The sequence below is a fragment of the Streptomyces sp. NPDC048650 genome, from assembly GCF_043199095.1.
Classification (GTDB): domain Bacteria; phylum Actinomycetota; class Actinomycetes; order Streptomycetales; family Streptomycetaceae; genus Streptomyces.
Window position 1 is genome coordinate 224,159 of record NZ_JBICVM010000004.1, and the last position, 114,325, is coordinate 338,483.

Consider the following 114,325-nt stretch of genomic DNA (forward strand, 5'->3'; position numbering starts at 1 on the left):
GACCCCTCGTGCCGGGCTCATCGTTCGCAACGCCTGACCGCCGCGGAGCTGGCCACCCTGCTGGGCAAGGACGTTGCGCAGCAGGACTCGCACGACCCGCTTCCCGACGGGGAGGACGCGGCGGCGGCGGAGCGGTTCCGCACCCAGTTGCAGGAGCACTGGCCGGAGGCGTTCGCGGGGGTCCGGTCGGTGCTCGACTTCTGGCGCCGACAGGGCGGCTACACCGACTACGGTCGCCATGGGGAGACCAGCTGCTTCCCCATGCTGGACGCCGGCACCAGCCAGCGGCCGCACCTGATGTGGCCCGTCGCGATCTACCCCGTGAGCGGAACGGTCGAGGTCGTCTTCCAGTACCTCAAGGACCGCAGCCCCTTCGACGACACGGAGCAGCGCCGCGAGCTCCTGCACCGCCTCAACCAGATCGAGGGCATCGACCTGCCGGAGGCGAAGCTGGAGCTGCGTCCGTCGTTCCCGGTCCAGGTCCTCGCGGAACACGGTGACGAGATCTGCGGGGTACTGGACTGGTTCGTGCATACGGCGGCGCTGGACCTGGCGCGTCGGGCGTGACCCTCGGGCCGGACTGCCGTGCAGGCTGCGGCAGTCCGGCGGCCGGCCGAACCGCAGCGGCCTCCGATGCGTGCATGCGGGGCACTCGAGCCGGCGCAGACGCTCCCGTTGCCACGCCGGGGCTCAGAAGAGGGCGTCCTCGGCGCCCGCACCGAAATCGGGTCCCCCTCGCGCGGCCGACTGCCTCTTGCGCTTCCGGACGGCCTCGACGGAGGGCGGGGGAAGGCCGGGGTGCTTCTCCCTCACCTTCGCCTCCGACGCCTGCCCCGTACCGAGGTGGACCTCATCGGCGTAGGCCTGGTGGTTCAACTGGCGCAGCCGGTCGATGATCTCGGTCCGGGCGAGCAGACCGATGGTGTAGCGGGTGCCCTGGTCCGATTCGTGGAAGCCGTGGTCGAGCGGGAACGTCTCGTGGGTGGGGTCGGCGGGTGCGGTCTGCCCGGAGTCGTCCAGGAGGTCGTCCCAGCCGTACGCCTCGATGACGGCCATGTCGATCTCCCGGTGGATACGGCGCAGCTCGACGAGGTCCGCCTCCTGGCAGGACTCGTCGTGGAACAGGTTGTAGGTGTCCGTGAGGCCCATGCTCCTGGCCGTCATGAGGTCGCTTCGCCAGGCGTCGAGTCTCAGGCCGGCGGCGTGCAGACGACTCGTGGGCTGCGGACGTACCAGTGTTTCGAACACGTCCGTCGGCGCGTAACGGAGGTCCCCCTTCATGGTGCCGGCGTTCTCGATGGCCCACCAGTAGTGGGGAGCACTGCTGAGAAGCGCCAGCAGCCCGTGATCATCGGAGGCGAAGACGGCGAGTGCATTCGTGAACACCTGGCGCGCGGGAATCCTCATCGGCAACACCGACTTGCTCACAAGCGTCATGGCCAGACAGTGGTCGAGCCCTTCCAGCGCGGCGAACATGTCCGCCCGAGGGCGCCAGTACTGCCACCACCTCTCCATCAGACCCGGGTACGCCTCAGGTCTGCCCTGCGCACGTTCCACCTTCACCGTGCGCTCCAGATAGCGGAAGACTTCCGGGTACGCTCGCGCTTCCTCCTCTCTCATCTCACCGAAGTTGATGACCGTCTTTCCACCGCGGGACGCGGGACCCCCGTTCAGCGTCTGGCCATTGAGGTAGGGGAATATCACGGCGTCCACGTCCACGCCCGCGTCCCGCCACTGACCGACCTGAGCGGCGTCGACCTGGAAACCGTCCCCGATCAGGTTCACTCCGTTGAAGGAAATCCCCTTGGCGACGTCGAGCTTCTCGACCCACGACGGCGCTCGGGTCTCCGGGTTGAGAGACGGAGTGATACCGCCACTGAACTCCAGGTCTCCCAACCACCGGAGGGTGGATCGGGGTACAGCGGCGGACAGCCATGCGGCGCAGTACTCGAGCGCGGCCGATTTCGCCGGCCACGGGGCGCTCTTCACCGCTCCCCGGATGGTGTGAGAGCGGGACAGCTGGTCGAGGCCGACCTCCCTCGTGTCGCCCTGGGAGAGGGTGTTGGTCGCCAGGAGGCCGATGTGGCCACGCCGGCCGGAGAATTGGCTCGCGCGCAGGACGAAATAGGCGACGAGATCGGCGTTGGTTCGCCCGACGCCATTCGCCAGATATTCCACCACGTACGCCCTGTAGGCACTGCCGAACGCCGCGCTGACTTTCGGTCCGCCCAAGAACGGCGGGTTTCCCACAATCGCGTCGAACCCACCTCTGAGCGAGAACACCTCCGGAAACACCAACGGCCAATGCACCGGCCGCCGTTCCAACGCCCCCTCCGGCAGTTCCGCCGCCAGCCATTCCTCCGCCGTGGCCCGCGCCTCCCGCACCACGTCCGAGTCGTCCTCGACCCCGTCCTCGACGATCTGCCGCACGATCCACGCCGCCTGCGGGAACAGGTCCCTGACCCGCTCGCCGCCGTTGCGCGCGTACCACTCCACACGCCCCGACGCACAGGTCGCCAGCGCTGCCCCCGCGATCAGGTCACCCACCAGCCGCAGGCGTCGCGAGTGCCGGTTGACCTCGTCCAACCGCTCCCGTTTCTGCTGAAGCGCGGCCAGGTCCACACCCTTGATGGCGGTGATCGCCAGACGTTCCCGCGTCAGCTGGTCCACCAACTCACGGGCCTGCTCCGCGAGAATGTCGGACTGCTGTGCCGGCTTCATGTGCACGGACTGGATCTGCTCCATGGTGTGGACACCCAGCAGCGAGTCTCCGCACACCAGCCGGTCGTCCAGGAACGTGAAGGGGCGCCCCGGGTCCATCGACACCAGCCACAGCGACAGCTTGGCCATCTCCACCGCCATCGGGTTGATGTCCACCCCGTACAGACAGTGCTCGATGATCTGGCGGCGGGCCTCGACGACCACCGGGTCCTGTTCCGCGTCGGCCGCCGTCACGGCGTCCACGGCGCGCCCCGCGCGGTAGCTCACCGCGTCCGTGCGGCCCTCGTTCTCCCAGGCCTCTATCAACCGGTTGCCCAGGTAGCGGCAGGCCGCCACCAGGAACGCCGCCGACCCCATCGCTATGTCGGCAACCTTCAGATCGAGGATCTGCTCGGAGGACTTCAGGCGCCACTCCCCCGTGTCCGCCGTCTGGAGCGGGCCCGGCTCGTACACCAAGGGCTCGAGCGCGTGCAGCACGACCTCCTCCGCCAGGAATCGGGGGGTGTAGTGCGTGCCCGTGTTCTTCCGCAGCGAGGACTCCGCGACGTACAGGGCGCCGTTCGGGATGACCGTCGGCAGGCCGCGCAGGTCGTCGCGGAGGATGCCGACGAAGGGCAGCAGCCGCTCCGTGAGCGCCGGGTCCTTGGTCACCGCGTTCAACCGGCGCCGCGCCTCGGCCGCGTCCTCGGCCCCGAGCGGAGCGAGCCGCTTCTCCAACTGACCTGCCGTGGCGGGGGGTTTGGGGTCCTTCCACTTCTCGTGGAGGGACTTCGCCAGCGCCTTCACCGACGTACCCGGCGATGCGGCGGCCCTCGCCGCCAGGGACTCCAGCTCCCGCAGCGGCACCTCGTGCTCGAGCCCCTCCGGGCCGATCAGCCCCACCATGTGCTCGGTCGCCCGACGGCCGTCGAAGGACAGCAGGCCCTCGTAGACGTAGCCGATCTGCTCCACGCCCAGTGCCCGGAAGCTGAGCGTGCGGACCTCGCGGGCCTTCCCCTTGCCGACCCGGACCTCCTGCACCGCCTGGAGCATGTGGAGCACCGTACGGTCGTCGATCGGGAGGAGCGGGGTGGTGCGCTCCAGCCAGGGATACGCGTCGGGGTCGAAGATCGAGCCGTCGTACGCGGGCAGGTGGAAGTCGGAACCGGAGTGGTCCACTCCCCCGTGCACGGCGTGGAACAGCGCGATCAGCCGGTGCCACGCCGACGTGGTGTGCTCCAACGAGGTCTCGAGCTCCTCGGCCGCGCGGGCCTTGAGCTCGTCGCGCAGGAAGCGGGCGGAGTACGACCGCGCGTAGATCTCGTTGTCGGCGGGGAGCAGGCCGCGCTCCTCGGCGAAGAGGAGGAAGACGATGCGCATCATGACCGCGACCGCGCCACGGTAGACCTCGCGCGCGCTGACGCCGGACGCGTGCAGGCCGGGGGCGCCCTTCTCGACGGCGCGGACGTCAGCGCGGCCGATGGCGTCGACGAGGAGTTCCACGGCCTGCCGGACCTGGACGCCGAGGGCCTCGGTGACGTCCTCGCCGGCCGCGAGACTGGCCTTGAGCAGGCCCACCAGCGTCTCGGCCTCCTCGTACGCGAAGAAGCGGCGGCGGCGCAGCAGCGACACGAAGGCGCGGACGACATTGCGTTCGGCGGCTTCGTTCCAGCCGATGGAGTCGAAGACGGCCGTGGTCGTGACGCCCCCGACCGGGGCCCAGACCAGGCACCACCAGCGGCCGTCGGTGACGAGTCCGAGGGGGACGCCGTGGTGGCGCAGGAGGCGGGCGAGGCGGTCGGTGGGGGCCGCGGCCCAGTCGCCGCCACCGCCCGCGCGGGCGGTGGGCGCGGTGCCGGCGGGGACGGTCATGCCCAGGAGCTGTACGCGCTTGGCGACGGACTCGGTGTCGGGCTCGGCGGCGAGGTCGGTACCCGGTTCGAGGAGGGCGAAGTCGGGGCGGACCTCGGTGTGGTGCTCCGCCACACGCAGGGTGAGGCGGTCCAGGCCGTGGTGTTCGGTCCCGCCCAGGCGGAGGGTCAGGACGTCCTCCCAGCCGAGGAGGCGGCCCAGGACGTACGCCACCCACGCGTCGCGCCCCGCCGTCGTGTCGGTCTGCCAGTCGGCGTGGCGGGCGCGCAGCCGGGCGCGTTCGTCCTTCTCCAGGGTGTCCAGCTGGGGCCAGGCACGCAGCAGGACGGGCATGGTCAGGAAGGGGCCGGAGACCTCGGTGAGGTCGAGCCACTCCTGGTGCTGCCTGCGGCCGTCGGCGGCCTGGGCCTTGGCGGCGGCTGCTCCACGGCTCATGGGGCGGCGAGGGCTCATCGACGGGCTTCCTTTGCGGGGACGACGAAGACGACGGCGGCGGGGAAGAGGTGGGAGCGGGGCTCGTCGTAGCGGGCGGCGATGGCGGCGAGTTCGCACTCGCGCTCGGCGGGAAGGCCCTCGAGGCGTTCCCGCCAACGGCGGCGGTCGTCCTCGAACTGCCGGCGTTCGTGGCCGGTCAGCTCGTGGGTGGAGAGCAGGGCCAGCTGTTCGCCTTCGCCGTCTCCCTCCTCCTTGAGTTTGGCGCGCAGGGTGGCCTCGAAGCGGTCGAGGGTCGCGGTGATGCGGCGCTCCTCCTCGGCCCGTCGGTCGGCGAGCCGGCTCTCCAGCCGGCGGCCGAGTTCGGCGGCGCGCGCCTCCAGCGACCGGTAGAGGGGGTCGCGGAGTCGCGGCCATGCCTCGGTGAGTTCCGTGCGCAGGTGCGGGGCGGCCTCGGTGCTCTCGGAGAGCGCACGCGACAGGACCCGGCCCTGTTCGTTCACCGACTCCCAGCGGCGGAAGCGGCCCGTGTCCCCGAACCAGCCGCCGGCGTGGAGGACTTCCTCGTGGAGGCGGGTGCCGTCGGCGCCGACGAGGACGTAGCGCGCGTAGGCGGAGACCAGGGTCGTGGTGATGGCCGGGTCGTCGGAGACGACGGCGGTGACGCGGTGCAGGCCGACCGATTCGGCGTTCCAGACGGCCGCGGTGAGCAGGCGTGTGGAGAGCGCGACCAGCGGGTGCTTGAGGTGGGCGAGGACCACATCGTCGCGGCCCTGTGCGGCGACCGCCGGGGAGAAGGTGAGGGGGCGCTGCTCGCCCTCGCGAAGCTTGTGGGCGAGGCCGCGGGTGGCGCGCTCCCAGCTTCCTGAGAGGGGCTGCACGTCGAAGAGGTCGCCCGGCGCGAACTCCTCGGCGCGGGCCGCGGACGGCAGGAGGGGCGGCTGGTTGTCGAGGGCGAGGGCGGTGTCGACGACGCGTTTGACGTTCGCCGGGCTGAGGCCGAGGGACGACACGGTCTCCTCGTACTGATCGGCCAGCCTCTTGGTCTGCGCGGTGACGTTCTGCTCGGGCGCGACCTCGCCGCCCGTGCGGCGGCCCTTGATCGGCCTGGGCTTGGCGTGCTCGATGTCGAGAGGGGCGGTGTCGCCCGTCATACGGCGCTGTACGGCGTCGGCGAGAACGGCGTTGACGGAGCCGAGGTCGTGCTCCATGCGCGCGACCTTCTTGGCCACGCGGGAGAGGAACTCGAGGTCGGCTTCGTACGAGCCGGCCTCTGCCTGCTGCCATCCGGAGCCTATGAAGTGGGTGATCTCCGGGTCCTTCGTCTGCCCCCAGCGGTCGATGCGGCCTATTCGCTGCTCGAGCTTGTTGGGGTTGAAGGGTATGTCGTAGTTGATCAGGCGGTGGCAATGGTTCTGCAGGTCGATTCCCTCGCCGGCGGCGTCGGTCGCGAGGAGGATGCGGACCGTGCCCTCGGGACGGGACGGCTCGGTCTGGAAGCCGAGGCGGATGCGTTCGCGTTCCTCGGCGGACAGCCCGCCGTGCAGACGCTCGACGCGGCCGCCGTCGGTGAGCTCCTCCTGCTGGAGGAGCCCGTGGAGCCACTCCTGGGTGTCGCGGTACTCGGTGAAGACCACGACCCGCTCGTCGGTCCACCGTCTGCCGTCGGACGTCCGGCAGATCGCCTTGAGGGTGTGGACGAGGGCCTCGGCCTTGGAGTCGGGTGCGGCCTCGTGGGTGAGGGCCCAACGCTCCATGTGCTGCAGCAGGTCGAGTTCCCGGCCGTCCTCGGCGGGGGTGAGGGAGGTGGAGCGGGTCAGGGCGTCGTCCTCGGCGTCGACGAGGCCGGTGTCGTCCAGGTCGGCGACGAGGTCGGCGAACTCCTCCAGCCACTCGGGGACTTCGGCGGCGGCTGCGCGGCCGCGCGCCGGGCCGGTGTCCTCCAGGTGGGAGAGGTAGACCTGGACGGTGTGGAGGAAGGCCGCCGGGGAGGAGAACAGGCGCTTCTTCAGCAGCAGCGTCACCAGGTCGGCGGCACGTCGCCCGCCACGGGCGGTGGGCGTCAGTTTCTTGCGGCGCAGCTCGGCGAACGACCCGAGCAACCGGTGGATCTCCCGCTCCTGCGGCGTGTAGTCGACGGGGAGTTCGAGGGTCCTGCGGGTGCGGAAGCGGGGCGTGCCGTCGGCGTGGGTGACGGTGGACTTGAGGCGCCGTACGACGGTGTCCCTGAGGGCTTCCCTGTCGGGTTCGACGCCGCGGGCGAACCGCTGGTCGTCGATGAGTTCCAGGAGCGCGGTGTAGGACTCGGGATAGCCGTTGTGCGGGGTGGCGGAGAGGAAGAGCCGGTGCTCGAAGTGCGGGACGAGGCGTCGGATCAGCTTGGTCTGCTGGGAGTCGACGGCGTACACCTGCTTGGGCGCGGCGGGCGCGACGTGGTGGGCCTCATCGAGGACGAGCAGGTCGAATAAGCGCTTGTGCTCGCCGTCGGGGCTCTCCTCGGGGGCGCCGACGACCTCGTCGAGGAGGCGCTGGGCCTTCTGGCCACGCAGCCAGGGCAGGGAGACGATGGTGAGCGGGTGGACGCGGAAGGGGTTGGCGGCCGTGCCGTGCGTGCGGCGCAGCCGGGCGCAGTGCTCGGCGTCGACGATGGTGAACTCCAGGCCGAACTTCTCGGCCATCTCGTCGCGCCACTTGAGGGTGAGGCCGGCGGGGCAGACGACCATGGTGCGGCGGGCCCGGCCGCGCAGCAGCAGTTCCTGGACGACGAGTCCGGCCTCGATGGTCTTGCCGAGGCCGACGTCGTCGGCGAGGAGGAGGTTGACGCGAGGGGCGCCGACCGCCCGGGAGACCGGCTCCAGCTGGTACGGCTCGACGGCGACGCCCGAACGGAACGGTGCCTGGAGTGTCTTGGCGTCGGCGGAGGCGACGGCGGACCAGCGGACGGCGTCGAGGAACGCGGCGAGGCGGTTCGGGGAGTCGTACGAGCCGTTGGCGGCGTCGGGAAGGGATCCCGCGGGCAGTACGCGACGGCCGGGCTCCACCTCCCAGATGACGGAGAGGGTGTCGCCGAAGCGGCCGTCGGCGACGGACTGGAGGTGGAGGAGGGTGGCGGTCCGGCCCACTTCGTCACCGGCGGCCGGGGACGGCTCGACGCGGGCGACCACCCAGGACTGGCCGCGCACCTCGACGAGATTGCCCTCTTCGGGGAGTCGCGGCGCCCTCCGGCGTTCGGTCCCGCGCTGAACTGCTGGCGTCATGGGCGCTGTTCCCCCCGGTGTCCCCTGCAGCCGTCCGTAGACAGTGGCCTGTCTCCCCACCGGAACGGTGCGACGGGAGCGTAACACGAAGCGTCAACTGTGAACAGAGCTTACACAGTTGGGCTCGTTCCGCAGCGCATGTCAGGCCATGCGACGCAGCCGGTCCAACAGGACGCGGCTGCGCACCCGCCGGGCGTCGGCCGCGGGCAGAACCCTCTCCTCGTGGTCGGCCGAGCGCCGCAGCAGTTCCGCGGCCGCCTGACGCTCCCCCGTACGCACCAACAGCACGGCGATCTCATAGCGCGTGTCCAGCACCGCGAGGTCGTCCGGCCCGAGCAGGTTGCGCTGCTCGGCCAGGACCGACCTCAGCTCGTCCAGGGCCTCGCGGGTGCGGCCGAGTGCGCCCACGCACAGGGCGGCTCCGGCTCGAGCGGCGAGAAGGTCGGCGTGCGCGAGGTCGGCGGCGGCCATGATTTCCCCGTACCCCTCCAGGGCGCGCGCGGGGTGACCGGACCGGCGCAGGGCGGCGAGCTCGGCCGGCCGCGGGTGCGCGGCGGTCGTCGCAGCAGTCGTGGCCGGTGCCGGGGACCAGGCGGCGAGCAGGGCGGCCACCTCCGCCGCGGATGCGGGCCGATCCTCGGGCCTCTTCTCCAGAAGCCCCGCCACCAGAGCCCGCAGCCCGGACGGGACGCCGGAGCGGCGGTCGGCGAGCGGCGGCACGGGGTCGTGCGCGTGCCGGTGGTAGAGCAGGAAAGGGCCGTCGCCGGTGAACGGCGGTACGCCGGTGAGGAGTTCGTAGAGGACGCAGCCCAGGGAGTAGAGGTCACTGGCGGGCACGGTCTTGCCCACGGCCTGCTCGGGTGCCATGTAGACGACCGTGCCGAGCGCGGCGTTGGCGGCGGTGAAGCGCGTCTCGCCGAGCTGGGGTTCCAGGGCGGCGGCGACACCGAAATCGAGGACCCTGATCTCACCGTCCGGCGTGATCATCAGGTTCGACGGCTTCAGGTCGCGGTGCACGACATTCTGGCCGTGGGCGTAGGCGAGCACGTCGGCAGCGCTCCGTGCGACGTCCGCGGCGCGCTCGACAGGCAGCGGGCCCTCGCTCTCGAGCACCGCGTCGAGGGCGCGGCCGGGGACGAGGTCCATGACGAGGTAGAGCTCGCCGCCGTGGCTGCCGTGATCGTGGACGGCCGGGATGCCCGGGTGCGCCAGCCGGCCGGTGAGGCGCGCCTCGCGCAGGAACCGGCGCTCCAGCGTGGCGCGTTCGGCGTCGCGGATGCGGGGTGCGAGGAGTTTCACGGCCACTTCCCGGCCGTGCGCACGGTCGTGTGCCGCCCATACGACTCCCATGCCGCCCCGGCCCAGTTCGTGCGTCAGGTCGTACCGCCCCAGGCTTCGCCGCATTGCGCCCGTCCCCAGTCCCGGCGCTCGCGGCGCCTGTCCCACCCGTACGTCCGGTGCGGCTCGGCGCACCCGGTCGGCGAAGGCCATCCTCTCACCGTTCACACGGGCCTCGACCGCTCGCGGAACCAGGAAGCCATGGTCCCGACCGCCACGGGGCGGCGCCCGGAAGGGAGGACACCGCCTCCGCACCTGCCCCGCACGCCTCGACCGAGAATCGACTGCAGCTGGTGGCGATCGCGCAGCACTATTCCCGGCTCAGCTCTTGCATTTCTCCGATCCTCCACATCTCCCACACCACAAACCCGCACTTTTGCACTGTGAACAAAGTCAATGAGCGTAGTAGCCTTCCATGAACACGGCCGCTGGGACGCCGACCAGCTCAGCCGGCCAAGCCCCCCGGAGACCGTTCGATGAGTACCCCCAATGCCGTACCCGTCAGCTTGGCCGAGATCGCCCGGATCGCGGGCGTGGGCCGAGCGGCAGTGAGCAACTGGCGCCGCCGCCATGACTCGTTCCCCACCCGCATCGGCGGGACCGACGTCAGCCCGCAGTTCTCCCTGGCAGAGGTCGAGCAATGGCTGCGGGACAACGGCAAGCTCAAGGCGGTCGGTGGCCGCGAGCTCCTGTGGCCGCGATTCGAGGCGCTCGGCAGCATGGACGAGTCGGGCCTGGCCGTCGCCGAGGCCGCCCGCCGGATGCGCTCTCCCCGCGCGCGGGTCTCACCCTTCGAGCTCTCCGCGGAGGCACGGAAACTGGCGGGCGAGGCGGCCCGACTGGGGCGACGGGAGGGCCCACGCGAAACCTTCGAATTCCTGCTGCAACGGTGGCTCGAAACGCATGTGCGGCAGCTCAGCACCACACCCCCACAACTGGCGTCGCTGATGACCCGGATCGCACTCGCCGTCCGGCTCGGTGGGAGCGAGGAAGGACTGACCGTCTTCGATCCGGCCTGCGGCACCGGACACCTGCCCGCCGCCGCCGCGCGGGAATACCGTGCGGCCGGCCTGACGGTGTTGGCGTGCGAGCGGGATCCGGCTCTCGCCGCGCTGGCCTCCGCCCGGCTCGGATTCATCACCGAGGACCGAGACGTCCATGCGGAGATCGCTACGGCCGACGCACTGCGCAAGGCCCCCTTCGCCGGGGCGCGCGCCGACATCGCGCTCTGCAACCCACCGTTCAACGAACGGGATTGGGGCTACGAGGACCTCGCCACCGACCAGCGCTGGACACACGGGCTTCCACCGCGGACCGAGCCGGAGTTGGCCTGGGTGCAACACCTGCTCTCCCGCCTCAGACCCGGGGGTGCGGCGGTCATCGCCCTGCCGCCTGCTGTCGCGTCACGCAAGGCCGGTCGCCGCATCCGTGGCTCCCTCCTGCGAACCGGCACTCTGCGAGCGGTCGTGGCCCTGCCGCCCGGCAGCGCACAACCGCACAGCGTGTCACTCCAGTTGTGGGTCCTGCGGGCCGCTCCGGACGGCCCTGCCGCTGCTCCGGCCGGCCAGGACGCACTCCTCATGGATGCCACACGCTTCGCGGGCCCCGGCACGCGCGAACCGGGGCCCCAGTGGGACGCTCTCGGCTCCTTCGTCCTCGCCGCCCTGGAAGCGCTCGACCACCCGGACGACGATCTGCCGGAGGGCGCCGTTCGCGTGCCCCTCCTCGATCTCCTGGACGACGAGATGGATGTCACCCCAGGGCGCTACACCGCATCGAGCGCGGAACCTTCGGGCACCGAACTGGCCGCGTTGTGGAAGGAGTTGGGTACGTCGCTGGCCGACCTGACCGGTCACGCCCAACATCTCTCCGCACTCGACTTCGAAGCCGAGGCCCTGCAGACCACGGCCGGCGTGGGGGACCTCGTCAGAGCCGGTGCCCTGACACTGCGCGCCGGGCAGCAGCCCTCGGAGGGCGCGCCGCCCTCCGGTGACGCCGCCGTGCCACTCCTGACCGTGGCCGACCTGCTGAGGGACGGGCCCCCCAGTGGGTCACTCTCCGCCGACTCGGCACACGCCATCGCCGAGGAGGGCGACGTCGTGGTCGCGGGCGTGATCCGGGCCTTCCGGGCCTGGGTGCACGAAGGACCGCCGATGGCCCTGGGGCCCCAGCTCTACACCCTGCGGGTGGACCCGGAGAAGTTGGATGCGCACTTCCTCGCCGGCTGCCTGCGCGCGCCCGCCAACGGACGCCAGGCGGGCACCCACGCCTCCAGTTCGTCCCGGGTCGACATCCGGCGTCTCCAGGTACTCCAACTCCCCCTGGAGGAGCAGAAGGCGTATGCCGGGACCTTCCGTCGCCTCAGTGCCTTCGAGGCGCTCCTCACCAGGGCGGGCGGTCTCGGCAAGGGGCTGGTACGCGATGTGAGTGATCGACTCGCGGGGGGCGGGCTGACCGTCTGACGGCGTCGCACCACCGGCCGGTGAGCGCGCCCGGCCGCACCGGCCCCGAGCGCGGTCCGCCCGCCGCGCGCGTCCCGCCGCCTCAGTGGCCCCCGTTGACGGCCGCCCGCCTCACGGCGCAGGCCCCGACGTGCCACCTCTTGAGGATCTTCGCGTACTCGCCGCTCGTGATGAGGCGGTCGAGGGCTTCCCGCACGGCGTCACGCAGGGCCGTCCTGGCCCTGGCGACCGCTATGCCGTAGGGAAGCGGGTCGAGCTGTCCGCCGCCGAGTTCGAGGGCGTCGCCGCCCGCACGGGTCGCTGCCGTGTGGGCCGCGACCGGGAAGTCGTCGAGGCAGGCCGCGGACCGGTTCTCGACGACGTCGTCGTAGACCTCGGCCGACGAGTCGAACTCCCTGAGCTTCACCTTCGCGGGGAGCTTCCCGTTCAGCTCGTCCAGGTAGCCGCGGGCGAACGAGCCGCGCTGGACGGCGACCGTCCTGCCGGACAGGTCCCCGGGCCGCTTGATGCCCTCCGGATCGCCCCTGCGGACGACGAGCGCGAGACCGGCACTGAAGTAGTCGATCATGTCGACGCCGCTGCCGGTCTTCGTCCCGTCCACGCGCCCTTCCTGACGGCCCTTGGTGTCGGCCATCGCCGACATGACCAGGTCGAAGCGGCCCGCGTCGAGGCCGGGGAGGAGGGCGTCGAAGGCGGCGTTCGCGAACTCGACGCGCACGCCCAGCTCGCGGCCCAGAGCGTGGGCGAGGTCGACGTCGACACCGGCGGGACTGCCGTCCTTGACGAACTCCATGGGCGGGTAGGTGACGTCCGAGCCGACGGTGACGATGCCCTTGTCCCGTATCTCCTTCGGCAACCGGTCGGACGGGACCCCGGTGGAGGGGGTTCCGCCGGGCGTGGAGCTGCCGGACGGCTTCCCCGTTCCGCCGGGCCCGGCCCCGCTGTTCGTGCCGCCGCCGGTGCCGTCCCCGCCGTCCGGCCACAGCGTCCAGGCCAGCGCCCCGCCGCCGGCGACCACCCCGGCGGCGGACAGCGCGGCGAGCACACGGCGTCGGCTCGGGCCCGGGCGTGGGGCGGCGGGACTCGGGCCGTACCACCCCTGCGCCGGAGCGGCGGGCGGCGGCGCCGGGAGGCCCGCCACCGTGCTGGTCGGCAGCCGGTCGAAGGCGACCTCGGCGGACCCGTCGGCCGAGGGCCGCGGCGCGAACGCGTCCTGGGACCTGGGGTCACCGAGCTGCACGGACAGACGGCGCAGCCGGACGGCGACGGGCTCCGGCAGCCAGTCGCCGTACGGGCCCGGGGCGCCCACCCGCGCCATGAGGGCGGGCAGCGTGGGTCGCCGCGCCGGCTCCTTCACCAGGCAGTCCGCCGCCAACTCCGCGAGGAGAACGGGTAGTTCGTCGAACCGAGGCTCCTCGTGCACCGTGCGGTACATGAGGATCTGCGGCTCGGCGTTCCCGTACGGGCCGCCGCCCGTCGCCGCGAAGACGATCACGGCGCCGAGCGCGAACACGTCCGCCGCGCCCGTGACCTCGGGGCCCGTCATGACGAGCTGCTCGGGCGCCATGAACCCCGGAGTGCCGAGGGCGGTGCCGGTCGCCGTCAGGGCGGTGTCCTCGGCGGAGTGCGCGATGCCGAAGTCGATGACGCGCGGGCCCCCGGCGGTGAGCAGGATGTTCGACGGCTTGAGGTCGCGGTGCACCAGGCCGTGCGCGTGCACCGCTGTCAGTGCGTGCAGCAGACCGGCCGTCAGCGGCCGTACCACGTGCTCGGGCAGCGGCCCGCAGTCGTGCACGGCGTCGGTCAGTGAGACACCCGGCACGTAGTCGGTCGCCATCCAGGGCACGTCGTCGTGCGGCGCCGCGTCGACCACCGGCGCCACGAACGGCCCGCCCACCCGCTGGGCGGCGGCCACCTCCCGGGCGAACCGCGTCCGGAAGCGCCGGTCGTCGGCGAGTTCGGAGCGCGCGGTCTTCACCGCCACCGTCCGCCCGTCCGCCGCGCGGCCGAGATAGACCCGCCCCATGCCGCCACCACCGAGCAGCCCGATGATCCGGAACGGACCGATCTGCCGCGGATCGTCCTTCGCCAGCGGTCGCACCCATACCGTTCCTAAAGCCTGAGCAGGAGTTGCACGTGCTCAGCCGAACGCACCGAACGGTCTTGGGCGTTCTGGTCCACCGCGTTCGTTCCGCGTCCAGCACGCACGGATCGTGTCCGTGATCCGGGTACGAGGGGGCGGTTTCCCTCACGCCCTCGGTCACCGGGTCGGGCCTGGGCGGTCCGATGCCCGCCGGCATCGCTCTGGTGCTGGCGGGGCGGTGCCGTCCGTCGTCTGATCCGGTGTCCGAGGGCGCGTCGTCCGATCGCCACGCTGGCCACCTCGTGGCGGCTTGCGGGGCGTTGTGGTGTGGTGAGGGGCTTTTGCCAGTGCTCAGCGCCCCACATGCTGGTGTAGGCGGGATCGACGGCGATCACGCCGATACCGGCTTCCGCGCACATGCTCAGTAGGCGTGCGCGGAGTTTGCCGGTGGGGATGCCGGAGATGAGCTGCCGGAAGCGTTTCTTACGGCCGTGCTTCTCACGGGTCTTGGAGTCGGTGAAGTCGAGGTCTTCGATCGCGATGGCCTGCGCGCCGGTCTGCTTGGACCAGTGCAGGAGCCGGGTGAGGGCATGGCGGAGCTGGGCGTCGCGGTGAGTGGCGCTGCCGGACAGGTCGTAGTCGAAACGGCGCGGCGCGCCCATCGGGTTGCCGTGCTGGTCGAGCCGCCATGCGGCGAGGTGATCGGCGTTGGTGTCCACACCGACCACACCACCGGCCCGCAGGGCGTCCAGCGGGATGACGGGCAGGTCTTTGCGGGTCCAGGACGCGTCCAGGTACCAGCGCCCGGAGGCGGCGTTGTAGTGGATGCGGTAGGCCACGGCCCGGTTCGCCTCGATCCGGTCGCGCCATTCATCACCCCGGTGCGGAAAGCTCACCTTCGCGGCGAGGACGTACCGGCCGTTCTTGGCGTTCGCCAACTCGGCGAGCGGGGCGGGCAGCTTGATACTGACATCCCCGTCCGGGCTGACGCGGATCGTCTCGTTGCCGAAGCGTTTGCAGGACTCGCCGTCAGCGGTCAGGAACCAGCGTGCCGCCTCCCACTCGGAACGCCACTGCTCGGGTGTCCTGTTCGCGGCGGCCAGGTTGTGACGCTGCTTCAGCAGCCGCCTGCCGCCCCGCACCACCGACACCCGACCGGCCTCACGTTCGGCCCGGACGCGTTCATATGCGCTCTCAAGAATCGCCAGGCGACGCGTCTTTACGAACCACTCGAGTTTGGAGCGGTAGCCGCCCGGCGCGCCCCGGCTGCCCTTCTCCCCGACAGGGAGAGACAGGCGGTGCCGCATGGTGCGGATGCCCGCGTCCAGCGATACGAGGTGCTGCCACTGGGCGCGCCGGGACAGGCCCCACTGATCGTGCATGTTCGATGTCACCGAACCGGCCCAGCGCGACGACGACTCGGCGGTCAGCTCCCGCTTCCGGGCGGCCCACGTGTCCGTGGAGTGCTCCAGGCCATCACGACAGCGCCGGGCCAGATCAGCCGACGCCAGCCGACCCATATGCTCGCCGATGGTGCGCAGCACCTTCTCATCATCGGCGCTGAGGCCCTTGAGCCGGTCCCGGATACTGACGCCGGACGGCCCGTCAGCGACGAACGGCCGGGCGATCGTCCGCAGAGGCTTCCGCTGCCGGTCAGCCATGCCGCGCGGCCTCCAGCGCCTTCTGCGCCCGGTTCTTCGCCGACCTGCGGCCGTACAGACGAGCGCAGAACGATGTCAGAACCTCCACCACGTCACGCACCAGGTCGTCTTCCACTTCACCGTCATCGAGAACGACGAGGCGACGTCCGTGCGCGGACAGCGCTGCCTCAACGAGTTCGACGTTCATCCGCCCGAGACGGTCTTTGTGTTCGACCACGACCGTGGTCACTGCCGGATCGGCCAGCAGTCGCTTCGCCTTGGACCGGGCACCGTTCATCCCGGAGGCGATCTCCGACTCCACGCGGACCACGCGGTGACCGGCCTTGGCAGCCCACCCCGACAGCCGGGCAACCTGGCGTTCCAGATCCGCCTTCTGATCGTGGGAGGAGACGCGAGCATACAGGCCCAGGCCACCGACCGCCTCCGAGGTTGCGGCGGCGTCGATGTTGACCAGGATCGTGCGCGGCCCAACACGCCGAGCGGGCACGGGAAGTGTCCCGTTCTTAAACCAGCGATACGCAGTGTGGGGACTCACCCCCTGAGCCCGTGCCCACTCAGTCAGATTCACGCGAAAATCATAGCGCAACTAAATTCAGCTCATGCACACTTACGTACGCTCAATCGTCAGGCAGTTTCCCACCCCCACCCGTACCGGCAGTGTGTACGGCAGTATCCCGCACACCCGCGCGCGACGGAGGTGGTGCGGCGGCTCCGCCGGGCCGAGCGATCCGTCGGGTCCCCGTGCTACCAGGGCGAGATCGGCTGAACGCCGATGCGGCGCCCCTCCTCGTCGAGGAGATGGCCCATGCGTTTCGCCGTGTGCAGGCCGACGATGCGGTCGGTCACCGTGAGGGTGGGCAGCCGGGCGCACAGGGCGGTCTCGCGCCGCTGGATGTCACCGAGGTCGTGCACCCAGAGCGTGGCGAAGATATTGGCGGGACCGGTCACGGCCGCGACGAGGCGGCACTCGGGCTGGGCGGCGAAGGTGCGGTGGACGGTGCCGATGTCCCGCGCGGGCACCTGGCCGAGCAGGGAGACCGGGACGGGATGCCCGGCGAGCGCGGCGGCGATGTCGCAGCGGAAGGTCAGGACCGCGGAGTCCGTGAGGCGGCGCAGGCGGCGGCGGACGGTGGCCGGGCTGGTGCTCGTGCGGGCGGCGAGTTCGGCCAGGCCGAGGCGGCCGTCGCGGACCAGCTCGTCGAGCAGGGCCCGGTCGACGGGATCCCACGCGAGGGTGCGGGCCGGCTCCCGCGCCGCGGGGCGGCCGAGCGCCGTCAGCTGGGCGGGGTCCAGGGAGCGCAGTCGCCAGCGGCTGCCCTCGACGTACAGCGACGTGGCGAACAGAGCGCTCACCGAGACGATGCCGGGCAGCGGATCCAGCTTCTCGTGGAGGAAGCGGCTGAGCGAGGGCAGGTCGGGGGCCAGCACGTCGAGGAGCAGGTCCGCGCTGCCGGATCCGGTCAGCTCGATCGTCACGGCTTCGGGGAGCGCGCTCAGTTCCGTCATGAGCCGGGACCGCTGCTGGGGGAGGCAGCGCAGCAGCACGAAGGCCGTGCAGCGGTTGCGGCTGAACTCCGGTCCCGGCGCCGCGTACACCCAGGCGAGCCCCGCCCCGGTCAGCCGCTCCCAGCGTCGTGCCAGGGTGCCCGCGGTCACGCCGAGCAGCGGCGACAGCTCCGACCACGAGGCCCGGGGGCGCAGTTGGAGGGCGTTCACCAGGGCGAGGTCGAGCTCGCTGGCGGTGACCGTTTCTCGCATCACATGCACTCCGTACGTACGAATCCATGAATATTCGGGGCCGTCCGCGCCTCGGCCCGCACAGTAGCCACCACATCCGGTTCCGGCCACCAGACGATCCAGAGGTGAAGCTGTGTTCACACGCCCATCGGGAACGGGGCGCGGGCGCGGGGCGCTGAGCTCCGGCCCGGGCATGCTCGCGGCGATGGCCTTCGTCATCCTCTTCAGCGGCATCGTCCAGGGCTATCTGACGCCGCTGCTGCCCGAGGTCGGCCGGCGCCTGGACATCGGCGCCGTGGGGCAGAACAACATCTACCTGCTGTCCCAGCTGGCCTTCGCGGTGATGACGCCGCTGTTCTCCCGGCTGGGCGACCTGTACGGGCACCGCAGGCTCCTGCGGGTGGCCCTGGCGATGGTGGCGGGCGGCTCGCTCCTGATCGCCGTGCGGCCGTCCACCGTCACCCTCTCCGTCGGAGTCGTGCTCCAGGGCGCACTGGTCGGCTTCTTCCCGCTCCTCGTGGGCATCCTCCGCTCCCGCGCACCCGAGCGGAACCGCGCCGGGATCTCCCTCCTCGTGGGTGTCCTGCTCATCGCGATCGGCGTGGGCGGCCTCGTGGCGGGCGCGCTCAGCGAACGGCACGCGGAGGCGGGACTGTGGACGGCCGTCCCGGTCGCCGCCCTGGCCGTGGTCGCGGGCCTCCTCCTGCCCGACAGCGCCGCACCGCGCGGCGGGCGCTTCCACTACGGAGCGGCGGCCCTGCTCACCGCGGGCCTGGTGGCGCTCGTCCTGGTCCTCGCGCAGGGCAGTACGTGGGGCTGGGGGGCGCCGCGCACGGTCGCGCTCGCCGTCGCGGCCGTCGCCGTCCTCGTGGCCTGGGTGGCGGTCGAGCGGCGAGCCGTGCATCCCTTGGTCAGCGTGCGGCTGCTGGGCAATCGCCGCCTCGCGTTGGTCAGCGGCTACACCTTCTGCGCCGCGTTCGGGACGATCGGCTTCCTCGGCGCCAACGCCCTCTTCCTGGGCGCCCCGCGGTCCCCGGGCGGCTACGGCATGGGCCTGGGGCCGCAGGCCATCGCCACCCTCTCGCTGGCCATGGTCACCGCCGGATTCGCCGGCTCGACGCTGACCCCGCGCCTTGCCCGGCGGCTCGGTGACCGCGCCCTGCTCGCCACGGGCGGCGTCCTCATCGCGCTGGGCTTCCTGGGGATGGCTCTCTTCCACGACACCCTCGGCCAGTACGTGGCCTCCGCCCTCGTCGTGGGGCTGGCGACCGGACTCTTCGAGTCGATCACACGGACCCTGTCGGCGGAGGTCGTCGAGGAGCGGGAGACCGCTCTCGCCGTCGGCCTCAACGAACTGGCCCTTTCGCTCGGCGCGGCCATCGGCGCCGCGGTGATCGGCGCCTTCTTCGCGGCCCACCCCGTACACGGCACCACGCACATCGCCGAGTCCGGATTCGTGTGGGGCTGGGGCGCGTGCGCCGGCACCGCCCTCGTCGGCACGGCCCTCGCCCTGCGCTACCGCGCCCCACGCGGGGCGGACGCGACCTACGTACCGCAGCCGGCACAGAACGGAGAACTCGCATGACGGACCCTGTTGGCGTGCACACGACTGCCACGCACACGACCGCCACGCGCGCGACTGGCACACACACGCCTGGCACACACACGACGGACGTGCACACGGCTGACGCGCACTCGACGGTGACCGAGGCCGTGCGCTCCTGGAGCGAGCGGCTCGTGGCCCTCAGCCACGGCCTCCACGACGAACCCGAGACGGCTCTCCGGGAGCATCGCTCGGCCGCGAAGATCGCCGACCTCCTGGAGTCGGCCGACTTCGCCGTCACCCGGGGCGTCGCCGACCTCCCCACCGCACTCGTCGCCACCCACGGAACAGGCGACCTCGTCATCGGGTTCTGCGCCGAGTACGACGCCCTGCCCGGCATCGGCCATGCCTGCGGGCACAACGTCAACGGGGCCGCGGCCGTCGGAGCCGCGCTCGCACTCGCCGCCGCCGCGGACACCCTCGGCCTGACGGTCAAGCTGATCGGCACCCCCGCGGAGGAGGACATCGGAGGGAAGGTGCTCCTCCTCGACGCCGGAGTCTTCGACGACGTGGCCGCCGCGATGATGGTGCACGCCGCCCCCGACGACAGCGTCGGCGCCTCCTCGCTGGCCATCGGAGCCTGGGACATCACCTACCGCGGCAAGCCCTCGCACGCCGCGCTCGCCCCCTGGGAGGGCGTCAACGCCCTCGACGCGATGACCGTCGCCCACACCGCCGTCGGGCTGCTCCGCCAGCAACTGCCGCCCGGTGTGATCGTGCACGGGATCGTCACCGACGGCGGCCAGGCCGCGAACGTCATCCCGGCCCGCACCCGCGCGCGCTGCGAGGTCCGGGCGCCGAACGTCGAACAGCTCGCACAGGCGTGGCGGCGGGTGTGCGCCTGCTTCGAGGCCGGGGCCCTCGCCTCCGGGGCCGAGCTCGAACTGCGCCGACACGGAAGGGATTTCGCCGATCTCCACCAGGACCCGGACATGACGGAGGCGTACGTCGGAGCCCTCGGCGAACTGGGCCGGACGGCGACGTCGCGGCACGGCGAGACGATGGCGTCGACGGACATGGGCAATGTCTCCCAGCTCATCCCCACGATCCATCCCACGATCGGCTACGACACGGGGGGCGCCACGCAGCACACCCCCGAGTTCACCGCGTACGGCAAGAGCCCGGGCGCCGACCGGGCGGTGCTCGACGGGGCGACCGCGCTCGCTCTGACCGGCGCCGCTCTGGCGACGTCACCGGCCCAGCGCAGCCGGCTGCTCGACGGGGTGCGGAAGCGGCGACGGAGTGGGCCCGCGCGGTGATCACGGACACGACGGTGCGGGGCGGCGCGGCAGCGGTCCTCCGATGAGGTGCACGGCCCTCAGGCGGCGCCGAAGAGGGCGTGCGCCGAGGGCGGGTGCCCTCAGGACGTTCCGTGGCCCTCGCTTGCGGCCAGGACGAAGGGGTGTCCGGCCGGATCGGCATAGCGGCGTATGTCGTACGGCCCGCCGTTCTCCTTGGTCTCCAGGGGGCGGGCGCCGAGGCCGACCGCCTCGCGTTCCGCCTGGTCCATATCCTCCTGGGGGACGAGAAAGTGCAGATGGGCCTGTTGTGATGTGTCCGGGCGCGGCCAGCTCGGCGGCGCGGCGCCGTGGTCGCGCCGGACGGCGATGCGCACTCCTGAGGGCTCGACGACCTCGAAGTAGTCCGGGTGACTACCGACCCTTGTTTCGCCGCCGAGGAAGTGGGCGTAGAAGTCGGCCAGCTCCTGCGGTTCCGCGCAGTCCAGCACCAGAACGCTGGTCTTGGTGACGGCCATTGGCGTCGCTCCCTACCGGGCGGGCCGGGCGCCCGCCGTTACGGAGCGGTTACCCGGAAACCGTTCCGCAACTCCGTGCGGGCGCCCCCAGCCGCACGCCGGGCGGCGGCTTCGTCGCGGTCCGCTCGAAGCCCTGCCGTGGGCCGCCCGACGCCAGGCGGCATCAACACCCTCGCGGGAAGCGGTTTTTCATCGGTTCCGCGGGTAGGCGCTGCCAGCAACGGGGTTCCCACACGAGAAAGCGGCGCAACGAGCGACAGAGAGGGGCAGTCATGATGGTGACGGCGACAGAGCAGGCGGCGGTGGGCCGTGCGAAAGGCTCCGGCCCTGCGGACCCCGTGGCCCTGCCGTCGGCCGACGAGGTGCGTGACGTTTCGCCGCAGGATGCCCGTCGGCTCTCCGGTCTGTTCTTCGACCGCCTGGCCGTCCTGGACGAGGGCACGGAGGAATACCAGTACGTCCGCAACACGCTCATCGAGATGAACCTGTCGCTGGTGCGCTATGTCGCACGCAGGTTCCGCAGCAGCGGGCAGGACATGGAAGACGTCCTACAGGTCGGCACGATAGGTCTGATCAAGGCCATCGACCGGTTCGACCGCTCCCTGGGCAACGAGTTCACGACCTTCGCCGTCCCCTGCATCACCGGTGAGATCAAGCGGTTCTTCCGTGACACGGCGTGGTCCGTGCATGTGCCCAGGCGCCTGCAGGAGCTGCGCGTCCACCTGGCCCGTGCGCGGGAAGCCCTGGAAACCCAGGGCGTCAACGAGCCCACCGTCGCCGATCTCGCAGCGCACCTGGACCTTCCCGAGGACGAGATCATCGAGGGCATGGTGGCCTGCAACGGCTTCCACGCCAACTCGATCGACCGGCCCCTCGAAGCCGACAGCGGCAAGCAGAAGACCGGTCTGGTCGAGGACCTCATCGGACACGACGACCCGCGACTGGCGCTGGCCGAGGACGTGCAAGCGCTCAGGCCGCTCCTGGAGAAGCTCGACGAGCGTGACCGCACCCTCATTCAGCTGCGCTTCGGGGCGGAGATGACCCAGACCGAGATCGGCGCCGAGCTCGGTGTCACGCAGATGCACGTCTCGAGGCTCCTGGCCCGAGTCCTGGCCACCCTGCGCGAGGGGCTGCTCACCGACGCCTGACCGCCACGCCCGCGCCCTCCCCGCCACGAACGGGGCTCGGCGGGTGACGCATGACGCCGGGCCGCACTTGTCATGCCTTCGGCATGTCGGAGAGGGCGCTACGGGGCCTCGCGCAGGAAAAGGGCCCCACAGCTGTGGCAGATCGGGACGCTGCCGGAGCCCCAGTCGTCAGCCGGCCGGGTGGCGGCGTCGGCAGAGAGCTCTCGGCCGCACATCGCCGTCAGGCCCTCCTCCCTGACCACGTGCCACGTCTTGACGGCGGGATCAGGGGTTTCCGGGTCGGAACCGTTTCGGTATTCAGCGCGCAGTTCGTACTCCACGAGGCACCTCCGGTCACATCATGCCCCGGTCGGGCCGGATCTTCCGTCCGACGCGGGCCCGCCACGCCCGGTCGCCGGCCTCCCCCGGCAGGAGTCGGGTGCCGCGCCGTCGGCGAGACCGCCGCGACGCCGCCCTACGGATTCGGGCCGCCGCTCTTGCACCTCACCGCGGTGTCGCTCTCGGCAAGCCGCGTCTCGGTGTCACCATCGAAGGCACACACATCGCCGCTGGGAGCAATGGCGACCAGCGGTGCCGGACACGGACAGACATGGACAGCCCACGGGGCGAACGCTCGGCGCGCTGCAACCCGAGGAGAGGTGGCTCAATGAGCGGTCCAGCCGCCCGGGCAAAGATGCTCGGTGACCTCATCGCCGCCAGTCACGTGATCACGATGGAGCAGGTGCCGGCCGTGGTCCGCAAGCACGCGGCCCGGGTCGGCTGGCTGGAGGTCCTGATCTATCTGGCCGACCTGCAGCAGGACGTCCTGTGTCTGCTTGCCGGTCACGGGCAGCCCGAGGCCGGGAGCGGGGAGGAGACGCCGCCGGACGTGGTGCGGGTGGAAGGCACCCTCGCGGGGCGCGCCTTCCAGACCGGCGGCATCGTCGCGAGCTCGGGAGCCGACGCCAACCACTGGTGGGTGCCGTTGCTCGACGGCACCGAGCGGCTGGGCGTACTGCGCGCCTCCGCGGCCCCGGGCACGGAGATCGACCCCCAGGCGGGGCAGGACCTGCGCAACCTCGCCGGGCTGGTCGCCTTGATGATCGTCAGCAAGCGGGGGGCGAGCGACACCTACGCCCGGCTGGTGCGGCGCCGGAGGATGAATGTGGCCGCGGAGATGGAGTGGCGCATCATGCCGCCGAGGACCTTCGCCACCGACCGGGTGCTGATCAGCGCGGTGATGGAGCCCGCCTATGAGGTCAGCGGCGACGTCTTCGACTACGCCATCGCCGACGAGACCGTACATCTGGCGCTCTTCGACGCCATGGGACACGACATGGCCGCCGGGCTGACGGCGAGCCTCGCGGTCGCGGCCAGCCGCAATCGGCGCCGGCAGGGCCCCGGCATCCTGCAGATCGCCGAGTCCGTGGAACAAGCCCTCGTGGAACAGTTCGACGCCAGCCGCTACACCACGGGCATTCTGGCCGAGCTGAGTACCGTCACCGGAGTACTCACCTGGACCAGCCTCGGGCACCCGCCGCCGGTCGTCATCCGCAAGGGGCGCACCGCACTGAGCCTGCCCTGTTCACCCGCTCCTCCCATGGGCACCGGCCTCGGCCTGCCGCCCACCCTGCGCCAGGACCAGCTGGAGCCCGGCGACCGCCTTCTCCTCTACACCGACGGCATCACGGAGGCCCGCAACAGCGAGGGCGCGGAGTTCGGCCTGGAGGGCTTCACCGACTTCCTCATCCAGCACCATGCCGACGGGCTGCCCGTGCCGGAGACCCTGCGCCGCCTGATTCGGCGCCACCTCGCCTACCACGAAGGACGGCTCGGCGACGACGCCACCGTCCTGCTGCTGGAATGGAGCGGCCCGGCCCCCTACCGCCCCACCCGCGTCGAAGCCCTCGCCGGCCTCCCGGAACACACCACCACCGCCACCGCCCTGCCCGACCCCTGGACCATGCCCGGCAGAGACGCCCTCTGAGGCGGCGGCGCAACGGTTCCCCACCCTGACCTCATTGCCGCCGATGCCCGGCGGGTGGACCGTCAGTAGCCGTGGGGAGGCCGGTTGGGGTCGAACTGCTGGACCTTCGCGGCGAGGTCGGAACCGTCGAGGGCGACGCCGTACCGCTTGCGGACGTACCGGATCGAGGCGGCGATCGATGCCACGGGGTCGTAGATGTTCACCGAGGTGCCGGGAGCGTGGTACGCGGCGAACGTCTGCGGGATGCACTGGACGACTCCTCGGGAGCACTGGAACGGAGTGAGCTCGCCGTTCAGCCTCCGCACCGGCCCGTTGCGCGGATAGCCGTCCCCGAAGTCCTCGGGCTTGCTGTAGCCGGGTGGCGTGACAGCGTTGCTGTCCCACAGGTTGCAGGCGTTGGGGTTGCCGGACGACTCGCGTGCGACCGCGGTCTTGAAGCCCTTCACCCAGGCACTGCTCGCGTGGACTCCGGCCGCCGCACACGCCTCCGTGATCCAGTCCGCCAACGTCCCCTGGGTCGTGTACCGATGGAACGTCACCTGCTTCGGGGCGATCTCTCCCATGCCGTCGACACCCGGTCCGCTCGGCGCCCCGCCCGCCGGGAGGGAACCGACACGTACCTGGAACAGTCCGGAGCGCTGCCCGAGCTCCGTCAGCGACTGCTCGCCGGGGGCTCCGACGGCGTCACTGCCGGCGAAGTTCAGCACCGTACGGCGAAAATCGTCGTAGAGGGACTGAGTGGCGGCCTCGAAGATCCCCCGTTCATCGGCCACGGCCGTGTGCATGACCTTCTCCAGCCCGTCCTGCACCAGCGCCACATCGGCCCTCGGATCGGCGGACCCGACCGGCTGCGCCTTCTCGTCCTGGGCACTGTGCGTCGAGGCCCATATCACCTGGTTCAGGTTGACCCAGGGCAGCACCAGGGCCGGCGACGAGCCCGCCCGTACGTTGAACAGCCCCGACCGCTCCCCCAGTTCGACCAGCTCCTGCGTGGTGGGAACGCCGTTGCCGGCCACCTCGGAGTGGCCCAGCTTCTCCCTGGTGAACCTCTCGAAGAGCTGCTGCGTCTCCGCCTCGAACACGGAGTGCGGGTCGCCGGGGGTGACGCCCATGAGCTGCTCCAACGCGTCCTGAACCAGAGCCACATCGTCCGCCGGTCTGCTGGTGCCGTTGCCCATGGCCTGTTCCTCGGCCAGGGTGTGGGTGGCCGCCCAGATGAGCTGGTTCGAGGACACCCACGGCAACACCGCCTCGAGCGGCGTCGCAGGCTGCGCATCGGACTCACGGGAGGTGGCGGTTGCCCGGTACGTACAGCCGGGTGCGGCCTTCAGACCCGGGTCGGCCGTGACGATGCCCTCCGCGAACGCCGGCAGCCCGTAACCGTAGAGATAACTGTCCCTGCGGGCACGCTTTTTCAGGTACACACCGTTGCCCTCGGCCGAACCGTTGGCATTGGTGTTTCCTTCGATGGTGTAGGCGTAGTCCGCGTCGTACATGTGGACGAGTCCGACGTGTGAGCCTCCCGAAGGGCCGAAGAACACCATCGCCCCGATCGCGGGATAGTACGAGAACCTGCCGCGGCTCCGGTACCAGTCGACACCCGCCGCGCACGAGGCGGTGACGGGTGCCAGGCCCTTCACGTCGGCCTGCTGGAAGGCCCAGGACTGAAAGGTCTGACACCATGCCTGGTCCTGTGACCACTCCAGTCCGGGAACGGCCGGCGAAAACTTCTGGTGGTTGTTGTAGTGGCCGTTCGAGAAGCCTTCGTGGTAGCCCACCTCGGCCCTCTCAATGGCGATGAGGGTATCCGTCTGGTTCACCGTCTCCTCTTTTCCGCAACGTCAAGAGCCCGCAGACGAAGACCATTTGGCCGGTCGGTCACCGGGCTCGTGAGAGTGGTGAGATGAAGGGCTCCGGCTCAGGTCTCCGGCTCAGGTCTCCCCGTTCGCCCCCTACCGTCGCCGGCCGAACGGCGCGCCGGACGGATGCGCGTCACGCGCGGGCGTGGCCGGGAGGGCGATGGTCGCGGGACCACCGCAGCGAGGGGAGATCCTCCGGCGACAATCCCTTCGATCCCGCCGCGCAGGAAAGAAAGGCGGTGGCGATGGAGCCGGCAACCCCACGCTACTTCCGGTGGCGGGGTATCGCATCTCGCCACTCGTGCGCCGGCACCGGCTGCTGCCGCACGGGAGCCCGGTGTTGACCTTCGAGCTGCTGGAAAGCTCACCATTGCGTTCATGGACGACACCGACACCCTGATGAGCATCGGCGCCTTCGCACGCCGGGTGGGGCCGGCACCCAGCGCCCTGCGGTTCTACGACGACTGCGACGTGCTGCGCCCCGCGAACGTGGACGAGGCGACGGGCTACCGCTCCTACGCCCCGGACCAGGAAGCCCGTGCGGTCCTGGCGCGACGGTTGCGCGAAGCGGGGGTGCCGCTCACCGACGCCTCGGTGGTGCTCGACGGTACGCACGAGGAAGCGCGCGCCGTCCTCCGAGCACAGGCCCGCAAAGCAGCAGGAGACCGCGGCATCGGCACGGTCGGCGATCGAGGAGCCCCTCCGCGATCTGCCGGGCGGAGCCCACCGGGCCGCGGCGTGCGTCGGTGGAGCGGAGCTGGCCGGCGCGGTGCGGCAGGTGGCGCCGACGGTGGCATCCGCCTCCACCCGGGAGTAGTTTCCCGCACTCGGCTGCGTCCTGATCGAACTCGACCGCCAGGAGGTGCGCCTGGTGGCCACCGACCGCTACCGCCCGGCGGTCCGTGCTCTGCGGCCCGGCTCCGTGGCGGGCGACTCGCGCCAAGTCCTGGTGCCTGCGGCGGACATGACGGACGTCGCGGCCCGGGCGGTGCGCCTCCAGGACGTCGAGATCGAAAGGGACCGGCAGGGCGCTCGTCTCCGTAGCGGGCGGGACACCAAGCCGCTGCCCACCGTCGACGAGACGTTCCTCGACCACCAGGTAATCCTCGGCAGCCTGCCGACCGCGCGGCACCGGGTCATCACAGGCCGTGGCCCGCTGCGCTCGGCGCTCGCCCGGACCGGACGCGACGAGCGGCCCGTCACCCTGCACACCGACGACCAGCAGCTCGCACTCGCCTGCCCCGGCTCGGCCGGAACGACGCTTCCCGCACTGTGCACGGGGGCACCCCTGCGCATCTCCTTCGACCCGGAGGTGCTCCTTCCGGCGCTCGACGCCGGTGTGGGGCCCGACGTGCTGCTGGAGATCTCGTCGCCGACCCGGCCTGTCGTGGTCCGCTCCGCCGACCAGGGGAGCTTCACCACCCTGGTCATGCCGGTCCACGACGCCCCGGCCGGCGCATGACACTCACCCACCGCCCGATGAAGGACCGCGCTGTCCCTGGCACGGATCGTGTGCGGATCCGGGCGAGGAGCGGGTGTGTCAGGCCCGCTCGGCGGCGAACGGCCCGGTGCTGCCGAAGACCAGCTTGGCGAACCGATCGCCGATGCGGCGGTGTGTGGCGGCGTCCGGGTGGATCTGGTCGGGCAGCGGCAGCTCGGCGAAGTCCGCCTCGCCGTAGAGGTCGCGGCCGTCGAGGTGGTGCAGGTGCGGGTCGTCTGCCGCCCGCTGCTTCACGATGCGGGACAGTTCCTCGCGGATGACGTTGAGCGTCAGTTTGCCGCCGGCGCGTTCCGCGGGGTCGCCCATGGCCCGGAACTGAAGCTCCCCGGCACCGAGGTTGCTGAGGTCCGGGGCGCTGGGGCCGGGGGTGTCCTCATGGATGGGGCAGAGGATGGGCGAGACGACCAGCAGCGGGGTGGTGGGATGCCCGTCGCGGATCGTGTCGAGGAAGCCGTGGACGGCCGGGGTGAAGGCGCGCAGGCGCATCAGGTCGGCGTTGACGAGGTTGATACCGATCTTGATGCTGATCAGGTCCGCGGGGGTGTCCCGCAGGGCACGGGCGGTGAACGGGTCGAGCAGGGCGCTGCCGCCCAGCCCGAGGTTGATCAGCTCGACGCCACCGACGGAAGCGGCCAGCGCCGGCCAGGTCGTGGTGGGGCTCTCGGCATCGGAGCCGTGGCTGATCGAACTGCCGTGATGCAGCCACACCTTGCGGCCCCCCTGCTCCACCGCCTCGACCGGCCGGTCCGTGCGCAGGGCTACCAGCTGGGTGATCTCGTTGTGCGGCAGCCAGATCTCGACGTCCTTCACCCGGTCGGGCAGACCGGTGAACCGGACGGTGCCGACCGGGCCGGGCCGGGTTTCCGCGGACCCGGTGGCCATGTCCACCATCAGGACGTTGCCGCCGGTCCCACTGGCCCGGCCGGCCGGGCGGCCGTCGACCAGCAGGTCGTACAGACCGTCCGGGCGGGGCGGGACGCCCTGGTAAGCCGTCTTGGTACGCAGCGTGTCCAGCTCGACGGCGGTGGCCCGGGTACGGAACACCAGCCGCACGCCCGACGGCTGTGCCTCCGCCATGGCGAGCTGTCCGTCAGCGAACTGCGCCCGGGCGCGCGCGGGCAGCCGGTGCGGCAGCAATCCGTGCTCGGTGCGCTCCAGGTCGAGCGCGCCGCGCAGCAGGTCCGCGGTGAGGGGGGTGGTGATCCAGTCCGTCGCCGGGGGCGAGGTGGAGGAGGCGGGGACAGGGGCGTGCCGATCGTTCATGACCTCAGCTTGTCAACCTGATGCTTGTTACGCACATGCTTTTCCGGTCCGCCCCCTCGTGGCCGGCGAGCGGATCCCGCTCACCGTCGGCGGAAACACCGACAGGGGGTTGTCGCCGACGCCTTCGAGAGTGGGACGAGCCGGGACGCACCCGGCGCGACACGAGAGGGACGACATGCCTGGATTCAACGACATCGGCTGGTTCGAGATCGGCACCGACGACCCGGCCGCGGCGGAGCGGTTCTACGGCGACGTGTTCGGCTGGACGGTCTCGCACGACGACACGAAGAGCACGGACCCCGCGTACCGGATGGTCACCACGGGCGACGGGGAGGGACTGCGCGGCGGACTCTTCGCCACGAAGGGCAAGGTGCCCCACTACGCGGTCTTCACCGTGCTGGTCCAGGACGTCGAGGCCACGTGCCGGCGGGTCGAAGAGGCGGGTGGCCGGATCCTGCGGGCGCCGGAGGTCAACCCGGCCGGGGTGGCCTTCGCGCACCTGCTCGACCCGGCGGGTAATCACTTCGGGGTCTTCACGCCACCGTCCGTCCGGCCCTGAGCGGCCGGGCCGGCCGGCCTCGGGCGGAGCACGCCCGACCGGCCCGGGGATCGGCTCTCGGTTCACGGTGAGAAGGTGAGTGGGCAGACGATCCCGTACGGAATGTCGAGATCCTCGCCGCGCAGCGAGCGTGGCGTGGGCACCTCGGCGGTGACCGAGACCGAGGTGATCCGGTCCGTGCGGAACGCGCGCAGGGCGCCGCGCAGTCGGCACCAGGCCACCAGATACCAGTGGGTCGCCGTGCCGACGTAGCCGAGTGGTTCGACCGCGCGCAGCGTGGTGGCACCCTCGCGGTCGCCGTAGCCGATGCGCAGTACGCGGCGGGTGTTGAGCGCGTCGGCCACCATCCGCGGCACCGACGGCGTGGTGGCCGCGTCCGCGTCGTCGAGCAGGTGGATGCGGCCGGCCAGGTCGCGGGCCGCGGCGGCGTCGTCGGCCTGCATCGCCGCGACCAGCTTGCGCAGCGCCGAGCCCGCGGTCGCCCGGAACGGCGTGCCCTCCAGCCGCCGCAACGCCACCGCCATCGCGACGGCCTCGCCCGGCGTCAGGTTGACCGGCGGCAGCGTGCGCGCCTTGTCGAGGCAGTAACCGCCCGTGCGGCCGGGCTCGGCGTAGATCGGCACTCCCGACTGCTGCAGGGCGCTGATGTCCCGTTCGACTGTGCGCACGCTGACCTCGAAACGCCCTGCCAGCCAGCGCGCACTGCGCGGGCGGGGCGCGACCGCCCGCAGCTCCTCGACCAGGGCGTAGAGACGGTCGGTTCGGTTCATGCGCGGAGACGATCGGTTCGGTTCATGCGCGCCAGCCTAGGAGCCGGGTACGACACCCGGGGCACGGCCGCGATCATCCCGCCGTGCGCCGGGTGCGGCACGTCTCGCCCGGGCCGGCCGGCAGTGGGCAGTCGGCAGTCGGCAGTCGGCAGTCGGCAGTCGATCGTGGGGCGGTCCGCGGATCGCCCTCGCAAACCAGCGGGCCGGTCCGCGGAACGTCCGCTCAGATCAGGTCGCGTTCGCGGGTTTCCGGCAGTGCCAGTACGCACGCCGTCGAGATGACCGCCATCGCGCTGACGTACCAGCCGACCGACGCCGAGCCGAACGCCGACTGCAGCCGGGTGGCGACCAGCGGGGACACCGCGCCGCCCAGGACACCGCCCAGGTTGTAGGCGAGCGAGGCGCCCGAGTACCGCACCGTCGCGCTGAACAGCTCCGGGAGGTAGGCCCCCATCGGGCCGTACACCACGCCCATGCAGAACAGTGCGCCACCGATACCGAGGGCGATCAGCACCGGCTGTCCGGTGTCCAGCAGGGGGAAGAGCACCAGCCCCCAGACGACGGCGAGGACGCTGCCGACGAGGACCAGTGTGCGGCGGCCGGCGCCGTCGGAACGGGTGGCCGCGAGCCAGGTGCCGGCCGCCAGGAAGAGGCAGGCGACGAGGGACAGCCCCAGCATGGTGTTACGGGAGACGCCGAGGGTGCCGGTGGCGTAGGCGAGGCAGTAGGTCGTCGCGGTGTAGAAGAGGCCGTACGCGACGACCATGCCGCCCGCGCCCAGGAGCAGTTCGCGCGGGTGCCTGCGCAGCACGTCGAGGGTGGGGACCTTGCTGGCTTCCTGGGCGTCCATCACCTTGGCGAACACCGGCGTCTCGCTGATCTTCAGGCGGACGAACAGTCCGACGCCGACCAGCAGGAACGACAACAGGAACGGAATGCGCCAGCCCCACGAACGGAACGCGGCGTCGTCGAGGCCGGTCGACAGGAGCCAGAACACCCCGGTCGCGGCGAAGAAGCCCACGGACGGGCCGAGTTGCGGGAAGGCCGCATAGAGCCCGCGGCGTGCGCGCGGCGCGTGCTCGACCGCGAGCAGTGCGGCCCCGCCCCATTCGCCGCCCAGTCCGATGCCCTGGAGGAAGCGCAGCAGAATGAGCAGCAGCGGTGCCCAGATCCCCCAGGTGTCATAGCCCGGGAGCAGTCCGACGCAGGCGGTGGACAGGCCCATCAGCAGGAGCGAGGCCACCAGGACGGACTTACGGCCCAGCCGGTCGCCGAAATGTCCGAAGATCACCGAGCCGAGCGGCCGCGCGGCGAACGCCACCGCGTATGTGGAGAAGGACGCGAGGGTGGCGTTGACCGGGTCGAGCGTCGGGAAGAACGCCTGGTTGAGGACGAGGGCGGCGGCCGTGCCGTAGATGTAGAAGTCGTAGAACTCGATGGCCGTCCCGATGAACGACGCCACCGCGACGCGGCCCATGCTCTCGCCGCCGGCCGCCCCGTCCTTGGCCACCGCTTCCGCCACTGGCCCTGCTGCTGTCGCATCACTCTTCACCAGCGCACTTTCCTGCTTGATGTGGCGGCCGGTCAAGAGCGGAGATGGCCTGTCTCGTTGTCTGAGACCGAGCACGTCGACCACCCGATGTGCAGGCCGGATTCGCTGCCCCGGCCCCGGTGCCGCACCGCTCAGCGCCCGGGGTGACGCCGCTCCGCTTCCGGCGCCACCCCGGCTCTTCCCCGGCGACCGTCGGGCCGCGCGGCCGTGCGCCCGCGCCCGTCCCGGCAACGCCGTCCCGCCGGTACGTCAGAAGACGAACGGTCCCGGCGACTGTGCGGAGGTGGCCTTGCAGGTGGCCGTGATGCCCAGCACCACCACCTTGAGGGACGCGGCCTCGAGGCTGTCGCCGGCGGCGACCGTGCCGCTGAGCGGACCGGTGGTGACCGCGCTTCCGGCCGGGATCGCGGGGTTCGCGTTGCCGCTGAACTCGGTTGTCCCGGAGCCGTTCTTGGTCAGGGTGAGGGTGGATTTCACGGAGTTCGCCCCGAGATCGATGGGCGAGGTGATGGCCGAGGTGGCCACGCTGATGGTCGCCGCCGTTCCGTCCTGGGTCGCGGTGAGCGTCGCCGTGCCCGACCCGTACGAGCCGCAGTCGAACGAGATCGTGGCGGTGTCCGGCGTCACCGCCACCGCGGAGGGCGCCATCGCGAGCGTGCCCGCGACCGCCAGGCCGACGCCGAGTACCGTGCCGATGCCGGTTTTACCGTGTCTCATGGGGGGTCCGCCTTCGTGAGGGGGGTGCGGGTCCGTGGCACCGGCCGTCGTGGCAGGCGCGGTGGGGAACGGGCGACCACGCGGGGACCGCGGTTGGCCCCCGACCGACCGCCCGTCATAACTGATGGGCAGTCAGCGACCCGAAGTGCTGCCCATTGAGGCACGCGCCCCCGAAGACAGCAAGGCAGACGCCTCATGATTTTTGACGTGTCTGCGCCAGAAATTCGAGGCGCCCCGCCACCCGCACCCGAGGGTTGCTGCCCGCGTGGGCCCGGCCTGCCCCGGGTGTCCGGGACGTTCGGAGGCCCGGGACGTTCGGAGGCCCGCCGCGGACACGGGGAGCCGGGCGACGGACCGCCGGGGCTCGTCCGCCGCGCCGCCTATGTGTGCCGTGATCGTCGCCCCAGCCAGGTCTGGGTCACCACCACGAGGACCAGGAAGCCGCCGCTGACCACCTGTTGGTAGGCGGAGTCGAGGGAGCCGATCTGGTTGATGACGTTCTGGATGACCTTCAGGAGCAGGACGCCGACGAGCGAGCCGCTGACGAACCCGAAGCCGCCGGTCAGCAAGGTGCCGCCGATGACGACCGCGTTACTGCGATCGAACCCGGTCAGGTCGTGATCTGCCATGGAATGCCGCCGTCCTGGTCGGTTACCGGTCGGCTGCCGCTCTCCGGGCCGGGGCATCCCCGCCCCGTACCGCGCGGCGCCACGCGGCTCACCGGGACCCTACCCAGACGGCCCCGGACTCGGGCGCCGCGTCCTCCGCACCCTCCGACAGGGCCGCCCTCCGACAGGGCCGCGCCCGGCGGCCCCGTTGTGCACCACCGTCACTGCGCCGGCACCTTCCGGCGACGGCCGTCCCCTGGCGCCAGGGCCGAGCCGGGCGGGGATTCAACCACTCGGGGCATTACCGGCATCGTCGTGCTGAGGTCCGCCGAGCGTGGGCATATATGCGATCGCGAAGCAGACCGGGCATATGCCTCACCGTCTTGACCGTAGCTTCGCGTCCCTGCGGCACGGCGTCTTCACAGGCCCTTGCGTGTGTCTGCCGGCAGGGGTTGACGAACGCCCAGTGCCCGGGCAGCACCGCGGTACGTCCTGGTTCAGCTGTCTGGTGATCTATGAGGAGGCTTGCTGTGAGCAAGGACATCGGCCCGAGGCACGGGTCCGTGACGAACCCACCGTCCAGGGCCCAGATCTATCTGCAGGACTGGCAGGCGGAAGGGCTGGAGGCGGGCAAGTTCTTCCCCCAGAGCGCAGCGGGTCTGCAGGATCCCTTCGCGTCCGACGACATCCCCAGCAACACACCGCCGGCGGACGGGAAGATCGCCAGCGCGGGCCAGAGCTTCGCCGCCATGCTCGACGAGGCGCGCGAGGACTGGAAGAAGCACACCGTTTCCGCGGGCCAGGAAATGGAAATGACGTGGCATCACCACATTCCGCACAAGACCCGGCGGTGGAACTACTTCCTCACCAAGCCCGACTGGGACCCCACCGCGCCACTGACCCGGACCCAGTTCGAGGCGAAACCCTTCACCACGGTGCAGAACTCCTGCCGGCCGTACTGGTCGTGCGACGACCTCGAGCCGTCCGGCCACACCACCCACACCCTGCCCCTCCCGGAGCGGCAGGGCTATCACGTCCTGTTGTCCGTCTGGGAGGTCGCCGACACCGGTAACGCGTTCTACCAGGTCATCGACCTGGACTTCGGCTGAGACGGTCCGCGCAATGGCCGCCCCGCGTCCGCTGGTTGTGAGCGGGCGTGGGGCGGTGCCGTTCGCCGACGGGAATGCGGGTCGCTCCAGGAGGTGCGGCGGTCACGCACGACGGCAGCCCTCGCCCACCGCACTCCGCCTCGCCCCTCCCGGCCTCAGCTCGCGCGTTCGAGGTGCCGCTTCAGGGCCACCGGCAGGACCAGCCAGCAACTCACGAACCACAGGAGCACGAAGGAGGCGATGGCCCAGGCGTAGCCGGATCCCAGTGCGACCCTGAGGAGAAGGAGCACTGCGCAGATGATCGCGGCGGCGAGGAGGGCCAGGCCGGTGGCGATCAGTCGCGCGGCCGCGTTGACGAGTTGGGGCTTCCGCCGGTGTCCGGCCAGCATGCGGTGAAAGGAGACCGGCGCGACGAGCGCCCCGGTAGCCAGCGCTCCGAGCACCACCGTGACCACGTAGAGACTTCTGTCGAACGTGCCCAGTTGCGCGAAACGCGGCGTGAACGCGACGCTGAGCAGGAATCCGAACAGGATCTGCGCTCCGGTCTGTGCCACGCGCACCTCTTGGAGCATCTCGCCCCACTGGCGGTCCGCCCGCCCCTCCGGGGTCTCGTGCCGCGCGAAACCGTGAGCCCGGTCCGTCGCCGCGGCAGCGTGGTCCCGTGCCCGGCCGTCCTCGTCGTCCACCATGCGTGCTCCTCCACACCGATCAAACCGGCCACACCGATCTGCCCGGTTCACATTCTGCGGAGCACTGAGGGCCGTCGGCCCCCGCACACGACGGAGCCCCCGGTTTTTCGGACGGCGGCGAAGCCCGGCGGGTCACCGGCCACGCGCCCGGACCGAGCGGAGCGCCGTCCTCGGTGGCACCGGGCCGGGCGGCGTCACGGCATCTGGATCAGGGTGTCACCGATTCCCAGCGAAGCGGCCCCGATGAGCGTGGCCGCGAACGCCAGGCGAGGACGGCCGCTTCGGGCGAGGACGACTCCCAGTGCGGACACGGCGATGCTCGCAGCGTAGAAGGCGATCCAGGTGCCCACGGGGTCGCCGTGCACGAACCGGTAGATGAGCAGGCCCACGCCGAGGAGGGTGACCACCGTGGCGGCCACGAAGTACACCCGGCGCGTCTGGCGTGCCTCGCGGGAGGCTTCCTCGGCGAGGCCCGGCGAGCCTTGCTGCTGAAAGCCGGCACGCAGTTGCTCGGTGCGGGTGGCGTTGTCTTCGTATTCCGTCATGGGCGGGAAGCTTACGGGTGTGCGAGGGACCGGGAGTTGCGGGGGATCGGGAGTTGCGGGGGCCGGGCGGCCACCACCGCATGCGTAGACTGCTTCATCATGCCCATGCCACACATGCACCCTCGTTCCCCGGCCCCGGACGCGACCGTAGTACGCACCGGCCGCCGCGGCGCAATGACCGGCCTGCCCATCTGCTTGGCGCTGATCGCGCTGGGCCTGATCGGAGTGGTCGGACTGGTCATGCTGGCCACCGGCACGGCGAAGCAGGAGTTCTCGGTGAAGGGCCTGTTCGCGTTGCTGATGATGCTGGTGTTCGGCGCGCTCGGGGTGCTCTTCGGAATCCCGGTGTGGCGAGCCAGGCGCGCGGCGATTCTCGTGGACCGCGCCGGCGTGTGGCTGGACAACGGCACGGCGCGGCAGATCGTTCCCTGGGACGTGCTGGCCGGAGTCGGCGTGCAGTGGAGCCGGTTGGGACGGCGTGGGAAGCAGCTCTCCATCGAAATGTGCCCCAGCGGCCCGATCGACGACCGCGATCCGGTGCTCTGGGCCCTGGTCCGCGACGAGGACCCGATCGCGCCCGGCCTGCCGCGGCTGCGGTACCGGCTGCCGGTACCGCCGGGCAGCCAGGCCAGGGTGACTGCGGCCGTCCGCCAGTACGCCCCGCCGCAGCTGTGGTTGGGCGAGGCGCAGCGCGAGCCCGGTCACATCGGCCGCCCCGACCTCAGCCGCCGCCCGGGGCGCTGACGACGTCGTGGCTCCCGGTTCGGGCGTGGCGGTTCGGGCGTGGCGCCGGTGCGGCCCGAGTGACGGCTGCGCTCGCTTCCTCCCGCCCGCCGGCTCCCCTGGGTGCTCGACGCCCTCGTGGGGACGGCCACCCCGCCCACCAAGGGAGACGGACCCACGCCGGCCCGGGGACGGCTCCGCGGCCGCCCCTGCCCGGATGCCGGCGGGGTCCGCTCGGCCTCAGCCCGCGACGTTGAGGACGATCTTGCCGCGGGTGCGCTGCGCCTCCCCGAGGCGGTGGGCCTCGGCGACATCCTCCAGCGGAAGGACGTCGGCGACCTCGACGGTGAGAGTGCGGTCCGCGAGCAGCCCGGCGATGCGGGACAGCGCCGCGCCGTCGGGCTCGACCAGGAACGGGCTGGTCCGCAGGCCCCGGGCCGTGGCCCGCGCGGCGAGCTCCGGCGCCACTCCGGACGGCACGGCGACCAGCAGGCCGCCCGGGGCGAGCACGTCGAGGGACCGGGTGCTCGTCGCGTCCCCTTCGTCGCCGACGAGATCGACCACCACGTCGACGTCCTTCACCGCCTCCTCGAAGCGGACGGCGGTGTAGTCGATCAGCTCGTCGGCGCCCAGCGCGCGGAGCCACTGGTGCTTGCCCGCACGGGCCGTACCGATCACATGGGCGCCCAGGTGCCGGGCGATCTGTACCGCGAAGTGCCCCACCCCGCCGGCCGCGGCGTGCACCAGCACTCGCTGCCCCCGCTGCACATCGGCGGTGTCGACCAGGATCTGCCAGGCGGTGAGCGCGGCCAGCGGCACCGCCGCCGCCTCCTCGTGGCTCAGCGCGGCGGGCTTTCGGACGAACTGCCGGGCCGGCGCGGTCACGTACTCGGCATAGGCCGACGCGGCCCGGGGAAACCAGGGCATGCCGAAGACCTCGTCCCCCACCTCGAGGGTGTGGACGCCGAAGCCGACCTCCGCCACCACTCCGGAGACGTCCCAGCCCAGGGTGAACGGCGGGTCCCCCAGGACGCCGGCCATCCCGCCACCCTCCCTGGTCTTCCAGTCGACCGGGTTGACGCCTGCGGCGTGCACGCGCACCAGAACCTCGGTCGGCAGCGGCACCGGCCGCGCGACCTGTGCCGTGCGCAGCACCTCGGGCCCGCCGAGGGTGTCCTGAACAATGGCGCGCATGGTGGCGGGAGCGGGGTTCGGGCTGGTCATGAGGGATCTCCTGGGAAGTCGGCCGGTCGGGTACTGCGGGTGTGCACCCGTGCTGGTGTGCACCCCTGCCGCGGCAGTGCTGGCCGTCGTCTTTCTGCCGGCGCCCCGGAAACTACCTCGCGGAGAGTAGTAACCAGCAAGGGCGTCTACTATCTATAGGGAAGTATCGAGGTCACGGGAGGCATACAGGATGACGACGACCTGCAGGACGGGCAAGCACGAGCAGCACGACATCTACGCGGCCCTGTGCCCGGGGCGTGAGGTGTTCGACCTGCTGGCCAACAAATGGACAGCCCTGGCGATCGGCGCCATGGACGAGGGACCGCAGCGGTTCGGCGCACTGCAGCGGCGGCTCCAGGGTGTCAGCCCGAAGGTGCTGACCCAGACACTGCGGCGACTGGAGGCCGGCGGCTTCGTCGACCGGACCGTCATCCCCGCCGTTCCGCTCCACGTCGAGTACGCCCTGACCGACCTCGGTCGCAGCGTGGCCCAGCCGCTGGCGGCCGTGCGGCACTGGGTCGAGGCCCACCTCGACGAGATCCGCACCCCGGCCGCGGAGGGCTGACCGCTCCCCCGCACCGGCGCACGCCGGCCCCTCCCGACCCACCCGCACCCCATGCCCCGCCCGCGCGCCCGCCCCGCCCGATTCCGCCTCGCGCGGCGCGAGCATTCCGGCGACGCCCCGGATGCAACCTCACCCAACCGACCACGGCCGCCGGGTATCGACCGGCGCCGCAGGGGCATGGGTGAAGGGGAACACTGCGTGATCCGATGCTGTGCCGTCCGGTCGGGAGGCTTGCACACATGCAGATATGGCAGGACACCAAAGACTCGGACCGCTGGCCCGGAAGAGCCTCCCCGCTGGGGGCGACCTACGACGGAAGCGGCACGAACTTCGCGGTGTTCTCCGAGGTCGCCGAGAAGGTGGAGCTGTGCCTTTTCGACGAACGGGACGCCGAGGAACGCATCGAGCTCAAGGAGGTCGACGCGTTCGTCCACCACCTCTACCTCCCCGAGGCCGGCCCCGGACAGCGGTACGGATTCCGGGTGCACGGCCCCTCTCAGCCCGCCCTGGGCCACCGTTGCACCCCGCACAAGCTGCTGCTGGACCCGTACGCCAAGGCGATCGAGGGCCAGGTCACCTGGGACGAGGCGCTGTTCCCCTACCGCTTCGACGCGCCGGACCGGCGGAACACCACGGACTCGGCGCCGTACACCATGAAGTCGGTGGTGACCAATCCCTACTTCGACTGGGGAAACGACCACCGGTTGCAGGTGCCCTACCACGAGACGGTGATCTACGAAGCCCATGTCAGGGGCCTGACCCGGACCCACCCGGCCATTCCGGAGGACATCCGCGGCACCTACGCGGCGCTGGCACATCCGGTGATGCTGGACTACTTCACCGCATTGGGCGTCACCGCCGTCGAACTGATGCCCGTCCACCAGTTCGTCCAGGATCACGCCCTCACGGCCCGGGGGCTGTCCAACTACTGGGGCTACAACACGATCGGCTTCTTCGCCCCGCACAACGGCTACTGCTCCTCGGGCCAGCGCGGTGAACAGGTGCAGGAATTCCGCTACCTCGTCAAAAGCCTCCACCAAGCGGGCATCGAGGTCATTCTCGACGTCGTCTACAACCACACCGCCGAAGGAAACCATCTCGGCCCCACACTGGCGTTCCGGGGACTGGACAATGCCGCCTACTACCGGTTGTCCGACGACGATCCCCGCTACTACTGGGACACCACCGGAACCGGCAACAGCCTGCGCATGAACCATCCGTACACCCTGCAACTGATCATGGACTCGTTGCGCTACTGGGTGACGGAGATGCACGTCGACGGCTTCCGCTTCGACCTCGCCGCCACCCTGGCCCGCCAGTTCCACGGCGTCGACCGGCTGTCGTCCTTCTTCGACCTGGTCCAGCAGGACCCGGTCATCTCGCAGGTCAAACTGATCGCCGAACCCTGGGACGTCGGCGACGGCGGCTACCAGGTGGGGAACTTCCCGCCCCTGTGGACGGAGTGGAACGGCGAGTACCGCGACTGCGTACGCGATTTCTGGCGCGGCGAGGGCGGCACACTGGGCGAATTCGCCTCCCGACTGACCGGTTCGTCGGATCTCTATCAGAGCGACGGGCGCCGCCCGCACGCCTCCGTCAACTTCGTCACCGCGCACGACGGTTTCACCCTGCGCGACCTGGTCTCGTACAACGAGAAGCACAACGCGGCCAACGGCGAGGACGGCCGGGACGGGGAGAGCCACAACCGGTCGTGGAACTGCGGAGTGGAAGGGCCCACGGACGACCGGGACGTGCTGGCGCTCCGCGCCCGGCAGCAGCGCAACTTCCTGGCCACGCTGCTGCTCTCCCAAGGAGTCCCGATGCTTTCCCACGGGGACGAACTGGGCCGCACCCAGCGGGGCAACAACAACGCCTACTGCCAGGACGACGACGTTTCCTGGGTGGACTGGCCGGCGGTGGCCGAGGGCAGCGAAATGCTGGACTTCACCCGGGAACTGATCGCCCTGCGCCGGGACCATCCGGTGTTCCGCCGACGGCGGTTCTTCCAGGGTGTCACCGTGCGCGGCAGCCGGGACGGGCTCTCGGACATCGCCTGGTTCACACCCGCGGGCCGCGAGATGACCGACGAGGACTGGGAGGCGGGGTTCGCCAAGTCGCTGACGGTCTTCCTCAACGGACAGGCCATCTCCGAACCGGATCCGCGCGGCCGGCGCATTCCCGACGACTCGTTCCTGCTGCTGTTCAACGCCCACTACGAGCCGCTGGACTTCACCGTGCCCGGCAGCGTGGGCGCCTGGTGGAGCGTGGTCGTCGACACCGCCATCCCGTATGTCGAGTACCGGTCGCTGATCAAGGCCGACGCGACGGTGGAGGTCGAGGCCAGAGCGCTCCTCGTACTGCGTCAGGCCGGGCAGGAGTGAATCCGTCCGGCCCGGCGGCCGCCGGGCCGGGCAGGGACCGGCCGCGACCCGGCCCGGCGGCGCGGCTCAGGCCACGAGCACCGCCGGTTCACCGAGCCGTTCGGCGGCGGTCCGCCAGGCATCGGTGACGGCGGCCCGGGCCCGGGCCGTGGCCGCGGACCGGTCGCCGCTCAGCTGCACCGGTGCCCCGATGTGGACATGCAGGTCCGGGCGGCGCACCGGAGCGGTGAGGAATCCGGCGATCTGCTTGGCCCGGCTGCCGGAAGAGAGCCGGCGGGCGCCGGCCTGTCCCAGCGGGACGACGGGTGCTCCGGTCCTCTGCGCCAGCGCGGCGAGCCCGTGACGGAAGGGCCCGGGTGGGGCTTCACCGGAATCCGTACGCCGCGGCAGGGCACCCTCTCCGTAGATGAGGACGAGGCGGCCACTGGCGAGGGCGGCTTCGGCCCCGTCCAGTGAGCGGGCCGCCCGGACGTCGCCCCGGTGGACGGGGACGTGCCCTTCGCGGGCCAGTGCGCGGCCCAGGAGGGGAATACGCCACAGGCCGGCGGTGGCCAGAATGACCGGGCGGACGCCGTGGCGGTGGAGGGCTGCCATCACCACCGCCGGGTCCAGCAGCGAGGTGTGGTTGGCGGCGACGATGCTGCCCGGCGCCAGCCCGGCACCGGGCGCGGCCGTGACCGTGAGGCGTCCGAGGGTGGGCACCACCGTTCGGGCGAGGTGGCTGAGCATGTGCGGATCCTCCTGGGCGGACACCGGGTGGCGGCCTCCATCGTTCCCGACCGACCCGCGACGTGCCTGAGTACCCGTACTCAGGCCGCGGGGCCCGGGCACCCTGTCCCTCTCGGCGGACGGCCGGACGGCCGGACGGCCGGACGGCCGGACGGCCGGACGGCCGGCTGGTCCAACTGCGCACCATCGCAACGGACTTGACGGGCCCGAGGTGACGAGCGGGCTGCCGGGACAGCGCCCCGGTGCCACCTTGAGATCGTCGTTCTGGCATGGTTTCCCCACCGGGGCCTCGCCCTCCCCCGTGCGGCCCGAGCCCTTTCGCCTCGACCCGCGGCACGCGGCACGCCGGCTGTCGGAGCCGGTACCGCTCCTGCCTCATGGCCGAAGACAACTGCCCGTCCCCCACCGAAGAAGGCAGCCCTACGATGACGAACCACGCACAAGTGCCCGCTTCCCCGCGGCGCCGCATGCCGAAGCCGAACGTCGCGGCGGCGGGGGTGGCAGTCGCGGCGTCGTTGCTCGCCGGCTGTTCGAGCGGGGACGGGAACGGGCCCCGGACTCCCGGTCCGGCGACCGCCTCGCACCGGGAGAGCCACACCCCCGCCACGCGGGCCCCCGCCACCGAACCGCCCGCCACTCGGGGCCCCTCCACGGGTGCCCCCGCCCCGAAGTCCGCCGCCTTCGCACCGTACGTGGACACCTCGTTGAGGCCCTCCTACGACCTCCTCAAGGGCGCCGCGGAGACCGGCGTCAAGGAGTACAACCTGGCCTTCGTCTCCCCCGGCGGCGGCTGCACACCCAAGTGGGGCGGCAGGCAGGCACTCAGCGGCAACCCGGTGGCGCGGCAGGCGGACGCGCTGCGCGCCCAGGGCGGCGATGTGCGGATCTCCTTCGGTGGACAGAGCGGGAACGAGCTGGCCCGGGTCTGCGGCTCGGTGGACCGGTTGGTGCGCGCGTACAACGAGGTCATCGACGCCTATCACCTCACCAAGGTCGACTTCGACATCGAGGGGCCCGCTCTGACGGACACCAGAGCCAACGGCCTCCGCGCCCGGGCGATCGCCCGGCTCCAGCGGCAGCACAAGGACCTGGACGTCTCCTTCACCCTCCCGGTGCTCCCCTCGGGCCTGAACCGGCACGCCGTCGCGGTGCTGAAGAACGCCGAGGAGAACGGCGTCCGGACATCCACCGTGAACATCATGGCCATGGACTACGGGACCTACTACGACGGCGACATGGGGAAGTACGCCATCACGGCCGCTACCGCCACCCAGAAGCAGGTCAAGACGGCGCTGGGCATCCGCAGCGAGGCCAGGGCATGGAAGACCGTCGGGGTCACGCCGATGATCGGTGTGAACGACGTCAAGGTCGAGGTCTTCGGCCCCGACGACGCGGCCGAGCTCAAGAGGTTCGCGGACGAGAAGGGCCTCGGGCGGCTGTCGATGTGGTCGGTCACCCGGGACCGGCCCTGCCCCGGAGGCGCGAACTCCACGGCTCAGGCGACCTGTTCCAGCATCAGGAAGAACACGCACGAGTTCGCGAGAGCGTTCACGGGCTGAGCGCGGGCCGGGCGGCGGGCGACGGGCGACGCCATGTGAGCGCCGGACGGCGTACGCCGTCCGGCGTCCGGGCCCGCCGGTCCGTGGACACGGACCGGCGGGCCCGGGGCGTGGTGCCGCCTGTTACGGAGCCATCTCGTACGCCCCGGCCAGGGCCTCCACACGCTCCCAGACACGCGCCGACCGGGCGTCGTCGACCACCGGACGCCGCACCGCGCCCAGCGCCCAGCGCTGCTGCTCCTCAGTGGCCGAATCCTTGCCGTGCAGCTCGACCGCGTGCGCGGAGAAGTCGCGGACGAGGACGGCGAACAGCTCGTCGAGCACCTCCTCCGGCAGGTCGGTCAGACGGGCCTGCTCCAGGATCAGCTGGCCGTGCACGACCAGCGCGAAGAGCTGGCCGACGGCGAGCAGCAGGTCGAGGTCGCGGCTCTGCTCCTCGCCGGGAGCGGCGGTGGTGACGAACTCGCACAGGGCGTCGGCCTGCTCCCGGAAACGGGCCACGTTGGCCACGTGGGCGTAGGAGTCGTAGGCGGCGCGCCAGTCGTGGAAACGGACGGCACCCAGACCGCGGGCCGGGCCCTGGCGGAAGAGGAACGCGTCGTCGGCCGCGTCGAGACGGGTCGGCACGGGCGCGTAGTCGGCCGGGTTGAGCAGGTGGTTGCCCATGAACTTGAGGATCAGCGCGAGGTTGACGTGCACCGTCCCCTCCAGCTTCGGCAGGCCCCGGATCTCGGTGGCCGCCTGGGCGAAGTAGGTGTCCTTCTCGAAGCCCTTGGCGGCGATGACGTCCCACATCAGGTCGATGACCTTCTCGCCCTCGGTGGTCACCTTCATCTTCGTCATGGGGTTGAAGAGAAGGTAGCGACGGTCGTCCGGGCCGGCGGAGCGGAAGTAGTCGACGGCGCGGTCGCTGAACAGCTTCATCCCGACGAGGCGGACGTAGGCGTCGGTCAGCTCGCGGCGCACGTGCGGGAAGGCGGTGACGGGACGGCCGTAGAGAATGCGGTTCTGCGCGTGCGTGACGGCCTCGTACATCGCGTGTTCGCAGATGCCTATCGCGCCGGTGCAGAGGTTGAACTTGCCGACGTTGACGGTGTTGAGGGCGGCATCGAAGGCGGCGCGGCCGGTGTGCAGGATGTCGTCCGGGCCGACCGGGTAGTCGTCGAGTCGGAACTCACTGACGTACTTGGAGGAGTCGACGACGTTCTTCACCACCTGGTACGCCGGGTGGCGGCTGTCGGCGGCGAAGAAGACATAGCCGTCCGGGCCCTCGACATCGGTGCGGCGGCCGAAGACGGAGACGAGCCCGGCGGCGTTGCCGTTGCCGATGTAGTACTTCGAGCCGCTGGCGCGGAAGCCGCCGCCGGCCTCGGGCTCGAGCAGCATGTCGGTGGAGTAGATGTCGGCGCCGTGCGCCTTCTCGGACAGACCGAAGGCGAACACCTCGCCCTGGTCGAGGAGTTCGGCGGCACGGGCGCGTGCAGTGGCGTTGTCGCTCTGCCAGACCGGTCCCAGGCCGAGGATGGTGACCTGCCAGGCGTACCAGTAGTCGAGCCCGTAGAAGCCGAATATCTCGTTGAGAGCGGCGATCCGGGCGGTGTCCCAGCGCTTGTCCGGCTGCCCGTCGGCGGCGGAGGCCGGGGTGAGGAAGGCCGCGAACAGCCCTTCCTTGGCGGAGAACGCGAGGAAGTCCGCCAGCCAGGCGCGGGAGCGGTAGTCCTCGATCAGCTGGCGCTTGCCCCGGCCCTCGAACCAGTCGACGGTGGCGCGCAGCAGCCTGCGGGTCTCGGGGTCGAAGTGCGCGGGGTCGTAGGTGCGCGGGTTGAAGAGCAGCGGGTCGGTCATGGGTGGCGGCCTTTCCTGCTTGACGGTGGGGCTGTTTCGCGTGGTCGTCTTCGGGGTCGGGCAGTGTGCGGGACGGCCGGCCCGGCCGCCCCTCCGCTTCAGCGCTCGGAACCGATGCGGCGGAGGGTGGCGAGGACGTCGTCGAGCCAGTCGAGCGTCATCCGCTCGTACGCGATGCCGCCGCGCAGCACCACGTGCTGGAGCTGCTGCCCGGCGTCGGGTGTGCGGGGGGCGTCGGGCCCGGTGAAGTCGCGCCGCTCGCCCGCGAGATAGTGCGCGAGCCGGTCGGTGTGCACCTGGTGGTGCCGCTCGACCTCACGGATCAGGGCGGCCGGATCGTCGAAGGCCGCGCCGCGGATCTTCACGGCGAGGTCGTGCCGGACGCTCTCGGGTGCGATCGGCTCGTGCAGCCACTGGGAGAGGGCGGTCCGGCCGAGAGCGGCGACGGAGTACTCCTTCTTGTCCGGCCGGGCCTGCTGCGACACCTCGCGGACGGCGATCCAGCCGTCGGTCTCCATCCGCTTCAGGACGCGGTAGATCTGCTGGTGGGTGGCGGTCCAGAAGTATCCGATGGACCGCTCGAAGCGCCGGGACAGTTCGTATCCGGAGCCCGGCTTCTCCAGCAGAGAGACGAGGATCGCGTGTTCGAGCGCCATGCCCCGATCCTTCTATGCAACTCGTTGCATAGACAAGTGGCACCGCCCAGGTGAGACACGGCTCACCCGGACAGCCGGAGCCGACGCGCTCACGGACCGTGGCGGCCTTCGCGTCCTCCGTCGGTCGTTCGCTTTCCCACGCCGGGCACGGTCCGCCCCGGCGTGCATCCGCCCCGGCGTGCAACCCTCGTGCAACCTTGCGACGGGTTGACTGGGGCAGCGCCGCGACGCCGGCCCGGTGACCGCGGTCCGGGCCCCGTTCCGGACCGGATACCGGACCGGTGCGCGCCGTCACGGACAACGCCGTCCGTCCTCGCAGGTCAGGAAGGGGTAAGCCCATGGACCACCACGAGACCGAGATTCCGCCGGTCCGCCGCTCGCCGAAGAAGTCGGGGCTCCTGCGATGACAGAGGAGTGGGAGGCGGTGGCGGCGCGCGTGGCACGGATCGGGCTCACCTCGGCGGCGGTCGAGCTGCTGCGCCTGCTGCGCGATCAGCACGGTCCGCTGATGTTCCACCAGTCCGGCGGCTGCTGCGACGGTAGCGCCCCGATGTGCTATCCGGCCGGAGAGTTTCGCACCGGGTCGTCGGATGTGCTGCTGGCGGAGCTGGAGGTGGCAGGGGTGCCCGAACCGGTGGGCTTCTGGATGTCGGCGGACCAGTACGCGCGCTGGCGGCATACGCATCTGACCGTGGACGTCGTGCCCGGCCGGGGCGGCGGATTCTCACTGGAGGCGCCCGAGGGGGTCCGCTTCCTGATCCGTTCGCGGCTCTTCACCGACGCGGAGCGGGCACTGCTCGGGGAGTGAAGCCAGTGAGGCCCCGCGCACGGGGGAGAGCACGGGACCTCACTACGTACAACGGAGACGGCGCGCGAGGTGTTCCCCGGCCGGGCGGATTCCTGACGGAGTCCGTACGGGCCCGCCGACCGCTCAGGCCTCGTCCTGCACCAGTCGCTCCAGCATGTCCTGGAAGTCCACGTCCACCACGACCCGCAGCCCGTCGCCGTGCGGTTCGCTCAGCGGGGTCATCACACCGCGGCGCCACCAGAACACGTTGGGGCTGATCGCGCCCGCCGCGTCCTCGTGCCCGGCCGCCGCGAACTGCGCCATGGCCTGGAGCGCCGGGATGACCTGGGCGTCGTGGATGCGGTGGAAGGCCAGCTGGTGCCGGAAGGGCAGCGCGACCAGCGCACCGTCCCGGGTGAGCTCGGCGCCCATGAGCCGTTGCACGAGCTCGTCCAGCACCAGCACCCGGCTCGCGGTGAAGAACGAGTCGCCGAGCAGCACCTCGAACGCCGAGCCGTCACCGCGCCGGACCGTTTCGTGCCCCTCGACGGGCAGCGCACGCAGATTGTTCATCGCCCGGATCCGCAGCTCGGCGACGTCCCCGAGGTCGGTCAGCGAGTCCTCGCTCAATGTCTGGACGGCCTCGGGCAGATCGAGGGCGAGCACCTCGCGCAGCCCCGGTGCGTGCTCGCGGCCGTACCGGAAGGCGTCCGAGGCGGGCAGCGTCTCCTGCGCGACGAGGCGAGGGTAGAGACAGGCCCTGATCTCGTCCTCGGAGAGGACCTCCAACGGCTGCGGGCCGTCCATGGTGCGCAGGACCTTGCCGACGTGGTCCCGGATCAGCGCGGGCCAGCTGCGCTCGCCGCGCCGGTCGCGGTGGCAGACGGCGGCGAGGTTGCCGAGGCCGAACTGGCGGCCGGCGGAGTCGGTGACCAGCCCGGCGTAGGCGGTGACTTCCAGGCCCCGTTCGGCGAACGCCTGCCGGACCTGCGATCTGAAGTAGCCGCCCTCGCGCTCGGAGAAGAAGGTGAACTCGCCATCGCGTGCGAGGTCGCGGGCATCCCTCTTCGGACCTCTGCGGAACAGTCCCATCTCTTCCTCCCGGCAGCGGCCACGAACGACGGCCGTGATGGGGCCGATCGTAACGGGTGCGCCTGCCGCACCGGGCACGGTCCTCCTGCTCAACAGCGGTAGCGGGCACCGCCCGCGCCCGCGCACACTCGGGACCGTGACCGCCGGGCCTCGCCCCGCGCCGCGGGCGGGGGCGAGGCCCGGCGGGTCCCGCTAGCCGCCGATGTTCACGTCGATGCAGGCGTAGAAGGCGTTCGCGGTGTCGGCGACGTTCCAGACCGCGAGGATCTTCTGCTTTCCGGTGATGCCACCGAAGTTGACCGTGTGCGAGACGGTGGCCGGCGGCTGCGCGCCGCCGTCGTTGAACTCGGCGATCTTCTGACCGCCGACGAAGTACTGCCAGGTACTGGTGGAATGACGTGCCGTCAATTTCCAGTTGAAGACCTGGGAGTGGCCGACGGGAGTGACCTGCCAGCCCTTGGCGTCGTCGTCGAGGTCGGCGAACTGGCTGTTGCCGCCGCTGCAACTGCTCAGCCCCTTGGGCCCTTCGACACTCTGCGGCTCCCATTTGATCGGGCCGCAGGCGACGGTCCCGGCGGCGCACTGCGCCTGCCGGCTGGGCGGTGAGGACACATATCCATGTGCACTGGCCGGGCTGGCCGGCATGGTCACGACGAGGAGCGGAGCGATTCCGGCGCCGACGGCAAGGGCCAGCCTTCTTTTCTTGTCCATGTCAAATCTCAACCCTTTCGCGCTCGCTGAACGGGGGGTGGATGACGCGAGGGTGGTTCCTTGGCCGACGGCGGGCCGACAACCGACCGACGTTCCAATTGGTCTAGACTTTACTCGTCCATGGTGTGCGGTCAAGAGGTCCAGTGGACCCGGCATCGGTCCGCACCGCGCCACCGCAGGGGCCGGACTCCCCCGCGATGTACGGCAGTTGGCGCCGGCGCCACCGACTCGCGCCTCTCGCGGGCCCGCCGAGCACCGCCGTGCACCGTCACGCGGCCGCACCGCACACCGTCGCCGGACGCCGTGCACCGGATGCCGCTGCACCGGATGCGCCCCGGGCCCCCGTTCCCCCTGGTACGCCACTCCCGGGGCCCGTCCCCGTACGTCCTCACCGGCGGCGCCGGCTGCCGCGGCGCGGACCCGCTCGTGTTGAAAGCCGTTTTCGAAGGGAGGAGAATTTGGCGGACGCGCCGCTAGTTTCGACGTGCCGCCCGTATCGACGTGCCGCTTGTCCAGCGAGCGGAGGAGACCATGACGTCGTCTGCTGACCCGCCCCCGGAGGGCCCTTCCGGCGGACCGCTCCCGGCCGCCACGGACAAGGGCCTCAAGGGCGGCGCACTGGGGCTGTTCGCCAGCACCGTCATCGGACTGGCATCGACCGCGCCCGCCTACAGCCTGGCCGCCACCCTCGGCGTCATCGCCGCCGTCGCGGGCGTCCAGTCCCCGATCATCATCGTCCTCGCGTTCATCCCCATGTTCCTGATCGCCTACGGCTACAAGGAGCTCAACGAGGTCGACCCGGACTGCGGCACGACGTTCACCTGGGCCTCACGCGCGTTCGGGCCGCACACGGGCTGGCTGGGCGGCTGGGGCATCGTCGCCGCGGACATCATCGTCATGGCGAACCTGGCACAGATCGCCGGCCAGTACGGATTCCAGCTCGTCGGCGCCCAGGGGCTGGCGCACAACGCCTTGTGGACCACCGTGGCCGGGGTGGTGTGGATCGTCCTGATGACCTGGATCTGCTACATCGGCATCGAGGTCTCGGCCAACCTGCAGAAGGTGCTGCTGACCGTCGAGATCGTGATGCTGCTGGTGCTCGCGGTGACGGCCCTGGTGAAGGTCTACTCGGGCTCGGCGCCCGCCACGTCCCTGCACATCTCCTGGTCGTGGTTCGACCCCACCCGGATCGCCTCGGTCGACGCCTTCGCAACGAGCATTTTGACCACGGTCTTCATCTACTGGGGCTGGGACACCTGCGTTTCGGTCAACGAGGAGACCGCGGACCGCAATCGCACGCCGGGGCGCGCCGCGGTCATCGCCACCGTCATACTGCTCCTGGTGTATCTCCTGGTCACGACGTCCGCACAGAGCTTCGCCGGCGTGGGGAGCCACGGCAACGGGCTGGCCAATCCGGAGAATTCCGCGGATGTGCTGTCCCACCTCGGCGACGAGGTCTTCGGCAGCGGCGCCTTCGGCCAGACGCTGACCAAACTGCTGATCCTGATGGTGCTGACCTCGGCGGCGGCCTCCACCCAGACCACGATCCTGCCCACCGCCCGCACCACGCTCTCGATGGCCACGTTCAAGGCCCTGCCGGCGAAGTTCGCCCGTGTCCACCCCCGCTTCCTGACGCCGACCTGGTCCACCGTCGGCATGGGCCTGGCGTCCATCGTCTTCTTCGTCCTGCTGTCCCGGGTGAGCGAGAACCTGCTGGCCGACTCCATCGGATCGGTCGGCCTGATGATCGCCTTCTACTACGGGCTCACCGGCTTCGCCTGCGTCTGGTACTTCCGCAAGGTGCTGCGGCTCAGCCCCCGCGCCCTGTGGACCAAGGGCATCATGCCCGGCGTGGGCGGCGTGCTGCTGCTCTACTTCTTCGTCGACGCCTGCCTGGTGTACGCGGCCCCCGACTACGGCAGCACCTCCTGGACCCTGCCGTTCCCGCCGCACTGGCAGTTGGGCGGCGTCTTCGTCACCGGCATCGGCTCGCTGATTCTCGGCGCCGTGCTGATGCTGGTGTACCGGGTGATCAGCCCCGCGTTCTTCCGAAAGGAGATCATCGCGGTGTCGTCCCATGCCGGGCACGGCAGGGACGACGGGCACGGCAAGGACGACGGGCACGGCGGTCGACGCGGAAAGCGCAGTTGACGCCCCACCCATCGGTTCGTCGAGGCGATCCGTCTCAATTCGTCAATCCATTAATCCGTCAATCCATCAATGCGTCATCCGCCACGGTGCGCCCTCGGCACCGCATTCCGGCACGGCTCCTGCAGCCGCAATCGTCGGCGGGGCGCACCCGCCGGGAACACTCCATCGGAATTCCGGTCGCCAAGCCATCCGGGCCGTCCGCGCATGCCCCGTGCCATATCCGGGTCATATCCCGTCTGCCGCGCTGGCCTGGCGCGATGCCGTCTCGGATGCTGACGCGTACCCGGCGTGTCAGTCTGGTCCTGGAGGCCGCGAGTCGGCTGACTCGGCCCGCGGCAACTCTCGCGAAAGGGAGCCCGACATGGCCACTCACCCCGGGGAAACCCACATCGGCCACACCCACCGCAACGGCGAAAGCACCGCTGCTTCGGGGTGGACCGTGTTCGCCGCGGTCCTGATGATTTTCGGCGGCATCATGGCGATATTCGAAGGAATTTCCGCCATCGCCACGGACAACGTCTTCGTCACCACGCCCAACTACGTCTACCAGTTCAATCTGACGGGCTGGGGCTGGTTGCATCTCATCCTCGGCATCCTGGTGGCGCTCGCCGGAGCCGCGCTGTTCACCGGAGCCACCTGGGCCCGCGTCGTCGGCATCACACTGGCCGGCCTGAGCATGATCGCCAACTTCATCTGGCTGCCGCATTTCCCGCTGTGGGCCATCGTCGTCATCGCCATCGACGTCTTCATCATCTGGGCACTGTGCACCCCGTCGCGGCTCACCGCCGCCGACTGAGGCCGCTGCGGACCGGGTCCCGCGGGAGGGCCGAGGGCGCGGCGCCACCTCGTGGCGCCCGCCCTCGCCGTCCACGTACGGACCCTCTCCCGCACCGGCCGAATCCTGGACGCGTACGCAGGCCATAGCGGTACGAGTGGCTTGAGATCCAGCAAAGTGCCGGCACGGGAGAGGAAACGCTCAGCACGTGGGGTACCCGCGGCGCCGTCGCCTGAGGCGGTGCCGTCGCCACGTCTGACGGCCGCTCGCATTCCCGTCAGCCGGCCGCCTCGGCGCCCCGCCGGTGTCGGGCGGGGCGGCCGGAACCCACCGAGGGCACACGGATCCTGCTTGGCTCGGATCCTGCTTGGCTTCTGCCCCCTCGGACGCTCCGCACCGATCGCCTCGGTCGCCCGCCGACGACTCAGGGACCGCCACCCGCCCGTGGAGACGACCTGTCACCGGCTGTGCCCGCTCTCGTACAGTACGTACTGCCCGCACTCCATCAGGAGCCGACCCCAGCAGTTGACCAGGAGCGAACTGTGGCCACCGAAGCGAGCGTCGGTCCCCTCCCGGACGTCCCCGGAACGGGGCGGCCGGTCCCCCGAGCCGAGCCCGCGCTGGTGGAACGATGGCGTTCCGGCGGGGGTGAACTGGTCGACCTGCTGGCTCAGGTGCGCGAACGGACCGGCGGCGTCGCCACGTTCGACCTCGGGTCGCGTCCCACCGTCCTCGTCACCGACCCGCAGGCGGTCCACCACGTACTCGCCCGGCAACCGGACCGGTACGTCAAGCGCTCGCACCGTGCCCGCCTGCTCATCGGGGACGGCGTCCTGTCCGCCACCGGCGCCGCATGGAAGCGCCAACGCCGCCTGCTGCAAGCCCAGTTCACCGGAGTGGGGATGCGGCGCTACGAACAGCGGATCGCCGAGGCCGCAGGGACCACCGCCGGGCGCTGGTCCGAGTACGCCCGCACCGGGGAGACCTTCGACGTCGGGCGCGAGATGCACCGTTTCGCCCTGGACACCATCTGGCGCTCCCTGACCGGGCACCCGCTCGATGAGGGGACCGAACGCGAACTGGCCTCCGTGGCAGCCGTCGTAGCGGCCCTCCCCACTCTGCCGGCCGAGGTCTCCGACGCCCGGGACGCCGTCGCCGGCGACCTCGCGCGGATCGACGCCGTCGCCCGGCACGCCATCGACGCCGCCCGCGGCGGGGCGGCCGGCCCCCACGGCCCGGGCCTCCTGCACGTCCTGGTCGACGCCGCCACCACACGCGCCGAGTACACCGACCGGCTGATCCGCGACGAGCTGACCACCCTTCTGGTCGCCGGACACGAAACCACCGCCACCACCCTGACCTGGCTCTATCTGCTCCTCGACGACCACCCCGCCGCCCGGGAGGAGGCCCTCGCCGCCGGCGGCGAGGGCTCGACGCAACGCCGCCGGGCCATCCAGGCCCTGGTCCACGAGACGCTCCGGCTCTACCCGTCGGCCTGGCTCCTGCCCCGCCACGCCGCCGAGGACGACATCCTCGCCGGCTACTCCGTCGAGGCGGGCACCGACGTCCTGGTCTGCCCCTACCTCACGCACCGCGATCCCCATCTGTGGCCGGACCCCGAGTCCTTCTCCCCTGGGCGATTCACCAGCGAGGACGGCCGCCCCGCCCACCAAGGGGCGTATCTGCCCTTCGGCATCGGCCCCCGCGCCTGCCTCGGCCTGCAATTCGCGCTGCGCGAAGCGACCGTTCTGCTCGAACATCTCCTGCCGGCCCACACCCCGTCGTTCCACGACATCCCCGAGAAGGCGGCGTACGGCATCGTCGTCCGCCCCGATGGCTCCACTCCCGCAACCCTGGGCACACCACTCACCTGAAACGGGCCGCGGGGCCGGCCGGTCGCGGCGGCGTGTGCGGACGAGCGGGTGGGGTGGCCGAGTCACCTGGGAACGGCTGCGTCGTTGAACCGGTCGACATCCGACCAACCCTGGAGATACCTGTGTTTTCCCGTCTTCGCAGCCGCGCTCTGGCCGCCCTTGCCGTGGTGACCGGTGCGGTGGCCGGCGTCCTCCTGTCGGCCGGTGCCGGTCAGGCCGGTGACCTCGGCACGTTGCTCCACACCACGCCCACCGGAAAGAAGACCCGCGTGGACAGCCCGGAGATCGGCCACTGCTACACCGTCACCGGCAACGGCCCCTTCTCCCCTCACCATCTCGCCGCTCGCCCCCCTCGCCTGGCCGCACAGCCCCGCTGCGCCGGCCTCATCGCCCCTCTCCCCGCCGGGAGGGCCGACCACGCCCGGTTCGCCGCTCCCCGGACCGACGGCCGCTGACCCCGTGCCGAGCCGCGGCCGGCCCTCGGCACCGCCCGGCCGCGGGTCCGGCGGGTGCCGTGGTGGACATATCCTCGCCGGAGGCATGCCGAGCGGAGGACGGTAGAGGTGGCGGACAGGGCAACGGCCGGTGCGGCCGGCAAGGAGGGCGCCGCCGCCCGCGGGTCCGCCTCGATGAGCGCGCGGGCGCGGGCTGCCGTGCGGCAGCGCATCGTCGACCGCCGCTACCTGCAGGGCGTCCGCCTCGTCGAGCGCGAGGTGGCCGAGGAGCTCGGCATGTCCCGCGTACCCGTACGCGAGGCACTGCGCTCGCTGGTCGCCGAGGGCCTGCTGGAACTGCTGCCCAACAGCGGGGTGCGGGTGCGCACGCTGGCGCGAGCCGATGTGGAGCATCTCTACGAGGTGTGGGAACCGCTCGCGGTCCAGGCATCCCGGCTGGCGGCGCGGGCCGCGGCCGGTGATCCCGAGCGTCTCGCGGCCCTGGAGGCGACTCTCGGCCAGGCCGAACGGGCGGCCGCGGCCGACCAGGACGCGCTGGAGGTGGCGGCGCACACGGCGTTCCACGAGGGCGTCGTGGCGCTGTCGGGCAATCCGCTCCTCGCCCGCACGCTGGAGCAGCTGAGCTGGCAGCTCCAGCTTCTGTTCGGACTGCGCGAGGAGCCAGAGCACATGCGGGCCCAGCACACGGAGATGTTCCGCCGCATCGCGGCGGGCGACGGGGAGGCCGCGGCTGCCGTCACCCTGCTGCACGTGCGAGACAGCAGGACCGTGGCGCTGCGTTCCTTGTTCGGGGACAACTGACCGGCTCTTTTGTATACCAATCTCGATGACGGCGACCAGGTCCGCCGCCGAATTCCCTGAAGAGTGGCCTCGCCGTTCCGCGACCCTTGCCACCCCCAAGCAATTTGGTATACAAAACTGCCTACCCCCGAACCCCTCCCCTCCGAGGAGCCCGCCATGTGTGTCGACGCCGTACCGCCGCCCTCCCGCAAGCTGACCCGCCGGGGTGTTCTCGCGGGTGCCGCTGCGCTGGCGGGCACCGCAGGCGCGGGCGGCACGGCCGTCGCCGCTCCCGCCGCCGCTGACGCGCGGCACACCGCCGAGCGCCGGATCAACGCGCCCCGCGGAGGCGACCTCGTCCTCCGGGGTGGCACGCTGCTCGACCCGGCGAGCGGGGACGTCACCGAGGACGCGGTCGTCGTCATCGAGGGCGGGAGGGTGCGCGCGGCCGGCACTCGGGGAGAGGTGGACATACTCGAGGGCGTGCAGGTGCTGGACGCACACGGGAAGTGGATCCTGCCCGGTCTGATCGACGCCCACATCCACCTCAGCACCGTCGCCGAGGCCCGCGACGCGGTTCGCGGAGGCGCCACCACGGTCCGCAGCGGTTCGACCAACTTCTACCAGGACATCGCCATAAGGGAGTTGGCCCGTCAGGTCCCGGCGCGAGCACCTCGACTGAAGGCCGCGGGCGTGTTCGTCACACCCGACCTGGGTGACACCGTGCTGGCCGATCCGGATCTCACCCCGCTGGCCCGCCTCCGGGGCGGTGTGCGCTCCCCCGAGGCGCTGCGCCGAGTGGTCGAGGTGAACGTCGAACGGGGCGCCGACGTCATCAAGACGCGCGTCAACGAGCGCGCGGGACTGCCCGAGCAGGACCCGCTCGTGCAGGTGTACTCGTACGAGCAGCTGTCCGAGATCGTGGCCGCCGCACGGCGCCGCGGCAAGGGCGTGCTGTGCCACAGCTACAGCGAGAAGGGCTGCCACGACGCCGTCACGGCCGGCATCCGCTCCCTGGAGCACGGGGTGTTCGTCGGCGAGCGCACCCTGCACGAAATGCGGCGCAGGGACACGTACTTCACCCCCACGCTCACCGCGATCGCCGGCCTGGTCGATTCGCCCGACCCGGTGCTGGCCGAGCGCGGCCGTACCTATCTGCCGGTGCTCGAGCGTGCGGTCCGCGCGGCCCACGAGCTGGGCGTGCCGCTCGCGGCGGGCACGGACTCCTCGGGCGGGACGGTCGAGCGGATCGGCCGCGAGGTGGAACTGATGCGGGCGGCCGGCCTGCCGGCACTGGACGCGATCCGCACGGCCACGACGCAGGCGGCGCGGCTGCTCGGACTGGACACGCGGGTCGGCCGCCTGGTGCGCGGGTACGCGGGCGACGCCCTCGTCGTGGACGGGGATCCGCTGGCGGACGTGTCGGTGCTGAAGAAGCCGGTACGCGTCGTGCGCTCCGGCATCCCGGTCTGACCGTACCGGCGGCACCCCTGCCGGCCGCCGACACCGGCCCCGCTGCTCTTCCCCTCCCTCTCCCCCTCCCCCACGTTCAAAGGAGCCTGTATGCGGTCGTCCTCCACCTCTCGCGGGGCGTCCCGGCGCAGCGTGCTCGCCGGCACCGCGGCCGCCCTGACCACCGCGGCCGCACCGGTCCGGGCGGAGCCCGGTACCCGCGCCCACGGACACGGCGACCGGTCCGCCCACGCCGTGGTCTTCCGCAACGTCCGCCCGTACGGCGCCAAGTCGCCCGTGGACCTCACGGTCGTCGACGGTCGGTTCACCCACCGCCCGGCCCCGCCCGGCGCCGATGTCGTCGACGGCGGCGGCCGTATCGCGCTCCCGGCGCTCGTGAACGCGCACATCCACCCCGACAAGACGACGTGGGGCGGCTCATGGGTGTCGCGCAAGCCCGCGGAGGGCATCGCCGACTACGCCGAGCAGGACGCCGAGCTCTTCCGCAGCCAGCACCGCTCCGTCGCGGAGCGCGCCCACGGCCTGATGGCCCACGCCGTCACCCGCGGCACCCGCGCGATGCGCGCCCACGCCGATGTGGCCCCGGCCTACGACCTCGCCTGCGTCGAGGGTGTGGGCAGGGCCCGCGAGCGGCTGCGGCACGCGCTCGACGTCCAGATCGTGGCGTTCCCGCAGCACGGCGTCCTCCGCGCTCCCGGCACCGCGGAGCTGCTGGAGGAAGCCGCGCGCACCGGCAAGGTCGACATGATCGGCGGAATCGACCCGATCGGGTTCGACCACGCCCTCGACGAACAGCTCGACCTGGTCTTCGGCCTCGCGGACCGCCACGGAGTGGGCGTCGACATCCACCTGCACGACCGGGGCAAGGCGGGAACCACGGCGCTGCGCGCCATCATCGACCGCACCCGAGCACTGTCCCTGCAGGGGAAAGTGACCGTCAGCCACGTCTTCTGCCTGCCGGCCCTCGGTGACCGCGAACTCGGCGCGATCGCGGAGGACCTGGGGAAGCTGGACATCTCGTTGACGACGGTGGCGCCGTCCGACTCGCTCGTTCTGCCGATCGCGCGACTGCGCGAGCACGGCGTACGCGTCGGCCTCGGCACCGACGGGGTACGCGACGCGTGGAGCCCCTTCGGCAATGCGGACATGCTGCACCGGACGCATCTGCTGGGCTGGGTCACCGACGTCCGCCTTGATGAGGAACTGGCCGACTGCTACCGCGTCGGCGCCCACGACGGCGCGGACGTCCTGGACCTTCCCCAGGTGGACTTCACGCCCGGCTCCCCCGCCGACTTCATCCTCGTACGCGGCGAGTGCCTGCCGCAGATCGTGGTGGACACACCACCACGGGACATGGTCGTCCACGGCGGCCGCGTCGTGGCCCGGAACGGAGAGCCGGCGATCTAGGGTCTGTCGTTTGGATCAGGCCGGAGGTCACCCTCGGGGAAAGGGATGGCGGCGTGAACCGCAGAGACGCAGGTCACACCGCCATCCCACCTGCGTCTTCGCCCGATTCGGACGATCCCCCGCGTCGCCCGAATCAGGCGGCTTGCCCGGATTCACCGCCCTGAGCGGCAGTTGTCCGGCGCCTGCCGAGTATACTGGCTCCCAGCCAGTCAACGCAGGAGTACAGCATGTCCCCCCGGAGCGCGTCGGTCAATGAAGCGTTGCGGCAGCGCTCCCGCGAGCGGCTGCTCCAGGCGACCGTCGAGCTGGTCGGCGAGCGCGGCTTCGAGGCCACGACGCTCGGCGACATCGCGCAGCGTGCGGGCGCGGCCCGCGGCCTGGTCTCGTACTACTTCCCCGGCAAGCGTCAGCTGCTGCAGTCGGCCGTGCACCGGCTGATGCATCTGACCCTTCAGGCGGCGCTGGAACATGAGCCGGTGCCGTGCGGTCCGGACGCGGGACGCGAACTGCTGGCCCGGGCCATCGATGCCGTCCTCGGACTGGCGCACGACCACCCGCTGCTGATGCGGACCCATATGGCCGGGATCCTGATGGCCGAGGGGTTCATCCAGTGCCCGGAGCAGCAACGGCTGGCGCACCTGCTGCACGGGGTGGTCGCGGCGTACGGATCGCCGGACCCCGACGCCGACTACCCCCTGCTGCGGGCGCAGTTGATGGGGTCGGTGGTGCCGATGCTGCTGCCGGGGGCGCCGACCTCGCTGGCCCTGATGCGCGCCGAGCTGTTCCAGCGGTACGAGCTGCCGTGGCGGCTGGGAGTGCCGCCGCAGGAGCGGCCACCGGGCGGGGGCGCGGACCGGGGGCCGGTGGAGCCGTCGACGGTGGGGGCGTGACCCGAGGGCGTCGTCAGCGCTTGTTGTGGCGGGGCGCCAGGAACCCTTCGTCGCGGGCGCCGGCGATCAGGCGCAGCGACCGGCGTCGGTTGCGCCCGGTGGCGTTCATGACGGCCCGTACCGGATCCTGGCCCTTCTCCTGGGCCGCCCGGTAGGCATCGGCGGCGCGCTTGCGGCGCTCACTGGCACGCGAACGGGTCAAGGTGTCGGGCGGGGCCGCCGCCGGGGCCGCGCCGGAGCCGGTGGCGCGGTCGTACACGGCGGCGGCGGGGACGCCCGGAGGGACGGCCGCACGGGAACCGTCCCCGCGGCGGACTGCCGGGGCGCAGAGGACGCCGTCACCGTGGACGACCTCCGCCGCCGGGGCCGCCACTCCGGCCGGCCCGGTGGCGGCCCGGCCGCATCCCTCTCCCGGCGCCGGAGCCGGCTCCGACGTCGACTCCGGCGCCGGACGGCCCGCCCGAGGCCGACCGGTGGCCTGTCGGCAGGCGTCGTCCAGCGGCCCGTCGATCCAGCGCGCCAGCGTGGCGAGCCCGTCGAGCGTCAGGGGCGGGTCGGCCCGCACGTCCTCGACGCTGAGCCCGTCGTCCGAGACCGCCACCAGGACATCGATCCGGGCGCCGTCGGCGAAGGAGAGCCGGGCGCTGAACCAGGGGCCCAGCGGATCGAGCCGCGGCGTGGTTCCGAGCCCCAGCACGGTGTCCGGGACGTCGGGAGCGAGGGGCTCGGGAGCGGGTGCCGCCGTGCCGTACCCCTGAAGCTCCCAGGCGGGCCACTCCACGGCCGCGCCCTGAGCGTTATATCGGCTGTGAAAGGTATAAAAGTCGCTTTCCGACACAGGGAAAAACGTAGCTTCCTGTTCACCACCCCCAGTGGCGCGGCACGCTCATCGCACCGGGAGCAACCCCGATAGCTCATCTCCCGCCGCGGGCCCGCCGGTGCCATCCTGGGGGTACTCCGCGGAAGGGGCCACCCGTGCTTCGAGTCGCAGTCATCGGATCGGGACCGAGCGGTGTGTACACCGCGCAATCCCTCATCGAGCAGCAGTCCGTGCCGGACGTCGAGGTGTACGTCCTGGACCGGCTGCCGTGCCCGTACGGCCTGGTCCGCTACGGCGTCGCGCCGGACCACGAGAAGATCAAGTCGCTGCAGGGCACTCTGCGTACCGTGCTGGAGCACCCCCGGGTGCACTTCCTGGGGAACGTCGAGGTGGGCACGCCGGGGCTGGGACTGCGGGAGCTGCACACGATCTTCCATGCGGTGGTGTTCTGCGTGGGGGCCGCCACCGACCGTCACCTCGGCATCCCCGGCGAGGACCTTCCCGGCAGTCATTCCGCGACCGACTTCGTCGCCTGGTACAGCGCGCACCCGGACGCCGCGGCCGCCCGGTTCGCCCTGGCCCGCTCCGCGGTCGTGATCGGGGTGGGCAATGTGGCCGTCGACGTGGCCCGGATCCTGGCCCGCGGCGCGGCGGAGCTCGCCGTCACCGACATGCCCCAGGGGCCGCTCGGCGCGCTCGCCGACAGCCTCGTCGAGGACGTCTGGATGGTGGGCCGACGCGGCCCGTCGCAGGCCAAGTTCACCACCAAGGAGCTGCGGGAGCTGGGCTCGCTGCCGGGCACCGAAGTGGTCGTCCGGCCCGAGGAGCTGGCGCTGGATCCCGGCTACGGCGATCCGGGCGGGCTGCCGGCCGTGGCACGACGGAACGTCGAGGTCCTGCGCGGCTGGGCCGAGCGACCGGTGGCCAAGGCGGCGGGCTCCGGCCCGACGCGGCGGATTCATCTGCGGTTCTTCCTGCGTCCCGTCGAGCTGACGGGGGACGCCGCCGGCGGGGTGCGCGCGGTCCGGTTCGAGCGGACGGCCCCGGACGGGCTCGGCGGGGTGGTCGGCACCGGGGAACACGAGGAGATCGAGGGGCAGTTGGTGCTGCGGTCGGTCGGGTACCGGGGCAGGCCGCAGGCGGGTCTGCCGTTCGACGAGGCGCGCGGGACGGTGCCGCATCTGGCGGGGCGGGTGCTGCGGGAGGGGAAACCGTACCCCGGGGTCTACGTCGCGGGCTGGATCAAGCGCGGCCCCACCGGGGTGATCGGCACCAACCGGCCGTGCGCGAAGGAGACCGCGGCGTCCCTGCTCGCGGACGCCGCCGTGCTGGCCGGGCGCGAGACGGTGGACGACCCGGTGGCGGCGCTGCGACGGGCGACGGGCCGGACGCCCGTCCCCTGGACGGGATGGCTGGCCATCGAGGCCGCGGAGGCGGACCGGGGCCACCGACTGGGGCGCCGGACGGTCAAACTCCCGGACTGGGAAGGGCTGTTGGACGCGGCGGGGTCAACCGGCTGAACCGGCGGGGGCGAGGCGCCGCTCCTGGCGCTCCGCCGCGCGCAGCACGCCGTCCAGCAGGCCGGGGAAGAGTGCGTCGAGGTCGGCGCGGCGCAGCCCGTTCATCTTGGCGGTGCCCCGGTAGGTCTGCTGGATGACGCCGTGTTCGCGCAGCACCCGGAAGTGGTGCGTGCAGGTCGACTTGCTGACCGGGAGCTCGAAGTCGGCGCAGTTCAGCTCGCCCTCGGCGGCGGCCAGCGCGCACACGATCCGCAGCCGCACCGGGTCGGCGAGGGCGTGCAGGACGTCGGCGAGCCGGATGTCCGCGCCGGGCGGGTGCACCAGCGACCGGGAGCCGGACGGGGCGCCCTTGGGCGTCGTATCGGTCGTCATGACGGCTCCTGGAGTGCGGATCGGTCGGCGGACGCCTCATTGTACGAGACCCATCGTAGTTTGACATCCGCCGTAGTACGACGAGTATCGTACGAACGCCATCACGCCGAAGCACTCGCGAACCGACCCCCCGGAGATTGCCGTGAGCACGCTGTTCCAGCCCATCACCCTGCGGTCCCTGACCATCGCCAACCGCCTCTGGATGGCGCCGATGTGCCAGTACTCCGCGGCGGCCACCGGCCCCGACACGGGCACCGCGAACGACTGGCACTTCGCCCACTACGCGGCGCGGGCGGCCGGCGGCACCGGCCTGATCCTTACCGAGGCCACCGCCGTCAGCCCGGAGGGCCGGATCAGCCCGCACGACCTCGGGATCTGGAACGACCACCAGGTGACGGCGCTGCGCCGGATCACCACCTTCCTCAAGGAACAGGGCACCGTCCCCGGGATCCAGCTCGCGCACGCCGGCCGCAAGGCGTCGACCGACACCACCTGGCGCGGCGGCGGCCCGCTGACGGCCGAAGCGGGCGGCTGGACCACTCTCGCGCCGAGCGCGCTGCCGTACGACGAAGGCCACCCGGCCCCCGACGAGCTGAGCACCGGGCGCATCCGGGAGATCGTCGGGCAGTTCGCGGACGGCGCACGACGGGCGCTGGACGCCGGCTTCCAGGTCGCCGAGGTGCACGGTGCGCACGGCTACCTCATAGGCCAGTTCCTCTCGCCGCACACCAACCACCGGACCGACGGGTACGGCGGCTCGTACGAGAACCGGACCCGCTTCGCCCTGGAGGTCGTGGACGCGGTGCGCGCCGTGTGGCCCGAGGACCTGCCCGTGTTCTTCCGCATCTCGGCGACCGACTGGCTGACCGAGAACGAGGACGACGAGCGCGAGGGCTGGACCGCCGACGACACGGTGCGCTTCGCCGCCGACCTGCTGGCGCACGGCGTCGACCTGCTGGACGCCTCCACGGGCGGCAACGCCCCGCGGGCCCGCATCGCCACCGGGCCGGGCTATCAGGTGCCGTTCGCGGAGCGGGTGAAGCGGGAGACCGCCCTGCCGGTCGGCGCCGTGGGCCTGATCACCGAGGCACGGCAGGCCGAGAAGATCGTCGCCGACGGTCAGGCGGACGTGGTGCTGCTCGGCCGCGAGCTGCTGCGCAACCCGTCCTTCGTCCGCCACGCGGCCGTGGAGCTGGGCGGCGAGGTGGCCGCCCCGCAGCAGTACCACCGGGCCGTGTGACCTGCACCGGCGTCTTTCCGGGACGCCGTTGTCAGTGGTCGGGTGCAGACTGACCATCACCTGGGACAACGGCGTTTCGGAGGTGTTGGGGCATGTCTGACGTACTGCTCGCGGTGGGGACGCGCAAGGGCCTCTTTCTCGGCCGGCGGCGCCGCGGTAGATGGGAGCTCAGCGGCCCGCAGTTCGCCGCGCAGGCGGTGTACTCCCTCGCGATCGACACCCGCCGCAGCACACCCAGGTTGCTGGCCGGCGCCGACAGCGCGCACTGGGGCCCGTCGGTCTTCCACTCCGACGACATGGGCGCCAGCTGGCACGAGCCCGCCCGCGCGGCGGTCAAGTACCCACCGGACACCGGAGCTTCGCTGGAGCGGGTGTGGCAGCTGCATCCGGCCGGCCCGGCCGCGCCGGACGTGGTGTACGCGGGCACCGAGCCGGGCGGGCTGTTCCGGTCGGCGGACGGCGGCGAGACGTTCGAGCTGGTGCGGCCGCTGTGGGACCACCCGAGCCGGGAAAGATGGGTGCCGGGCGGCGGCGGGCTGGCCGTGCACACGGTGGTCACCGACCCGCGGGACCCCTCCGCGGTGACGGTCGCGGTCTCGACGGCCGGGGTGTTCCGCACCCTTGACGGCGGTGCGAGCTGGGCGCCGTCGAACACCGGCGTCAAAGCGGTCTTCCTGCCGGACCAGCACCCCGCGTTCGGCCAGTGCGTCCACAAGATCGCACCGGACCCGGTGAACCGTGACCGGCTGTACCTGCAGAACCACTGGGGCGTCTACCGCAGCGACGACGCGGGCGCGTCCTGGCAGGACATCGGCGGCGGCCTGCCCTCCGAGTTCGGCTTCGCGGTGGCCGCGCATCCGCATCGCGGTGATGTCGCCTACCTCTTCCCCATCACCGCCGACATCGACCGGGTGCCCGCCGACCACCGCTGCCGGGTCTACCGCACGGCGGACGCCGGCGGCAGCTGGCAGCCGCTGAGTGCGGGGCTGCCCGAGGAGGACCACTACGGCACGGTGCTCAGGGACGCACTGTCCGTCGACGACTCCGATCCCGCGGGTGTCTATTTCGGCAACCGCAACGGCGAGGTGTACGCCAGCGCCGACGACGGCGACAGCTGGCAGCAGCTCGCCTCCCACCTGCCGGACGTGCTGTGCGTACGGGCGGCCGCCGTGGGATGAGCCAAGGCCAAGGATTGAAGGAGCACGGCGTGGGGCCAGTAGGGTGATCGCGTGGCTGCACGACCTCTTCATGACATCGTTGAACCGGGCTGGGCCAAGGCACTTGAGCCCGTCGCCGGACAGATCGCCGCGATGGGCGACTTCCTGCGGGCCGAGATCGCCGCGGGACGTACGTACCTCCCGGCCGGCAGCAATGTGCTGCGCGCCTTCCAACAGCCCTTCGACGAGGTGCGAGTGCTCATCGTCGGTCAGGACCCGTACCCCACGCCGGGGCATGCGGTCGGGCTGAGCTTCTCGGTGGCGCCGGACGTCCGCCCGCTGCCGGGCAGCCTGGAGAACATCTACCGCGAGCTGCACTCCGACCTCGGACTCCCCCGGCCCTCCAACGGCGACCTCACGCCCTGGACGCAGCAGGGCGTGCTGCTGCTGAACAGAGCGCTGACGACGGCGCCCCGCAAGCCCGCCGCGCACCGCGGCAAGGGCTGGGAGGCGATCACCGAGCAGGCGATCCGCGCGCTGGTCGCACGCGGCGCGCCGCTGGTGTCGGTGCTGTGGGGCCGCGATGCGCGCAACCTGCGGCCGCTGCTCGGCGATCTGCCGTCCGTCGAATCGGCCCACCCCTCCCCCATGTCCGCCGACCGGGGCTTCTTCGGCTCGCGGCCGTTCAGCCGGGTGAACGACCTGCTGGCGCGGCAGGGGGCGCAGCCCGTGGACTGGCGGCTGCCGTGATGCCGGGCGGATGAGACCCGGCGATAGTGTGCCGGCATGACGAACGCGAGCACCCCTGCGGGTTGGTACGCCGACCCGCAGGGCGCCCCCCAGCAACTGCGCTGGTGGGACGGCTTTCGCTGGACCGGCCACACCCATCCGGCACAGCAGGCGCCGCAGTCCGCCGAGTCCCGGCCGCAGTCCACCCTCGAGGAGCCCGTCGCCGCCGACCCGCCTCGGCAGGTCCCGGCTCCCCAGCAGCCGCCGGCGCCGCAGCCGGCCGGCCCGCAGCCGATGCCCCGGCAGCACGCACCTCAGCAGCAGCACACACCGCAGCGGCCGGGCCGTGCCCCGCACCCGGGCGGCGGCGCCCGGGACGGCGGGCCCGGCAGCGGCAGCCTGTTCAGCGAGCCGGTCCTGGTGGTCGACCAGAAGGCCAAGCTGATCGAGGTCACCAACGAGTACGGCGTCTTCGACCAGCACGGCAACGCCCTGGGCACGGTCGTCCAGGTCGGCCAGAGCACCGCCAAGAAGGTGCTGCGCGTCGTCTCCAGCCGGGATCAGTACATGACCCACAAGCTGGAGATCCGGGACGTGCACGGCCTGCCGCAGCTGGTGCTGACCCGGCCCGCGAAGATCATCAAGTCCAAGGTGCTGGTGGAGCGCCCGGACGGCCGACCGGTCGGCGAGATCGTGCAGCAGAACGCCATCGGGAGGATCACCTTCGCAATGCTGGCCGACGGCCGGCAGATCGGCGCCATCAAGGCCCAGAACTGGCGCGCCTGGAACTTCGCGGTCGTCGACCACACCGACACCGAGGTCGCCCGGATCACCAAGACCTGGGAGGGACTCGCCAAGACGATGTTCACCACCGCGGACAACTACGTCCTGCAGATCCACCGCCCGCTCCCCGACCCGCTGCTGAGCCTGGTCGTCGCCACGGCCCTGACCGTCGACACCGCCCTCAAGCAGGACGCCCGCGGCCTTGGCTGAGCCGGCCGGACGCGGCGCTTTCGTCCTGGGGGCCGACTCGGGCGGCTCGGGGCTGCGGATCGCGATCGCCCGCACCGACGGCGGCCCCGCGCCCCAGCCGTCGGCCGTCCGCAGCTGCGGCGAGCCCGTCCGCACCGGCCCCGCCGGGATCGACGCGACCCATCTGCTGTCCCAACTGGTGCCGACAGCACAGGAGTTGATGAGCCGAGCCGGCGCGGAGAGCCTCGCCGCCGCCTGCGTGGGCGCCGCCGGCATGGCCACCCTGGGGGACGACCTGCGCGCCCGGCTCCCCGCCGCGCTGGCCACCGCCTTCGGGGTGCACCGTCTCGCGCTCGCCGCCGACGCGGTCACCGCCTACGCCGGGGCGCTGGGGCAACGGCCCGGAGCCGTGGTCGCCGCGGGCACCGGCATGATCGCCATGGGTACGGACCTCACGGCGGCGGGCGGTTGGCGCCGCGCCGACGGCTGGGGCCACCTGCTGGGCGACTGCGGCGGCGGCGCATGGATCGGCCGCGCCGGGCTGGCGGCCGCGCTGCGCGCGCACGACGGCCGGCCCGGCGGTTCACGCGCCCTACTGGCGTGCGCGGAGGCGGAGTTCGGGCCGGTCACCGGACTGCCCGCCGCGCTCTACCCGCGCCCCGACCGGCCTGCCGTACTGGCCTCCTTCGCCCCCGCGGTGGCGCGCTGCGCGTCCGACGACCCGGTGTCCGCGCAGATCCTCACGGACGCCGCGGGCCATATCGCCGACGCCGCGGCGGCGGTCTGCCCGCCGGGCACCCGCCGCACCGTGGCACTGACCGGCGGGCTGCTCGCCCTCGGCGAGCCGCTGCTGGCCCCGCTGCGTGCCGCGCTCGCCGAAAGGCTGCCCGAGGCCCGTCGGGAGACGCCCCTGGGCACCCCGCTGGACGGCGCGCTGACCATCGCCGCGGCACTGGCCGAGGACCGCCTGATACTGCCCGTCGACCCGAAGTTGTTGCAGATCACACGCCCTGTGGGGTGATCTTGCCATCATGACGCGCGGGATAAATCGGGACGGATACCTCGACCGTGAACCCTCCCTCCGCGCGAGGGTGGCCCGAGGCGTTAGCATGCGGCGCCATGAGTTCCCCCACTGGGCCCGCACCTGGCTCGCCCTATTTTGACGCCGAATCCCCGAGCCCGGGGGCCGCACCCGGCCTGCCCGTACGCATGCCGCGCGCGCGGCAGTCCGGCCGCCACCGCAAGCCGGAACCGCTCGCCGCACCCGAGGGCGCACCCGCCCTGGTGCTGGCCGTGCCCGGCACCCCGACCCCCGCCGCCCGCAGCCTGGCGGAAGAGGTCTCCAGCATCGCCCGCTCCGAGCTGCCCGGCCTCGACGCCCGGATCGGCTATGTCGACGGCGGCGACGACGAGTTCCCGTCGCTGGAGGCCGTACTGGCCCGGGCCGGTGCCGAGCAGAAGGAGCGGATCGGCCACGACGGTCCGGCCGACCAGCCGGCCGCGGTGGTCGTGCCGCTGCTCGCCGGTCCGGACAGCTCGCTGCTGCGGCGGATACGTCAGGCCATCATGAGCAGCGGCTCCGGTGCCGACCTGACCGATGTCCTCGGCCCGCACCCGCTGCTCGCCGAGGCGCTGCACGTCCGGCTGTCCGAGGCCGGTCTGGCGCGCGCCGACCGCGCGCGGCTGTTCACGGTCGCCACCGCCGCGGACGGCATCATCCTGGCCACCGTGGGCGGCGAGGAGGCCGTCCAGGCCGCCGGGATCACCGGCATGCTGCTCTCGGCGCGACTGGCGGTGCCGGTGCTGGCCGCCGGTCTCGACGAGGAGGGCGCCATCGCGCGGACGGCGGAGCAGCTGCGCGGCTCCGGCTCGCAGCAGCTGGCGCTGGCCCCGTACCTGATCGGCCCCGAGCTCGCCGACGGCCTGCTGGGGGCGGCCGCGGCAGAGGCCGAGTGCGCGGCGGCGGAGGCGCTCGGCGCGTACGGCGCGGTGGGCCGGCTGGTGCTGTCGAACTACGCGGCGGCGGTGGGCATCACCCTGCAGCAGGGCGCACCGGTCCACTAGGACTCATCCCACGGCAGACCCGGGAAGGGCCGCTTCGCGCACCGCGCGGGGCGGCCCTTTCTCTGCCCAGGGCAGGGAAAGGGCCCCTGAGCGGCACAGATGCCCGCCAGAGGGCCGGAGACGACACCGGAGGCGGTGCCGGAGGCTGGTGCGGCACGCGTCCCCCAGCGGCCCGGTGAGCGCCGTTCGGCGGATGGGCCGGCGGGCGGGGTGGCTGCGCGACGCGGCGCTACGACCGGCGGCGGGGCTTGCCGCGCTTGCCGCCGCCCTTGGCGCCGCCGGAGCCGACCCGGGGGCTCTTGCCGGTCGCCTTGCCGGCCGCGGGCTTCTTGCCGGCCGCGGGCTTCCGCCGGGTGCCTGCCGTGCCGGAGGGCTTGTGCTCCTTCGGCTGCGCCGGGGCGGCGGCGCGTCCCCGTGTGCTGTTGACCGTCCGCCCGCGGACGATGCCGATGAAGTCCTCCACCATGTCGGTGGTGGCGTCCTCGGGCCACGCCAGCGCCACGTGCGACTGGGGGGCGTCCGCCACCGGCCGGTACGTGAGGTCCTTGCGGTGGTGCAGGCGGGCCAGCGACTGCGGGACGACGAGGAGCCCCACGCCCGCCGCCACCAGTTCCACGGCGTCGGCCGTCGTGGCGGGTCGGTCGTTCGCCGGCCGCCCCGGCCGGTGTTCCCAGTCCAGGGTGTCGTCGAGGGGATGCAGCACGATGTCGTCGGCCAGGTCCTCGGCGGCCACCTCGTCGACCGCCGCCACCACGTGGTCCTTCGGGACCACGACGACCGTCGTCTCGGTGTAGAGCGGGATCGCGCTGAACACCGTCCGGTCGACCGGCAGCCGCACCAAGCCCGCGTCGGCGCCGCCGTCGCGCAGCACGTCGGAGGCTTCGGTGGCGGTGACCGCGACGAGGGCCAGGGGAACTCCGGGCAGCCGGTCGTTCCAGATACGCACCCACTTGGTCGGCGTCACGCCTGGGACATACGCGAGCCGGAAGGAAGGAGATGCGTCTGAGCCTGTCACTCCGCCAGGTTACCGGTCCGTGGTCGGAGGTCTCGCACACGCTCGCTACCCTTGACACCATGACGTCGCACCAGACCACCCAGACGATGAAGCCCGCGACCGCGGCGAAGAAGCTGGGTGTGTACCTCGAGGCCACCCCCGCCGAGTTCCAGGAGGGTGTCATCTCGCGCAGCGAGCTGAACACGCTGCAGGCCGATCCGCCCGAGTGGCTGCAGGAGCTGCGGCGCAACGGCCCCCACCCCCGCCCGGTGGTCGCGGCGAAGCTGGGCGTCTCCATCTCCGGTCTCGCGCGCGGCGGGGTCACCGAGGCCCTCACCACCGAGCAGATCGACGCGCTGAAGCAGGAGCAGCCCGAGTGGCTGCAGAAGGAACGCGCCACGCAGGCCGAGGTCCGCAAGGAAACGGTCCGCATCAAGGAAAAGAACAAGGAGAAGGACAAGGACAAGGAGTAGGACGCGGTCGGATCGGGGCGTTCAGCCCCGCCGTCCGCCCCCTGCCGTCCGGGCCCCGGCCGGGGCCCGTGACTGCTGCCGGTGGCCCTCACCTGAGGTGAGGGCCACCGGCAGCGTCGTTCTCCGGTGCGGCCGAACGGCTCCGGCAGGGCTGACCGGGGGTCAGGCGAACACCACGCAGGAGGCCGCCGGGGCGTCGACGGAGCCGGTTCTGGTGGGAATCGCGGTGTGCGGATCGAGGGTGAACCAGGTGATGTCGCCGGAGCGTTCGTTGGCCACGTAGAGATGGCGTCCGGCGGGGTGCAGGGCCAGGTCGCGGGGCCAGTGGCCGCCACAGGGGACGGTCGTCAGGAGGGTGGCCGAATCCCCGTCCGGGTCGAGGGACAGCACGGAGATGCTGTCGTGCCCCCGGTTGGCGGCCCAGGCGAACCGGCCGTCCGGGGAGACGGCCAACTCCGACGGGAAGGTACCCTCCGCGCCGGTGCCGTCCGGGAGCAGCCGGGTCTCGCCCAGGGGGGTCAGGGTGCCGCGGCCGGCGTCCCAGCGGCAGAGCGTGACCGTCGGATTGAGTTCGTTGATGACGTAGGCGCGATCGCCGCGGGGGTGGAAGGCGAGATGGCGCGGTCCGCTGCCGGGCCGCAGCGCCACCTCGTCCCGTACGGTCAGCGCCCCGCCGCCGTCGCGGGCGCAGACGCGGACCGCGTCCGTACCGAGGTCGACGCTCAGCAGCCAGCGGCCGCTGGGGTCGGGCAGCACGGCGTGCGCGTGCGGGCCCTCCTGGCGCTCGGACTTCGGACCGCTGCCCCGGTGGGTCAGGACCGCGGGCCGGTCCCCGAGGGTGCCGTCGGCTCGTACGAGCAGTGAACTGACGCTGCCCGAGCTGTAGTTGGCGGTGACCAGATGGCCGTCGGCCAGGGTGAGATGGGTCGGGTCGGCGCCGCCCACCGGGACGGCGGGGCCGAGCGGTTCGGGGCCGTCCGGAGTGAGGGCGAAGGCCGCGGCGGCTCCGTCGGGGAGCTCGCTGACCGCGTAGAGGTACCGGCCGTCGGGGCTCGGGGCCAGGTAGGAGGGGTTGGGGACGGCGTCGGTGGAACGCCGCAGGCCGAGCGCGCCGGTCGCCGGGTCGACGGCCGCGGTGGTGATGCCGAGGCCGCCCGCCGTCGTGAACGATCCGATGTACGCACGCCGGCCGCTGTCCGTCGTCCCCATGGGTCCCGCCCTTCGTCCGCCTGCCGCCGGGCGACTGCCCGTGAGAGGGTGCCCGGCGACGCTAACAGCCATGGGCGCGGCACCTCCGTGGATGGCCGATACCCGCCCGTGGGCCCGCGCCCCGGCGCGGCCTCAGCGGGCCACGACCGAGTCGGGGTGGTACCCGCCGGTCAGGCGCCGGCCAGGGGTGAGGGGCGGGTGCTGCGCAGCGGCACGGCCAGTTCGGCCAGGGCCTTCTCCAGGCCGTGCAGATGGGCCAGCGCGGGTTCGGGGGCCGGATGCTCCGGCACCGCGGCGGCCGTCCCCGCCGCGGCACGCGCCCCGCCCGGCGTGGTCAGCGCCTCCACGGCGGCCTCCACCCGCCAGCACGCGGCGGCGAGCCGGACGTCGTGGGACGCCTCGGGGTCCGCTGCGATGGAGGCCAGACCGCGGGCCTCGCGGGCGCAGTCGTCGAGCAGCGCCAGGACGCGGCGCGCCTTCTCCTTGCGGCCGCGGAACGGGCTCAGCGGGTGCACCAGCGGAGCCAGCGAGAGCCGCACCCGGCCGAGCAGCAGCTCCAGTTCGGCGACGCGCGGTGTCGGGTCCGCGCTGCCGGACCCGGCCAGGCGGGCGGCCGCCTCGGCCGCGCAGGCGTGGACACAGCGCAGCGCGCGCTCGATCCAGGCGTCGGTGGTGGCATGCGTGGTCACCGGTAGCACCACCACGACGGCCAGCGCCGCGCCGATCGCGCCGACGCCGGTCTCGGTGAGCCGGAGCACGAGCAGATCGGAGTCCAGGACCCCCAGCAGCCCGTAGAGCAGCCCGGCCATCACCGTCACCGCGAACATCATCCAGGTGTACGAGACGGCCGCGGCGTAGAAGATCCCGAAGACGCAGACCGCGACGAGCGCGGCGGTGGGTACGGCCGCTCCGTGCAGCGGGATGGCCACCCCCGCGCCGGCCACGATGCCGATGAGCGTGCCGAGGATGCGCCGGAAACCGCGTACCAGGGTCTCGCCGCGGGAGGTGGTGTTCACGAAGACCCACCAGGTGGCGCCCACGGCCCAGTACCAGCGCTGGTCGGAGAGCAGTTGTCCCGCCATGAGGGCCACGGCACCGCCGACGGTCGCCTGGACGGCCTGGCGGGTGGTCGTACGGGCGAGGCCCCTGCCGCCCGGCGGAGCGGGCGCGGCGGCGGACGGCAGCCGCCGCTCGTAGCAACAGAGGCCGAACCGGACGGCCGAGGAGACGAGGAGGGCGACAGTGACGGCGACGTACAGCTCGGGCAGCCGGCCGGGCCCGGCGTGCAGGAACTGTGTCGCGAAGAAGGTCATGAAGGCGAACACGCCGAGGGCGTGGCCGCGCGGCCCCCAGCGCCGGGCGTAGACACCCAGCCCCATCACGGCGAGGAAGGCCAGGTCCCGCGCCGTCGGGTGGTCGTGCAGTCCCGTCGCGAGGGCGAGCACCGGGAAGCCGGCCGCGGGCAGCAAGGCGGTGGTGACCGCTTGGTCGCGGACCGTGGCGTCGGTGACGGTGAAGAGCGCGAGCAGTGCGGCGAGGCCGCCGATGACGGCCGCTATCAGCGAGTGGACGGTGAGGCCGCAGGCGGCCACGGCCAGGCTGATGCCGAGGACGGCCCGGGTGGCACTGCGCAGCCGCAGCCGGCCCGGGTCCGGAGCCACGAACACCCTCTTGAGCACAGATCCCGCCCTTCTTGATCCCGGTTCTTGATCCCGGGTCCTGATCCCGGGTCCTGGTTCCGGCATGAAAAAGGCGCCGCGGAGTTCCGCAGCGCCATCGACAGCTCCATCACATCATTGCCGCGGCTAATGGCTCAACAGAGGAGACGAGGAGTGGGCCATTGGCACAGTCATGGGGGATCTTGCCCGGCCGGCGGGGAGCCAATGGCAGGAGGTGCGGCGAGAGGTCCCTTGGTACGCATCGGGGGCGCCGCGGAGTTTCGCGGCGCCCCCGATGGACGTGACGTGCGCACGGCGCCGGCCGGACGCCGTCGTCGGCGGCGGCGGCGGCGGTGGTGGTCAGCCGCAGTCGCAGCAGCTGCAGCAGTCACAGCAGTCGCAACCGCTGCAGTCACAGCAGTCACACCCGCTGCAGTCACCGCAGTCGCAGTCCTGGCAGCACCCCTCGCGCCGCTTGCGCGACCACGGCCCCTCGTACGTGTCGGCGCAGCAGAGCTTGCAGGTGCAGCACAGGCCGATGAAGACCGCGCAGCCCGCGAGGAGGCCGCGGGGCTTCTTCGGCGGGTGCGGAAGGTGCGACATCCCACCGCCCCCGCCGCCGTGACCACCACCGTGGCCGCCGCCGGTGCCGCCCGGCGGCACCGGCCCGCCGCCGTACGGGGCCTGCGGGCCGTTCAGCGGCTGCTCCCCCTGGACGTACGGGCCGGCTGCCGGGGCCTGGCCGTACTGCGGCGGCTGCTGCACGTACTGCGACGGCCGGCCGTGGCCCGGCGCTCCGTGCCCCGGCGCCTCGTGTCCCGGCGCCCCGTGTCCCTGGTGGGCGCAGGACGCGGCGCCGAAGGCGCGGTCCACCGAGCGCCGCAGTTCGTGGGCGAGCAGCACATGCACCAGGGCGGAGTCGGTGAACTCCACATCGCGCAGCGCGAGGCGGATGCCGTGGACCGCGTCGTCGCACAGCCGGCGGGCCTCGGCGGTGGTGGCGCCGGTGGCGGCGAGCGGGTTCCAGGCGCCTTCCGCGGCGTCCGTCGCACGGTCCTCGACGGCGTCGAGGAGGTGGGCCAGTCGCCCGAAGAGCCGTCCCGCCTCGGCGAGCGGGGCGGCGTTGTCCGGCCGGCCGGCCAGCACCGCGGTGTAGGCGAAGGCCGCGGCGGTGGCGGTCTCGGTCGGTTCGGTGATGACGGTCAACGGGGTGCCCACGCCGGCCAGCTCCTCGATGCCCACCTGGCGGTCGACCGCGTCGACGAGCACGGCGGTGTCGAAGCCGAGCGCGGCGCCGGTGCGCGCCCCGGCGCGGTCCCAGCCCGCGGCGACCCTGCGCGCGGCGGCGGCCACCGGACGGCGGCGCAGCAGCCCGTTCCGGTCGGCGACGTGGTCGCGTATCTTCGCGGACGCCAGTACCAGGGACACCGATGCCGCGAGCCGTGCGCCCTCGCCCTTCGCCACCGAGGCGGTGCGCATCCCGCGCAGCGGGCAGGGCCCGGCGGTCCGGCGCCCGGCGTCGGTGCGGCCGGTCTGGGCGTCGGTCAGCACGGACACGATCAGCCCGTCGTAGTTCGTGACCACCCGGGCGAACTGCCCGTGATCGGCCCGCAGCGCGAGGCAGAGGCCGCACAGGTGGGCCATCCACTCCGCTTTGAGTCCCTCCGAGAGGCGATGGGAGCAGGGCCTGACGATTCCGAACATGGTGGAAACCCCCGTAAGGCGACATCGGTACCGGCCGGCGCAGGCCGGCCGCGGCACGGAATCTACCGGGCGGGCCGCTGACCTGGACACACGCCCCCTGCGCAGATCAGGCACGATGCGCTGCCGACTGACTTGCCGTCAGATCGCCGCACGTCGGCCCATTGGTACAGTCCAGGGGCCACCGCCCCGCCGCGACCGTGAGGATCGTGTCCGACCATGCCCGTCGACGCCCTGGACGCCAGGATTCTCCGGCTGCTGCTGGAGCAGCCGCGCACCAGTGTGCGGGAGTACGCCCGGGTTCTCGGGGTGGCCCGCGGGACGGTCCAGGCGCGACTGGACCGGCTGGAACGGGACGGCGTGATCACGGCGTACAGCCCCCGACTGTCGCCCGCCGCGCTGGGGCACCCCGTACTCGCCTTTGTGCACATCGAGGTGACGCAGGGGCATCTGGAGGAGGTGGCCACGGCGCTGGCGGAGGTGCCGCAGATCATCGAGGCGTTCTCGACGACCGGCGGTGGGGATCTGCTGACGCGGGTCGTGGCGAGGGACGCGGCGCATCTGGAGGATGTGATCCAGCGGTTGATCAGCCTGCCGGGCGTGGTCCGCACCCGCACGGAGGTGGCGCTGCGCGAGCGGGTGCCGCACCGGATGCTGCCGCTTGTCGAGGCGGTGGGCGGCACCGCGAAGCCGGGCTGAACCGCGCGGTGGCATGCCGCGGGGCCCGGCCGGACGCCGCTTGGCATGCTGGAGCGTATGAGCACCTCCGCCACTCCCGGCCCCCCGACCGGATCCCCTCCCGGCGCCGCCGCCTCGCCCACTCCGGTGATCTTCGACCTCGACGGGACGCTCGTGGACAGCGAGCCGAACTACTACGAGGCGAGTCGGCGACTGCTGGCCGACTACGGGGTGGCGGACTTCAGCTGGGAGCACCACGCCCGGTTCATCGGGATCGGTACGCGCGAGACGCTGGAGATCCTCGGTCGGGAGTTCGCCATCGACGCGCCGGTCGAGGAGCTGCTGGCGGGCCTGAACCGCCGCTATCTGGAGCTGGCGCGGGCGCACACCGAAGTGTTCCCGCAGATGCGGGAGTTCGTGGCCCGGCTGGCCGCGGCCGGGCATCCGATGGCGGTGGCCTCCGGGTCGTCGCGGGCCGCCATCGCGGCGGTGCTCGGCGGGACGGGGTTGGACGGGGCGCTGACGACGACGGTGTCGGCGGAGGAGGTGGCGCACGGCAAACCGGAGCCCGATGTGTTCCTGGAGGCCGCGCGCCGGATGGGTGTCGAGCCCCGGGAGTGTGTGGTGCTGGAGGACGCGCCGCCCGGTGCGCTGGCGGCGCACCGGGCGGGCATGCGGTGCATCGCGGTGCCCTATGTGGCGGCCACGGCCGACGATCCGGCGTTCGCGCGGGCCGGGCTGGTGTTCCGGGGTGGCCAGAAGGAGTTCACGGCACGGGCCGCCCACGAGTGGCTCGGGAGCCCGGCGCGGCCGGTTCGGCCCGCCTGATCCTGCCCTTGGCGGCGTCGGGGCCTCGACGAGTGGCACGAGCGGGAGTTGGCAGCCCGCCGTGGTGTCGCCGGCCTGTCGCGACGTGTCCGCGGCCAGTTCCCTGCGGTACCCCGGCCGCACGGCCCCACCGGTCTCCCCCTCGCGTCCGGCTCACTACGCGGCCGACGGGCCCGTACGCCCATGTCCGCACCGCAGCAACGCGGTCGACGCGGTGGCGGCGCCGGGGATCGACGCGGTGATCGATCCGGCCGTAACGCGGGACCGGGTGGCGGCGGCGCTGGACGGTTGCCCCACGCGGCCGTTCGCGCAGGCGCGGCCCTCCCGGGAGTCGGGCGCAGGGGCCCGGTCCCACCTCGACACGCGGTGAGACGCAGATCTCCTTGAGGGAGAGGCAACCGTCCGCCGTGGGATCGGGTCTCTCTCCCCAAGAATCGAGAACACAATTCGTCACCTCATGACCACCCTGAGCTGATCAATTGTCAAATTTCGATTTAACTCGGTCGAAAACCGAACCTATGGGTTTACATGCCCATGCCAGTACACGCAGGGTGTGCGCGGGGCCTCCCGACCCCCGCGGCGAGCAACAGCGCCGCGTTTCCGGGCGGTTGGTGAGCCTGCCGCCCTCGTGCACAAAGGACCCACATCAGTGCGTAGACCCCACATACGCAGCCTGGCGATCGCCGTCGCGGTGACCACGGCCGCGACCGTCACTGCAGGCGCCGCCATCGCCACCCCCTCGGTCACCAAGGACTCGGCTCCCGCCGCCGCCCGCTCCCACGATGCAATCGTGGCCGCGGCCCGCGCCGCCGCCCACGCCCACCCCGCCGCCACCGGCGTCGGCGAGAAGGACGGGCTCAAGGCCACGGACCTGCTGGTCGACCCGGACGGCAGTCAGCACGTCCGCTTCGTCCGGACGCACCACGGCCTGCCGGTCCTCGGCGGTGACCTCGTCGTCCACCTGGACGCCAGGTCCGCCTATCAGGACGTGACCCGGGCCTCCCGCCGGCCGGTCGAGGTCCGCTCCACCAGCCCCGAACTGACGGCCCGGCAGGCCGAGGAGAAGGCCGCCACCGCCGCCAAGGGCCGAGCCGGTACGGCCGAACTCGTCGTGGACGCCCGCGCGGACCGTACGGCCCTGGCCTACCAGGTGCAGGTCGCCGACAGCAGCGCCGACGAGGCCGGCGGCGTCCGTACGGTCGTCGTCGACGCCGCCTCGGGCACCGTGCTGAGCAACACCCCGGCCAACGACTCCTTCCTGTCGCCCGCCGTACAGGACAAGCTGCGCAAGCTGGGTGAGAAGCTCCGCCCGGTGACCGGGCTGGTCGGTGCCACCGCGCCGGCCGCCCCGAGCAAGGGCGCCAAGGGCTTCCCGGGTGCCGCCGCCGGCACCGGAGCGTCCCTCTTCGTCGGCAAGGTGCCGCTCTCCACCACCCGGACCGCCCAGCACTCCTTCACCCTCAAGGACTCCACCCGCGGCAACACCGAGACCCGCGATGCGGGCGGCAAGGAACCGGAGAAGTTCTCCGCCGGCAAGGCGTTCACCAGCACCACCAACCGCTGGGGCAACGGCACGACGGGCAACCGGGCCACCGCCGCCGTCGACGCCCAGTACGGCATCACGAGCACCCTGGACTTCTACAAGAAGACCTTCGGCCGCAAGGGCATCAAGAACGACGGCCGCGGCGCCCACGCCCTGGTGCACTTCGGCAAGAACGTCGGCAACGCCTACTGGTCCTCCGACTGCGGCTGCATGCTCTACGGCGACGGCGACGGCCGCACCTTCACCAAGCCGCTGGTCGTCCTGGACGTCACCGGCCATGAGCTCACCCACGGCGTCGTGGACGCGACCGCGGGCCTCCAGCCCACCCGCGTCGACGAGGAGGGCAACCAGTACGGCGAGCCCGGCGCCCTCAACGAATCCCTGGCGGACATCTTCGGCAGCTCGGTCGAGTTCGCCGCCGACAACCCGAAGAACCCGCCGAACTACCTGATGGGCGAGAAGCTCGGCCTGCAGCAGAAGTTCCTGCGCCGGCTGGACAAGCCGTCCCTCGACAAGCTCGAGGGCACCGTCGACTACTGGTCGAAGGAGTCCTACGACACCGAGGTGCACGCCGGCTCCGGTGTCTCCTCGCACGCCTACTACCTCCTCGCCGAAGGCAGCGGCAAGAAGGTGATCGGCGGCGTCACCTACAACTCCCCCACCTCCGACGGCTCCAAGGTGGCGGGCATCGGCCGGACCAAGGCGACGGCGATCTACTACCGGGCGCTGACCCGGTACATGGTCTCCACGACCGACTTCCACGGTGCCCGGACCGCGACCCTCAAGGCCGCCAAGGACCTCTACGGTGCCAAGAGCACCGAGTACAAGGCGGTGGACCGCTCCTGGGCCGCCGTGAACGTCACGGCCGCCAACACCCCTGCCCCCAAGGGCTGATCCCGGGCCGTCCCGCGGTGCCCCCGCCCTCGGTGGGGGCACCGCGCCCGCGGCACAATCGGGTCATGGATCTCACTGTCTGGATGGAAAGCTGGCAGATGGAGTGCTGCGGTGAGCCGTTCCGTATCGGCTCACAGATCTCCTGGTCGCTCCTCGACGCCGACGAGCAGTGGCTCGCCGACGTCATCGGCGCCGAGGCCGCCGCGCGGGTCGACGCCGCCGAGAACCACCACGGCGGCTGGATGGACGACTCCGTCGAGCAATCGGCCACCACCGGAACGGTCGCCGCGATCGCCGCGGTGCACTGCCGGTACGCGCCGCGGCCCGGAGCGTCCCCGCACACGCACCGCCCCGTACCGGGCTCCGGCACCCTCACCCCCCTGACCGCGGCCGAGCGCCGGACACCCGACCACGGCGAGCTGGAGTTCACCGGCTTCCTGGTGGAGCTCAACGACGTACGGCGCTGACCGTCGCCGCCCTCACCGAGGCGCGCCTCACCCGCGCGCCTCGCCGGCCTCGGCCGGGGCGCCGGCGTCCGGGCCGCTCACCACATCCCGGGTGAGTGCGACGCGGGAGAGCAGCACGGCACCCCAGAGCACCAGCGCGACGCCCAGCGCCTCCGGCAGCAGCCACCAGCCGGTCCGGACGCGTTCGCCGAACAACGTGACCCCCAACAACAGGCTGACCAGCGCGTCCCCCAGCGTCAGGACGGGCTGGGAGGCGGTCAGTGGGCCGGACTGCATGGCGTTCTCCATGAGGAACAGAGCCAGCACACCGACCATCGCGAAGCCGTAGGTCTGCCAGGCCAGGAAGAACTCGCCCGGTCCGCCGCGCTGCCAGGCGTGCGTCGCGTCCTTCATCAGGGCGGCGGTGAGCGCATAGGCGACGGCGGTCGACGCGCCGAAGGCGGCCGCCCGCACGGCGCCCCCCGGCCGGCGCAGCGCCACGCCGACGGACAGGGCGATCACCGCGCCGCAGGCCACCAGCGCGCCCGCCCACCGGCCGAGCGGCGCACCCGCGGTGCCCGCAGTCGGCGCGGCGGCGGCCAGCGCGGCCCCCAGCCCGACCACCAGCATCGCGACCCCCGTCCAGCCCGCCCGCGAGACCCGCCCGCCGAGCAGGACCCGCCCGATCAGCAGGGCGAGGGGCAGTTCGAGTACGAAGAGCGGCTGCACCACCGACAGCGCCCCCAGGGACAGCGCCAGCGCCTGGAAGCCGCCGGCCGCGATGACGGCGAGCATGCCGCCCAACCACACCGCGCGGTGCAGCAGATCGACGAGCAGGCCCAGCCGCAGCCCCGGCGCCAGCGGCACCGTACGGGCGGCACGCCGCTGCAACACCGTGGCCAGCGCATTGCTGGCCGCCGCGAGCAGGGCGAACAGGACTGCCGGCCACATGCGCCCGCCACCGCCTCCTCACCGTCGGCCCCCGCTCCGACGCTAACCGGGCAGGGGCCCGGGCGCCCGGCAGGCCGGGCGGCCCGATGGCGGGGGTCAGTGCTCCTGGGCGGTCGGCCGCACCATGATCTCGTTGATCGCCACATGCGCCGGCTGGCTGACCATGAAGCCGATGGAACGGGCGATGTCCTCCGCGCGCAGCCAGTTCTCCTGCGGCATCCCGAACGCCGACCCGCCCCCGATGGTCATCTCCGTCGTCGTCATCCCCGGCTCGACCAGCCCGACCCGTACACCGCGCCCGGTCACCTCCTGGCGCAGGGACTCGCTGAACGAGCACACCGCGTGCTTGGTGGCCGAGTAGACGCTGTTGTTCTTCCGGGCCACCCGGCCCGCCACCGAACTGACGGTCACCAGGTCGGCGACGCCGCGCCCGCTGTCCTTCGCCGCGCTCAGCAGATGCGGCAGCGCGGCGTGCGACAGCTCCAGCACGGCCTTGAGGTTGAGGTCGACCATCCGCTCCCAGTCCCCGAGGTCGCTCTCCTCCACCGCGGCGCGCGCGCCGTACCCCGCGTTGTTCACCAGCACGTCCAGCCGGCCGAAGTGCCGCACCGCGTCCTCGACCGCCTGGCGTGCCCGCCCCGGGACGCTCAGGTCCGCGGTCAGGGCGATGGCCGACGCCCCCTGTGTGCTGATCGCGCTGGTGAGCTCCGCCAGCCGGTCGGTACGGCGCGCGACCAGCGCGAGGGAACACCCCAGTCGGGCGAGGGAGAGCGCCGCCGCCTCGCCGATCCCGCTGGAGGCGCCGGTGACCAGGGCGACGCTGCCCGTCAGCGGCCGGTCGGCGCAGGCCGGGGCGTGGTGCGACTCAGTGGCATTCATGGCGTACGTATACCTCTCGGAATCGGCACATACGCCCTGAACAACCGTGTCGGCGGGGGGTCAGTCCAGGCCGAGCGACTTGCAGGCGGCGGCGAGGCCCTTGGAGCAGATCCAGTCGGTGGGGACGACGCCGTCGCGGATCACGGTGTCCTGCATATTCTTCCGGGTGACGATCTGCGCATTGAAGAGCTTGGCCGGGATCTTGGATTTGCTCTTGCTGTCGGCGGTCGTCGGGGTGAAGGACGCGATGCTCTTTCCCCGGAGCAGACGGAAAGCGATCTCCGCGGCGGTTTCGGCCTCCGGACGGACCTGCTTGTAAATGGTGAACGACTGCGTACCGCTCACCAGCCGTCGCAGCGCGGGGAGTTCGGCGTCCTGGCCGCCGAGCGGCACATTCTTCAACCCCGCCGACTTCAGCGCCTCGGCGGCTCCGCCGGCCATCCCGTCATTGGCCGAGTAGACGGCGTCGAATCCCGCCGGACCGAGCTCCTTGACGGCTTCGCTCATCTTCTTCCGGGCTTCCGCCGCGGACCACTCGGGAATGTCCTTCTCGTAGACGATCTTGTGGACCTTGCCGTCGAGGGCGTCGTGCGCGCCCTTCTTGAAGGACGGGGCGTTCGGGTCGGTCGGCGAACCGTTGAGCATGACGACATCGGCGTCGGCCGCGCGGGAGCCGAGGGCGGCGAGGATGCCCTTGCCCTGGAGCTGGCCGATCTTCTCGTTGTCGTACGAGACGTAGGCCGCGACGTCACCCTCGGCGAGCCGGTCGTAGGCGACGACCTTGACGCCCTTCTCGGCCGCCGCGTCCACCCAGCTCTTGGCGGCGTGGGCGTCGACCGGATCGAGGATGATGACCTTGACACCCTTCTTCACCATGGCCTCGAACTGCCGCTTCTGGATGTCCACTTGCTCTTCGGCATTGCGGTAGTCCACTTTGCATTCGAGGCAGAGGGTGGAGATCCGGCTCGAGATGATCCGGCGGTCGAACGACTCGTAGCGGGCCGCTTTGTTCTCCGGCAGGAGGAGTCCTACGGACTCCTGGTCGGTACCTGTGTCGTCACCGCTGTCTCCACAGGCCGCCAATGGCGCGGCGAGGGAGAGTGCCAATGCGCCGGTGATCATACGACGCAGTGCTGCATTCATTTTCAGGTACCTCCGCAAGGGGCCGCCCTGACCGGCCCGGAACGGCTGAAAGTGAACGTCACGGCCACCCGTATCGTCAAGAAACGAAGTAAGAACGATAGGAAAGCGAGCTGTGCGTCGACAACCCTAAGGCACGTGGAGCGGTGGATTGCGCGCCGCCGGACACGTCATTGCGCATGGCCGAAAAGTCACCGCCGGGCGGGCGGGAGCTGCCGGGTTGACCGCGTCCGTCCCCGGCAAGCACCCTGCCAGGGGAGGCATCCACGGCCGCCCGCGCCGTACCACGGTCACCGGACCATGGCTCCGGACAAGCGCACCGGCGCAGGCCGAGGCGGCCGGACAGCCGCCCGCAGTGCGCGGCCGGCACGAGCAGTCCGCGCACAGGACCGCGAAGGACGGAACTTCGTCCCGCAACTCTGGAGGCGACAGTGGCCATGCAACACGGCACGGACAAGACGGGCCCCGCCCGGGACGACACCATGAAGAAGGAGCTGCGCGCGGAAATGACGCGGGACCGCTCGCTGCGCACCGCCGAGGAGCGAGAGCTCCAGCCGTCGGGCGAGGACCAGCCGATGACGGCCCAGGCCCCCGAGACCGCGTTCCGCGGCGGCACACCGCACGGAATGACCGGGGAGGACGTCGCACTGCGCTCCGAAATCGCCCAGCACCTCGGCCGCAGCATGTATCCGGCCGACCGGCCCGCCATCGTCGAACGGCTCGTTCGTGACAACGCGCCGGACCGGCTGATCGCGCTGGCCCAGAAGCTCCCGGCCGGGGAGCGGTACGCCAACGTCCAGAGCATCGCCGAGTCGCTCGGGCTCGGCACGGAGGACCTCCGCGGCTGACGGGCAGGTCGCCGGGCGAGGTCGCCCCCCGCCGGGTGGGGGCGTCGGTCCTGGCGGTCGCCGCGGCCGCGCCGCGGGGCCCGACGTCGCGTCAGTGGCGCCCGCGGGCCGAGCTCGAGGCGCCGCCGAAGAGCCGGGCGACGGCCCGGAACGGCAGGGTGACAACGGTGGCGATGGTGCCGCCGATGGCACGGAGGACGTCGGCAATTGCCTGCAGCATGGTGGGAACCTCCGGGTGGATGAGGGGCCTCGGTGTCGGAACAGCGATCGGCCCGCCCGCGCTGCCGCGGGCCCCGCAGGCCGCCTGCCGTACGCCGATTGCCACATCTACCACTTCAGCCCGGATGGCCGCGTCCCGCGACTCGGCACGTGCGGCGGGCGCGCGGGAGCGGGGTGGGGGCGGGGCGGGGTGGCCACCGAACGCCGTCCGCCTCGGGACGTGTCCGCACGGCGCTGCGCCGCCGGGTGCCCGGCACCCGGCGCGGCACGGGCCGGTGATCGAGTGCCGGGCCCCGACGACCGGCGTAACGTCGGCACTGTCCCAGGAGACTCGCCCTGGCGGTACGGAGCAGCCCGTTTTCCTGTACGCCGTCGGCGCTCGGCACGGGAAAGGCGGCGGGTCGCAGTGGTCTCGATGGTCCGACGACAGCTGTGAAGGTGTGACATGAGCGGCGGGGCCGGCTCCGATCCCGTGGACCGGGCGCTGCTCCGGACGATGCGGACGTCCGGAGCCTCGGCGGTCGGGCTCTATGTGCTGGCCGCCGACGAGCCCGTGCTGCTGCTGACCGTCATGAGCGGCGTTCCGGCGCGGCTCCTGGAGCCCTGGCGCCGGGTCGCGCTTGCGGCCCCGATCCCGGTCGCCGTGGCGTCACGCCGGCAGCGGCTGGTCTGGGCGGGCGGCCATCAGCAGCTGGCCCGGGACTTTCCGCGTACGGCGGTGGCCGTGCCCTACGACTTCGCGCTGGCGGCGGCGCCCATCAGCGACGGGAACGAGAGCCGGGGCTCGCTGTTGCTGCTGTGGCCGTCCGGTCACCCGCCGCAGCTCTCGGCGGCGGAACGCGAGGCGACGGAGGCCGGCTGTCGGCTCCTGGCGCCGCTGCTGGGCACGGCGCCGCGGGTCGGCGGTCCCGTTGTGCCGGCCGGTGTGCCGCGCGTCCTGTCGCCGGCCCCGGCGCGGACCGTGGACCTGCCCGAGGCGCTGGCGGCGGTCGACTACGCCGAGCGGCTGCCCGGGGGCTGCTGTGCGCTGGACCTGGAGGGGCGGATCACCATGGTCACCACCGGCGCGGCGGAGCTGCTGGGCGAGGAGGCGTCGCGGCTGCTGGGCGCGCGCCCCTGGGAAGTGCTGGGGTGGCTGTGCGACCCGGTCTTCGAGGACCGCTACCGCGCCGCGGTGGTCAGCCGTCGGCCGACGTCGTTCACCGCGGGCCGTGCCCCCGGCCGGTGGCTCACGTTCCGCCTCTTCCCGGACGGCAGGGGGCTGAGCGTGTGGATCACCCCCTCGGACAAGGAGCACGGCACGGTGGCGCCGCTGCCCGGCGAGGGGGAGGTCGTACCCGTGCGGGCCGGGCAGATCTACCACGTCCTGCATCTGGCGGCCGCCCTCACCGAGGCGGTGGGGGTCCAGGACGTCGTCGATCTCGTGGCCGACCAGATCGTGCCGGCGTTCGGCGCCCAAGGCGTGATCGTGTACGCCGCCGAGGGCGGCCGGCTGCGGACCCTGGGCCATCGCGGCTACCCCGCCGCCGCCGTGGCCGCCTTCGAGGGCGTGGCCCTCGGTGCGGCGAACAGCCCCGCCGTCCACGCCCTCGCCACCGGGGAGCCCAGCTTCTACTCCGATCCCGAGGAGATCGAACGCGACTATCCGGGGCTGCCGCATCTGACGGGGAAGGCCGCCCGGGCCGTACTGCCGTTGATCGTCTCGGGCCGCGCGGTGGGCTGCTGCATCCTCTCGTACACCCGCCCCCGCGTCTTCACCCCGGAGGAACGCCAGGTCCTGACGTCGCTGGCCGGGCTGATCGCCCAGGCGCTCGACCGGGCCCGGCTGTACGACACCAAGCAGCAGCTCGCCCACGACCTGCAGGCCGGGCTGCTGCCGCACCGGCTGCCGGCGGTGCCCGGTCTCGCGGTCGCCGCCCGCTATCTGCCCTCGACCCGCGGTATGGACATCGGGGGCGACTTCTACGACCTGATCCGCCTCGACGAGGGAAGCGCCGCCGCGGTCATCGGGGACGTACAGGGCCACAATGCGGCGGCGGCCGCGCTCATGGGCCAGGTCCGTACCGCCGTGCACGCCCATGCGGCCGCGGGTGCCTCCCCCGGCGAGGTGCTGGCCCGTACGAACCGGCTGCTGACCGATCTGGACCCGGGTCTGTTCACCAGCTGTCTGTACGTCCACATCGATGTGCGCACGCAGCGCGCGTGCCTGGCCAGCGCCGGTCATCCACCCCCTCTGCTGCGCCGGCCCGACGGGCACGCCACCGTTCTGGACGTCCCCCCGGGGCTGCTGCTGGGCATCGAGCCCGATGCCCGATACCCCGCCACGGAGATCGAACTGCCTCCGGAATCCGTGCTGGCGCTGTACACCGACGGCCTCGTCGAGACGCCGGGGGTCGACCTGGAGCGCGCGGTCGCCCATCTCGCCGAGCGACTCGAGAGCGCGCCGGCGCTGGGCCCCGAGCGCCTCGCCGACGTGCTGTTGGAGAACCGGCACGCGGACGTGGACCGGCTGGACGATGTGGCGCTCATGGTGGTGTCCACCGAGCCGGGCCGGCGGATCGCACCCGGCTGAGCGGGCCGGCGCCGGGCCCGGCGCGCCTCGGGCCGCCGGCTGCGGCGCAGATCAGGTGGCGCTGTGCGGATGGCCGGCCGTCGCCGAACGCGGCGGCCAGGTCTGCGGTTCGAGGATCCCCAGGACGTAGGCGCGGGCGACCAGGGCGCATCGGGTCGGGGCCTCGAGGAGGTCGCGCAGCCGGCTGAGGTGGTAGTCGACGGTCTGCCGCGAGAGGTGCAGGGAGGCGGCGATCTCGCCGTTGCTGCGGCCGGCCGCCAGCAGGGCCAGGATCCGGACCTGACTGGCCGTCAAGGGCGGATGCGGCTCATGGGCGAGGCCCTGGTGGGTGACCACCGCCCAGACGCTGGAGGCGCGCGCCGCGCTGCGGCCCACCGTGGTGAGGTGCAGCCGGGCGCGCCGCTGCCGGCCACGGACGTCGAGGAGGACGGCCGAGGTCTGGATCCGCCGGCTGCGGCGGGCTATCAACGCGTGCCAGCCGCGCCGGAGCTCACGCAGTTCCGGCGCGGGCGCCAGCAGGGTGTGCGCCCGCCGCCCGATGAGGTCCGACAGGCGGGCGCCCAGCAGTTCGGCGGCGGCGGCGCTCGCCTGGAGGATGCGGCCGCCCGCGGATATCAGCGCGCACGGCAGCCCGCTGTGGTCGCGCAGCGCGCACAGGCTCTCCTCGGCCTCGCGGCGCTGGTGCAGTGCCCGGGTGTGGTCGCTGATGTCGATGTAGATGCCGGCCACGCAGGTCTGGGTGCCCTCGCGTACCGGGAAGCGGTGGCCGGCCGCGTGCCCGCTGGTGCCGTCCGAGCGGTGGTAGGTGAGGGTGTGCCGCACCGGCTTGCCACGGGCGAGGACGTCCTGGTCGAGCGCGCGGACCTGCGCGGCGTCGGCCGGGGCGTCGACGTCGTGCACGTACTTGCCGATGACGTGTGCGGGGGTGGTGCCGTAGAGGTGGGCGTAGGCGTGATTCGCCCAGAGGTAGCGGCCGTCGGCGTCCCGGATGAAGGCCGCGGCGGGGGCCAGGTCGGCGAAGGCGTCGTAGCGGCGGGACGCCACCGTACCGGGGTCGATCTCCACCGCCATGCCGCGGGTGCGGTTTTGCCGGGGCCGGTCGGGGGACCAGTTCACATCGAAGACACGTCCGTCGAACTGCGCCTGCCAATGGCCGAATCCGGCCGTTGCGGAGGGCCTGGGACGGTCCCGGCACACGGTGTCCAGGAATCGCTGGGCCGTGCGTGTGTCGTCGAAGGCACCCCCGCCACTGTCGATCACCCGTAGCTCTCGGTCGGCCTCCCACCATGACACCGGCAGGTGTTGGAGCAGCGACTTCAGACCGGTCTCGTCCACGACGGCCTCTCTGTGGGGAAGAGTTCAACGGGGCGCGGGGTGCGCCCTTGGCATGCGTATCCCCCGCCGTGACGGCGTATGCCCGGTTCTCGGCCGATCTGGACGGGGCCGGTCCGGCCACCACGGCCGTCATTTCGCCCTGCCACGCCATACGGCATCACGGAACCTTCACAGTGAGCCCACCGAGTCCGCAACTCTGGCATTTGCCTGAGCGGTTGAGGTTCGCTGCGGCGAACCGGGCGCCGCCCGGCTGGTTCGCTGGAGACAGGGCGCCCGGCATCGGATACCGGGCGTCGCCGGCCGCCGCTGCGGCCCCACCCACCTGCGAAGGAGTCGGATTCCAGTGAGTTCGGTGCTGTTTGTGTATGCCAAGGGCGGTCCGCCCTTGGGGTATGCCCTGTCACGGGTCGCCGCACGGTCGGCAGTGCACCTGCTGGCGCTCAGCACGCTCCCGCCCACGGTCGCCGCATCCGCCGGGCGCCGCTGCGCCTCCGTCCTCACGGCCACCGGCCCCGAGCGGGGCGATCTGGTGTCCCTGATCGTGGCGCGCGCCCAGGCGGTGGGCGCGGACGCGGTCGTCACCTTCTCCGAGTACGCGGTCGTCGCCGTCGCGGAGGCCTGCGCGAAGCTCGGCCTCGCCGGGGCCGGCGGCTCCTGCGCGCTCGCCCGCGACAAGCGGCTGATGCGCCGCACCTGGAGGCAACAGGGCATCTCCCAGCCGCGGTTCCGCCCGGTCGCCTCCGGTCCGGAGCTGCTGGACGCGGCCACCTCACTGCGTCTGCCGCTGCTGCTGAAGGCCGCCTGGAGCGCCGGCTCCACCGCGCACCGGATCATCCGCTCCGCCGACGAGGTACCGGCGGCCTGGGAGCGGGCGCGTGAGGTGATGGCCGAATCCGCCGAACTGGGGTACGCCGAGCTGCATGTGGCGGATGCCGGGGCCGACTTCCTCGTCGAGGAGATCGTGCCGGGCACCGCGGACGGCTGGTTCGACCAGGAGGGCTGGGGCGACTACGTCAGCGTCGAAGGCGTCGTCGCCGACGGGGAGTTCCGCCCGGTCTGCCTCAGTGGCCGGATGCCGACGGTGGAGCCCTTCACCGAGCGCGCCGGAATCACTCCCGCCGCACTGCCGCTCGACGCCCAGCGGCGGGTGGTGGCCCTCGCCCGCGCCGCCGTCGACGCGCTGGGCCTGGAGAACTGCGGTACCCACACCGAGATCAAGCTCGGCGCGGACGGCCGGATGTGGGTGATCGAGACCGCCGCCCGCTTCGGCGGGGCCATGACCGTCCCGCAGATCGAGGAGGTCTTCGGGCTGGACCTCATCGGCATGCTCGTGGACCACCTGCTGGGGCGTCCGGTGACCTGGCCCGACGAGGCCCGCACCCCGCAGGAGGCACGCGGCGCGGCCGGCTCCCTCGTCGTCCTGGCCGTCGACGGAGCCGGTGACGCCTGGACGGACCGGCGCCGATGGGACTTCCCCGCCGTACGGGACGCGGTGACTCTCAGCGCGGACAGCCGACTGTCGGTGGTGGCCGAGAACTCGCTCCCGGACGGAACCGTGGTGCCGGTGTACGACCCGGCCGCGGGCGCCAACACCATGGCGGCCCTGTGCCTGCTGTCCGCCGCCGACCCGGAGGCCGTCCTGCGCGACTTCCGCACCCTGGTGGACGCCCTGCCGCAGGTCCTCCCGCCGGCCGAGCGGACCACGGAGGTACAGGCATGAGCGCCACCGTCCTGCCCGCCGGTGCGCCACGCCCCGGCACCGACCGTACGACCGTCGGCGAGCACCTCTCCCTGCCGCTCTTCCGCGCCCTCTCCGGCACTCTGGCCGGCCACCCCTACCTCAAGGTGGTGGTGGACCGCGCCGAGCACACCTGGCACCTGCTGGACACCGCCGTCCACCCCTTCCACGTCGACTACATCGCCACCCGCGTGCTGGGCATGGATCTGGCCGCGCTGGACTCGGGGCTGGACGCCTTCAACGCCTCGGTCTACATGGACCCCGGCCGCCGGTTCCTGCTGGGTGTGCTGTCCCTGCACACCGACGAGGACGCCGACGGCCGGGACCGCCCCTTCCTGGTGCTGGAGACGACCGAGGCCGACACCATGCCCGGCCCGCTGCTCGAGGAGTTCTACACCTTCGTCCGCCACCGGCTCGACGGCCGGCTGCCGCTGCTGCTGAAGCCCGCCAACCACGGGCAGGAGCACGAACTCGCCGCGATCAGCGACCTCCGGGTCCCGCGGATCCTCAGCCATGAGCTCTTCGGCAACCGCACCCGGACCCCGCTCAACCCCGGCGAGGCAGCCGGCCGGCTCCGCTTCTTCCGCAACGCCGAGGAGTACGCCGCCGAGGCCGACCAGCTGGGCTGGTCCGACATCGTGGCCATGCCCGCGCTGCCCGACGACGTGCCGCGCGTCGCCGGCTTCATCAACACCGCGCCCAGCACCCCGCTCTCGCACACCAACGTCCTCGCCTCCGGCTGGGGCATCCCCAACGCGATCGTCCGCGATCTGGAGCGCCTCGTCGAGGCGGACGACCTGGACGGCACATGGGTGCGTTACGAGGTCAAGGACGACGACATCACCCTCGTCCAGCTCGACCGGGCCCCGGACGCCGAGGCCCCGGCCTGGCACCAGCACCGGATCCGGCTGCGCACCCCGCTGCTGGAGGACGTCCCCGCCCTGCCGCTGCACCGGCTGCGCCGCACCGACCAGGACAGCTACGGGACCAAGGCGGCCAACCTCGGGGAGCTCCATCACGTCCTCGACAGCCGCACCGCCGATCTGACGGCGTTCTACGGACGGCCGCGGCCGCCCCGCACCGACCTCTACGGCCATCTCGCGGCCCGGCTCGGGACCGCCGCGGCGACGCCGGCCGCGGAACTCCGGTCGGCGGCCTCCGCCTTCGCCGCCGCCACCGTCACCGCGCCCGACGGCATCGCCCTGCCGTTCGCCCTGCAGCACCGCTTTCTGACCTCGTCCCCGGCCGTGCAACAAGGCATCGGCAAACTGAAGATGGCCCTGGAACTCGACGCCGTCGACGCCGCGGACGCCCTCTGCGTGCAGCTCCAGCACCTCGTCCGCGACGCCCCGGTGCCCGAGGAGGTGGCCCGGGTGATCACCCAGGCGCTGCCCACCGGCCCGGACGCCGGCAGCCGTCTGGTGGTGCGCTCCTCGTCCAACGCCGAGGACCTGCCCGGCTTCTCCGCGGCGGGGGTGTACGACTCGGTCACCACGGTGCGCGGCGCCGACGAACTCCTCGATGCGGTACGCCAGGTGTGGGCCTCCCTGCTGTCGCCGCGCAGCGTCCGGCTGCGCCATCAGGCGGGCATCTCCCTCGACGACACCTACATGGGTGTGATCATTCAGCGGTATGTGCCCGCGGACCTCGGCGGCGTGCTGGTGACCTGCAACCCGACCCGGCGCGCGGACTTCCGCAACGTCTACCTCAACTGCTCCCCGGGCTCGCCCGAAACCGTCGTCGACGGAACCACGCTGCCCCTGCAGTACCTCTACAACACGGTCGAGGGCGGCGGCCGCACGGTCGCGCTCGGCTCCTGCGGAACGGACCTGCCCGCCGCCACCCGGGACGGGCTGGCCCAACTCGCCCTGACCGGAAGGCTGCTGCAGTCCCACTTCAGCGACACCGACGTGGACCACCCGCTGGACATCGAGTGGCTGATGACCGACCGGGGAGATTTCCGCCTGGTCCAGATCCGCCCCTACGCACGGTGAGCCGCTACCTCGCCGGCCCGCGGCGCGCCCGCGGGCCCCGCAGCAAGGGCGCGCCCCTGTCGTCGCGCGCCCGCCGCATCATCCGCCTGAACAACGGCTTCCAGCTCCTGTTCAACCTGTTGTGGTGGATGCCGGTGTTCTACGCCTACCAGCGGCAGGCCGGACTCTCCGACGGGCAGATCTTCGGCATCCAGAGCATCTACTACCTCGCGTTCTGCCTGTTCGAGATCCCCACCGGGCTGATCTCCGACCGCATCGGTGCCCGCAACTGCCTGCGGGCCGGGGCCGTCGTGATGACCGTGGCGAACCTGACCCCGGTCCTCACCCCCACCTACGCCGGTTTCCTCACCCACTTCCTGCTCATCGCCGCCGGCCGCTCCCTGACGTCCGGCGCCGCCAGCGCCTACCTCTACGACGGCCTGGAGGCCGAGGGCGCCGGCGAGCACTACCTCAGGGCGGAGGGGCAGGCGCGGGCCCTGGGCCTGGCAGCCAAGGTGCTGTGCTGGCCGCTGGTCGGGCCGCTCATGGCGCTCGCGCACTCCGCGCCCTACGTCCTGAGCGCCGCCAGCGCCGGGGGCTCGCTGCTCTGCGCCGTGGTGCTGCCGCGCCAGGCCGGGGAGACGGGGCACGCCGAACGGCACGGTGCGGCCGGGGCGGCGCCGAGCGGGGCGGCGTTCCTGCACGGTGCGGCGGCGGCCCTGCGCGCCGTCCGCGCCTCCCCGTGGCTGGCCCTGGTCATGGTGCAGGGCGTCGCCGTCTTCACCCTCTCCCGGATCTGCCAGGTCAACCTGTTCCAGCCGGTGCTGCTGGACCACGGCATCGCCGAGAGCACCCACGGCGGGGTACTGGCGGCCATGACCGTCGCGGAGGCGGTCGCCTCGGCCCGTCCGCAGTGGCTCACCGCACGGCTGTCGCCGGTGGCCTGGGTGTCCCTGCTCAGCCTCGCCATGGCGGCGGCGCTGGCAGGCATCACCCTGGGCGGCCCCTGGACCGTGGTCGCCCTGCTCTGCCTGTTCGCCGCCGTCACCGGCTTCGCCTACCCGCTGCAGCGCAAGCTGGTCAACGACGCCATCCCGGCGGGCGCGCCCCGCGCCACCCTGCTCTCCGTCGAGAGCATCGTCGACCGCGCGGTGTGCGCGCTGGCAGCCGTCGCCGCGGGCGCCTACCTCGCGGCCGGCCGGCTGGACAGCCTGCTGTGGCACAGCGCGCTGGTGACGGGCGTGCTGATGGCGGTCCTCCAACTGGTCCTGCGGCGCCGCGGTGCCCCGCAACGGCGCCCTTCACGAGCGCAGGCCGCCGCCACGGGACGGACCTGAGCACCTCGCGGCCGTCCCGGCCCCGCCTCGGCTCCGGGCCGGACGACGGCGGGTCCCGGCAGGTCACGGCGGGTCACGGTGGGTCACGGCTTCATGGGCGACCGCAGGCGCGGGCCCGGCCGATCACGCCGAGCCGGGCGCCCCTGCGGCCGAGCGGGATCACGCCGCGGCGTGCGGCCCGGTCTCGTCGGCTCCCCGACTGTCCGCGTCGCGGTGGATCGGGGTCCGCGAGTCGGTCAGCGGGCGGCCCGTACCGCCCTGCCGTGCCGCGACGATCTCGGCCGCGATGGACAGGGCGGTCTCCTCGGGCGTCCGGGCGCCCAGATCGAGACCGATCGGCGAGCGGAGCCGGGCCAGTTCCCGTTCGGTGACGCCGACCTCGCGGAGTCTGCGGTTGCGGTCCTCGTGGGTGCGGCGCGAGCCCATCGCGCCGACGAACGCGACCGGCAGTCGGAGGGCCGTCTCCAGCAGGGGGATGTCGAACTTGGCATCGTGGGTGAGTACGCACAGGACCGTGCGCGGATCGGTCGCGGTGCCCTGGAGGTAGCGGTGCGGCCAGTCGACGACGATGTCGTCGGCGTCGGGGAAGCGCGCCCGGGTGGCGAAGACGGGGCGGGCGTCGCAGACGGTGACGTGGTAGCCGAGGAACTTGGCGGTGCGCACCAGCGCCGCGGCGAAGTCGATGGCCCCGAAGACGATCATGCGGGGTGGCGGCACGCTCGACTCGACGAACACCGTCAGGGCGGTCTCACAGTGCGCTCCGCTCTCCGAGACGTCGAACGTGCCGGTGCGCCCCGCGTCGAGCAGCGCGCGGGACTCCCCCACCACCGTGCGGTCCAGCTCCGGATGGCCGCCGAGCCCGCCGTCGTACCTGCCGTCCGGGTGGACGATCAGCGCCCTGCCGAGCAGTGCGGCAGGCCCCCGGACCACACGGGCGAGGGCCGCCGCCTCGCCACGGGCGGCGGCCGCCACCGCCGCCGCGAACACGGCCCTGCCCGGCGCGTCCGCGACAACCGGCGTGACCAGGACCTCGATGACTCCACCGCAGGTCAGCCCCACCGCGAAGGCGTCCTCGGCGCTGTAGCCGAAGCGCTCGCGCACCGTGGTGCCGTCCCGGAGCGCCTGGTCGCACAGGTCGTACACCGCCGCTTCCACACAGCCGCCGGAGACCGAGCCGATGACCGTGCCCCGGCTGTCGACGGCGAGGGCCGCGCCGGGGCTGCGCGGGGCGCTGCCGCCGACGGCCACGACGGTGGCGACGGCGAAGTCGCGGCCCTCCTCGACCCATCGGTGCAGCTCGTCGGCGATGTCCAGCATCTCCCTCTCCTTGTGGTCGCGGACCGCCCGCGCGGCGGATCCGGGGCGGAATCAGGTCCTCCGGCTCAGCCGGCCGCGGAGTACCCGCCTCCCGCCAGCAGAACACGGTCCGGACGGATCGGCAGGTCCCGGTGGCGTACCCCGGTCGCATGCCAGACCGCGTTGGCGATCGCCGCCGCGACACCCACGATGCCGATCTCACCGACCCCCTTGATGCCGACCGGGTCCTCGTCGTCGGGGTCGTCCACCCAGTCCGCCTCGATGGGCGGGATGTCGGCGTGCGCGGCGAAGTGGTAGCCGGCGAGGTCGGCACCGACGTGGGCGCCCGACGCCTGGTCGCGGACCGCCTCCTCGTGCAGTGCCATGGACAGACCCCAGGTCATGCCGCCGATGAGCTGGCTGCGGGCGGTCAGCGGATTGACGATCCGCCCCGCGGCGAAGATGCCGAGCATCCGTCGCACACGCACCTCGCCGGTGGTGACGTCGACGGCGGCCTCGGCGAACTGCGCGCCGAAGGAGTGCCGTTCCTTCTTCGGCAGGGCGCCGACGGCCTCGGCGGTGTCCGACCGGGCGGTGATCCCGTCCGGCGGAATGTCGCCGCCCAGGGCGAGCTGCTCCCGCAGCGTGCCGGCCGCGGCCGTGACCGCCCAGGCCCAGGAGCGGGTGCCCATCGAGCCGCCGGCGATCATCGCCGGGCCGAAGTCGCTGTCCGCGATCCGTGTCCGGATGCGGCGCGGCTCCACCTCCAGCGCGTCCGCGGCGATCAGGGTCAGCGCGGTCCGCGCCCCGGTCCCGATGTCCGCGGCGTTGATCCGTACCGTGAAGGTCCCGTCCGCCTCCGCCGTCACGGCAGCGGTGGACGGCATGGATCCCACCGGGAACGCGGCCGCCGCCGTACCGGTCCCGACCAGCCAGCGCCCGTCGCGGCGCACGCCGGGCCTCGGGTCCCGGTCCGCCCAGCCGAACCTGCGGGCGCCCTCCTCGAAGCACGCGAGCAGATTGCGGCTGCTGAAGGGCAGCCCGGAGAGGGGCCCGACGTCCGGTTCGCTGCGTGCGCGCAGGGCGATCGGGTCGATGCCGCACTTCTCGGCGAGTTCGTCGAGCGCGCACTCCATCGCGAACGACCCCGGCGCCTCGCCCGGGGCGCGCATGAAGGTCGGCGTCGGCACATCGAGCGGAACGACGCGGTTGACGGAGTGGTGCGCATTCGCGTCGTACATCACGCGCCCCACATTGGCGCTCGCCTCGATGAATTCGTGCACGGTCGACGTCAGGTTCTGGGCCTGGTGGTCGAACGCGCGCAGCCGCCCGTCGGCGTCGGCGCCGAGCCGGATCCGCTGCGCGGTGGGGCTGCGGTAGCCGGTCAGCGAGAACATCTGACGGCGGGTCAGCACAACGCGGACCGGTCGGTGGAGGACGGTTGCGGCCATCACGGCGCACACCTGGTGCACGCGGAGCCCCTTGGATCCGAAGCCGCCGCCGACGTGTTCGGACCGCACCCGCACCGAGGCCGGGTCGAGGGAGAACAGGTTCGCGAGCTCGGCCGCCACCCACATCGTGCCCTGATTGGAGTCGACGACGTCGAGCCGGCCGCCCTCCCAGCGAGCAGTCGCCGCGTGCGGCTCCAGCATGCCGTGGTGCTCTTCCGGCGTGGTGTACTCCGCGTCCACCACGACGGCGGAGGCGGCGAGTTCGGCCTCGATGTCCCCCTTCTCCGCGGCGGAGTTCTCCGGCGTGTACGTACCGGGTCGTCCGGCGGAGAACGCCACGTCGTGCGGCTCCTGGTCGTAGGTGACCACCAGCGCCTCGGCGGCCTCCCTGGCCTGCTCGGACGTCTCGGCCACGATCAGCGCGACCGGCCAGCCCGCATACGGCACACGGTCCTGCTGGAAAACCGCGAGGGTGGGGTCGGGACGCCCCAGCAGGCCCACGTAATCGGTGTCGACACGCGGTGCGTTCCCGTGGTGCAGGACGGCCAGCACACCGGGCATCGCCAGCACCGGGTCCACCTCGACGGAGCGGATCCGTCCGCGGGCGATGGTGGACAGCGCCAGCCAGCCGTGGGCGAGCTCGGCGAACGGGATCTCGCCGGCGTAGCGGGCCGCTCCGGTGACCTTGGCCAGGCCCTCCACGCGGGTGTGCGCGGCGCCGACGGCCCCCGTCACCCCGGTGGTTACCGTCGTCGTGGTCATCGGGTGGCCTCCTCGGCGAGCTCGGTCAGGACGGCGACGACGAGATTGCGCATCAGCGTCACCTTGTATGCGTTGTGCGGCAGGGTCTCGGCGGCGGCCAGTTCGGCGTCCGCGGCGGCGGCGAACGCGGCGGCCGCCGCCGGGCCCCCGGTCAGCACCCGCTCGGCCTCCCGGGCCCGCCACGGCCGGGACGCGACCGCCCCGAAGGCGAGCCGCACCTCGTGCACGGTGCCGCCGCGGACATCCAGGGCGGCGGCGATGGAGCCGATCGCGAAGGCGTACGAGGCGCGCTCACGCACCTTGCGGTAGCGGGAGACCGCGGCGACCGGAGCCGGCGGCAGGGTGATGCCGGTGATCAGCGCGCCGGGCGGCAGCGCGGTCTCCAGATGCGGGGTGTCGCCCACCGGTAGGTAGAACTCCGCCAGCGGCAACTCGCCGGGGCCGTCGACCGTTTCGTACGCGACCACGGCGTCGAAGGCGGCGAGCGCCACCCCCATGTCGGAGGGGTGGACGGCCACGCAGTGCCCGGAGGCGCCCAGGATCGCGTGGTTGTGGTGCTCGCCCTCGATGGCGGGGCAGCCGCTGCCGGGGACACGTTTGTTGCACGCCTTGGTCGTGTCCGTGAAGTAGCCGCAGCGCGGGCGCTGGAGCAGATTTCCGCCGACGGTCGCCATGTTGCGCAGCTGGCCAGAGGCGCCGGCCAGAACGGCCTGCGCCAGCGCCGGGTAGCGGGTGCGCACTTCGGGGTGGGCGGCGAGATCGCTGTTGGTGACGGTGGCGCCGATGTGCAGCCCGCCGTCGTCCGCGGCCTCGATCCGGTCGAGGGGGAGTTCCCGTACGTCGACGAGCAGTGCGGGGCGCTCCACCCCGGTCTTCATCAGGTCCACCAGATTGGTGCCGCCGCCGAGACAGCGCGCCTCCGGGTCGGCGCCCAGCAGGGCCACCGCGCCGGGGACGTCGGCCGCGCGCCGGTAAGTGAATTCCCTCATGCCGTCACCTCCGCGGCCGCCGCCTGCGCGACCGCCTGCACGATCGATACATACGCGCCGCAGCGGCACAGATTGCCGCTCATCCGCTCCCTGATCTCGTCGGCGGTGAGCGGGGGTACGCCCGCTTCGGGCCGTACGTCGTCGGTGGCGGCGCTCGGCCAGCCCGCCGCATGCTCCTCGATCACCGCGATGGCCGAGCAGATCTGACCCGGTGTGCAGTAGCCGCACTGGTAGCCGTCGAGGTCGAGGAACGCCTGCTGGACGGGATGCAGCCGGTCGCCGTCCGCCACCCCCTCGATGGTGGTGATCTCCCGCCCTTCGGCGGCCACCGCGAGTTGGAGACAGGAGACCGCCCGGCGGCCGTCGAGAAGCACCGTGCACGCACCGCACTGACCCTGGTCACAGCCCTTTTTGGTGCCCGTCAGGTCGAGGTGCTCACGCAACGCGTCGAGCAGCGTGGTGCGGTGGTCGACGGGCAGCGCGTGCTTCTCGCCGTTGATGTGCAAGGTGATGGCGCTGGACGTCGATGGGGCCATGATCAGCCTTCTTTCGCGTATGTGGTGCGCGTCGGACATCAGGGTGCGCGTCCGATGCCGGTGATCAACCAGGAGCCGACCGGTCCCTCTCAGGCATGAGCGACAGGATGAACGCATGGATCCCGGCAGACGTTCGGGAGAGATGGCGCTGTGCGTAGGGGCGTCAGCTCGGGCTCCGGGGGCACATACGGGGAGCGGGAGGCCGGCCCCGGTGGCGCCGGCGGTCCCCCTCGGCCGCGTCTGCCGCTATGGTGGGCCTAAGCGGACAACTGTCCGTTAAATGCGAACCTACCGGACAGTTGTCCGCTTAGCAAGGCCGATCGGGTCGCGATTCCCCGAAGGAGGACGAGTGCAGCAGAGGAAAGACGCATCACTGCGCTCGGACGCACAGCGGAACCGCGAGCGCATCCTGGAAGTCGCGCTGGCGGAGCTCACCCGCTCCGCCGAGGCGCCGCTGAGCTCGATCGCGAAGAAGGCGGGAGTCGGCCAGGGGACGTTCTACCGCCACTTCCCCAGCCGCGAGGCGCTCGTCCTGGAGGTCTACCGCCACGAGGTCCAGCAGGTCGCCGACACCGCGGCCCAGCTGCTCGAGACCCGCGCACCCGACCAGGCCCTGCGGGAGTGGATGGACCGCCTCGCCCAGTACGCCATGGCCAAGGCCGGCCTCGCCGACGCGATCCGCAAGGCCACCAGCACGCACGGCACCCCGGCAGGCTGGGGCCACGGCCCGGTGACATCGGCCGTCGCACTGCTGCTGAACGCGAACGAAGAGGCCGGCACCATTCGTCCGGGAGTGAGCGCGGACGATTTCGTGCTCGCCATCGCCGGCCTCTGGCAGATCGATCCGCACGGAGACTGGCAGTCCCGCTCCGGCCGACTCCTGGACCTCGTCATGGACGGACTCCGCACCGGCGCACCGGGGCGGTGAACACCCCGGCCCGGCCGCCTTCCCCGGAAGCACGACCGGGCCGCACAGCCGACGACATCGAGGCCGAGCCGCTGCCGGACCGGGCGCCCCGAAGGCGGCGGCGTTCGCCTCAAGAGCCCCACCACCCGGCCGCTGAACCCGCCCGGGCACCGACGGGCCTGGCGCTGACGGCCCCGGCCTGGCATCGAAGGGCCGGCACCGCCTTGAGGCAACGAGCGAGCGCGCCGTGGATGACAAGAAGCCCTTCCCTCTATCGGGCGACACATGGCTTCCGGCACCGAACCCGCATCAAGACGCAGTGATGTGGAGTCAGAAAGGTTTCCGTACAAGGCCGTTGTGCGATGTCGGTCGCGCGATCACAGGAGGAACGCGCGGCCGGCCTTCCAGGTGGTCCACACCTCTTGACGATAGGTATGGACCAACTTACGGTGTGGCGCATCACCCCCACTCGCCCGGCGGCACCCCCCGAAACACCGCACCCGTCTCGGTGACGTCCCGGCAGGACACGGAGGGAGCACAGCGTGATCGGTCGGATATCGCGTCTGTTGAGGACGGTCCTGGCGACCGTCTGCGTCGCCCCGATGCTGGTCGCTGCGACACCGGGCGCACTCCAGGACGACACCTGCGCGACCGGGCCGCGCCCCCCGGGCAAGGTTCTCCAGGGGTACTGGGAGAACTGGGACGGCGCGACGAACGGCGTGCACCCTCCGTTCGGCTGGACACCCATCACCGACGCCCGTATCCGCGATCACGGATACAACGTCCTCACCACGGCCTTCCCCGTCATCCGCGCCGACGGCACCGCCCTCTGGGAGGACGGGATGGACGCAACGGTGAAGGTGCCGACCCCGGCCGAGATGTGCCAGGCCAAGGACGAGGGCCTCACGGTCCTGATGTCCATCGGCGGAGCGTCGGCCGGTATCGACCTCAACTCCAGCTCCGTCGCCGACCGGTTCGTCGCGACGATCGTGCCGATCCTGAAGAAGTACCGGTTCGACGGCATCGACATCGACATCGAGACCGGCCTCACCGGCAGCGGCAGCATCACCCAGCTGTCGCCCTCGCAGGCCAATCTCCTCCGCATCATCGACGGCATCCTCGACCGGATGCCCCCGGGCTTCGGCCTGACGATGGCCCCCGAGACGGCCTACGTGACCGGTGGCAGCGTGACCTACGGGTCGATCTGGGGCGCCTACCTGCCCGTCATCAAGAAGTACGCGGACAACGGCCGGCTCTGGTGGCTGAACATGCAGTACTACAACGGCAGCATGTACGGGTGTTCCGGCGACTCCTACGCCGCCGGGACGATCGAGGGGTTCACCGCGCAGACGGACTGCCTCGACAAGGGGCTGACCGTCCAGGGCACCACGATCCGGATCCCCTACGACAAGCAGGTCCCGGGCCTGCCCGCCCAATCGGGCGCCGGCGGCGGCTATCTGCCGCCGAACCTGGTGACCCGGGCCTGGAACACCTACGACAACAGGCTGAAGGGCCTGATGACCTGGTCACTCAACTGGGACGGGTCGAAGGGCTGGACGTTCGGCGACACCGTCAAAGCCGCGCAGGGCCGCTGAGGCACTGCGCGACGAGGCCACCGAGCGCCCGGCGGCCGGGGACGTCCGTCAGGGGCCGGTCACTCCGAAGACGGGGCGTTCGGGGGGCTCGGCACGGGGACGGCCGCCGGCCGACCGGAGGCGGCGTCGCGGGTGCCGGGGACGGGTTCGAGGCGGTAGCCGCCACCTTCCCCGGAGACGACGAGGCCCGCGGTCGGCGGCGGGAAGTGGCTCCCGAGCAGCAGGACTTCGGTATCGGCGAGCGCGGCGAGGAGGTCGCGACGGCTGCGGGTCGCCCGGGCGGCGTCGATGTCCACGCAGCTGGTGATGTCGGGGCGGTGCAGCTGCACGGGGTGGTGGATGCAGTCGCCGGTGACGACCGCCGACCGGCCCGCGCTGCGGAGCTCGACGGCGACCTGGCCCGGCGTGTGGCCGGGAGTGGGCAACAGGCGGATGCCCGGGGCCACTTCGCATCCCTCGTCCGGCACATCGAGCAGATCGATCAGCCCGGCGTCGCGAAGCGGGTGGACGGAGTCACGGAACATCTGGCTGCGGGGCTCGTCCAACTCCGCAGCCGCCCAGTGATCCCATTCGGTGCGCGACGTCAGGTACCGGGCGTTCGGAAAGGTGGGGACCCATGTCCCGCCGTCGTCACGGGTGTTCCAGCCGACGTGGTCGGTGTGCAGATGGGTCAGGATGACCAGGTCGACACTCTCCGGCGGGAACCCGGCCCTGGTGAGCCGCCGAAGATAGTCGGTGTCGAGCTGGTGCCAGGCGGGGTTGGCCCGGGTCTTGCCGTTGCCGATCCCGGTGTCGACCAGGACGCGCAGGCCGTTCACGTCGATGGCGAAGGTGTGACTGGACAGCTGCGGCACACCGTCGGGTCCGGCGAAGTGCGGTTGGAGCCAGGGGACGCCGTTCACGACGGCGGGGGTGGCGGCGGGCAGCAGCCAGGGCCCGGTCTGCGGGGGAAGTCGCACCTCGTCGATGCGTTGCACGCGCAGGTCGCCCACGGCCCAGGTCGGGGGCGGGTCGTAGGGGTCGTGCGGGGCCGGGGACCGGCGCATTGCTCCTCCAACAGCTAAAGCGATTTCTTTGCCTTAACAGGACGGTATGCCATAGGGTCCGCTAACGCAAGCATTCAGCTTTTAGGGGCGCTCACCCGCCTCGCGTCGCGAAGGGACCCTCGATGACCACGCCGAACCTCTCCCCGCAGGAGGTGGCCCGCTGGGCCCTGCGGACCGACACGCCCCTCGATGCCGGGCAGCTCGACCTGGTGGCCGCGACGGCGGACCACATACAGAGCGTCATCGGCACCCTGCACGCGCTGGACCTCGGGGAGACCGCTCCGGCCGCCGCGTTCCACGCCACCCACGCGGGAGAGGAGCGCCCCGATGCGGCCGTATGAGCTGACCCTGGCGGACGCGGCGCAGCTGATCGCGTCCGGGGAACTCTCGCCGGTGGAACTGACCGACTCCGTCCTGGAGCGGATCGCGGCGGTGGAGGGCGGCCTGGTCGCCTTCGCCGCGATCTTCGCCGACACCGCCCGCCAGGCGGCCGTGCAGGCGGAACGTGACATCAGGGCAGGCAGGCACCGCGGTCCGCTGCACGGTGTGCCGATGGGCCTGAAGGACCTCATCGACGCCGAGGGGCTGGCGACGTCCGCCGGCTCCCGCGTACGCGCACACCACATCGCCACCGGGGACAGCACGGTCGCGGCGCGGCTGCGGGACGCCGGAGCGATCCTGCTGGGCAAGACCCACACCCATGAGTTCGCCTACGGGCTGACGACCCCCCAGACCAGCAACGCGTGGGCCCCGGACCGAGTGGCCGGAGGATCCAGCGGTGGGTCCGCGGTCGCCGTCGCGGCGGGTGAACTGACCTTCGCCCTGGGCACGGACACCGGCGGCTCGATCCGGGTCCCTTCGGCACTCAACGGCGTAGTGGGGCTCAAACCCACCTACGGACTCGTCTCCCGCCACGGCGTGACGCCCTTGTCGTGGTCCCTGGACCACGTCGGCCCGATCACCCGCACCGCCCGGGACGCCGAACTCGTCCTCGCCGCCCTTGTCGGGCACGACCCGAACGACCCGGCCTCGCTGAGCCCTCCACCGTCCGGCCCTCCGCGCCGCGGGGGCGAGGACCTGACCGGGCTGCGCGTCGGCGTCCCCCGGAACTACTTCTTCGCCCGGATCGCGCCCGACGTCGAAGCGGCCGTCCGCAGGGCCGTCAGCGACCTCGAGGGACTCGGGGCGGAGCTCGTGGACGTCGACATCCCGATGACCGAGTACATCCAGGCCACCCAATGGGGCCTCATGGTGCCCGAGGCCACCGCCTACCACCAGCCGACGCTGCGCTCGTCCCCCGAGCTGTACGGCCCCGACGTCCGCGTCCTGCTGGAAGCCGGCGCGCTCGTGCCGGCGGTCGACTACCTGCGAGCCCAGCGCTCCCGCACCCTCATCCGCGAAGCGTGGGTGCGACTCTTCGACGATGTCGATGTCATCGCTGCACCGACGGTGACCTCCACGGCCGTCCGCAGCGACCAGGAGACGGTGCACTGGCCGGACGGATCCGCGGAGAGTGTGGCCGACACCTACGTCCGACTGTCGGCCCCCGCGAACATCACGGGCCTGCCGTCACTGTCCTTGCCCATCGGCCTCGACGGTACGGGCCTGCCGATGGGGATGCAGCTCATCGGCAGGCCGCTCGGCGAGGCAACGATCCTGAGCGCCGGCCGTGCCTACGAAGCGACCCGGGAAACCGCCCTCGCCCCCGGCCTCGCCCCCGCCCCCGCCCCCGCCTGACCCTTCGCCCCGAACGCCCCCTGCCCCCTGGCCTCTGCCCGGATCCGCCGGAGAAGAGGCACGGGCGCTATCGAATCAAGCAATTATTTCGCGTTAAGATGAGGGCCATGAGCCCCAGAGCAGGTGTCCGCCCCGGAGGGCGCAGCGCCCGTGTTCAGCAATCGGTGCACACAGCCGTGCGCGAACTCCAGGCCGAACAAGGGCGCTCCGCCCTCACCGTTCCCCAGATCGCGACGCGCGCCGGTGTCACTCCGTCGACGATCTACCGCCGCTGGGGAGACCTGCAGGAACTGCTGTCGGACGTGGCGGTGGAGAGGCTGCGCCCGGAGTCCGCGCCGGTCGACCACGGAAACCTGCGCGAGGACCTGGAGCACTGGGCCGCCGGTTTCGCGGAGGAGATGTCCTCCTCCCCGGGGCGCACCTACATCCGCGACGCCCTCGCCGGCGACGCGGACGGCAGCAACGCCGGACAGTGCTCCGCCTACGCCGTCGACCAGGTCGCCATCATCCTCACCCGCGCCGCCGAGCGCGGCGAACACGTACCGGACGCCGACACCGTGATGGACCACGTCGTGGCCCCGTTGATGTACCGCATCCTCTTCCGCCCGGGGCTCCTCGGCCCGCAGTACGCCCGCGATCTGGTCGCCACGGTCTTCTACCGGCTCATGCCGCTGCCGTAATTCGGCCGCGGCCCCGCCCGGGCAACGGACAACGGACAACGGACAACGGACAACGAGCAACGAGCAATGGGCAACGGGCAACGGGCCGCGGGTCGTTCGGTGCGGCCGACCTTCGCCGCTGTGGGGCCCGGCGGCATCGCCGGAACGGGATCGCCGGAACGGCATCGCCAGTACGTGTGGCCCACGGGAGATCCTCCTGGGCCGACGAAACCGCCATATGTGGTGCGTCGCCGCCTCGCGAAGGGATTGTCCGTCCGCATCGGACGACGAAGGCAAAGAGGCGTACACACTCCTTGCCACTCTCAACTTATAGCGCAGTGGGGGGCTTGCGGCAAGGCCCCGGTCGTGGGGCAGAATCGCGGGCCGATGCCAGAACCTGCGGAATTGGGAGATTCACGAAGTGCATTTGCTTTTGTCGGTTTACGAGTCGTGCGACGACGTCGCGTCGGTGGTGGGACGCGCGCTGCGGGTGCGGGCACTCGGCGCCGAGGTGCGGGTGTGCGCGCCGCCGAACGTCGCGGCAGCGATCGCGGACCGGAGCTGATGACATGAACCCCCTGACCATCAGCGCGTTCGCTCTTCCCGACCACCTCTCCCCCAAGGCCGACCCGGCTCTGATCGACGGCGACGAGCAGCACTTCGTGGCCATCGCGGAGAGCCTCGAGCAAGCGATCGCCGAGCTGTCCGACCGCCTCGAGGCCGAGCGCAGGGCACCCGGCGGCATCGGTCGGGCGGCGATGGACCGGGACGCGGAGATCCACCGACTGACCGGTCGCCTGCGCGCCTTGCGTCGCTTCGGTCTGGACCTGTGCCTGGGACACTTCGTCCGTACCGACAATCCCGAGCCCGTCTACATCGGACGCCTCGGCCTCACCGACAGCGCGGGGCGCCGACTGCTGCTCGACTGGCGCTCCCCCGCGGCCGAGCCGTTCTTCGCAGCGACCCACGCCAACCCGATGGCTCTGGCGAGCCGCCGCAGGTACCGCTGGACCCGCGGTCGGATCAGCGACTACTGGGACGAGGTGTTCACCGCCGACGGGCTCGAAGGGCACGCCGCGCTCGACGACCAGTCCGCCTTCATCGCCAGCCTGGGCGGCAACCGGTCGGCCCGGATGCGCGACGTGCTCGGCACCATCCAGGCCGACCAGGACGCCGTCATCCGGGCGGGGTCCCGCGGCGCTCTCGTCGTCGACGGCGGTCCGGGTACCGGCAAGACCGTCGTCGCGCTGCACCGCGCCGCCCATCTCCTCTACTCCGACCCTCGCCTCGGTCACCGTCGGGGTGGTGTGCTGTTCGTCGGCCCGCACCAGCCCTACCTGGCCTACGTCGCCGATGTCCTGCCCAGCCTCGGCGAGGAGGGCGTGCAGACCTGCACCTTGCGCGACCTCGTCGCCGAGGGAGCCGGAGCAGCGAGCGAGACCGACCCGAGCGTGGCCCTTCTGAAGTCGTCCGCGGACCTGGTGAAGGCCGTCGAACCGGCCGTCGCCCTCTACGAGGAGCCGCCCACCGAGGGGATGACGGTTTCGACCCACTGGTCCGACATCTGGCTGAGCGCGGACGACTGGGCGGCGGCGTTCGAGGCGGTGGAACCAGGTACTCCGCACAACGAGGCGCGTGACCAGATCCGGGAGGAGCTGCTCACCATCCTGATGGACAAGGACGACAGTGACGCCTCGCCCGACCTGCTCAGGAGGTCGCTGCTGCAGGACCGAGAGCTGATCAAGACCCTCCACCGTGCCTGGCCGATGCTCGAAGCGAGCGACCTCGTCGGAGATCTCTGGTCGGTACCCGCCTACCTGCGCAAGTGCGCTCCCGGGCTCGGCCCCGATGACGTGCGCAAGCTGCAGCGCGCGGACGCCCAGGCCTGGACGGTGTCCGACCTGCCGCTCCTGGACGCGGCGCGGCAGCGGCTCGGCGATCCGGAGGCGTCGGTGCGCAGGCGTCGGCACGAGGCCGCCGTCGCCGCCGAACGGGCGCGCAGGGCGGACGTCATCGACGGCATCCTGCGGGACACCGAGATCGACGAGAGCGAAGGCGCGGTGGGGATGCTGCGCGGACAGGACCTGCAGGACACCCTGATCGACGAGAGTGCGCTGCCGGGCGCCGAACCGGACCTGCTCGCCGGCCCGTTCGCGCACATCATCGTGGACGAGGCGCAGGAACTGACCGACGCGGAGTGGCAGATGCTGCTGCTCCGCTGCCCGTCCCGGAGTTTCACCATTGTCGGGGACCGCGCCCAGGCCAGGCACGGGTTCACGGAGTCGTGGCAGGAACGGCTCGAGCGGATCGGGCTCGACCGGATCACCGTGGCCTCCCTGAGCATCAACTACCGCACGCCGGAAGAGGTCATGGCGGAAGCCGAGCTGGTCATCCGAGCCGAGCTCCCGGACGCCAACGTGCCGACCTCCGTCCGCAGCAGCGGCATCCCCGTCGTCCACGGACCTGTTGCGGATCTGGACGCGATCCTCGACACCTGGCTCGCTGCGCATGCCGACGGGATCGCCTGTGTCATCGGCGATCCCACGTTCCGGGCGACGTCCCGCGTCCGGTCGCTGACCCCGGAGCTCTCGAAGGGGCTCGAGTTCGACCTGGTCGTCCTCGTCGACCCGGAGGAGTTCGGCAACGGGGTCGAAGGAGCGGTCGACCGCTACGTCGCGATGACCCGGGCCACCCAGCAACTCGTCATCCTCACGAGCTCCTGACGTCGGCCACCATCACGTGACCACCGCCCGACGAACCTCTGGTGCGGCGGTTCGCCCGAACGGCACGAGCGCCTTCTGTCGCTGCCCCCGCAAGGGCCGGAACCATGACCGTCGGGAGACGGGCCCGGCCCTTGCGGTCGGCGGTCGGCGGTCGGCGGTCGGCGGTCGGTCAGACGCGGTCGGCTGCGATCAGCAGGTACTGGAAGGAGCCGTCCTTGTACGAGTTGATGAATGCCTCTTCGATCCCGGTGACCAGGGAGGACGTGGCCCGCAGCTCCCAGTAGGGCAGGGTCGCAGCGGTCAGGTCGACGACGGCCTGCGGGACCAGACGGTTGTCGGCCATGGCGCGCAGGTACTCGCGGCGGGAATGGATGTTGCACTCGAAGTGCGCGTTGATCTGGGATACCCACTTCGAGGGCTGACCGTAACGCGGGTTCCAGCAGCCGGTGATGGTCACATAGCGGCCGCCGACCTCGAGGACGCGGGAGTGCTCGGCGAAGAGGTCGTGCAGGTCGACGTACATGCTCGACTCGTTGTTCCACGAGGCCGCAGCCCGCCCTGTGTCGAAGGGCATGTCGAGCATGTTGGCCACGCGGGCGTCCACATGGGCCTCGATGCCGAGTTCATGGGCGCGCCGGTTGGCGAAGTCGGCCTGCTTGGCCGACAGCGTGATGCCCTGGACCTTGCATCCGAATCGCTGGTGGGCCATGACCATCGAACCGCCCCGACCACAGCCGGCGTCCACGAGCGTGTCGTCACGCCCGATGGAGCCGAGGTGGTCCAAGAGGACGTCGGTCTGCGCCGACTCCAAGCGGTGGAGCTCGGCGATCAGCCGCTTCTCGTACTCGCTGCCCGCGGTGTCCCCGAGAGCGGCGTGGTCGACATCGCCGATGCCGTAGTGGTGGTGGTAGAGCCCGTCGACGTCGCCGAGACGCAGGTTCACGGGCCTGGCCTCCTGGTCCCAGTAACGGGCGATGTCACCCTGGTAGGGCGACGCCGGGGCGGGGACGAACGCGGAGGTGGCGGGTGCGGTGGTGAGGTCGGTGCTGGTCACAGATAGTCCATCCTTACCAGAAATCGGGCAGGCTGTATCGATAGGTGTTGGTCTGGTGCCAGTAGTGGTTGCCGTCGACCCATACGGCCACTCCCCGCAGGAAGCGCAGCACACTCGGGACGGGGCAGGCGGCGGCCAAGGCGGCGGCTTCGGCTTCGAAACCGCGCATGAGGTCGTTGTGGACCTCGACCGCCTTCAGGTAGGCATCCCGGTCGGAGATGTCCTCACGTTCGGCGATCACCACGGGCAGGTTCAGGTGTGTGCCCGGGCTCTTGAGTTCCTTGGTGTACGAGTACAGGTCGTTGACGATGGTGGTGGCGTTGCCGGCGAGCGCGATGACCCGTTGCATGTCCGGCCGGGCGTGCAGGTCCGCCGGCAGTTCGTAGCCGCCGACGGTGTCGGTGATCGTGGGGCAGGGGCGGAAATTGTTGAACTGGCGCATCGCCAGGTACTCCCACACCTCGGGCATGTGGTCCGTCTGGGCCCAGGCGGCCTCGGCGAGGTACCCCAGGTGCAGACGGGCCATGTCGTGCCGGAACCGGTCGGCCTGGGAGGCGGTGGCCTTCTGGAGGAAGTACTCCATGGCGGAGCGGTAGGCGCGCCGAGGGGCGTCCGACCGGAGCGACTCCACCCACCCCGGCTCGTACTCCCCCGTGGTGTGCAGTGGGTCGAGAGCCGTGTGCGCCAGCAGGAGACGGCTGCCGAGACCGGTGGGCGAGCCTCCGTGGTCCTCGCAGTAGCAGTCGTCGACCGCGTTCTCGGCGACCATCAGCCGCGTGGCGATCATCAGGTGGTCGATGGTGGGAGCGTCCGGATGGCAGGCGACCATGTAGCGGCCGACGGAGAAGCCGTCGAACTGGTCCTCCCACTCCGGGGGGACCGCCTGGACCTCGTCGACCGCCCAGGCCTTGATCCTGCGGCCGACCTCCTCCACCCGCACCGGATCGGGCTCCGGCACCGGGTGGTGGTAGAGGCCCGGGATCGGGCTGCCCTCGTCCGGTGCCCCGGGCTCCGGAGAGACCGGAGGTTCTTCACGCCGGGCCAGGTGCAGACCCGACGTGCCCAGGCCACTGGGGCCGCGCAGGATCCGTTCCAGGACAGAGCTCGGCTGCCTCACCGCGGCAGCGCCCTCCCCCACCGGCCGAGCACTCGGGTCCCCACCCGGGCCGTCGTCGGGTACGGGCACCTCCACGGGAACGGCCTGCGCGGCAGGGACGGGGGCGGAGGGCGGGCCGGGCAGGGCGTCGCCGCCGGCTTCGGCACCGACAGCGTGGTGGCGGGCGGGGGCCCGGGCCGCAGCGGCAGGCAGGCTCGACTGCAGAGGGGAAAACCCAGGATCGGGCATCCGTAGCTCCTTGGTGAGATGGGTTGGCTGTCCCCGACCCGGCCGTGCTCGCCCGGTGTCCGGGGAGGTCCGAGCCGTCGTGGCCGTCGTGGCCGTCGTGGCCGTCGATCGGGTTCTCTAGTCGCGCCTGCGGGCGCTCTGCACGCTCTCCGGCACACGGATCGCGCCGGGCACCACGATGGTGGCGGAGGAGTACCTGGTGACCAGGTAGGAGAAGGTCGCCCTCTCGCTGCTGTCCACGAAGTGCGGCGACAGACCCGGCTCGTACGCCCCCGGCTCCTCCGGCAGGCCGGACCAGCGCAAACCGAGGGCGCCTTGGTCGTCCTCGCCGATCCGCACGGCGAGGATCGAGCCGGTGCTTTCCCTGCTGATGGGGATCTTGTTGCAGAACGGGATCGGAACCCCGCGCCGGGTCGGGGCCTGCTGCCCGCCGAGGTCGGCGTGGCCCGGGTGGAGTCCACGGACGTTGAGCTCACGCCCGATCGCCGCATCGCGATGTCGACCTCGCCGTAACGGGTCGGCAAGGTTGCGAGCAGCCACGGCGCTCAGGCTGGACTGCCGAGGCGACTCCAGCTGCGCTTCCGGGCTGGTCTCAACGGTCATCGGGCGAACTCTCCTTCACGAGGGAGGTGATCGGCGCACACGGCGGCAACCAAGAAACGAAGAAAAAGAGGGTGAACATCGGGAAATCCCTTCGGATCCCGGAGAACAGTAAAAGGCCGGTTCACCCAGCTCGTCCCATGAGGCCATTGGAGTTACTTCGATGCAGTGATCTCGCTCCGCACCGGGTTTATCCGGACGACCGATGGCATTCGGACTATCCGATCGTGAACACGTTTGGCACACGGCGCGGCCTTCCACGCCACCTTCATCCTCAGCACTCACAGCCGGACATGGCGGCACGTCAGGCGTCGGGCGGGGGATCCAGCACCAGGAGGGAGCAGTCATGTCGCGGCGAGGGCGGACCGTCGTCGATTCAGCGGTCGGCACCGAGCACGGACGGCCGCTGCCGTCGTCCGGGACGGCAGGAACGCCGCCCTCGACTCCCGGACAAGCCGCGCGTCCGACCGAACCCACCGTCGAGGGTCAACTGCTTCCGCTCGCCCACCTCAGGGGGCTCTGGCCGCCCCTCCGCCCTCGCACCCGGTCCGGCCGGACGCCGTCGTCACAGTCGTGAGCGAGCCCCGACTGACCGAGGAACGACAAGCGGATCTGCCGGTCGGGGTTGCCCACGCTCGTGTCCACGAAACTCCGTGAAGTCAACCCCACACCAAAGCGTGTTGCAGAACGACCCCGGCGCGTGATTCCAGCCGTGATCGGGGTCGTCAGCGCGTCGACGCATCGACGCGTCCGCATTTCCTGTGACGTGCAGGTGTCATCAATCCTGGAAATGGACTGCGCCGCGGGCTCGCCGATCGTTCTGCAGCACGCTTCACGAGCCGTCCCGTAACCGCCGTTCGCGGGTGAGATGCTCTCGGCGCGGCTGGCGCGATACGGCGTCAGAGCCGTCTTGGACAGGCCGTTTCGCCGGGTTGACCTCACTCTGCGCGCCGACAGCTCCGGGCAGGGTCCCTGCCGTGCGAGCCGGCTGGTCAGCGACCCGAATCCGGAACCTCGCGCGGGGCGGACGGGGCCTGGTCCCCGGACCGGGCGACCCATCCGGCGGTGGCGGCCAGAGTACGCAGGACGGTAGCGCCGGCGAACACCACCGCGGAAACCGGCCATCCCATCCATCGCGTCAGATCGCCTCGCAGGTCGGGATCGACCTCGACGGTCACCCGGACATATCTGCTCTGCAACCTGGTGACCTTGGCGGACCGAGGTGCCGAGACGTCCGGCCCGCGCTGCAATGCCGCGCGGTAGCTCTCCTTGCGCTGGCTCATGCCTCATCCTGACGCTTGATCAGTTCCTTCGCGAAGTCCATGTACGCCGAACCCTTGGCCTGGACCGGGTTCCCGAAAGACTGGGCGTACAGATCGAGCCGCGCGATATGGGTGTCCAGCACCTCGAAACCCCGCTCGATGAGCGCCTCGCGAGCGTCCGCATCGGGCCCGGTGCGCGTGGCATCGGGACGGTTGGTGCGATTGAGCAGCACCGCCGAGCGGGCCGGCTCGGCACGCAGGGACTGCACGTCCGCCATCTCGCCCCGGATGGGTGCCATCCGGTCCAGTTCGATGGGGGCGGGGGTCACGGGAACGATCCACTCACCGGCGTACCGCATGATGCTGCGGGCGATGCGGGGATGGTCCTCCAGCTGGGGCGCATCGAGCACGACGGCCTGCCGGTCACCGAGGAAGTCGTTCACGCGACGGTGGACGTCCCCCACCGGCAGAGCGATCACCGGAAACGGAAAGCCATTGGCCAGCTCGCTCCAGCGCAGCGCGGAAGCGGCCGGGTCACCGTCGACCAGCAGCGGCGACATACCCGACTCATGAAGCGCATGGGCCAGCCACACAGCACTCGTCGTCTTTCCGACGCCGGGCTTGAGATTCACGAACGCACAACTCAAAGGCACAAGAAAGGACAATAACGGTCACGATCGTCCAGTTTCGGTCGGCGCGACGGCGTGGTCTCGTGATTCACCCGCAAGCACTGAGAAACGTCGGACACCCGGTTGTGGTCGCGGCCGATCCTGTGCGCCACCGGTTGCCCTTTCCTGCCCCTCGCTGGTTGGAATGGCAGCCGCGAGCGCGGCCAGCGGGTCCCCCACAGGGTTGTCGGGACCGGCCAGGATCTGCCGGATCGCGTCCGTGGCAGCCAGGATCGCCATCGGCCCGCTCTCCTGGATGCTCTTCGTGACCTCGTCGCTGAGCAGCGCGTCCATGAACTCCGCACAGAGACGGTCGCCGTCCGGCGAGCTGGGAATCCCCGGTGACCCATACGGCCGGTAGCCGGTGGCGGTCACGACCTGTGCCCCGTCCAGGCCGGGGTGCCCGGGCGGTCCCATGGTCAGCCGGGCCAGCCTGCGCCGGCACGCCTGGTCGGCGAGGCCGTCAGCCAGCCGTGCGAGGCTGTCCGGCACCGGACCACGCCGCTGCCGGACCACGAGCGGGTCAGGGAAGCGATCCCCCCTCGCCCGCGCCCCTTGTTGCCTATCCATGATCACTCTCCAGGAGAGTTCCTGGCCAGGAGAGTTCCAGGTCAGCTGTGGCGGTGCCGGTGCCGGTGGCAGTCACCTCCAGATACCGGCCGCACCGCACTTCGGTGCGCAAGACGACGATCACGGGCAGCACAGCGCTGAACTGACGCCTGATCACGGAACCTCGCGGCGTTGCCGACGCCTCCCGACAGCTCCGCCATCCGGCCACTCCGGCGCCTTGCGATATAGCTCGGCATCCGTGGAGCGAAGGAAGATCCGCTCCCTGATCCGGCCTGATCCACACGACAGACCCTAGAGGTCCCGTGGCCGCACCATCATCCGGATCCCGTCCCGCGCCCACAGCACGAACCTTTCCACGGGCGTCACTTCGTGCCCCGGCGTGGGCCGAAAGCGCAGGCGCTTGAGGAGGACGGCCAGGACGAGCTGGGCCTCGACCGTGGCCAAAGCGGCGCCCTCGCAGCTGCGTGGCCCGATCCCGAAGGGGACGTACGCCAGCCGCGGCCGCTTGGCCACCTCCTGCGGCGTGAACCGTTCGGGGTCGAACCGCTCCGGCTCGGGCCAGTGCTCAGGGTTCAGGTGCACCGCCCAGAACGGATAGAACACCGTCGTCCCGGCCGGGATCTCGTACGGGCCCAGAGCCAGGTCCTCGGTCGTCTCGCGTGCGCCGTACGGGCCGGGCGGGAACAGGCGCATCGACTCCTTGAGCACCATGTCCAGATACGTGAGCTCCCGCAGATCCCCGTAATCGGGCGTGGCGCGCTCGCCCAACACCTGGTCCAGTTCGGCGGCGACACGATCGGCCACTTCGGGATGGCGGCCCAGCAGGTGCAGTGTCCACGAGACGGCGACGCCCGTGGTGTGGTGGGCGGCGAGCAGCGTCACCATCACGGTGTCCCGGATCCGCGCCGGGCTCTGACCGGCCTCGACGAGCGCCCCGATCAGGTCACTGCGGTCGGTGCGGCCGCCCGCGCGATGCGCCGCCACCACGCGGTCGACCGTCTTACGCAGAAATGCAAGGGCCGCCTCAGCCCGCTCCGCCGAGCGCGGGTCGGCCCGCGGCACCTGGTAGAGCCGCCCGAGGTGCTCGGTGAGCACCTCCTCGAACGCGGCGACGACACGGTCCGTGTCGGTTTCCGCGCCGCCGAGCGCGAAGCCGCAGATCATACGGAGCGACAGTGCGGTCAACTCCTTTTGTAGTTCGACGGGTTCGCCGTCGGCCTGCCCCGCCCAGCGGTCCGCGAGCTCCCGCGCCGGCTCGGTGAAGCGCGCGAAGTGCCGCTCATGAGCCGACCGTCCGGCGAGTACCGAGAGCAGTAGTCGGCGCCAGGGGGTGTGTTCGTCGGCGGGGAGCACTTGCAGGTTGCCGGCCTCGCACAGCGGGTCCAGGAATGCGAACAGCGCCTCGGGCCGCGTGTCGATGTGCGCCGTGGCCTCCAGAAGCACGGGATCGGCGACCGACACAGCCGTGTCCGCGCCCGGCAGTTGGAAGCGCACGACGGGTCCGTGCGCCTCGTGCAGGCGTAACTGGTACCGGTGCAGCCCGCCCGCGGCCGCAATGGCGCTCAGCCCGCCGTCCTCTTGGTGCTCGGGTCCGGGTATACGCATAACAGTGCCTCCTGTCCCAAGTCCTGCCCTCGATCGAGTCTGTTCCGAGGGGACCTCAACTCGCCCTTGCATCAGCCAGCCTCTCCCCCGTCCCTGCTTACCTACCCCAGGGCGGGTCCGTGTCCGCACTGCCCTCGGCGAGCATCTCGCGGGTCACGGAGGGGCGTTGCGCCGGCACCGGGCTGGTGTCGCGGTGTCGTAGAGGCGCTCGACCACTGGGCCGGCGTGAGCGCGCGGCGTATCGCCTCCGCGCCACACGTGAGGTCACTGAGCGGAGTTCTTGATGAACACCGTGTCCTAGGTGGTGCGGCGGCATCCGGCCACGGAGCCGCTGCAAAAACCCGTTGGCGGACCACGGCGAGCACTGCTACCTTCCGGAAGGCCGTGCGAGAGAACGAGGAGGTGGTACCCGTGAACGCAGTATCGACATGGGTGCTCCCCTCCGGGGTCACGGTCGGGCGATAGGTCGTCCGGGAGCGCCGTTCAAGCGCACTCCCGAAAGGCACGACCATGCACTTCACGTCTGAACAGCACCTCGACGACGGCGTCCTCGAACGCGAATTCACCCTGTGCGAGATCCCTGGCATCCTGTGGACGCCCGCATCCGCACCCGCACCGGCGCCGCTGATTCTGCTCGGCCACCCTCCGCTCGGGCTGCGCACGATGTACCCGCGGCTGGCGGGGCGGGCCCGGCAGGCCGCGGCGGATGGCTTCGCCGCGGCCACCATCGAGCTCCCCGGGAGCGGTGACCGGCCCCGTTGGGCCGCCGCCGAGCGGGCCCGCGCCGACCTGCGCCGGGCGATGGAGGCCGGCGAGCCGGTCGGCGACGAGATCGTCGACTCCCTCGTCCTCCCGCTCGTCGAAAAGTCGGTCCCGGAATGGCAGGCCGCCCTGGACGCCCTCTTGTCACTGCCCGAGATCGGCGGCCCTGTCGGGTACTCGGGGGGAGTGATCTCCATCGGCATCCGGCTTGCGCTGGTCGAGCCGCGCATCTCGGCCGCCGTTCTGTTCGCCGGGAGTCTCGTGCCCGCCGCCATGTTCGAGGAGGCCCGCCGGGTCACCATTCCGCTGCACATCCTGCTGCAGTGGGACGACGAAGGGAACGACCGGCAGGCGGCCCTGGAGCTGTTCGACGCCTTCGGCTCCAAGGAGAAGACGCTGCACGCCAACATGGGCGGGCACAGCGGCGTCCCGCAGTTCGCGGGGGACGCCGCGGCCCGGTTCTTCGCCCGGCATCTGCGCTAGGGGCTGTCGTTTGGATCAGGCCGGATCAGGGAGCGGGGTCTGGTGCGTGCAGCTGCACGGCGGAGTATCGAGGCAACGCGGAGCGTTGCTGATGGACGACAACGCCGCAGATGCGCGTGCCGGACCCCTCGAGCCCGAACTGATCCAAACGACTGACCCTAGCCGCGGGCCGGCGCCGCCAGGCCAGTAGACGGTAGGCGGTGCCGACCAGCACGCCACTCATCAAGGACAGGCTCTGGTCTCCTCGATGGCCGTGGCCGGCAGATGCACAACCGCCCCGATCGCGGTGGTACCGGCCATCGACGGCACCGGCCGGTCGGGGCGGCGCTCGGCCCGTTAGTGTCCGACAGGACATGCATCTTGGATGCCTTGCTTACCCCGATCATCGGACCTCGGACCGGTGAGTTCGCCCCCCTTTTCAGCGCGGAGGTGGGCGGAGTCGAGACCACTCGGGAGAAAAACAACCACTACATGTACCTCAAACGTAGGTTGAGCAACGCCGGGTTGAGTGGCGGCGGCCCGGGCCCCGGTATGCGACTTGCGGCAGGCTCATCGTTGCTTTAGATACGGCGCGAGGTGGTGCAGGCGCGTGTGGTACTGGGGGTGCGAGGACAAGAGCTTTCCCAAGAGGCCCTCTCTGCGGCCGCGAACTGGGGTTCTCGTGCCCATCGCAGCCGTTTTGCCGCACCCGGACAGGGCGGAAGCCGTCACGGATCCACGTTCCCGATCCGCCGCCTGCATCATGTGCAACACCTCGGCGAGCATCGGCCCGAAGCCGGCCGCTGCCGCGTGATGATCCGCCCGTACTTCGGCCCGGCGGGTCACGGCGGCAAGCAGATACGGGGCAGCGACCAGCGTCAGAGTGACGAACCAGTACTCCAGGGCGACCAGCAAGACGGCGGCACCCGCCATCAGAAGCAGCACTGCCGCCCAGAAGCCCATGCGCCCATGCCCGATGTCGGTGACAAGTCGGATCAGCCTCCGCACAACAGCCCACGCAAGACGTCCCGGAACCGCATACCACTGCCCCAGGAGCGAGGACCATGCATGGCCGCGGACGTGGTGCCCCAGTTCATGAGCGAGTACCGCGGCCAGCTGGCCATCGGACAGACGCTCCAGCGAAAACCGGGTAACGCCCACGATGTGGCCTGCCGTGGCCAGGGCGTTCAGATGATCGCTGTCCTCGATCCACAGCTCGTATGCGCGGCCCTCGACACCCGTCCGTGCGGTCACTGCACGCCACAGTGGTTCCAGCCGGCTCAGTTCCCGTGGCGTGGGGTAACGAAGGTTCAGCAGATGGCGGGCGAGGGCTCTCTCCGTGGGTCGGTGAAACGCCATGGCCCCCGAAGCGAGCCAGAACAAGACCACCAGCCAGCCCATGTCAGGGAACAGGAGCTGAGAGAGCACTGCAACGATTACCAGGCTTGCGAGGAACGATGGCAACCGCAGGAGCAGTTGGACCATGGCCGTGACATCGATGCTCCGCTGCCGTTTGGCGAGATGCACACGCCCACGGTGGCCGAAATCCTCGTGCGGCTCATGCTTCCCGGGGCCGGGACCGGGGTGGCCCTCCGATCCATCGCCATGGCGGGCGGCATCGTACTGCGTCGCGCTGCCCGGGTACGGCGGCGGGGGCGGGATCGTCTCGTTCGGACAGTGCGGGGACGGAACGGCCACAGCAGCCGGATAGGCCGGAGGATCGGGTAGGGAAGGGCGGCCAGGGTGGGCGGGATCGGGAGGAGCGGTCATGGTAGCTACCCATCTAGGCGTACGGCCCGGATCGTGACGACACGGTAAGAGGCAAGCCGGTGAAGTGCGTTCAGCAGATGAGGTGCGCGATGGCCAGAAGCAGCACTCCCGCGCAATAGGCGGCCAGGCCTGTCCGGATCCACCAGTGCTTGGCACCGACGATGCGGCTGTTCTGGGCCAGCGCCTCGAGTACCCCATCGGCCTGGTTCGCCTCGGTGACGGCGAGGGCCTCTGCGAGCCGGCCGCGCTCCGTGGCCCGGCGGATGTCGTCGAAGTACGTCAACGGCCGCCCCGGAGACCACCGGCTGGTGCCGTACCGGGGCAAGACGGCGAGGAGCAGGCACCCCAGTGCCCCGGCCAGAGCGCCCATGGCTACCCACAACAGCACGCTCCCGGGGACGGAGAGCCCCGATAAAGACCATCCGTGAGCCGCGACCAGGCCACCGACCAGGCTCACGGTCATGCTCATGACCCCTAAAAGCAGAGACGCCTTACTGTCCGCACGGGCAGTCTCGGAGCGCAGCTCCGCAAGCAGACGGGCTCCCACGGACGGGGTTTCCGTCCCGCTGCAGCTCATCGCTCCTCCTCGGCGCTGGTGGCGGACGCCCCGTCCCTCTGCTTGTGGAAGTGCACCGGGGTGCCGGTGGGTCCTGCCCAGGGCAGGGAGTCCGGTGCTGGAGGAGCAGAAGCGATACCGGGCAGGTTGTGGGCGAGGAGCCCCTCCAGGATCTCCACGGCCTGCTTGTTCAGGCCCGCACGCTGGTAGTCCTCCGGATTCCCTTCCTTCAACACCTGCAGGGCTACCTCGGACTGACTACGAATCAAATCCAGTTGGTCCCTCTGCAGGTTTTCCATCACCAGCCGGGAATCCTCCGGATGCTGCGCCAGGTGCAGGGCCCACATCGCCACGCCGCCGTGCTGGAGGTAGGACTCGTAGTAGCGGACCTTCTCCGCTTCCAACTGCCGCGCTTC

The 114,325-nt window shown here is 71.7% G+C and carries 95 protein-coding genes and 2 pseudogenes (2 of these 97 cut by a window edge); 48 read left to right on the forward strand and 49 right to left on the reverse strand.

Annotated elements, in window-relative coordinates; translation table 11 throughout:
* Positions 1-567, forward strand: the 3' portion of a protein-coding gene (locus tag ACGFML_RS13440) for a DUF262 domain-containing protein (RefSeq protein ID WP_393543117.1). The gene continues 1,980 nt to the left of window position 1, outside the view; the window shows 567 of its 2,547 coding nt (coding positions 1,981-2,547); its start codon lies off the left edge, out of view; the stop codon is at positions 565-567.
* 123 nt (positions 568-690) lie between these two features.
* Here the strand turns inward: ACGFML_RS13440 and ACGFML_RS13445 are convergent, their stop codons facing one another.
* The 3 genes from ACGFML_RS13445 to ACGFML_RS13455 form a co-directional block, all read right to left on the reverse strand.
* Complete coding sequence (locus tag ACGFML_RS13445; RefSeq protein ID WP_393543119.1) at positions 691-5,007, reverse strand: Eco57I restriction-modification methylase domain-containing protein; 4,317 nt, start codon at positions 5,005-5,007, stop codon at positions 691-693.
* Between the two features lie 14 nt (positions 5,008-5,021).
* Entirely contained in the window at positions 5,022-8,261 is a 3,240-nt protein-coding gene (drmD, locus tag ACGFML_RS13450; RefSeq protein WP_393543121.1) for a DISARM system SNF2-like helicase DrmD, read from the reverse strand.
* Positions 8,262-8,402: 141 nt separating this feature from the next.
* Positions 8,403-9,665, reverse strand: a complete 1,263-nt coding sequence (locus ACGFML_RS13455; RefSeq protein ID WP_393543123.1) for a serine/threonine-protein kinase — start codon at positions 9,663-9,665, stop codon at positions 8,403-8,405.
* 410 nt (positions 9,666-10,075) lie between these two features.
* Between ACGFML_RS13455 and ACGFML_RS13460 the strand changes: the two genes are divergently transcribed.
* Complete coding sequence (locus ACGFML_RS13460) at positions 10,076-12,061, forward strand: N-6 DNA methylase (RefSeq protein ID WP_393543125.1); 1,986 nt, start codon at positions 10,076-10,078, stop codon at positions 12,059-12,061.
* Positions 12,062-12,143: 82 nt separating this feature from the next.
* Here the strand turns inward: ACGFML_RS13460 and ACGFML_RS13465 are convergent, their stop codons facing one another.
* The 4 genes from ACGFML_RS13465 to ACGFML_RS13480 all read right to left on the reverse strand — a co-directional run bounded on the left by ACGFML_RS13465 (position 12,144) and on the right by ACGFML_RS13480 (position 17,563).
* Complete coding sequence (locus ACGFML_RS13465) at positions 12,144-14,162, reverse strand: bifunctional serine/threonine-protein kinase/transporter substrate-binding domain-containing protein (protein WP_393543127.1); 2,019 nt, start codon at positions 14,160-14,162, stop codon at positions 12,144-12,146.
* Between the two features lie 11 nt (positions 14,163-14,173).
* A complete protein-coding gene (locus tag ACGFML_RS13470; RefSeq protein ID WP_393543129.1) occupies positions 14,174-15,805 on the reverse strand; it encodes an IS200/IS605 family accessory protein TnpB-related protein in 1,632 nt (543 codons plus the stop codon).
* Positions 15,798-16,373: an IS607 family transposase gene (locus ACGFML_RS13475; RefSeq protein ID WP_393543131.1), complete on the reverse strand. Its 576-nt coding sequence runs from the start codon at positions 16,371-16,373 to the stop codon at positions 15,798-15,800. Before ACGFML_RS13475 ends, ACGFML_RS13470 begins: the two co-directional genes overlap by 8 nt.
* A gap of 176 nt (positions 16,374-16,549) precedes the next feature.
* Positions 16,550-17,563 carry an Lrp/AsnC family transcriptional regulator gene (locus ACGFML_RS13480; protein ID WP_393543133.1) on the reverse strand — a complete coding sequence of 338 codons (1,014 nt, stop codon included), beginning with the start codon at positions 17,561-17,563 and terminating at the stop codon, positions 16,550-16,552.
* Between the two features lie 184 nt (positions 17,564-17,747).
* Between ACGFML_RS13480 and ACGFML_RS13485 the strand changes: the two genes are divergently transcribed.
* Together ACGFML_RS13485 and ACGFML_RS13490 are read left to right on the forward strand one after the other, a co-directional pair.
* Positions 17,748-19,127, forward strand: a complete 1,380-nt coding sequence (locus tag ACGFML_RS13485; protein WP_393543134.1) for an MFS transporter — start codon at positions 17,748-17,750, stop codon at positions 19,125-19,127.
* An 89-nt stretch (positions 19,128-19,216) separates the two neighbouring features.
* Positions 19,217-20,404, forward strand: coding sequence for an amidohydrolase (locus ACGFML_RS13490; protein ID WP_393543136.1), 1,188 nt, complete (start codon positions 19,217-19,219; stop codon positions 20,402-20,404).
* A gap of 101 nt (positions 20,405-20,505) precedes the next feature.
* Here the strand turns inward: ACGFML_RS13490 and ACGFML_RS13495 are convergent, their stop codons facing one another.
* Complete coding sequence (locus tag ACGFML_RS13495) at positions 20,506-20,901, reverse strand: VOC family protein (RefSeq protein WP_393543138.1); 396 nt, start codon at positions 20,899-20,901, stop codon at positions 20,506-20,508.
* Between the two features lie 275 nt (positions 20,902-21,176).
* Here ACGFML_RS13495 and ACGFML_RS13500 point away from each other — a divergent pair, with 275 nt between their 5' ends.
* Positions 21,177-22,049 (forward strand): SigB/SigF/SigG family RNA polymerase sigma factor, encoded by an 873-nt coding sequence (locus tag ACGFML_RS13500; protein WP_393543140.1) that lies wholly within the window; start codon positions 21,177-21,179, stop codon positions 22,047-22,049.
* Positions 22,050-22,147: 98 nt separating this feature from the next.
* On the opposite strand, the gene ACGFML_RS13505 is transcribed toward ACGFML_RS13500, so the two are convergent.
* Positions 22,148-22,369 (reverse strand): hypothetical protein, encoded by a 222-nt coding sequence (locus ACGFML_RS13505; protein WP_393543142.1) that lies wholly within the window; start codon positions 22,367-22,369, stop codon positions 22,148-22,150.
* A 353-nt stretch (positions 22,370-22,722) separates the two neighbouring features.
* Here ACGFML_RS13505 and ACGFML_RS13510 point away from each other — a divergent pair, with 353 nt between their 5' ends.
* Positions 22,723-24,015, forward strand: a complete 1,293-nt coding sequence (locus tag ACGFML_RS13510; RefSeq protein ID WP_393543761.1) for a PP2C family protein-serine/threonine phosphatase — start codon at positions 22,723-22,725, stop codon at positions 24,013-24,015.
* Positions 24,016-24,077: 62 nt separating this feature from the next.
* Here the strand turns inward: ACGFML_RS13510 and ACGFML_RS13515 are convergent, their stop codons facing one another.
* Positions 24,078-25,835 carry a hypothetical protein gene (locus ACGFML_RS13515; RefSeq protein ID WP_393543144.1) on the reverse strand — a complete coding sequence of 586 codons (1,758 nt, stop codon included), beginning with the start codon at positions 25,833-25,835 and terminating at the stop codon, positions 24,078-24,080.
* 438 nt (positions 25,836-26,273) lie between these two features.
* Here ACGFML_RS13515 and ACGFML_RS13520 point away from each other — a divergent pair.
* Positions 26,274-26,420: pseudogene (locus ACGFML_RS13520) on the forward strand (MerR family transcriptional regulator); the annotation flags it as partial.
* A 325-nt stretch (positions 26,421-26,745) separates the two neighbouring features.
* Positions 26,746-27,336, forward strand: coding sequence for a hypothetical protein (locus ACGFML_RS13525; protein WP_393543146.1), 591 nt, complete (start codon positions 26,746-26,748; stop codon positions 27,334-27,336).
* A gap of 78 nt (positions 27,337-27,414) precedes the next feature.
* Here the strand turns inward: ACGFML_RS13525 and ACGFML_RS13530 are convergent, their stop codons facing one another.
* Positions 27,415-28,638, reverse strand: coding sequence for a GDSL-type esterase/lipase family protein (locus ACGFML_RS13530; protein WP_393543148.1), 1,224 nt, complete (start codon positions 28,636-28,638; stop codon positions 27,415-27,417).
* Between the two features lie 175 nt (positions 28,639-28,813).
* Between ACGFML_RS13530 and ACGFML_RS13535 the strand changes: the two genes are divergently transcribed.
* Positions 28,814-29,197 carry a VOC family protein gene (locus tag ACGFML_RS13535; protein ID WP_393543150.1) on the forward strand — a complete coding sequence of 128 codons (384 nt, stop codon included), beginning with the start codon at positions 28,814-28,816 and terminating at the stop codon, positions 29,195-29,197.
* A gap of 62 nt (positions 29,198-29,259) precedes the next feature.
* Here the strand turns inward: ACGFML_RS13535 and ACGFML_RS13540 are convergent, their stop codons facing one another.
* The 4 genes and pseudogenes from ACGFML_RS13540 to ACGFML_RS13555 form a co-directional block, all read right to left on the reverse strand.
* Positions 29,260-29,967, reverse strand: coding sequence for a helix-turn-helix transcriptional regulator (locus ACGFML_RS13540; protein WP_393543152.1), 708 nt, complete (start codon positions 29,965-29,967; stop codon positions 29,260-29,262).
* Between the two features lie 223 nt (positions 29,968-30,190).
* A complete protein-coding gene (locus ACGFML_RS13545) occupies positions 30,191-31,519 on the reverse strand; it encodes an MFS transporter (protein WP_393543154.1) in 1,329 nt (442 codons plus the stop codon).
* 249 nt (positions 31,520-31,768) lie between these two features.
* A complete protein-coding gene (locus ACGFML_RS13550; protein ID WP_393543156.1) occupies positions 31,769-32,236 on the reverse strand; it encodes a hypothetical protein in 468 nt (155 codons plus the stop codon).
* 380 nt (positions 32,237-32,616) lie between these two features.
* A pseudogene (locus tag ACGFML_RS13555) lies at positions 32,617-32,829 on the reverse strand (ABC transporter permease); the annotation flags it as partial.
* 545 nt (positions 32,830-33,374) lie between these two features.
* On the opposite strand from ACGFML_RS13555, the gene ACGFML_RS13560 reads away from it, so the two are divergent.
* Positions 33,375-33,953: a lytic polysaccharide monooxygenase auxiliary activity family 9 protein gene (locus tag ACGFML_RS13560; RefSeq protein WP_393543158.1), complete on the forward strand. Its 579-nt coding sequence runs from the start codon at positions 33,375-33,377 to the stop codon at positions 33,951-33,953.
* Between the two features lie 155 nt (positions 33,954-34,108).
* On the opposite strand, the gene ACGFML_RS13565 is transcribed toward ACGFML_RS13560, so the two are convergent.
* Both ACGFML_RS13565 and ACGFML_RS13570 read right to left on the reverse strand, forming a co-directional pair.
* Positions 34,109-34,642 carry a DUF6328 family protein gene (locus tag ACGFML_RS13565; RefSeq protein WP_393543160.1) on the reverse strand — a complete coding sequence of 178 codons (534 nt, stop codon included), beginning with the start codon at positions 34,640-34,642 and terminating at the stop codon, positions 34,109-34,111.
* Between the two features lie 194 nt (positions 34,643-34,836).
* Positions 34,837-35,187 (reverse strand): hypothetical protein, encoded by a 351-nt coding sequence (locus ACGFML_RS13570; RefSeq protein ID WP_393543162.1) that lies wholly within the window; start codon positions 35,185-35,187, stop codon positions 34,837-34,839.
* Positions 35,188-35,286: 99 nt separating this feature from the next.
* On the opposite strand from ACGFML_RS13570, the gene ACGFML_RS13575 reads away from it, so the two are divergent.
* Positions 35,287-35,931 (forward strand): hypothetical protein, encoded by a 645-nt coding sequence (locus ACGFML_RS13575; protein WP_393543164.1) that lies wholly within the window; start codon positions 35,287-35,289, stop codon positions 35,929-35,931.
* Between the two features lie 219 nt (positions 35,932-36,150).
* Here the strand turns inward: ACGFML_RS13575 and ACGFML_RS13580 are convergent, their stop codons facing one another.
* Positions 36,151-37,134 carry an NADP-dependent oxidoreductase gene (locus ACGFML_RS13580; protein ID WP_393543166.1) on the reverse strand — a complete coding sequence of 328 codons (984 nt, stop codon included), beginning with the start codon at positions 37,132-37,134 and terminating at the stop codon, positions 36,151-36,153.
* A 190-nt stretch (positions 37,135-37,324) separates the two neighbouring features.
* Between ACGFML_RS13580 and ACGFML_RS13585 the strand changes: the two genes are divergently transcribed.
* Both ACGFML_RS13585 and glgX read left to right on the forward strand, forming a co-directional pair.
* Positions 37,325-37,699 (forward strand): winged helix-turn-helix transcriptional regulator, encoded by a 375-nt coding sequence (locus ACGFML_RS13585; protein ID WP_393543168.1) that lies wholly within the window; start codon positions 37,325-37,327, stop codon positions 37,697-37,699.
* A gap of 239 nt (positions 37,700-37,938) precedes the next feature.
* Positions 37,939-40,080, forward strand: a complete 2,142-nt coding sequence (glgX, locus tag ACGFML_RS13590; RefSeq protein ID WP_393543170.1) for a glycogen debranching protein GlgX — start codon at positions 37,939-37,941, stop codon at positions 40,078-40,080.
* 66 nt (positions 40,081-40,146) lie between these two features.
* On the opposite strand, the gene ACGFML_RS13595 is transcribed toward glgX, so the two are convergent.
* Positions 40,147-40,809 (reverse strand): lysophospholipid acyltransferase family protein, encoded by a 663-nt coding sequence (locus ACGFML_RS13595; protein WP_393543763.1) that lies wholly within the window; start codon positions 40,807-40,809, stop codon positions 40,147-40,149.
* 425 nt (positions 40,810-41,234) lie between these two features.
* Here ACGFML_RS13595 and ACGFML_RS13600 point away from each other — a divergent pair, with 425 nt between their 5' ends.
* On the forward strand, positions 41,235-42,368 hold the full coding sequence (locus tag ACGFML_RS13600) for a chitinase (RefSeq protein WP_393543172.1): 1,134 nt from the start codon (positions 41,235-41,237) through the stop codon (positions 42,366-42,368).
* Positions 42,369-42,491: 123 nt separating this feature from the next.
* Here ACGFML_RS13600 and ACGFML_RS13605 read toward each other — a convergent pair whose 3' ends face one another.
* Together ACGFML_RS13605 and ACGFML_RS13610 are read right to left on the reverse strand one after the other, a co-directional pair.
* Positions 42,492-44,213 carry an acyl-CoA dehydrogenase family protein gene (locus tag ACGFML_RS13605; protein WP_393543174.1) on the reverse strand — a complete coding sequence of 574 codons (1,722 nt, stop codon included), beginning with the start codon at positions 44,211-44,213 and terminating at the stop codon, positions 42,492-42,494.
* Between the two features lie 98 nt (positions 44,214-44,311).
* Positions 44,312-44,869 carry a PadR family transcriptional regulator gene (locus tag ACGFML_RS13610; protein ID WP_393543176.1) on the reverse strand — a complete coding sequence of 186 codons (558 nt, stop codon included), beginning with the start codon at positions 44,867-44,869 and terminating at the stop codon, positions 44,312-44,314.
* A 403-nt stretch (positions 44,870-45,272) separates the two neighbouring features.
* Between ACGFML_RS13610 and ACGFML_RS13615 the strand changes: the two genes are divergently transcribed.
* The gene (locus ACGFML_RS13615) at positions 45,273-45,677 is read left to right on the forward strand and encodes a DUF779 domain-containing protein (RefSeq protein ID WP_393543177.1); all 405 of its coding nucleotides are present in this window, start codon (positions 45,273-45,275) and stop codon (positions 45,675-45,677) included.
* Between the two features lie 123 nt (positions 45,678-45,800).
* On the opposite strand, the gene ACGFML_RS13620 is transcribed toward ACGFML_RS13615, so the two are convergent.
* Positions 45,801-46,748, reverse strand: coding sequence for a hypothetical protein (locus ACGFML_RS13620; protein ID WP_393543179.1), 948 nt, complete (start codon positions 46,746-46,748; stop codon positions 45,801-45,803).
* Between the two features lie 192 nt (positions 46,749-46,940).
* On the reverse strand, positions 46,941-47,459 hold the full coding sequence (locus ACGFML_RS13625; protein WP_393543181.1) for a lytic polysaccharide monooxygenase auxiliary activity family 9 protein: 519 nt from the start codon (positions 47,457-47,459) through the stop codon (positions 46,941-46,943).
* Positions 47,460-47,990: 531 nt separating this feature from the next.
* On the opposite strand from ACGFML_RS13625, the gene ACGFML_RS13630 reads away from it, so the two are divergent.
* The 8 genes from ACGFML_RS13630 to ACGFML_RS13665 all read left to right on the forward strand — a co-directional run bounded on the left by ACGFML_RS13630 (position 47,991) and on the right by ACGFML_RS13665 (position 57,264).
* Positions 47,991-49,610, forward strand: a complete 1,620-nt coding sequence (locus tag ACGFML_RS13630; RefSeq protein ID WP_393543183.1) for an APC family permease — start codon at positions 47,991-47,993, stop codon at positions 49,608-49,610.
* A gap of 361 nt (positions 49,611-49,971) precedes the next feature.
* The gene (locus ACGFML_RS13635; protein WP_393543185.1) at positions 49,972-50,406 is read left to right on the forward strand and encodes a hypothetical protein; all 435 of its coding nucleotides are present in this window, start codon (positions 49,972-49,974) and stop codon (positions 50,404-50,406) included.
* A 521-nt stretch (positions 50,407-50,927) separates the two neighbouring features.
* Entirely contained in the window at positions 50,928-52,259 is a 1,332-nt protein-coding gene (locus ACGFML_RS13640) for a cytochrome P450 (protein WP_393543186.1), read from the forward strand.
* A 122-nt stretch (positions 52,260-52,381) separates the two neighbouring features.
* A complete protein-coding gene (locus ACGFML_RS13645) occupies positions 52,382-52,714 on the forward strand; it encodes a hypothetical protein (protein ID WP_393543188.1) in 333 nt (110 codons plus the stop codon).
* 174 nt (positions 52,715-52,888) lie between these two features.
* Positions 52,889-53,515 carry a GntR family transcriptional regulator gene (locus ACGFML_RS13650; RefSeq protein WP_393543765.1) on the forward strand — a complete coding sequence of 209 codons (627 nt, stop codon included), beginning with the start codon at positions 52,889-52,891 and terminating at the stop codon, positions 53,513-53,515.
* Between the two features lie 156 nt (positions 53,516-53,671).
* Positions 53,672-54,967 (forward strand): amidohydrolase family protein, encoded by a 1,296-nt coding sequence (locus ACGFML_RS13655; RefSeq protein WP_393543190.1) that lies wholly within the window; start codon positions 53,672-53,674, stop codon positions 54,965-54,967.
* Positions 54,968-55,057: 90 nt separating this feature from the next.
* Positions 55,058-56,374 (forward strand): amidohydrolase family protein, encoded by a 1,317-nt coding sequence (locus tag ACGFML_RS13660; protein WP_393543191.1) that lies wholly within the window; start codon positions 55,058-55,060, stop codon positions 56,372-56,374.
* A 227-nt stretch (positions 56,375-56,601) separates the two neighbouring features.
* Complete coding sequence (locus tag ACGFML_RS13665; protein ID WP_393543193.1) at positions 56,602-57,264, forward strand: TetR/AcrR family transcriptional regulator; 663 nt, start codon at positions 56,602-56,604, stop codon at positions 57,262-57,264.
* A gap of 13 nt (positions 57,265-57,277) precedes the next feature.
* Here the strand turns inward: ACGFML_RS13665 and ACGFML_RS13670 are convergent, their stop codons facing one another.
* Positions 57,278-58,045 carry a DUF6214 family protein gene (locus ACGFML_RS13670; RefSeq protein WP_393543195.1) on the reverse strand — a complete coding sequence of 256 codons (768 nt, stop codon included), beginning with the start codon at positions 58,043-58,045 and terminating at the stop codon, positions 57,278-57,280.
* Positions 58,046-58,239: 194 nt separating this feature from the next.
* Between ACGFML_RS13670 and ACGFML_RS13675 the strand changes: the two genes are divergently transcribed.
* Positions 58,240-59,604 (forward strand): FAD-dependent oxidoreductase, encoded by a 1,365-nt coding sequence (locus ACGFML_RS13675; protein WP_393543197.1) that lies wholly within the window; start codon positions 58,240-58,242, stop codon positions 59,602-59,604.
* Here the strand turns inward: ACGFML_RS13675 and ACGFML_RS13680 are convergent.
* Positions 59,593-59,976, reverse strand: coding sequence for an ArsR/SmtB family transcription factor (locus ACGFML_RS13680; protein ID WP_393543198.1), 384 nt, complete (start codon positions 59,974-59,976; stop codon positions 59,593-59,595). The genes ACGFML_RS13675 and ACGFML_RS13680 overlap by 12 nt on opposite strands.
* Before the next feature lie 142 nt (positions 59,977-60,118).
* Between ACGFML_RS13680 and ACGFML_RS13685 the strand changes: the two genes are divergently transcribed.
* From ACGFML_RS13685 to ACGFML_RS13710, 6 genes are all read left to right on the forward strand, one after another.
* Complete coding sequence (locus ACGFML_RS13685) at positions 60,119-61,216, forward strand: NADH:flavin oxidoreductase/NADH oxidase (protein ID WP_393543199.1); 1,098 nt, start codon at positions 60,119-60,121, stop codon at positions 61,214-61,216.
* A 92-nt stretch (positions 61,217-61,308) separates the two neighbouring features.
* Positions 61,309-62,394 carry a WD40/YVTN/BNR-like repeat-containing protein gene (locus ACGFML_RS13690; protein WP_393543200.1) on the forward strand — a complete coding sequence of 362 codons (1,086 nt, stop codon included), beginning with the start codon at positions 61,309-61,311 and terminating at the stop codon, positions 62,392-62,394.
* Between the two features lie 51 nt (positions 62,395-62,445).
* Positions 62,446-63,123, forward strand: a complete 678-nt coding sequence (locus ACGFML_RS13695) for a uracil-DNA glycosylase (protein ID WP_393543201.1) — start codon at positions 62,446-62,448, stop codon at positions 63,121-63,123.
* 36 nt (positions 63,124-63,159) lie between these two features.
* A complete protein-coding gene (locus ACGFML_RS13700; protein ID WP_393543203.1) occupies positions 63,160-64,095 on the forward strand; it encodes a phospholipid scramblase-related protein in 936 nt (311 codons plus the stop codon).
* Entirely contained in the window at positions 64,088-65,095 is a 1,008-nt protein-coding gene (locus ACGFML_RS13705; RefSeq protein ID WP_393543205.1) for an N-acetylglucosamine kinase, read from the forward strand. The genes ACGFML_RS13700 and ACGFML_RS13705 overlap by 8 nt, the downstream gene beginning before the upstream one ends.
* Before the next feature lie 98 nt (positions 65,096-65,193).
* Positions 65,194-66,138, forward strand: coding sequence for a sirohydrochlorin chelatase (locus tag ACGFML_RS13710; protein ID WP_393543207.1), 945 nt, complete (start codon positions 65,194-65,196; stop codon positions 66,136-66,138).
* A 229-nt stretch (positions 66,139-66,367) separates the two neighbouring features.
* Here the strand turns inward: ACGFML_RS13710 and ACGFML_RS13715 are convergent, their stop codons facing one another.
* Positions 66,368-67,153 carry a LysR substrate-binding domain-containing protein gene (locus ACGFML_RS13715; RefSeq protein ID WP_393543208.1) on the reverse strand — a complete coding sequence of 262 codons (786 nt, stop codon included), beginning with the start codon at positions 67,151-67,153 and terminating at the stop codon, positions 66,368-66,370.
* A 59-nt stretch (positions 67,154-67,212) separates the two neighbouring features.
* Here ACGFML_RS13715 and ACGFML_RS13720 point away from each other — a divergent pair, with 59 nt between their 5' ends.
* Positions 67,213-67,605 (forward strand): DUF5997 family protein, encoded by a 393-nt coding sequence (locus ACGFML_RS13720; RefSeq protein ID WP_393543210.1) that lies wholly within the window; start codon positions 67,213-67,215, stop codon positions 67,603-67,605.
* A gap of 162 nt (positions 67,606-67,767) precedes the next feature.
* Here ACGFML_RS13720 and ACGFML_RS13725 read toward each other — a convergent pair whose 3' ends face one another.
* From ACGFML_RS13725 to ACGFML_RS13735, 3 genes are all read right to left on the reverse strand, one after another.
* Positions 67,768-68,814 carry a lactonase family protein gene (locus tag ACGFML_RS13725; RefSeq protein WP_393543212.1) on the reverse strand — a complete coding sequence of 349 codons (1,047 nt, stop codon included), beginning with the start codon at positions 68,812-68,814 and terminating at the stop codon, positions 67,768-67,770.
* A 170-nt stretch (positions 68,815-68,984) separates the two neighbouring features.
* Positions 68,985-70,493 carry an FUSC family protein gene (locus ACGFML_RS13730; RefSeq protein ID WP_393543214.1) on the reverse strand — a complete coding sequence of 503 codons (1,509 nt, stop codon included), beginning with the start codon at positions 70,491-70,493 and terminating at the stop codon, positions 68,985-68,987.
* A 339-nt stretch (positions 70,494-70,832) separates the two neighbouring features.
* On the reverse strand, positions 70,833-72,176 hold the full coding sequence (locus ACGFML_RS13735; protein WP_393543216.1) for a DUF5685 family protein: 1,344 nt from the start codon (positions 72,174-72,176) through the stop codon (positions 70,833-70,835).
* A 216-nt stretch (positions 72,177-72,392) separates the two neighbouring features.
* On the opposite strand from ACGFML_RS13735, the gene ACGFML_RS13740 reads away from it, so the two are divergent.
* The 4 genes from ACGFML_RS13740 to ACGFML_RS13755 all read left to right on the forward strand — a co-directional run bounded on the left by ACGFML_RS13740 (position 72,393) and on the right by ACGFML_RS13755 (position 76,583).
* Positions 72,393-72,872 carry an Lrp/AsnC family transcriptional regulator gene (locus ACGFML_RS13740; protein ID WP_393543218.1) on the forward strand — a complete coding sequence of 160 codons (480 nt, stop codon included), beginning with the start codon at positions 72,393-72,395 and terminating at the stop codon, positions 72,870-72,872.
* A 126-nt stretch (positions 72,873-72,998) separates the two neighbouring features.
* On the forward strand, positions 72,999-73,679 hold the full coding sequence (locus tag ACGFML_RS13745; RefSeq protein WP_393543767.1) for an HAD family hydrolase: 681 nt from the start codon (positions 72,999-73,001) through the stop codon (positions 73,677-73,679).
* A 649-nt stretch (positions 73,680-74,328) separates the two neighbouring features.
* A complete protein-coding gene (locus tag ACGFML_RS13750; protein ID WP_393543220.1) occupies positions 74,329-76,116 on the forward strand; it encodes a M4 family metallopeptidase in 1,788 nt (595 codons plus the stop codon).
* A 65-nt stretch (positions 76,117-76,181) separates the two neighbouring features.
* Positions 76,182-76,583: a DUF6578 domain-containing protein gene (locus tag ACGFML_RS13755; protein ID WP_393543222.1), complete on the forward strand. Its 402-nt coding sequence runs from the start codon at positions 76,182-76,184 to the stop codon at positions 76,581-76,583.
* A 27-nt stretch (positions 76,584-76,610) separates the two neighbouring features.
* Here the strand turns inward: ACGFML_RS13755 and ACGFML_RS13760 are convergent, their stop codons facing one another.
* The 3 genes from ACGFML_RS13760 to ACGFML_RS13770 all read right to left on the reverse strand — a co-directional run bounded on the left by ACGFML_RS13760 (position 76,611) and on the right by ACGFML_RS13770 (position 79,535).
* Positions 76,611-77,513, reverse strand: coding sequence for a DMT family transporter (locus ACGFML_RS13760; protein ID WP_393543224.1), 903 nt, complete (start codon positions 77,511-77,513; stop codon positions 76,611-76,613).
* A gap of 96 nt (positions 77,514-77,609) precedes the next feature.
* Positions 77,610-78,392, reverse strand: a complete 783-nt coding sequence (locus tag ACGFML_RS13765; protein WP_393543226.1) for an SDR family oxidoreductase — start codon at positions 78,390-78,392, stop codon at positions 77,610-77,612.
* A gap of 60 nt (positions 78,393-78,452) precedes the next feature.
* Positions 78,453-79,535, reverse strand: a complete 1,083-nt coding sequence (locus ACGFML_RS13770) for a sugar ABC transporter substrate-binding protein (RefSeq protein ID WP_393543227.1) — start codon at positions 79,533-79,535, stop codon at positions 78,453-78,455.
* Positions 79,536-79,963: 428 nt separating this feature from the next.
* Between ACGFML_RS13770 and ACGFML_RS13775 the strand changes: the two genes are divergently transcribed.
* Positions 79,964-80,380 (forward strand): DUF2795 domain-containing protein, encoded by a 417-nt coding sequence (locus tag ACGFML_RS13775; RefSeq protein WP_393543229.1) that lies wholly within the window; start codon positions 79,964-79,966, stop codon positions 80,378-80,380.
* Between the two features lie 91 nt (positions 80,381-80,471).
* Here the strand turns inward: ACGFML_RS13775 and ACGFML_RS13780 are convergent, their stop codons facing one another.
* Positions 80,472-80,600, reverse strand: coding sequence for an LPFR motif small protein (locus ACGFML_RS13780; RefSeq protein WP_393543231.1), 129 nt, complete (start codon positions 80,598-80,600; stop codon positions 80,472-80,474).
* A 444-nt stretch (positions 80,601-81,044) separates the two neighbouring features.
* Between ACGFML_RS13780 and ACGFML_RS13785 the strand changes: the two genes are divergently transcribed.
* Positions 81,045-83,171, forward strand: a complete 2,127-nt coding sequence (locus tag ACGFML_RS13785) for a SpoIIE family protein phosphatase (RefSeq protein ID WP_393543233.1) — start codon at positions 81,045-81,047, stop codon at positions 83,169-83,171.
* Between the two features lie 51 nt (positions 83,172-83,222).
* Here the strand turns inward: ACGFML_RS13785 and ACGFML_RS13790 are convergent, their stop codons facing one another.
* Positions 83,223-84,506: a helix-turn-helix transcriptional regulator gene (locus ACGFML_RS13790; RefSeq protein WP_393543235.1), complete on the reverse strand. Its 1,284-nt coding sequence runs from the start codon at positions 84,504-84,506 to the stop codon at positions 83,223-83,225.
* Positions 84,507-84,849: 343 nt separating this feature from the next.
* On the opposite strand from ACGFML_RS13790, the gene ACGFML_RS13795 reads away from it, so the two are divergent.
* The 3 genes from ACGFML_RS13795 to ACGFML_RS13805 are packed head-to-tail and all read left to right on the forward strand — an operon-like array spanning position 84,850 to position 89,554.
* Complete coding sequence (locus ACGFML_RS13795; protein WP_393543237.1) at positions 84,850-86,226, forward strand: acetyl-CoA carboxylase biotin carboxylase subunit family protein; 1,377 nt, start codon at positions 84,850-84,852, stop codon at positions 86,224-86,226.
* A complete protein-coding gene (locus tag ACGFML_RS13800) occupies positions 86,223-88,238 on the forward strand; it encodes a PEP/pyruvate-binding domain-containing protein (RefSeq protein ID WP_393543239.1) in 2,016 nt (671 codons plus the stop codon). The genes ACGFML_RS13795 and ACGFML_RS13800 overlap by 4 nt, the downstream gene beginning before the upstream one ends.
* On the forward strand, positions 88,235-89,554 hold the full coding sequence (locus ACGFML_RS13805) for an MFS transporter (RefSeq protein WP_393543241.1): 1,320 nt from the start codon (positions 88,235-88,237) through the stop codon (positions 89,552-89,554). The genes ACGFML_RS13800 and ACGFML_RS13805 overlap by 4 nt, the downstream gene beginning before the upstream one ends.
* Positions 89,555-89,713: 159 nt before the next feature.
* Here the strand turns inward: ACGFML_RS13805 and ACGFML_RS13810 are convergent, their stop codons facing one another.
* The 4 genes from ACGFML_RS13810 to ACGFML_RS13825 form a co-directional block, all read right to left on the reverse strand.
* On the reverse strand, positions 89,714-90,871 hold the full coding sequence (locus tag ACGFML_RS13810; protein WP_393543243.1) for an XdhC family protein: 1,158 nt from the start codon (positions 90,869-90,871) through the stop codon (positions 89,714-89,716).
* A 65-nt stretch (positions 90,872-90,936) separates the two neighbouring features.
* The gene (locus ACGFML_RS13815) at positions 90,937-93,063 is read right to left on the reverse strand and encodes a xanthine dehydrogenase family protein molybdopterin-binding subunit (protein WP_393543245.1); all 2,127 of its coding nucleotides are present in this window, start codon (positions 93,061-93,063) and stop codon (positions 90,937-90,939) included.
* Complete coding sequence (locus ACGFML_RS13820) at positions 93,060-94,052, reverse strand: FAD binding domain-containing protein (RefSeq protein ID WP_393543247.1); 993 nt, start codon at positions 94,050-94,052, stop codon at positions 93,060-93,062. The genes ACGFML_RS13815 and ACGFML_RS13820 overlap by 4 nt, the downstream gene beginning before the upstream one ends.
* Positions 94,049-94,588, reverse strand: a complete 540-nt coding sequence (locus ACGFML_RS13825) for a 2Fe-2S iron-sulfur cluster-binding protein (protein ID WP_393543248.1) — start codon at positions 94,586-94,588, stop codon at positions 94,049-94,051. Before ACGFML_RS13825 ends, ACGFML_RS13820 begins: the two co-directional genes overlap by 4 nt.
* A gap of 349 nt (positions 94,589-94,937) precedes the next feature.
* Between ACGFML_RS13825 and ACGFML_RS13830 the strand changes: the two genes are divergently transcribed.
* Together ACGFML_RS13830 and ACGFML_RS13835 are read left to right on the forward strand one after the other, a co-directional pair.
* Positions 94,938-95,516 carry a TetR/AcrR family transcriptional regulator gene (locus ACGFML_RS13830; RefSeq protein ID WP_393543250.1) on the forward strand — a complete coding sequence of 193 codons (579 nt, stop codon included), beginning with the start codon at positions 94,938-94,940 and terminating at the stop codon, positions 95,514-95,516.
* A 521-nt stretch (positions 95,517-96,037) separates the two neighbouring features.
* On the forward strand, positions 96,038-97,090 hold the full coding sequence (locus ACGFML_RS13835) for a chitinase (RefSeq protein ID WP_393543252.1): 1,053 nt from the start codon (positions 96,038-96,040) through the stop codon (positions 97,088-97,090).
* A gap of 59 nt (positions 97,091-97,149) precedes the next feature.
* Here the strand turns inward: ACGFML_RS13835 and ACGFML_RS13840 are convergent, their stop codons facing one another.
* Entirely contained in the window at positions 97,150-98,136 is a 987-nt protein-coding gene (locus tag ACGFML_RS13840; RefSeq protein WP_393543254.1) for an MBL fold metallo-hydrolase, read from the reverse strand.
* A 122-nt stretch (positions 98,137-98,258) separates the two neighbouring features.
* Here ACGFML_RS13840 and ACGFML_RS13845 point away from each other — a divergent pair, with 122 nt between their 5' ends.
* The 5 genes from ACGFML_RS13845 (at position 98,259) to helR (ending at position 103,255) form a co-directional block, all read left to right on the forward strand.
* Complete coding sequence (locus ACGFML_RS13845) at positions 98,259-98,477, forward strand: hypothetical protein (protein WP_393543256.1); 219 nt, start codon at positions 98,259-98,261, stop codon at positions 98,475-98,477.
* Positions 98,464-99,873: an amidase gene (locus tag ACGFML_RS13850; protein WP_393543258.1), complete on the forward strand. Its 1,410-nt coding sequence runs from the start codon at positions 98,464-98,466 to the stop codon at positions 99,871-99,873. The genes ACGFML_RS13845 and ACGFML_RS13850 overlap by 14 nt, the downstream gene beginning before the upstream one ends.
* Before the next feature lie 107 nt (positions 99,874-99,980).
* Positions 99,981-100,553 carry a TetR/AcrR family transcriptional regulator gene (locus ACGFML_RS13855; protein WP_393543260.1) on the forward strand — a complete coding sequence of 191 codons (573 nt, stop codon included), beginning with the start codon at positions 99,981-99,983 and terminating at the stop codon, positions 100,551-100,553.
* Positions 100,554-100,953: 400 nt separating this feature from the next.
* Positions 100,954-101,097 carry a hypothetical protein gene (locus ACGFML_RS13860; RefSeq protein WP_393543261.1) on the forward strand — a complete coding sequence of 48 codons (144 nt, stop codon included), beginning with the start codon at positions 100,954-100,956 and terminating at the stop codon, positions 101,095-101,097.
* Positions 101,098-101,101: 4 nt separating this feature from the next.
* Positions 101,102-103,255, forward strand: a complete 2,154-nt coding sequence (gene helR, locus ACGFML_RS13865) for an RNA polymerase recycling motor ATPase HelR (RefSeq protein WP_393543263.1) — start codon at positions 101,102-101,104, stop codon at positions 103,253-103,255.
* Positions 103,256-103,424: 169 nt separating this feature from the next.
* On the opposite strand, the gene ACGFML_RS13870 is transcribed toward helR, so the two are convergent.
* The 7 genes from ACGFML_RS13870 to ACGFML_RS13900 all read right to left on the reverse strand — a co-directional run bounded on the left by ACGFML_RS13870 (position 103,425) and on the right by ACGFML_RS13900 (position 110,359).
* Positions 103,425-104,309, reverse strand: coding sequence for a geranyl diphosphate 2-C-methyltransferase (locus ACGFML_RS13870; protein ID WP_393543265.1), 885 nt, complete (start codon positions 104,307-104,309; stop codon positions 103,425-103,427).
* A gap of 13 nt (positions 104,310-104,322) precedes the next feature.
* Complete coding sequence (locus tag ACGFML_RS13875) at positions 104,323-105,654, reverse strand: family 2 encapsulin nanocompartment cargo protein terpene cyclase (RefSeq protein WP_393543267.1); 1,332 nt, start codon at positions 105,652-105,654, stop codon at positions 104,323-104,325.
* A 117-nt stretch (positions 105,655-105,771) separates the two neighbouring features.
* Positions 105,772-106,257: a hypothetical protein gene (locus tag ACGFML_RS13880; RefSeq protein WP_393543269.1), complete on the reverse strand. Its 486-nt coding sequence runs from the start codon at positions 106,255-106,257 to the stop codon at positions 105,772-105,774.
* Between the two features lie 989 nt (positions 106,258-107,246).
* Positions 107,247-107,537 (reverse strand): hypothetical protein, encoded by a 291-nt coding sequence (locus ACGFML_RS13885; RefSeq protein ID WP_393543271.1) that lies wholly within the window; start codon positions 107,535-107,537, stop codon positions 107,247-107,249.
* Positions 107,534-108,169, reverse strand: coding sequence for an AAA family ATPase (locus ACGFML_RS13890; RefSeq protein WP_393543769.1), 636 nt, complete (start codon positions 108,167-108,169; stop codon positions 107,534-107,536). Before ACGFML_RS13890 ends, ACGFML_RS13885 begins: the two co-directional genes overlap by 4 nt.
* An 18-nt stretch (positions 108,170-108,187) precedes the next feature.
* Entirely contained in the window at positions 108,188-108,676 is a 489-nt protein-coding gene (locus ACGFML_RS13895) for a hypothetical protein (protein ID WP_393543273.1), read from the reverse strand.
* Between the two features lie 369 nt (positions 108,677-109,045).
* On the reverse strand, positions 109,046-110,359 hold the full coding sequence (locus ACGFML_RS13900; protein ID WP_393543275.1) for a cytochrome P450: 1,314 nt from the start codon (positions 110,357-110,359) through the stop codon (positions 109,046-109,048).
* A gap of 510 nt (positions 110,360-110,869) precedes the next feature.
* Here ACGFML_RS13900 and ACGFML_RS13905 point away from each other — a divergent pair.
* Entirely contained in the window at positions 110,870-111,604 is a 735-nt protein-coding gene (locus ACGFML_RS13905) for an alpha/beta hydrolase (protein ID WP_393543277.1), read from the forward strand.
* A 549-nt stretch (positions 111,605-112,153) separates the two neighbouring features.
* Here ACGFML_RS13905 and ACGFML_RS13910 read toward each other — a convergent pair.
* The 3 genes from ACGFML_RS13910 to ACGFML_RS13920 all read right to left on the reverse strand — a co-directional run.
* Positions 112,154-113,110 carry a M48 family metalloprotease gene (locus tag ACGFML_RS13910; RefSeq protein WP_393543279.1) on the reverse strand — a complete coding sequence of 319 codons (957 nt, stop codon included), beginning with the start codon at positions 113,108-113,110 and terminating at the stop codon, positions 112,154-112,156.
* 313 nt (positions 113,111-113,423) lie between these two features.
* Positions 113,424-113,822, reverse strand: coding sequence for a Pycsar system effector family protein (locus tag ACGFML_RS13915; protein ID WP_393543281.1), 399 nt, complete (start codon positions 113,820-113,822; stop codon positions 113,424-113,426).
* Between the two features lie 104 nt (positions 113,823-113,926).
* On the reverse strand, positions 113,927-114,325 hold the 3' end of the coding sequence (locus tag ACGFML_RS13920; protein ID WP_393543283.1) for a PE-PGRS family protein. 723 nt of this gene lie beyond the right edge of the window; 399 of the gene's 1,122 nt are visible here — the last part of the coding sequence; its start codon lies off the right edge, out of view — the gene reads right to left on this strand; it ends in the stop codon at positions 113,927-113,929.

What these genes read in the sequence shown, in the direction of transcription:
- ACGFML_RS13570 (WP_393543162.1), bottom strand. Translation starts at nt 35,187, where the DNA reads ATGACGGAATACGAAGACAACGCCACCCGCACCGAGCAACTGCGTGCC.
- ACGFML_RS13550 (WP_393543156.1), bottom strand. Translation starts at nt 32,236, where the DNA reads ATGAGACACGGTAAAACCGGCATCGGCACGGTACTCGGCGTCGGCCTG.
- ACGFML_RS13710 (WP_393543207.1), top strand. Translation starts at nt 65,194, where the DNA reads ATGAGTTCCCCCACTGGGCCCGCACCTGGCTCGCCCTATTTTGACGCC.
- ACGFML_RS13655 (WP_393543190.1), top strand. Translation starts at nt 53,672, where the DNA reads ATGTGTGTCGACGCCGTACCGCCGCCCTCCCGCAAGCTGACCCGCCGG.
- ACGFML_RS13575 (WP_393543164.1), top strand. Translation starts at nt 35,287, where the DNA reads ATGCCCATGCCACACATGCACCCTCGTTCCCCGGCCCCGGACGCGACC.
- ACGFML_RS13825 (WP_393543248.1), bottom strand. Translation starts at nt 94,588, where the DNA reads ATGGCCCCATCGACGTCCAGCGCCATCACCTTGCACATCAACGGCGAG.
- drmD (WP_393543121.1), bottom strand. Translation starts at nt 8,261, where the DNA reads ATGACGCCAGCAGTTCAGCGCGGGACCGAACGCCGGAGGGCGCCGCGA.
- ACGFML_RS13680 (WP_393543198.1), bottom strand. Translation starts at nt 59,976, where the DNA reads ATGACGACCGATACGACGCCCAAGGGCGCCCCGTCCGGCTCCCGGTCG.
- ACGFML_RS13540 (WP_393543152.1), bottom strand. Translation starts at nt 29,967, where the DNA reads ATGAACCGAACCGACCGTCTCTACGCCCTGGTCGAGGAGCTGCGGGCG.
- ACGFML_RS13905 (WP_393543277.1), top strand. Translation starts at nt 110,870, where the DNA reads ATGCACTTCACGTCTGAACAGCACCTCGACGACGGCGTCCTCGAACGC.
- ACGFML_RS13470 (WP_393543129.1), bottom strand. Translation starts at nt 15,805, where the DNA reads ATGGCTGACCGGCAGCGGAAGCCTCTGCGGACGATCGCCCGGCCGTTC.
- ACGFML_RS13755 (WP_393543222.1), top strand. Translation starts at nt 76,182, where the DNA reads ATGGATCTCACTGTCTGGATGGAAAGCTGGCAGATGGAGTGCTGCGGT.
- ACGFML_RS13810 (WP_393543243.1), bottom strand. Translation starts at nt 90,871, where the DNA reads ATGCTGGACATCGCCGACGAGCTGCACCGATGGGTCGAGGAGGGCCGC.
- ACGFML_RS13565 (WP_393543160.1), bottom strand. Translation starts at nt 34,642, where the DNA reads ATGGTGGACGACGAGGACGGCCGGGCACGGGACCACGCTGCCGCGGCG.
- ACGFML_RS13625 (WP_393543181.1), bottom strand. Translation starts at nt 47,459, where the DNA reads ATGGACAAGAAAAGAAGGCTGGCCCTTGCCGTCGGCGCCGGAATCGCT.
- ACGFML_RS13610 (WP_393543176.1), bottom strand. Translation starts at nt 44,869, where the DNA reads ATGGCGCTCGAACACGCGATCCTCGTCTCTCTGCTGGAGAAGCCGGGC.
- ACGFML_RS13770 (WP_393543227.1), bottom strand. Translation starts at nt 79,535, where the DNA reads ATGAATGCAGCACTGCGTCGTATGATCACCGGCGCATTGGCACTCTCC.
- ACGFML_RS13585 (WP_393543168.1), top strand. Translation starts at nt 37,325, where the DNA reads ATGACGACGACCTGCAGGACGGGCAAGCACGAGCAGCACGACATCTAC.
- ACGFML_RS13900 (WP_393543275.1), bottom strand. Translation starts at nt 110,359, where the DNA reads ATGCGTATACCCGGACCCGAGCACCAAGAGGACGGCGGGCTGAGCGCC.
- ACGFML_RS13630 (WP_393543183.1), top strand. Translation starts at nt 47,991, where the DNA reads ATGACGTCGTCTGCTGACCCGCCCCCGGAGGGCCCTTCCGGCGGACCG.
- ACGFML_RS13595 (WP_393543763.1), bottom strand. Translation starts at nt 40,809, where the DNA reads ATGCTCAGCCACCTCGCCCGAACGGTGGTGCCCACCCTCGGACGCCTC.
- ACGFML_RS13580 (WP_393543166.1), bottom strand. Translation starts at nt 37,134, where the DNA reads ATGACCAGCCCGAACCCCGCTCCCGCCACCATGCGCGCCATTGTTCAG.
- ACGFML_RS13460 (WP_393543125.1), top strand. Translation starts at nt 10,076, where the DNA reads ATGAGTACCCCCAATGCCGTACCCGTCAGCTTGGCCGAGATCGCCCGG.
- ACGFML_RS13760 (WP_393543224.1), bottom strand. Translation starts at nt 77,513, where the DNA reads ATGTGGCCGGCAGTCCTGTTCGCCCTGCTCGCGGCGGCCAGCAATGCG.
- ACGFML_RS13605 (WP_393543174.1), bottom strand. Translation starts at nt 44,213, where the DNA reads ATGACCGACCCGCTGCTCTTCAACCCGCGCACCTACGACCCCGCGCAC.
- ACGFML_RS13500 (WP_393543140.1), top strand. Translation starts at nt 21,177, where the DNA reads ATGGTGACGGCGACAGAGCAGGCGGCGGTGGGCCGTGCGAAAGGCTCC.
- ACGFML_RS13665 (WP_393543193.1), top strand. Translation starts at nt 56,602, where the DNA reads ATGTCCCCCCGGAGCGCGTCGGTCAATGAAGCGTTGCGGCAGCGCTCC.
- ACGFML_RS13765 (WP_393543226.1), bottom strand. Translation starts at nt 78,392, where the DNA reads ATGAATGCCACTGAGTCGCACCACGCCCCGGCCTGCGCCGACCGGCCG.
- ACGFML_RS13855 (WP_393543260.1), top strand. Translation starts at nt 99,981, where the DNA reads ATGAGCCCCAGAGCAGGTGTCCGCCCCGGAGGGCGCAGCGCCCGTGTT.
- ACGFML_RS13660 (WP_393543191.1), top strand. Translation starts at nt 55,058, where the DNA reads ATGCGGTCGTCCTCCACCTCTCGCGGGGCGTCCCGGCGCAGCGTGCTC.
- ACGFML_RS13600 (WP_393543172.1), top strand. Translation starts at nt 41,235, where the DNA reads ATGACGAACCACGCACAAGTGCCCGCTTCCCCGCGGCGCCGCATGCCG.
- ACGFML_RS13510 (WP_393543761.1), top strand. Translation starts at nt 22,723, where the DNA reads ATGCTCGGTGACCTCATCGCCGCCAGTCACGTGATCACGATGGAGCAG.
- ACGFML_RS13820 (WP_393543247.1), bottom strand. Translation starts at nt 94,052, where the DNA reads ATGAGGGAATTCACTTACCGGCGCGCGGCCGACGTCCCCGGCGCGGTG.
- ACGFML_RS13455 (WP_393543123.1), bottom strand. Translation starts at nt 9,665, where the DNA reads ATGCGGCGAAGCCTGGGGCGGTACGACCTGACGCACGAACTGGGCCGG.
- ACGFML_RS13780 (WP_393543231.1), bottom strand. Translation starts at nt 80,600, where the DNA reads ATGCTGCAGGCAATTGCCGACGTCCTCCGTGCCATCGGCGGCACCATC.
- ACGFML_RS13885 (WP_393543271.1), bottom strand. Translation starts at nt 107,537, where the DNA reads ATGAGCCAGCGCAAGGAGAGCTACCGCGCGGCATTGCAGCGCGGGCCG.
- ACGFML_RS13880 (WP_393543269.1), bottom strand. Translation starts at nt 106,257, where the DNA reads ATGACCGTTGAGACCAGCCCGGAAGCGCAGCTGGAGTCGCCTCGGCAG.
- glgX (WP_393543170.1), top strand. Translation starts at nt 37,939, where the DNA reads ATGCAGATATGGCAGGACACCAAAGACTCGGACCGCTGGCCCGGAAGA.
- ACGFML_RS13480 (WP_393543133.1), bottom strand. Translation starts at nt 17,563, where the DNA reads ATGCGAGAAACGGTCACCGCCAGCGAGCTCGACCTCGCCCTGGTGAAC.
- ACGFML_RS13740 (WP_393543218.1), top strand. Translation starts at nt 72,393, where the DNA reads ATGCCCGTCGACGCCCTGGACGCCAGGATTCTCCGGCTGCTGCTGGAG.
- ACGFML_RS13735 (WP_393543216.1), bottom strand. Translation starts at nt 72,176, where the DNA reads ATGTTCGGAATCGTCAGGCCCTGCTCCCATCGCCTCTCGGAGGGACTC.
- ACGFML_RS13530 (WP_393543148.1), bottom strand. Translation starts at nt 28,638, where the DNA reads ATGAACGATCGGCACGCCCCTGTCCCCGCCTCCTCCACCTCGCCCCCG.
- ACGFML_RS13725 (WP_393543212.1), bottom strand. Translation starts at nt 68,814, where the DNA reads ATGGGGACGACGGACAGCGGCCGGCGTGCGTACATCGGATCGTTCACG.
- helR (WP_393543263.1), top strand. Translation starts at nt 101,102, where the DNA reads ATGAACCCCCTGACCATCAGCGCGTTCGCTCTTCCCGACCACCTCTCC.
- ACGFML_RS13800 (WP_393543239.1), top strand. Translation starts at nt 86,223, where the DNA reads ATGAGCGCCACCGTCCTGCCCGCCGGTGCGCCACGCCCCGGCACCGAC.
- ACGFML_RS13850 (WP_393543258.1), top strand. Translation starts at nt 98,464, where the DNA reads ATGCGGCCGTATGAGCTGACCCTGGCGGACGCGGCGCAGCTGATCGCG.
- ACGFML_RS13720 (WP_393543210.1), top strand. Translation starts at nt 67,213, where the DNA reads ATGACGTCGCACCAGACCACCCAGACGATGAAGCCCGCGACCGCGGCG.
- ACGFML_RS13785 (WP_393543233.1), top strand. Translation starts at nt 81,045, where the DNA reads ATGAGCGGCGGGGCCGGCTCCGATCCCGTGGACCGGGCGCTGCTCCGG.
- ACGFML_RS13815 (WP_393543245.1), bottom strand. Translation starts at nt 93,063, where the DNA reads ATGACCACGACGACGGTAACCACCGGGGTGACGGGGGCCGTCGGCGCC.
- ACGFML_RS13535 (WP_393543150.1), top strand. Translation starts at nt 28,814, where the DNA reads ATGCCTGGATTCAACGACATCGGCTGGTTCGAGATCGGCACCGACGAC.
- ACGFML_RS13445 (WP_393543119.1), bottom strand. Translation starts at nt 5,007, where the DNA reads ATGAGCCGTGGAGCAGCCGCCGCCAAGGCCCAGGCCGCCGACGGCCGC.
- ACGFML_RS13495 (WP_393543138.1), bottom strand. Translation starts at nt 20,901, where the DNA reads ATGGCCGTCACCAAGACCAGCGTTCTGGTGCTGGACTGCGCGGAACCG.
- ACGFML_RS13700 (WP_393543203.1), top strand. Translation starts at nt 63,160, where the DNA reads ATGACGAACGCGAGCACCCCTGCGGGTTGGTACGCCGACCCGCAGGGC.
- ACGFML_RS13635 (WP_393543185.1), top strand. Translation starts at nt 49,972, where the DNA reads ATGGCCACTCACCCCGGGGAAACCCACATCGGCCACACCCACCGCAAC.
- ACGFML_RS13875 (WP_393543267.1), bottom strand. Translation starts at nt 105,654, where the DNA reads ATGCCCGATCCTGGGTTTTCCCCTCTGCAGTCGAGCCTGCCTGCCGCT.
- ACGFML_RS13845 (WP_393543256.1), top strand. Translation starts at nt 98,259, where the DNA reads ATGACCACGCCGAACCTCTCCCCGCAGGAGGTGGCCCGCTGGGCCCTG.
- ACGFML_RS13485 (WP_393543134.1), top strand. Translation starts at nt 17,748, where the DNA reads ATGGCCTTCGTCATCCTCTTCAGCGGCATCGTCCAGGGCTATCTGACG.
- ACGFML_RS13620 (WP_393543179.1), bottom strand. Translation starts at nt 46,748, where the DNA reads ATGGGACTGTTCCGCAGAGGTCCGAAGAGGGATGCCCGCGACCTCGCA.
- ACGFML_RS13650 (WP_393543765.1), top strand. Translation starts at nt 52,889, where the DNA reads ATGAGCGCGCGGGCGCGGGCTGCCGTGCGGCAGCGCATCGTCGACCGC.
- ACGFML_RS13690 (WP_393543200.1), top strand. Translation starts at nt 61,309, where the DNA reads ATGTCTGACGTACTGCTCGCGGTGGGGACGCGCAAGGGCCTCTTTCTC.
- ACGFML_RS13840 (WP_393543254.1), bottom strand. Translation starts at nt 98,136, where the DNA reads ATGCGCCGGTCCCCGGCCCCGCACGACCCCTACGACCCGCCCCCGACC.
- ACGFML_RS13915 (WP_393543281.1), bottom strand. Translation starts at nt 113,822, where the DNA reads ATGAGCATGACCGTGAGCCTGGTCGGTGGCCTGGTCGCGGCTCACGGA.
- ACGFML_RS13615 (WP_393543177.1), top strand. Translation starts at nt 45,273, where the DNA reads ATGACAGAGGAGTGGGAGGCGGTGGCGGCGCGCGTGGCACGGATCGGG.